The 115,343-nt window shown below is 50.9% G+C and carries 96 protein-coding genes and 1 tRNA gene (1 of these 97 running past the window's edge); 51 read left to right on the plus strand and 46 right to left on the minus strand.

What is annotated here, in order from left to right; all coding sequences use genetic code 11:
- Positions 1-68: 68 nt before the first annotated feature.
- Positions 69-584 carry a hypothetical protein gene (locus P771_RS0102395; RefSeq protein ID WP_028573872.1) on the plus strand — a complete coding sequence of 172 codons (516 nt, stop codon included), beginning with the start codon at positions 69-71 and terminating at the stop codon, positions 582-584.
- An 82-nt stretch (positions 585-666) separates the two neighbouring features.
- On the opposite strand, the gene P771_RS16190 is transcribed toward P771_RS0102395, so the two are convergent.
- The 8 genes from P771_RS16190 to P771_RS16200 form a co-directional block, all read right to left on the minus strand.
- Positions 667-2,952, minus strand: a complete 2,286-nt coding sequence (locus P771_RS16190) for a PEP/pyruvate-binding domain-containing protein (protein ID WP_161635934.1) — start codon at positions 2,950-2,952, stop codon at positions 667-669.
- Positions 2,953-3,439: 487 nt separating this feature from the next.
- Positions 3,440-4,669 (minus strand): PQQ-dependent sugar dehydrogenase, encoded by a 1,230-nt coding sequence (locus P771_RS0102405; RefSeq protein WP_028573873.1) that lies wholly within the window; start codon positions 4,667-4,669, stop codon positions 3,440-3,442.
- 77 nt (positions 4,670-4,746) lie between these two features.
- Complete coding sequence (locus P771_RS0102410; protein ID WP_028573874.1) at positions 4,747-5,262, minus strand: hypothetical protein; 516 nt, start codon at positions 5,260-5,262, stop codon at positions 4,747-4,749.
- 19 nt (positions 5,263-5,281) lie between these two features.
- Positions 5,282-7,060: a patatin-like phospholipase family protein gene (locus tag P771_RS0102415; protein ID WP_028573875.1), complete on the minus strand. Its 1,779-nt coding sequence runs from the start codon at positions 7,058-7,060 to the stop codon at positions 5,282-5,284.
- Positions 7,061-7,090: 30 nt separating this feature from the next.
- Complete coding sequence (locus P771_RS0102420) at positions 7,091-7,918, minus strand: N-acetylmuramoyl-L-alanine amidase (RefSeq protein WP_028573876.1); 828 nt, start codon at positions 7,916-7,918, stop codon at positions 7,091-7,093.
- A 219-nt stretch (positions 7,919-8,137) separates the two neighbouring features.
- Positions 8,138-10,738: a PAS domain-containing protein gene (locus P771_RS18110; RefSeq protein ID WP_150112114.1), complete on the minus strand. Its 2,601-nt coding sequence runs from the start codon at positions 10,736-10,738 to the stop codon at positions 8,138-8,140.
- A 140-nt stretch (positions 10,739-10,878) separates the two neighbouring features.
- Positions 10,879-11,907, minus strand: a complete 1,029-nt coding sequence (locus P771_RS0102430; protein WP_028573877.1) for an ABC transporter substrate-binding protein — start codon at positions 11,905-11,907, stop codon at positions 10,879-10,881.
- Between the two features lie 390 nt (positions 11,908-12,297).
- The gene (locus tag P771_RS16200; protein ID WP_051617057.1) at positions 12,298-14,145 is read right to left on the minus strand and encodes a thioredoxin domain-containing protein; all 1,848 of its coding nucleotides are present in this window, start codon (positions 14,143-14,145) and stop codon (positions 12,298-12,300) included.
- A gap of 197 nt (positions 14,146-14,342) precedes the next feature.
- Here P771_RS16200 and P771_RS0102445 point away from each other — a divergent pair, with 197 nt between their 5' ends.
- Positions 14,343-16,145 (plus strand): ABC-F family ATP-binding cassette domain-containing protein, encoded by a 1,803-nt coding sequence (locus P771_RS0102445; protein ID WP_028573878.1) that lies wholly within the window; start codon positions 14,343-14,345, stop codon positions 16,143-16,145.
- Positions 16,146-16,158: 13 nt separating this feature from the next.
- Here the strand turns inward: P771_RS0102445 and P771_RS0102450 are convergent, their stop codons facing one another.
- From P771_RS0102450 to sfsA, 8 genes are all read right to left on the minus strand, one after another.
- Positions 16,159-16,569, minus strand: coding sequence for a hypothetical protein (locus P771_RS0102450; protein WP_028573879.1), 411 nt, complete (start codon positions 16,567-16,569; stop codon positions 16,159-16,161).
- 154 nt (positions 16,570-16,723) lie between these two features.
- A complete protein-coding gene (locus P771_RS0102455) occupies positions 16,724-17,518 on the minus strand; it encodes a dimethyl sulfoxide reductase anchor subunit family protein (RefSeq protein WP_028573880.1) in 795 nt (264 codons plus the stop codon).
- The gene (locus P771_RS0102460; protein ID WP_028573881.1) at positions 17,515-18,084 is read right to left on the minus strand and encodes a 4Fe-4S dicluster domain-containing protein; all 570 of its coding nucleotides are present in this window, start codon (positions 18,082-18,084) and stop codon (positions 17,515-17,517) included. The genes P771_RS0102455 and P771_RS0102460 overlap by 4 nt, the downstream gene beginning before the upstream one ends.
- Before the next feature lie 10 nt (positions 18,085-18,094).
- The gene (locus P771_RS0102465) at positions 18,095-20,365 is read right to left on the minus strand and encodes a molybdopterin-dependent oxidoreductase (RefSeq protein WP_244147280.1); all 2,271 of its coding nucleotides are present in this window, start codon (positions 20,363-20,365) and stop codon (positions 18,095-18,097) included.
- A 65-nt stretch (positions 20,366-20,430) separates the two neighbouring features.
- Positions 20,431-21,060: a TorD/DmsD family molecular chaperone gene (locus tag P771_RS18115; RefSeq protein ID WP_051617058.1), complete on the minus strand. Its 630-nt coding sequence runs from the start codon at positions 21,058-21,060 to the stop codon at positions 20,431-20,433.
- Positions 21,061-21,165: 105 nt separating this feature from the next.
- Positions 21,166-22,521 (minus strand): LuxR C-terminal-related transcriptional regulator, encoded by a 1,356-nt coding sequence (locus P771_RS16210; protein ID WP_051617059.1) that lies wholly within the window; start codon positions 22,519-22,521, stop codon positions 21,166-21,168.
- 102 nt (positions 22,522-22,623) lie between these two features.
- Positions 22,624-23,481, minus strand: a complete 858-nt coding sequence (locus P771_RS0102480; protein WP_035243806.1) for a DMT family transporter — start codon at positions 23,479-23,481, stop codon at positions 22,624-22,626.
- On the minus strand, positions 23,481-24,188 hold the full coding sequence (gene sfsA / locus P771_RS0102485) for a DNA/RNA nuclease SfsA (protein ID WP_244147281.1): 708 nt from the start codon (positions 24,186-24,188) through the stop codon (positions 23,481-23,483). The genes P771_RS0102480 and sfsA overlap by 1 nt, the downstream gene beginning before the upstream one ends.
- Positions 24,189-24,314: 126 nt before the next feature.
- Here sfsA and P771_RS0102490 point away from each other — a divergent pair, with 126 nt between their 5' ends.
- The 3 genes from P771_RS0102490 to amrB all read left to right on the plus strand — a co-directional run bounded on the left by P771_RS0102490 (position 24,315) and on the right by amrB (position 28,935).
- Positions 24,315-25,316, plus strand: coding sequence for a sigma-54 interaction domain-containing protein (locus P771_RS0102490; RefSeq protein ID WP_028573885.1), 1,002 nt, complete (start codon positions 24,315-24,317; stop codon positions 25,314-25,316).
- An 82-nt stretch (positions 25,317-25,398) separates the two neighbouring features.
- The gene (locus tag P771_RS0102495) at positions 25,399-28,062 is read left to right on the plus strand and encodes a tetratricopeptide repeat protein (RefSeq protein WP_028573886.1); all 2,664 of its coding nucleotides are present in this window, start codon (positions 25,399-25,401) and stop codon (positions 28,060-28,062) included.
- Between the two features lie 72 nt (positions 28,063-28,134).
- Positions 28,135-28,935, plus strand: a complete 801-nt coding sequence (gene amrB, locus P771_RS0102500) for an AmmeMemoRadiSam system protein B (protein WP_028573887.1) — start codon at positions 28,135-28,137, stop codon at positions 28,933-28,935.
- A 30-nt stretch (positions 28,936-28,965) separates the two neighbouring features.
- Here the strand turns inward: amrB and folD are convergent, their stop codons facing one another.
- The 4 genes from folD to P771_RS0102520 all read right to left on the minus strand — a co-directional run bounded on the left by folD (position 28,966) and on the right by P771_RS0102520 (position 33,201).
- Positions 28,966-29,817, minus strand: a complete 852-nt coding sequence (gene folD / locus P771_RS0102505; protein WP_028573888.1) for a bifunctional methylenetetrahydrofolate dehydrogenase/methenyltetrahydrofolate cyclohydrolase FolD — start codon at positions 29,815-29,817, stop codon at positions 28,966-28,968.
- Positions 29,818-29,819: 2 nt separating this feature from the next.
- Positions 29,820-31,115, minus strand: coding sequence for a phosphopyruvate hydratase (gene eno, locus P771_RS0102510; RefSeq protein WP_028573889.1), 1,296 nt, complete (start codon positions 31,113-31,115; stop codon positions 29,820-29,822).
- A 15-nt stretch (positions 31,116-31,130) separates the two neighbouring features.
- Entirely contained in the window at positions 31,131-31,934 is an 804-nt protein-coding gene (locus tag P771_RS0102515; RefSeq protein WP_028573890.1) for a type III pantothenate kinase, read from the minus strand.
- Between the two features lie 130 nt (positions 31,935-32,064).
- Positions 32,065-33,201, minus strand: a complete 1,137-nt coding sequence (locus tag P771_RS0102520; protein ID WP_084301607.1) for a (Fe-S)-binding protein — start codon at positions 33,199-33,201, stop codon at positions 32,065-32,067.
- Positions 33,202-33,412: 211 nt separating this feature from the next.
- Here P771_RS0102520 and panC point away from each other — a divergent pair, with 211 nt between their 5' ends.
- The 5 genes from panC to P771_RS0102545 all read left to right on the plus strand — a co-directional run bounded on the left by panC (position 33,413) and on the right by P771_RS0102545 (position 37,400).
- Positions 33,413-34,255, plus strand: coding sequence for a pantoate--beta-alanine ligase (panC, locus tag P771_RS0102525; RefSeq protein ID WP_028573892.1), 843 nt, complete (start codon positions 33,413-33,415; stop codon positions 34,253-34,255).
- A 111-nt stretch (positions 34,256-34,366) separates the two neighbouring features.
- Positions 34,367-34,708: an aspartate 1-decarboxylase gene (panD, locus tag P771_RS0102530; protein ID WP_422614943.1), complete on the plus strand. Its 342-nt coding sequence runs from the start codon at positions 34,367-34,369 to the stop codon at positions 34,706-34,708.
- Complete coding sequence (locus P771_RS0102535; RefSeq protein ID WP_028573894.1) at positions 34,701-35,363, plus strand: DUF502 domain-containing protein; 663 nt, start codon at positions 34,701-34,703, stop codon at positions 35,361-35,363. Before panD ends, P771_RS0102535 begins: the two co-directional genes overlap by 8 nt.
- Positions 35,363-36,532 carry a methionine adenosyltransferase gene (gene metK / locus P771_RS0102540; RefSeq protein WP_028573895.1) on the plus strand — a complete coding sequence of 390 codons (1,170 nt, stop codon included), beginning with the start codon at positions 35,363-35,365 and terminating at the stop codon, positions 36,530-36,532. Before P771_RS0102535 ends, metK begins: the two co-directional genes overlap by 1 nt.
- A 61-nt stretch (positions 36,533-36,593) precedes the next feature.
- Positions 36,594-37,400, plus strand: a complete 807-nt coding sequence (locus P771_RS0102545; protein WP_028573896.1) for a MotA/TolQ/ExbB proton channel family protein — start codon at positions 36,594-36,596, stop codon at positions 37,398-37,400.
- On the opposite strand, the gene P771_RS16215 is transcribed toward P771_RS0102545, so the two are convergent.
- The 8 genes from P771_RS16215 to P771_RS0102585 all read right to left on the minus strand — a co-directional run bounded on the left by P771_RS16215 (position 37,393) and on the right by P771_RS0102585 (position 45,116).
- On the minus strand, positions 37,393-37,749 hold the full coding sequence (locus P771_RS16215) for a 4Fe-4S binding protein (protein ID WP_051617060.1): 357 nt from the start codon (positions 37,747-37,749) through the stop codon (positions 37,393-37,395). The genes P771_RS0102545 and P771_RS16215 overlap by 8 nt on opposite strands.
- A gap of 12 nt (positions 37,750-37,761) precedes the next feature.
- Complete coding sequence (locus P771_RS0102555; RefSeq protein ID WP_028573897.1) at positions 37,762-38,838, minus strand: hydrogenase large subunit; 1,077 nt, start codon at positions 38,836-38,838, stop codon at positions 37,762-37,764.
- Positions 38,839-39,225 carry an NADH-quinone oxidoreductase subunit C gene (locus tag P771_RS0102560; protein ID WP_028573898.1) on the minus strand — a complete coding sequence of 129 codons (387 nt, stop codon included), beginning with the start codon at positions 39,223-39,225 and terminating at the stop codon, positions 38,839-38,841.
- Complete coding sequence (locus P771_RS0102565; RefSeq protein WP_028573899.1) at positions 39,222-39,677, minus strand: NADH-quinone oxidoreductase subunit B family protein; 456 nt, start codon at positions 39,675-39,677, stop codon at positions 39,222-39,224. The genes P771_RS0102560 and P771_RS0102565 overlap by 4 nt, the downstream gene beginning before the upstream one ends.
- Positions 39,678-39,722: 45 nt before the next feature.
- Positions 39,723-40,571 carry a respiratory chain complex I subunit 1 family protein gene (locus P771_RS0102570; RefSeq protein WP_028573900.1) on the minus strand — a complete coding sequence of 283 codons (849 nt, stop codon included), beginning with the start codon at positions 40,569-40,571 and terminating at the stop codon, positions 39,723-39,725.
- A 5-nt stretch (positions 40,572-40,576) separates the two neighbouring features.
- A complete protein-coding gene (locus tag P771_RS0102575) occupies positions 40,577-42,478 on the minus strand; it encodes an NADH-quinone oxidoreductase subunit 5 family protein (RefSeq protein WP_035243810.1) in 1,902 nt (633 codons plus the stop codon).
- Between the two features lie 134 nt (positions 42,479-42,612).
- Positions 42,613-44,634, minus strand: coding sequence for a methyl-accepting chemotaxis protein (locus P771_RS0102580; RefSeq protein ID WP_028573902.1), 2,022 nt, complete (start codon positions 44,632-44,634; stop codon positions 42,613-42,615).
- Between the two features lie 17 nt (positions 44,635-44,651).
- Entirely contained in the window at positions 44,652-45,116 is a 465-nt protein-coding gene (locus P771_RS0102585) for a cytochrome c family protein (RefSeq protein WP_028573903.1), read from the minus strand.
- 389 nt (positions 45,117-45,505) lie between these two features.
- On the opposite strand from P771_RS0102585, the gene P771_RS0102590 reads away from it, so the two are divergent.
- The 3 genes from P771_RS0102590 to P771_RS0102600 all read left to right on the plus strand — a co-directional run bounded on the left by P771_RS0102590 (position 45,506) and on the right by P771_RS0102600 (position 46,874).
- On the plus strand, positions 45,506-45,919 hold the full coding sequence (locus tag P771_RS0102590) for an Hsp20/alpha crystallin family protein (RefSeq protein WP_028573904.1): 414 nt from the start codon (positions 45,506-45,508) through the stop codon (positions 45,917-45,919).
- Positions 45,920-45,933: 14 nt separating this feature from the next.
- Positions 45,934-46,299 (plus strand): Hsp20/alpha crystallin family protein, encoded by a 366-nt coding sequence (locus P771_RS0102595; protein ID WP_028573905.1) that lies wholly within the window; start codon positions 45,934-45,936, stop codon positions 46,297-46,299.
- Between the two features lie 158 nt (positions 46,300-46,457).
- Positions 46,458-46,874, plus strand: a complete 417-nt coding sequence (locus P771_RS0102600) for an Hsp20/alpha crystallin family protein (RefSeq protein ID WP_161635935.1) — start codon at positions 46,458-46,460, stop codon at positions 46,872-46,874.
- A 141-nt stretch (positions 46,875-47,015) separates the two neighbouring features.
- On the opposite strand, the gene P771_RS0102605 is transcribed toward P771_RS0102600, so the two are convergent.
- A complete protein-coding gene (locus P771_RS0102605) occupies positions 47,016-47,378 on the minus strand; it encodes a hypothetical protein (protein WP_028573907.1) in 363 nt (120 codons plus the stop codon).
- 149 nt (positions 47,379-47,527) lie between these two features.
- On the opposite strand from P771_RS0102605, the gene P771_RS0102610 reads away from it, so the two are divergent.
- A complete protein-coding gene (locus tag P771_RS0102610; protein WP_028573908.1) occupies positions 47,528-48,094 on the plus strand; it encodes a CvpA family protein in 567 nt (188 codons plus the stop codon).
- Positions 48,091-48,864 carry a nucleoside triphosphate pyrophosphohydrolase gene (gene mazG, locus P771_RS0102615; RefSeq protein ID WP_028573909.1) on the plus strand — a complete coding sequence of 258 codons (774 nt, stop codon included), beginning with the start codon at positions 48,091-48,093 and terminating at the stop codon, positions 48,862-48,864. The genes P771_RS0102610 and mazG overlap by 4 nt, the downstream gene beginning before the upstream one ends.
- Before the next feature lie 88 nt (positions 48,865-48,952).
- On the opposite strand, the gene cmk is transcribed toward mazG, so the two are convergent.
- The 9 genes from cmk to P771_RS0102660 form a co-directional block, all read right to left on the minus strand.
- Entirely contained in the window at positions 48,953-49,630 is a 678-nt protein-coding gene (gene cmk / locus P771_RS0102620) for a (d)CMP kinase (RefSeq protein WP_028573910.1), read from the minus strand.
- A complete protein-coding gene (hisC, locus tag P771_RS0102625; protein ID WP_028573911.1) occupies positions 49,620-50,732 on the minus strand; it encodes a histidinol-phosphate transaminase in 1,113 nt (370 codons plus the stop codon). The genes cmk and hisC overlap by 11 nt, the downstream gene beginning before the upstream one ends.
- A gap of 116 nt (positions 50,733-50,848) precedes the next feature.
- Positions 50,849-51,121, minus strand: coding sequence for a hypothetical protein (locus tag P771_RS0102630; RefSeq protein WP_028573912.1), 273 nt, complete (start codon positions 51,119-51,121; stop codon positions 50,849-50,851).
- A gap of 2 nt (positions 51,122-51,123) precedes the next feature.
- Positions 51,124-52,875 carry a type IV pilus secretin PilQ gene (locus P771_RS0102635; RefSeq protein WP_028573913.1) on the minus strand — a complete coding sequence of 584 codons (1,752 nt, stop codon included), beginning with the start codon at positions 52,873-52,875 and terminating at the stop codon, positions 51,124-51,126.
- The gene (locus P771_RS18120) at positions 52,876-53,376 is read right to left on the minus strand and encodes a pilus assembly protein PilP (protein ID WP_051617061.1); all 501 of its coding nucleotides are present in this window, start codon (positions 53,374-53,376) and stop codon (positions 52,876-52,878) included. It abuts the gene before it with no gap.
- Positions 53,376-53,987, minus strand: coding sequence for a type IV pilus inner membrane component PilO (locus P771_RS0102645; RefSeq protein WP_028573914.1), 612 nt, complete (start codon positions 53,985-53,987; stop codon positions 53,376-53,378). Before P771_RS0102645 ends, P771_RS18120 begins: the two co-directional genes overlap by 1 nt.
- Positions 53,977-54,558, minus strand: coding sequence for a PilN domain-containing protein (locus P771_RS0102650; RefSeq protein WP_028573915.1), 582 nt, complete (start codon positions 54,556-54,558; stop codon positions 53,977-53,979). Before P771_RS0102650 ends, P771_RS0102645 begins: the two co-directional genes overlap by 11 nt.
- 139 nt (positions 54,559-54,697) lie before the next feature.
- Complete coding sequence (gene pilM, locus P771_RS0102655) at positions 54,698-55,753, minus strand: type IV pilus assembly protein PilM (RefSeq protein WP_028573916.1); 1,056 nt, start codon at positions 55,751-55,753, stop codon at positions 54,698-54,700.
- Positions 55,754-55,775: 22 nt separating this feature from the next.
- A complete protein-coding gene (locus P771_RS0102660; RefSeq protein WP_028573917.1) occupies positions 55,776-56,216 on the minus strand; it encodes a universal stress protein in 441 nt (146 codons plus the stop codon).
- A 103-nt stretch (positions 56,217-56,319) separates the two neighbouring features.
- On the opposite strand from P771_RS0102660, the gene P771_RS16225 reads away from it, so the two are divergent.
- Positions 56,320-56,532 (plus strand): FmdB family zinc ribbon protein, encoded by a 213-nt coding sequence (locus P771_RS16225; RefSeq protein ID WP_035243813.1) that lies wholly within the window; start codon positions 56,320-56,322, stop codon positions 56,530-56,532.
- A 29-nt stretch (positions 56,533-56,561) separates the two neighbouring features.
- On the opposite strand, the gene fusA is transcribed toward P771_RS16225, so the two are convergent.
- Both fusA and P771_RS0102675 read right to left on the minus strand, forming a co-directional pair.
- Complete coding sequence (gene fusA, locus P771_RS0102670; protein WP_051617062.1) at positions 56,562-58,610, minus strand: elongation factor G; 2,049 nt, start codon at positions 58,608-58,610, stop codon at positions 56,562-56,564.
- Between the two features lies 1 nt (position 58,611).
- Positions 58,612-59,472, minus strand: coding sequence for a hypothetical protein (locus P771_RS0102675; protein ID WP_028573919.1), 861 nt, complete (start codon positions 59,470-59,472; stop codon positions 58,612-58,614).
- 187 nt (positions 59,473-59,659) lie between these two features.
- Here P771_RS0102675 and P771_RS16230 point away from each other — a divergent pair, with 187 nt between their 5' ends.
- From P771_RS16230 to P771_RS0102735, 9 genes are all read left to right on the plus strand, one after another.
- Entirely contained in the window at positions 59,660-62,041 is a 2,382-nt protein-coding gene (locus P771_RS16230; RefSeq protein ID WP_028573920.1) for a methyl-accepting chemotaxis protein, read from the plus strand.
- Between the two features lie 22 nt (positions 62,042-62,063).
- Positions 62,064-64,904: an intermembrane phospholipid transport protein YdbH family protein gene (locus tag P771_RS0102690; RefSeq protein ID WP_028573921.1), complete on the plus strand. Its 2,841-nt coding sequence runs from the start codon at positions 62,064-62,066 to the stop codon at positions 64,902-64,904.
- A 201-nt stretch (positions 64,905-65,105) separates the two neighbouring features.
- Positions 65,106-65,330, plus strand: coding sequence for a hypothetical protein (locus P771_RS0102695; protein WP_028573922.1), 225 nt, complete (start codon positions 65,106-65,108; stop codon positions 65,328-65,330).
- Between the two features lie 16 nt (positions 65,331-65,346).
- Entirely contained in the window at positions 65,347-65,748 is a 402-nt protein-coding gene (locus P771_RS0102700) for a YdbL family probable chaperone protein (protein ID WP_028573923.1), read from the plus strand.
- Between the two features lie 156 nt (positions 65,749-65,904).
- Positions 65,905-68,403, plus strand: a complete 2,499-nt coding sequence (locus P771_RS0102705; protein WP_028573924.1) for a response regulator — start codon at positions 65,905-65,907, stop codon at positions 68,401-68,403.
- 228 nt (positions 68,404-68,631) lie between these two features.
- On the plus strand, positions 68,632-70,302 hold the full coding sequence (locus P771_RS16235; protein ID WP_084301611.1) for an ATP-binding protein: 1,671 nt from the start codon (positions 68,632-68,634) through the stop codon (positions 70,300-70,302).
- Between the two features lie 11 nt (positions 70,303-70,313).
- Complete coding sequence (locus P771_RS0102720; protein WP_028573925.1) at positions 70,314-70,703, plus strand: response regulator; 390 nt, start codon at positions 70,314-70,316, stop codon at positions 70,701-70,703.
- A gap of 1 nt (position 70,704) precedes the next feature.
- Positions 70,705-73,140: a hybrid sensor histidine kinase/response regulator gene (locus P771_RS0102725; RefSeq protein ID WP_028573926.1), complete on the plus strand. Its 2,436-nt coding sequence runs from the start codon at positions 70,705-70,707 to the stop codon at positions 73,138-73,140.
- Between the two features lie 469 nt (positions 73,141-73,609).
- Positions 73,610-75,679 carry an ATP-binding protein gene (locus tag P771_RS0102735; protein ID WP_028573927.1) on the plus strand — a complete coding sequence of 690 codons (2,070 nt, stop codon included), beginning with the start codon at positions 73,610-73,612 and terminating at the stop codon, positions 75,677-75,679.
- Between the two features lie 60 nt (positions 75,680-75,739).
- On the opposite strand, the gene P771_RS0102740 is transcribed toward P771_RS0102735, so the two are convergent.
- From P771_RS0102740 to P771_RS0102760, 4 genes are all read right to left on the minus strand, one after another.
- Positions 75,740-75,816 (minus strand) — tRNA-Pro (locus tag P771_RS0102740).
- A 181-nt stretch (positions 75,817-75,997) separates the two neighbouring features.
- Positions 75,998-76,786: an inositol monophosphatase family protein gene (locus P771_RS0102745; RefSeq protein WP_028573928.1), complete on the minus strand. Its 789-nt coding sequence runs from the start codon at positions 76,784-76,786 to the stop codon at positions 75,998-76,000.
- A gap of 160 nt (positions 76,787-76,946) precedes the next feature.
- Positions 76,947-78,554, minus strand: a complete 1,608-nt coding sequence (locus P771_RS0102755) for a peptide chain release factor 3 (protein ID WP_028573929.1) — start codon at positions 78,552-78,554, stop codon at positions 76,947-76,949.
- Between the two features lie 113 nt (positions 78,555-78,667).
- Positions 78,668-79,852, minus strand: a complete 1,185-nt coding sequence (locus tag P771_RS0102760) for a class I SAM-dependent rRNA methyltransferase (RefSeq protein ID WP_028573930.1) — start codon at positions 79,850-79,852, stop codon at positions 78,668-78,670.
- Between the two features lie 255 nt (positions 79,853-80,107).
- Here P771_RS0102760 and P771_RS0102765 point away from each other — a divergent pair, with 255 nt between their 5' ends.
- From P771_RS0102765 to P771_RS0102785, 5 genes are all read left to right on the plus strand, one after another.
- Complete coding sequence (locus P771_RS0102765; protein ID WP_084301615.1) at positions 80,108-81,529, plus strand: sigma-54 interaction domain-containing protein; 1,422 nt, start codon at positions 80,108-80,110, stop codon at positions 81,527-81,529.
- Positions 81,530-81,531: 2 nt separating this feature from the next.
- Positions 81,532-81,888: a NifB/NifX family molybdenum-iron cluster-binding protein gene (locus P771_RS0102770; RefSeq protein ID WP_028573932.1), complete on the plus strand. Its 357-nt coding sequence runs from the start codon at positions 81,532-81,534 to the stop codon at positions 81,886-81,888.
- Between the two features lie 311 nt (positions 81,889-82,199).
- Positions 82,200-82,673, plus strand: coding sequence for a sigma-54-dependent transcriptional regulator (locus P771_RS0102775; protein ID WP_051617064.1), 474 nt, complete (start codon positions 82,200-82,202; stop codon positions 82,671-82,673).
- Between the two features lie 312 nt (positions 82,674-82,985).
- Positions 82,986-83,555, plus strand: a complete 570-nt coding sequence (locus P771_RS0102780) for a CBS domain-containing protein (RefSeq protein ID WP_028573934.1) — start codon at positions 82,986-82,988, stop codon at positions 83,553-83,555.
- Positions 83,556-83,615: 60 nt separating this feature from the next.
- Positions 83,616-85,040 carry an SLC13 family permease gene (locus P771_RS0102785; RefSeq protein ID WP_028573935.1) on the plus strand — a complete coding sequence of 475 codons (1,425 nt, stop codon included), beginning with the start codon at positions 83,616-83,618 and terminating at the stop codon, positions 85,038-85,040.
- A gap of 81 nt (positions 85,041-85,121) precedes the next feature.
- Here P771_RS0102785 and P771_RS16240 read toward each other — a convergent pair whose 3' ends face one another.
- Entirely contained in the window at positions 85,122-87,710 is a 2,589-nt protein-coding gene (locus P771_RS16240; protein ID WP_035243816.1) for a PEP/pyruvate-binding domain-containing protein, read from the minus strand.
- A 12-nt stretch (positions 87,711-87,722) separates the two neighbouring features.
- Positions 87,723-90,317 (minus strand): PEP/pyruvate-binding domain-containing protein, encoded by a 2,595-nt coding sequence (locus P771_RS0102795; protein ID WP_035243818.1) that lies wholly within the window; start codon positions 90,315-90,317, stop codon positions 87,723-87,725.
- A 309-nt stretch (positions 90,318-90,626) separates the two neighbouring features.
- Between P771_RS0102795 and P771_RS0102800 the strand changes: the two genes are divergently transcribed.
- The 21 genes from P771_RS0102800 to P771_RS0102915 all read left to right on the plus strand — a co-directional run.
- The gene (locus P771_RS0102800) at positions 90,627-91,022 is read left to right on the plus strand and encodes a response regulator (RefSeq protein ID WP_028573937.1); all 396 of its coding nucleotides are present in this window, start codon (positions 90,627-90,629) and stop codon (positions 91,020-91,022) included.
- 73 nt (positions 91,023-91,095) lie between these two features.
- Positions 91,096-91,653 carry a CBS domain-containing protein gene (locus tag P771_RS0102805; protein WP_028573938.1) on the plus strand — a complete coding sequence of 186 codons (558 nt, stop codon included), beginning with the start codon at positions 91,096-91,098 and terminating at the stop codon, positions 91,651-91,653.
- 61 nt (positions 91,654-91,714) lie between these two features.
- Positions 91,715-93,178: an SLC13 family permease gene (locus tag P771_RS0102810; RefSeq protein WP_028573939.1), complete on the plus strand. Its 1,464-nt coding sequence runs from the start codon at positions 91,715-91,717 to the stop codon at positions 93,176-93,178.
- A 199-nt stretch (positions 93,179-93,377) separates the two neighbouring features.
- Positions 93,378-93,830 carry a sigma-54-dependent transcriptional regulator gene (locus P771_RS0102815; protein WP_028573940.1) on the plus strand — a complete coding sequence of 151 codons (453 nt, stop codon included), beginning with the start codon at positions 93,378-93,380 and terminating at the stop codon, positions 93,828-93,830.
- A gap of 73 nt (positions 93,831-93,903) precedes the next feature.
- The gene (locus tag P771_RS0102820) at positions 93,904-94,179 is read left to right on the plus strand and encodes a hypothetical protein (RefSeq protein ID WP_028573941.1); all 276 of its coding nucleotides are present in this window, start codon (positions 93,904-93,906) and stop codon (positions 94,177-94,179) included.
- 178 nt (positions 94,180-94,357) lie between these two features.
- Positions 94,358-96,070: a sensor histidine kinase gene (locus P771_RS16245; protein WP_051617065.1), complete on the plus strand. Its 1,713-nt coding sequence runs from the start codon at positions 94,358-94,360 to the stop codon at positions 96,068-96,070.
- 21 nt (positions 96,071-96,091) lie between these two features.
- On the plus strand, positions 96,092-96,532 hold the full coding sequence (locus P771_RS0102830; RefSeq protein ID WP_035243821.1) for a response regulator: 441 nt from the start codon (positions 96,092-96,094) through the stop codon (positions 96,530-96,532).
- Between the two features lie 76 nt (positions 96,533-96,608).
- Positions 96,609-98,360: a sensor histidine kinase gene (locus tag P771_RS16250; protein ID WP_051617066.1), complete on the plus strand. Its 1,752-nt coding sequence runs from the start codon at positions 96,609-96,611 to the stop codon at positions 98,358-98,360.
- Between the two features lie 732 nt (positions 98,361-99,092).
- A complete protein-coding gene (locus tag P771_RS16255; protein WP_051617067.1) occupies positions 99,093-100,877 on the plus strand; it encodes a sensor histidine kinase in 1,785 nt (594 codons plus the stop codon).
- Positions 100,878-100,921: 44 nt separating this feature from the next.
- A complete protein-coding gene (locus P771_RS18885; RefSeq protein WP_153304075.1) occupies positions 100,922-101,080 on the plus strand; it encodes a hypothetical protein in 159 nt (52 codons plus the stop codon).
- Between the two features lie 30 nt (positions 101,081-101,110).
- Positions 101,111-103,153, plus strand: coding sequence for an SLC13 family permease (locus P771_RS0102860; protein WP_051617068.1), 2,043 nt, complete (start codon positions 101,111-101,113; stop codon positions 103,151-103,153).
- A 201-nt stretch (positions 103,154-103,354) separates the two neighbouring features.
- Complete coding sequence (locus tag P771_RS16260) at positions 103,355-103,735, plus strand: response regulator (RefSeq protein ID WP_208595935.1); 381 nt, start codon at positions 103,355-103,357, stop codon at positions 103,733-103,735.
- A 564-nt stretch (positions 103,736-104,299) separates the two neighbouring features.
- Positions 104,300-105,586 carry a sulfate adenylyltransferase gene (gene sat / locus P771_RS0102870; protein WP_028573944.1) on the plus strand — a complete coding sequence of 429 codons (1,287 nt, stop codon included), beginning with the start codon at positions 104,300-104,302 and terminating at the stop codon, positions 105,584-105,586.
- Positions 105,587-105,811: 225 nt separating this feature from the next.
- Positions 105,812-106,315 (plus strand): adenylyl-sulfate reductase subunit beta, encoded by a 504-nt coding sequence (aprB, locus tag P771_RS0102875; RefSeq protein WP_028573945.1) that lies wholly within the window; start codon positions 105,812-105,814, stop codon positions 106,313-106,315.
- A 46-nt stretch (positions 106,316-106,361) separates the two neighbouring features.
- Positions 106,362-108,350 (plus strand): adenylyl-sulfate reductase subunit alpha, encoded by a 1,989-nt coding sequence (gene aprA / locus P771_RS0102880; RefSeq protein ID WP_028573946.1) that lies wholly within the window; start codon positions 106,362-106,364, stop codon positions 108,348-108,350.
- 136 nt (positions 108,351-108,486) lie between these two features.
- On the plus strand, positions 108,487-109,734 hold the full coding sequence (locus P771_RS0102885; protein WP_028573947.1) for a CoB--CoM heterodisulfide reductase iron-sulfur subunit A family protein: 1,248 nt from the start codon (positions 108,487-108,489) through the stop codon (positions 109,732-109,734).
- Between the two features lie 6 nt (positions 109,735-109,740).
- Positions 109,741-111,924, plus strand: a complete 2,184-nt coding sequence (locus tag P771_RS0102890; protein ID WP_028573948.1) for an FAD-dependent oxidoreductase — start codon at positions 109,741-109,743, stop codon at positions 111,922-111,924.
- A gap of 11 nt (positions 111,925-111,935) precedes the next feature.
- Positions 111,936-113,078 (plus strand): quinone-interacting membrane-bound oxidoreductase complex subunit QmoC, encoded by a 1,143-nt coding sequence (qmoC, locus tag P771_RS0102895; RefSeq protein WP_028573949.1) that lies wholly within the window; start codon positions 111,936-111,938, stop codon positions 113,076-113,078.
- Between the two features lie 185 nt (positions 113,079-113,263).
- On the plus strand, positions 113,264-114,364 hold the full coding sequence (locus tag P771_RS0102905) for an FAD-dependent oxidoreductase (RefSeq protein WP_028573950.1): 1,101 nt from the start codon (positions 113,264-113,266) through the stop codon (positions 114,362-114,364).
- Positions 114,361-114,861, plus strand: a complete 501-nt coding sequence (locus P771_RS0102910; RefSeq protein WP_035243823.1) for a 4Fe-4S dicluster domain-containing protein — start codon at positions 114,361-114,363, stop codon at positions 114,859-114,861. Before P771_RS0102905 ends, P771_RS0102910 begins: the two co-directional genes overlap by 4 nt.
- A 92-nt stretch (positions 114,862-114,953) precedes the next feature.
- Positions 114,954-115,343, plus strand: the 5' portion of a protein-coding gene (locus tag P771_RS0102915; protein WP_028573952.1) for an OmpA/MotB family protein. It continues 270 nt past the right edge of the window; 390 of the gene's 660 nt are visible here — the first part of the coding sequence; the start codon lies at positions 114,954-114,956; its stop codon lies beyond the right edge, outside the window.

Here is a 115,343-nt window from a genome sequence, read left to right on the forward strand (position 1 = left end):
CAGGATCTGAAAGGGTATTGCAGACCCGAGCGGATGCGGTTAGGCTCTGACTATTCAGGAGGACTGCCATGATCAAAAAAAGTTTTTTCCATCGTTACAGACTGGCCCGAAAAGGGAAAACCTTTTACATGCTGCTGGCTGTATTTTTCTTCTTTGTCTGTTCATCCAGCGCCCGGGAGATATTTGAAGAGCTTCTGCCTGCAAGCATTGCCGGGATGGAACTAAAGGAGGTGGTCAGCGGGGAAGAAGCGGCCCGGATCATTAATCGCATGCACCAGGGGGAGGTGGCCACCCACTCTGATTTCATCGCTGAATACAGGGGTGAGCCAGGGACAGCCACCTATTACCTGTCCCTGTATGAGCAACCGGAACAGGCTGTGCTGGCCATGGAAGACATGGCCAGGGTTATGAAGAAAGAAGGACACGGCTTTTCTCATCTCATGTCCAGAGTTCATAATGACAAGGTATTTTACATGGCCCTGGGTCAGGGCCAGGCCCATTACTTTTTTGCCAGGGGAGTTGAACTGGTCTGGCTGGCAGTGGACACGGAGATAGCTGAACAGGCCATTCTGGATGTGCTGTAGAGGGCGGCTGGTCAGACTTTTTTTCTCCCCGGCAGTAGCGATCCGGTGAACCGCCTGGGTTCATTCAGGCAGGGCCCAAGGTTCAGAACCAGACCAGGTCTTCTGCATCGGTCAACCCATTTGCCAAGTGCAGACTGCGTTTAATTGATTCTCCGACATGGACCAGCCTGTCCCTGATGCGGTCCTGGTCGTATTTCCTGATTTGAGCTGAGATCGCATCTTGTATGTATTCAATCTTGAATCCCAGCTTCCTTAAGTCGGTGATGAGCGCCCTCAGCCACGGGCTGCCGGCTGCATCGGAATTATCGGGCTGCAGGAGAAAAGCAATGTAGTTGGAGTTTACCTGTTTTGAGCAGATGGAATCAACTTTGACCTTGAAACATCCGGCGTAAAGCCTGAAGTGCATGTAGTCATTTGAAATGCTGGCGAAACAGGGAAGAACAGGTTCACAATTATTGTCCAGGTTATTGAAAACAGATTGCCAGAAAGACGACTTTGTCTTTCCGGTCCCTTGCTCAGGCTTATCTGGCCGGTATGCTTCTACAGGTGCCATACCTTCAAGTAACGCCCTGAAAGGGGCTGATAAGATATCCTCCATTGCCAGGTGTTCATGGCTGGCTGGCTCACGAATGCCCTGGTCCAGATTCAGGACCTGCACTGAGAGCAGCGGAAGACCTGTACTTCCGGACATCCAATGAACAGGGTATGGATGAAGGTGTTCATTTTGGCTGGACATTTCGTGCATGGCCTTTTCATGGGCAAACCGGACAACATCATGCAGCGTCTCACATCCAGCAGGGGAAAAATCAGGGCTTTTGGGATTGTAGAGACGTAATGGAATGACTGTCTTAAGGACCTCCCTGACCAGCTTGTAGACAGGACTGTTTTTCATCAGATTGACCTGTTTTTTTTCCTTTATGATTGAGTCGATCTGTCCTTTGTAGACCACCCTCCTTGAAGCATCCAGGGTGATGACCTCCTTGTTTCTAATGAGTTTGGTGCCAGTGTCGGTGCCTACCAGAGCAGGGATTCTGAACTCTCTGGCGACTGAAGCCATATGACCTGTGACACTGCCTGCATCAGTAATGATCCCGCTGATCCTGGACATGGCTGGCACATACAGAGGAGAGGTCTGCGGAGCAATCAGGATGGCGCCTGAAGGGATATCTGCCAGGTCGTCATCAGGTCCCAGGACATATGCTTTGCCTGAGGCTGTCCCGGATGATCCGGTCATGCCCTGGCGCAAAATGACTTTTGATTCAGGAATTGAAGCGGGTTCGTGGTGTTCTTCAGGCAGGAGTTCATTATCAAGTCGCTGGAGTGGACGGGCTTGAAGGATATAGATTTTCCCCTGCTGGTCGACCGCCCACTCAACATCCAGTGGGAAACCAAAGTATTTTTCCAGCCGCAGTCCATAGTCAACAAGCTGTTTTATTTCATCTTTATCAAGGCAGGGTCTGTCCATTTTTTCAGGCAGTACAGGCGTGTTCTGCAGGCTGTACCCTGCAGAAGAAACCAGCATGGTCTTTTTGGTGGCGATCTGTTCAGTCAGAATTTTTCTGCTGTCCCTGGCAATCCGCCAATGGTCGGTCTGGACTGAACCGTCAACAACACTTACTCCCAGCCCCCAGTTGGCATTGATGCAGATACAGTCTTCAATGTCATAGTTGGGGTCAATGGTGTACATGCACCCACTGGACCGGGCATCCACCATGGTAATACAAAGAACACTCATAAGGTCGTCAATATCCCGGTATCCCATGGTCCTTCTGTAGAAGACCGCCCTGGGGTTGAACATGCCAGCCAGGACCTCTTTGTATGCCCTGACCATGTTTGCGGGGCGAACATTCAGTACGCTGTCATACAGGCCGGCAAATGATGATGAAAGGGAGTCCTCACCGGAAGCACTGCTGCGGACCGCCATGCAAAGGTTGCCGCCAAAAATTTCAGCCAGGTCTTCAGTCTTTGCTGCGATTGTCTTTTCCACCTCTGGAGGTAATGCCGAATCCATGATAAGCGCTTTTATGGTGCTGCAGGCCTGATCAAGGGCTCGGATATCATTGACGTCCAGATCTTTGAGGTGTTTTTTGATCTGCTTATAAACTCCTGCCTGGTTGAAAAACATCCTGCACGCTCTTGAGGTAATCACAAATCCTTTGGGCACTGGCAGGCAGACCTGGTTCGAAATTTCAGCCAAATTGGCTGCCTTGGCGCCAGTCAGCTCGAAGTATTCACTGGTGATATCAGCCAACCAGAGGCCAAAGATGTTTTTTCGGATATGCTTTTTTTTGCGCACCAGCTGATGAATTATTGAGAATCCAATTTTCTCGGTGGCAGATATCAAATCAATGTATTTTCCATCTGACATTGCATTCAGATCCTCAGCCAGATTGCAAATAACAGAAATCAGTTCTTCACATTTCTTTACTACTATAGAGTAATCAAAATGACTATGCCCGAGAGACATATCCTCTAGTTCATTGATCAGCAATAATGATTTTGTATTGTTTTTCAGAAGGCTTTTATAATGTTTATACTTTTTTATCTGATTAATTTTATGAGTATTCATTCCAGTGTGTCTAAATAATAATTGCACTACTTTATTCCTCCATCAGAAGAGCATCTGTTTAAAGAGCATAAAAAAGTGAATTCAATAAAATTTATTGAATTCACTTCTAAAAATATTTCTTCCTTTAAATAATTGGCCGCTGTGTTTTGGATAACTATAGCAGAATAAATATTATAAGCAACTCCAGTTTAGTATTAAAAAAGGCCAAATAATCCGATGAGATCACAGACTCTTTAAAAAAATGTTGGGACACTCTGGTGATCAGTTTGAATCCCGGCAGATGCTATCACCTTGATTGGGGCTCAATGCGCCAGATCTGTCCTCCATCAATAGCCACATACAGGGCTTTTTCCGGACCCAGGACCAGAGAGCGGATGCGTTCTCCAGGCAGGCCGGGCATGATGGTCGTGTTTGCTGCCATTTTTTCATCATCCAGTTCCAGAATCTCAATCCGTGCTCCGCGCAGGAATCCCACAGCCAGCCGGTTCTCCCAGTTCTTCCAGTGCTGACCCTGCAGAAATACGCACGGACTCATTCCTTCTGAATCCCCACGATTGTTCCATGACGGTCTAAGGGCATCAGGGTACCGTTCCAGGTCGGTCATGGAAGTTGGGCGGCCATCCGGCCTGTTGGATATGTAACCGCAATAATTGTCAGCACAGGAAACCCCGGGCAGAGGGGTGGGATCCCATCCGCCGTTCCCACCCGGCTCAAGAGGAGTGACCTCATCGTCATGGCCTGGACCATGTTCACAGGCAAAGGCCTGGCCGGTGCCGGGATGAAAATCAATTCCCTGTACATTGCGGTGTCCAAAAGTGAATATTCTGGGGTCTTTGCCTGCAGGGGTACTGTTCCCAGGGGCCGGGTCGCCGTTGCCGTCAATGCGGAGCACTTTGCCCCCCAGCCTGGAAAGGTCCTGGGGAAGCGGGCCGTTATGGTTGTCACCGGTGGTCACATAAAGGTAGCCGTCAAAGGGACTGAACCTGATTCGACCACCGCTGTGGGCGCCGGCTCTTCCCCACCGGCTGGAGGATTCTTTGAATGAGATGTCAGTGACAATGTCGGTGCGCTGGGAAACTTTGGCGTAACCCTTATCAATAACCAGGCGGACCACGCGGTTGGTTTTGATCCGGTTTTGCTCCGAAGCCATGTAAAGGTAAACCCGGCGGTTGTTTTCAAAATCAGGATCCAGGGCCACTCCCAGCATACCGCTCTGGCCCTGGCAGAAAAAATCCGCAGCCTCCAGGATTGCACCGTCTGTTCCAAACAGGAACCGGATAGACCCGTCAGGCAGACGAACTGACAGTCCGCGACATTTTTCAGTAAACAGCATTGCCCCGTCCGGGGCAAAGGCCAGGTCCCAGGGATTGTTCAGGCCGGATACGACCACGGTCCGGCTGATTCCGGGTTGACTGGCATCAGCCAGGGCCTTCTTGCCAGACTCTGACAGGACAAGGCTGACCATGATCAACAGCCCAAGGACCGTTAAAAATATTTTGGAAGGACCACGAACCATGACATTACCTCCAACCACTTATTTTACAAAGGAACAACGCATTTTGACTCACATGACCAATAAAGCAGGGCCGGGTTTCAAGGGATATTATTGATGGTTTTTAAATTTTGTTCATAAGATCTTTCTATGAAGTAAGAGCCGATCATCCCAAAAAGACCTGAAAACATGAATAAGTGAGCTTTCAGGATGTCTTCATTGAAATAAAAGAATATGGCAGACAAGATAATAAGGGTGGATATAAACATTGTGGAATACTTGAACACCATGGTTTCAAATGAAAAGGCCTGTTTTGAGATTGTTTTTGCATATCGTTCATACGATACCATCCATTTCCAATCCTCACTGCCGGATGATTCATAATCCCTAATAAATGATGAAATTGCCTGTATTCTCAAGTTCAGATGCTGGGCCGTAAGGTCAACGTAAACACAGACCAGGGGAATCAGACACAGAAGCAGGGAGATATTGTCATGAGGACTGCCTTTAAAGCCTAGCCCTGTTGCTCCCAGCACAGCTGTCAGCACTAATTTCCACTTGATCAGATCGGAACGAACTTTCTGGGTTTCAATGATTTCATCCCTCAATTTATCCATGGACAAGCTACCTGATGGGTTATGGGCGGTTATTCGGACCTGTCCGGTCCTGAGAAGTCGATATCCACCTGGTTGACGGCTCTACTCCGGTCAGTTTTTTGTACATCCTGCGGTCCAGGGCAGAGACGGTCCTGCGCAGGATAAGGTACAAAGGAAAGGCGATGAGGTAGATAATGAGGCCCAGCATAAACAATATGGCAGCCAGACCGGACAGCCCCTGGACCGTTGTTTCCACGTCCAGCAGTCCTCTTGCTTCCAGAAACCCGCTTGCAGGACGGACCCATATATCCGGGATCAGGCCCATGAAAAACCCGGCAATCACTTCACCAAACCGGTCTATGAGCTGGGGCTGGGCCAGAAAAACAAGGTAGAGGCAGGCCAGTGCCAGACCAAGACCTCCTGTGAGGATGGTTCCTGTCTGGAAGGGATGTTTTTTCAAACATCTGGCCAGATAGGAGTTCTGGGAACCAGCTTTGAGTTCGGCCCTGATCCTGTCCCTGTTGGAACATGAACCAGGCACTTCTCTTTTGAACAGAGGCGGAGTGGCCATGGCCGGAGCAGTTGTTCCATCCTTCAGCTCAGGCAGAAGGGTATTGCAGTATTTTTTCATCTGGGCATCAATCAGAGTGTAGCCGTGATACATGAGGGATTCGCGCTCAACAGGGCTGAACTGGTCCAGGTCGGTGCGGATTCTGGCAATGCCGGGAATGAATTCCGATGGAATCCGGTCAGTAACATGGCAGTCCTTGAGGTTCAGGTGCAGGTGGATAAAGGCGAATTCATGCGGTTCCTTGTCAGTGGTTCGCAGATCTGGCAAACGTTTCCAGCCCACCAGGATGTCCAGGAGTTTGTTCCGGATCTGGAACTGGAAGATGCTGTTCACCCGGAGCATGACTTTTAAAGCCCCCTCTTTTATGGTGTGGACGGGTTCCATCTGGCCCGAAGCATCGCTGACCAGGAGCAGGTTGCAGTCCTCTGGATCTTCTATGAGGGACTCAATGCCCTGGTTGTCAGCCACTCCGCCGTCCACCAGGACATCTCCGGAGATCATGGTGGGCGGGAAAAGGCCTGGTACTCCTGATGAAGCCCCCACTACCCTGGACAGAGGCAGAATATTGGTATTGACCCTGGACATTTCATTGAGGTTAGAGATGGGTTCCCTGGAAAAGGCCACCCGTTCTCCGGTCAGCAGAGAAGTGGTGTTGATGTGCAGCCGGGGTCCGGCTGAGTTTTTGCGAGTCTTGTCCGGGCTGTTTTGCTGCTCTGCGCTGGGCAGCTGGTCCAGAGAATTGTTTTTGTAAAACCACCTGTCGTATTCACGCTGGATCAGTTCCGACCTGGCCCCGGCCCGAAATGGCTTCAGGATCAGGGTTTTGATGAACAGCCAGGGGTAATAAAACGGGGTAAAGATAAGGGCTCTGGTGCGCAGGTTGTTGTCCAGGGCCTGGAAAAAATCATGGGCGATTTCTTCAAAGATGCGCACTCGGGTTGACCTGCTGCTTCGGTTTTCAGGCTTTTCAAAGCGCAGACGGCGCTCCATCTCGCACAGGTAATAAGCGGAAATAATGGAGCCCCCGGATACAGCTGAAACCACCCGGACCCTGGGCATAATGCCCAGCTCTTCCAGGCGCCGGATCACTCCCAGGTGAAAGATGGCAGCCCGGAAGCCCCCGCCGGACAGGGCCAGTCCGATGCGCGGACTCCTGGCGGTCAGGTCGTCCAGGGCAGCAAGGCCGGCCTTTTTCTCGATTATTGCTTTGGGTTTTTTATCCCTGGCCAGTTCCCTGGTGATGATCATGGTCAACTCCGGGCAGTGGATTGAATAAATTTATCCGGGCAGTTTTTCCACAAACCTGCCTGACACCCAGCCTGTGATCTGGACTTTGACCTGAAGCCAGCCGTCCTGTTGGTCCAGGATGTCCAGTTCAGTGTTTTTGGACAAAGGGTGGGCTATGGTCATGGTCTTGGCTGAGGGACCAGTCCGGATGTTCAGGGCGGAAGCCCGGACCATGCCCCTGGCCGGTTTTCTGATCCGCTGCTCATCCTGGTCCGACCTGTCTGCATGCAGGAGTCTGTCTCTGAGCTTGTCCAGGGGAAAGGCAGGGCCGGGATCGATCTTACGTCCCGGGGAAATTTCCTCGTGACCCAGGATGTGCTTTATATTGTAGGCTTTTTTCAAAAGCGAACACAGGTTGAATACCGCATCAATCTGTTCAGGGGTGAATCTTTCCCAGTAGGTGGGTTCTTTTTCATTGCGGTGCACGGCCTGGACCACTTGCTCCTGAGGATAGTTCCGGCCGAACCAGGAACTCCATGCCGAGCCGTTTTTTTCCAGCCTGCCGGCATTGACCAGTTCAATGCCGATGGAAAAGCGGTTTAATCCTGTCCGGTCTCTGAAGGCGCTTTGCCCGGCATGCCAGGCAATGTGGTCAAAGGGAACCAGCTGGGTCAGGCTGCCGTCTTTGTCCACCACAACATGGGCTGAAGCCCGGACATCCGGATCCTTGAAGGTGGACAGGGCTGATTCCAGAGTGCTGCCGGCAGTATAGTGGATAACAATGGTGTCGGGCAGTCCCTGGGTAAACCTGCCACTGGTCTTGGTGATGGTTTCATGGGCTGCATGGTCCCTGCCAAGCTTGTGTCTGGAGATCTTCATGGCTCTTCTCCTCAAGGATCACAGACTTCCCAAAGACAGAGGATGTTTTTCAGGGCGGAACAGGGCTTAGAATTAAGGGTTGTCTGGTTATTCTTTCACAGGGTTATATTTTTGACTGATAAGCACTATTTTGATTTGAATTCAAGAAAAATTACCAGGATTGACAAAAAATTCGGTTGTGGATTGCAGAGTGATGTTATCAGCAGTGATGGAGGGGTGTCAGGCATCCAGGATGCTGCGTACTTTGGCAGCCAGATCCTGGATGGAGAATGGTTTGTTGATGAAGTGCAGGCCGTCCTCCAGTATACCCTGGTGGGCAATGACATTGGCTGTGTATCCGGACATGAACAGAAATTCTGAATCCGGCAGCAGTTTGGCCATCATTCTCTTAAGCTCCAGGCCATTCATGTCCGGCATTACTACGTCGAGTATGACCAAATGAACAGCGGTGTCCAGCTGCTCAGCCAATTCAAGGGCGGACAGTGGGTTGGCAACCGAAAGGACATGGTAGCCAAGTTCCCTGAGCATTGATGTTGTGATTTCCAAAAGGGGAGCATCGTCTTCAACCACAAGGACTGTTTCCCAGCCGGTCTGGACATGCTGAGGTGTATTTGGCTGGTCTGCTACAGCGTCATCAGCGCTGTGTCTCGGAATAAATACCTTGAAGGTGGAGCCTTTGCCGGGCTCACTGTATGCATTGATAAATCCATTGTTTTGCTTGATTATTCCGTAAACCGTGGCCAGGCCAAGCCCTGTGCCTTGCCCCAGTTCCTTGGTGGAGAAAAAAGGTTCAAAAATATTGTTCAGGGTTTGCTTTTCCATGCCGCAGCCATTGTCGCTGACAATCAGAGTCACAAATTCACCAGGCCTGAATCCTCTGTGCATACTGCAGTATTTCTGGTCCAGAGTAGTGTTGCAGGTTTCAATGGTAACCTTGCCGACATCGGTGATGGCGTCTCGGGCATTGACCAGGAGGTTGGTCAGGATCTGATCGATCTGGGTCGGGTCCATCCTGACCGGCCAGAGTTCAGCAGATGGCTCCCAGCTCAGTTCTATTCCCTCACCAATGAGTCGACGCAGCAAGTCAAGCATGTCTTCAATAGTTCGATTGAAGTTGAGGACCTTGGGTTCGATGGTCTGTTTGCGGGCAAAACCCAGCAATTGGCGGGTCAGGGCAGCAGAGCGCCTGCCGACCTTCAGTATTTCATCAAAATTTTTGTAATGGGGATGGGACGGAGTCATCTTCATCATGGCCAACTCGGCCCGGCCCAGGATGATGGTCAGCATGTTGTTAAAATCGTGGGCTACTCCTCCAGCCAGCCGACCTATGGATTCCATTTTCTGAGCTTGCAGGAATCTGGCTTCATATTCGGCTTTTTCGGATTCAGCCTGTTTGCGCTTGGAAATATCTGTGAGGGAACCAGCCACCCGTGTGGGCTGACCATCAGAGGAGGCATCCACCACCTTCCCCCGCAAGAGCACCCATTTCCAACGGTCAGATCTGGTCTTGATTCGAAATTCCATTGCAAAGGGTTCCAAAGAGAGCATGACCTTGCTGTATGTATTTACAACCTGATCAAGATCTTCAGGGTGAATCATCGAGCCCCAGTCATCCATGGATGACTGGAAGTCATCAGGTTCATAGCCGATTATTTCCTGCCAGCGCGGACTGAAGTAAACATCACCAGTGACTGGATTCCAGTCCCAGATTCCGTCGGTGGTCCCCTCCAAAGCCATGCGAAGGCGGGTTTCGCTTTGCTCCAGGGCGTCTCTGGCTGTCTTGATCTGGTGATACTGGGATTCGGTTTTTTGAAGACTCCCAACCAATTGGGCGGCCATGGTGTTGAAAGCTCCAGCCAGGTGGGCGACTTCGGCCGGACCTGATATTCGGGCCTGTTTTGTCCGGTCCCCGTTGGCAATGTCAGCAGCGGTTTTCCTGAGATCGGCCAGGGGGATGACCAGTCTGCGGGCAAGCATAGTTCCGAATATGGCAGCAAGCAGGGCAATGATGCCGGTAATTACTGCTGAAGTGATCCCGGTCCGGATCAGTCCCTGGTAGGCCTCCCTTGTGGGCATTTCAACAACAATGATCCATGGGGCTGATGTCAGAGGAACAGACGTACCTATGACATGCTCCCCAGTTAAACCTTTATAGGCTCCCCTGTTGTCAGGAATTGGGGCATTCAAGGGGGTTGAGCGGTTCAGGAATGCAGCTACCGGAGGTAAATGGGATACATTTTCTCCCTTGAGCACCCGGGCGGTGTCGCCAAAGGCAATGAGGTCTCCGTTTTGAGCGACCAGGTAAACATAGCCTGTGTTTCCAGGCCTGAGCTGATCCACTAGGTCCCACATGAACTTCAGATTCAGTTCTGCAGTCAGGCTGCCCTTTATCTCCCTCAGAGGGTTGGTTACTGGGACACGGATATATACTACGGGTTCACTGGTCCGGGGATCAATGCAGACCTCGCTGATTGACGGGGCATGGCTGTTGGACTGAGGGTGACAGGCATGCTGCAGGCTCTGGGGGATCAGGTCGAGCCGGGAAGGGGAAAAGCGGGAAACCAGGGCCAAGGGTCTTTCCTGGACATCAACCAGGGTCAGAGTGCGCAGGGAAGCATCCATGCCCAACAGACGCTGGAGGGTCAGATTCCATTCTTCCTGGGATTTGGTATCCGGGTTGTTCAGGCCCACAGCTGCTTCCAGGGCCTGGACCCTTTGCTGAAGAAACGCGTCCACAGCCCGCACAGCATCTTTGGCCATGAGTTGCTGTTTGTTGTAAATAACCCTGGTCTCGCTCTGGAAATACAGAAAAAATTTCAACCCCCCGGCCGTTAGAAGAATGACCAGACTAAACAGCACAAATGCTGTGGTCAGTATTTGGGACAGGCTCTTGCCGGAATTCGGTCTTACAGATAAAAAAGTCAATGCCGCTCCCTTGCCTTTTAAGGTGAAGCAAAGTTCTACTGCAAAATACTTTTGGCTTGACGCAAAAGACCTTCAGGTATGTCCAGACCCAGCTCCTGGGCACGCTTATAGTTTATGTAGAGATCCGGCTCAGGGGAAACCACTGGAATGGTTCCGGCAGGTATGCCCTGCAGGATTTTGTCAACCAGGGGCGCAGCCTGCCTGCCGACCTCAACCATGTCATTGGCGTTTCCGAATAAGGCCCCTTGTTCAACTGCATGAAAAAAACTGCCGGCAATGGGCAGGTCATGTCTGGCTGCAAAGTCGCGGATCATTTTCCAGCCTGCATGGGAATGGTTGACGTTGTCCGGCATCAGCAAGATGGCGTCCATGCCGGGATCAGGGAGCTGGTCACGCATCAAAAGTTCTTTTTCCAGATCATCCAGCCCTTGGACCTCTGCTTCGACCAGGGACACTCCCAGGGATCTGGCCAGAGTTCTGAGCTCAGTGAGAACTGGATGGATGGTGGCGTAGTCCCGGACATAGACAATGAAGATTCTTTTGTTTTGAGGAGCAATCTGGTTCAGGATCTCAAGGCGTTTAATGATTTGTTCAGGTCCAGGGTAACGAACTCCTGTAATCCGACCGCCGGGTTCCCGGATGCTCTTGATCAGGCCGGTATCCTCAATGGCTGCATAGGCAAAGACCATGGGAGTTCCAGTCGAGGCGGAAGCTTCCCTGGCCACCAGACTGACTTCGGTGAACAGGGTGAAGATCAGGTCAGCTCCATGGGCAGCCTGTGTTTTGATCCTGACTTCCTGTGTTGGATCTGAGAACGTACTGAAATCGTTCAGGCTGTACAAGATGTTCTGCCCTTCCACATATCCCAGTTCAGCCATCCGTTCCTTGAAACCGGTCACTACCTCATGGGAGCCGGGATCACCTGCCAAAATCTCGATATGGTACTGTTCTGTCCTGCTGTCACAACCGAAAAGGATCAAGCCCAGGAAGATTGTGATGAGCAGCAGGGCTATGAAGATCAGGTAGCTGGTGGAGTTTACTTTCATCTGACCGGCGTTGTTCATGTTGGATGTCAACCAGAATAATATCTGGTCTGAAAGTTTTTATTAAAACCCGGCTCAAACATTTCCTTTCAGCAAGGGCATGCGGTCAGGCAGGTATTGTACAAGCCAGGGGCACAGCTTATTATAGTAGTGCCTAACCCATCAGGATAAAAGGGTCAATTATAATTTCAGGGCAAGGCAATGGGGATAAGCCATGTTTCAGGTCTTTTCAGGCGGACAGCAGTTCACACGGGGACAATGGTTTGAAATGAAACTGGACCAGGATGGTCAGTATTTAGGTTTCTTAGTCTGATCCGCTCTAGCTTGCTGCTGTAAGCCAGGGGCGTTCAGGGTCAGGTGCGGGTCCTGCCAGCATTCTTCTTGTTGACCGGAAGAAGAGAACCCGTGGATTTAGAGCGATTCTATATCTAGCATCATGATCCCGGCCAGAAACCAGGCATGACCTGCAGGTGCCTGGTTTAAACTTCCGGCAAAGGCCCTGGCCAGATTTTCTGCTTCTTCCAGAAGGTGCTCATTGCCTTGGGTCCGGCCAAGAAAGACCAGGTTGTGCAGGGCCATGGAGTTGCCTGAAGGCAAAGCACCATCATAAGCGTCCACGGGTCTGGCAATGATCAGTGGGTCATCTTTTTCGCACAGGAAAAGGGCTTTGCTTGCAGGGTCCTGGAATTTTTCCAGCATGATCTGGTTCAGCCGGACAGCTTGGTCCAGATAAAATGCCTGATCTGTTGCCTGATAAAGATCAATCAGTGCTCGGATCATGAAAGCATAATCATCCAGAAATCCCCTGACCGGGCTTTGGACGCCCCTTAAGCTGTGCAGGAGGTTCCCATCTTTGTCCTGCATTTTTTCCAGGAGATAGCGACCCGTATTTTCCGCCTGATCCAGATATTCTCTGGAGTCAAAAGCTCTGGCTGCACAGCACAGGGCAGAAATCATCAGGGCGTTCCAGTCGCAGAGGATTTTTTCATCCCTGGACGGCCTGACCCTGGTGCTCCTGGCCTGGAAGAGCTTTGATCTTATTGCAGCCATTTGCCTGGTCAGCTGTTCAGGGTCAGTTTCAAGATCCAGGGCAAGCCTGTCCAGGGGCCTGGACAGGTGCAGCACGTTGGCTCCGGTCAGAAGTCCGGTGGCCTCATCCTGGAAATTGCCTTCTGGCTTTGTGTTGAACACCTTTCTGACCAGACTGAACTCTTCAGGCTCAAGCAGGCTTTTGAGCTCTTCCTCGGTCCAGACATAGAATTTACCCTCTTCACCTTCACTGTCTGCATTTTCAGCACTGTAAAACCCTCCCTCAGGCGAAAGCAGGTCCCGGCAGCAGTACTCAATGGTTTCCCGGGCAGTGGTCCTGAAGAGTTCTTTCCTGGTCAGGGAATAACCCCGGGCATAGGCAGTAATGAGCATGGCCTGGTCATAGAGCATTTTTTCAAAGTGGGGAAGAAGCCATTTGGCATCGGTTGAATAGCGGTGAAAGCCAAAGCCGACCTGGTCGAACAGCCCGCCCAGACGCATGGCTTCCAGGGTCTTTGCAGCCATGGGCATGGCCTGGTCATTATTGGACTTTTGGTGAACATCCATCAGGAATAACAGATTATGGGGCGAAGGAAATTTGGGTCTGGAGCCGAAGCCGGCGTGTTGGTCATCGAAATTGCGGATAAAGTGATCCAGGGCCATTTGAGGCAGGTTTTTCCGGGGCAGTTGTCCAGGGTGCAGGGTGAACTGCATGGACAGGGCAGAGGTGATGTTTTGACCGGTTTCCAGGACTTTCTCCCTGTGGTCCTGCCAGGCAGTCCATATCTTTGGGACCAGATCCAGCATCCCGGTCCTGTGCAGGTCGGAGTCTCTGGGAATGACCGTAGTGATGAGAAAAGGCCTGCCCTGGGGAGTCATGAACACGGATAAGGGCCAGCCTCCTGGCCGTCCGGACAGATGGCAGGCGGTCATGTACAGCTGGTCCACGTCCGGTCTTTCCTCCCGGTCCACCTTGATGCAGATCAGATGCTGGTTCATTATCCGGGCCACTTCCGGATCTGCAAAACACTCCCTGGCCATGACATGGCACCAGTGGCAGGTGGAATAGCCGATGGACAGGAAGATGGGTTTGTCCTCGCTGCGGGCCAGGTCAAAGGCCTCTTTTCCCCAGGGAAGCCAGTTTACCGGGTTGGCTGCATGCTGGAGGAGATACGGGCTGGTTTCATCTTTGAGCTGGTTGTATTTTAGACCGGATGTGTTGTGGGACATTCTCTTTCTCCAAAAATTTGGTCTGGTTGGCTGTCTGAAAAGGATATACCTCTGATCTCAAGGCCTTGGAGTTATAAGTAAGGATTGGATGGAACCTGGCAAGCATTAATATGTCTGGCTTGATCAAGGGTGTTGATTGCCGGATGGATAGCAGGTAGAGGGAGTATCCCTGTTGGATAACTAATTGGCGGTAAAAAATGTCTTCAGCTCCCTATGTCACCTGTCAGGAAATCAGCAAGTCCTATTCAGCAAAACCGCTTTTTTCCGGACTTGAGATCAGTTTTCTGGAACAGGAGCGTACCGGACTCATCGGTCCCAACGGATCTGGAAAATCGACCCTGCTCAAGATCCTGGCCGGACATGAGTCCCCAGATTCAGGCAGCATCATCCTCAGGCGGGATATCCGTCTGGCCTATCTTCCTCAGACCGAAGATTTTTCCGGCTTTGCAAGTATTGAGCAGGCCCTGATGGACGCAGTTCCAATCAGGGATGCCCAGGCTTATGTCCAGGTCCAGAAGACAGCCGGCCGAATGGGTTTTTATAATCTGGATGAACAGGTGACCACCTTGTCCGGAGGCAGACTCAAGAGGCTGGCCATGGCCAGGGTCCTGGTTCAGAAGCCTGACCTTGTCCTGCTGGACGAACCCACCAATCACCTGGATCTGGAGGGTATTCTTGTTCTGGAAAAGATCCTGTCCGGTTCGGACTTTGCCTTTATCGTGGTCAGCCATGACCGGGCTTTTCTGGAGAACATCACCACCAGAATCGTGGAGCTGAACAGGATATACCCAAAAGGATATCTGGAGGTGGCAGGAAGCTATTCCCGTTTTCTGGAAAGGCGTCAGGAGTTCATCAGCTCCCAGGAACGTCTGGAGCAGGGACTGGCCAACAAGACCAGAAGAGAGGTGGAATGGCTGCGCCAGGGGGTAAAGGCCAGGACTACCAAGGCCAGGTACAGGAAAGAAAAGGCCTTTGCCCTGCAGGATGAACTGAGTGAGGTCAGGTCCAGGACAAATCGGACCAAAACTGCTGAGATGGAGTTTTCAGGAACCGGCCGTAAGACCAGAAAACTGATCAAAGCTGAAAACCTGGCTTTGACCCGCCTGGAGCGCATCCTGTTTGAAGATTTGAGTTTCATCCTGTCTCCCGGGAATTGTCTCGGCATCATGGGGCCCAATGGAGCAGGCAAGAGCAGCCTGCTGGGTCTTCTGGCCGGGGAAATGGAGCCGGACCAGGGAAGTGTTGTCCGGGCACCTGAGCTGCGGGTGGTTCTGTTTGACCAGCAAAAACAGGAGCTGGACCGCAGTCAGACCCTGAAGGAGGCCCTTTGTCCCAGCGGAGACCAGGTAATATTCCAGGACCGGGCCATTCATGTTGTTACCTGGGCCAAAAAGATGCTTTTCACCCCGGAGCAGCTTGCTTTGCCCGTATCCAGACTGTCCGGCGGGGAACAGTCCAGGCTGCTCATTGCCAGACTGATGCTTGAGCCTGCTGATGTGCTTCTGCTGGACGAACCCACCAATGATCTGGACATCCCCACCCTGGAAATCCTGGAACAGAGTCTGCTGGACTTTGCAGGAGCTGTGGTCCTGATTTCCCATGACCGGATGTTTGTGGACACCTTGTGTGACCGCCTGCTTCTGGTGGACGGGACTGGAAGGGCCGAGTTCTTTGCAGACTACCACCAGCTGGCCAGAGCCCGGGATGAACAGGATAAGGCAGGGCAGCCTGAAAAAAAAGAAGCCCGGTCCAGATCCAGAAAACCGACCAAGATGTCCTACAAGGACCAGCTGGAGTATGAGGCTATTGAAAAAAAAATTGAACAGGCTGAAGATAAGGTGAATGAGTTGCGCCGGGAGATGGAGATGCCGGAAGTAATGAGCCATGCATCAAGACTGGAGGAATTATACGCCAGGCTTGAACAGGCTGAAGAAAAAGCGGCAGCTCTTTATGCCAGATGGGAAGACCTGGAAAGAATTGCAGATGAATTCAGGGGGTAGATTATTTCTTTGATCATTGAATAAAAAGTCTCACGGTCTGGGCATGGAGACTGCAGGCTTTGACGCCACCGCAGCTGGATCTGGATATGAAGCTGGTGGTGATTTCCAGCTCGTATTCTCCAGGCAGGGGGCAGGTGACTTTTATGTCTGGAAATCCCGGGATTGTGTCCACAGAAGCCGGACCCTGGATGAGTCGGATATTGGTCACAACGAAATATCCTGCTGGCCTTGCTGCAGGATCAAGCAGGACAGTAATATTCACTGGTTTGTTGGCATACCCCTCCAGAACCGTTGACTCCAGGTGGGCCTGGTACAGTTGATCATTTATTCTGCATCCCGTGTCCTGGGAATAGGCCGGGGCGGACAGAGGAAGGACTGCCCAAGATAATGCTGTAAGGATTAGCGCTTTTTTTATGTTTAGCATAAGTTAAGGCCAGAATGGTCAGGTCCGGCAGTTGAGGATTCTGTCGGGCTAATCTGGCAAACAAGTCCTCATGTGTTCATTTTTATCAGCCCCGGGACAGTCAGGGCGAATCGGATGTCCCGGGGCTGTTCTATTGTCATGATCCAGGGTCAGCCTAAAGTCCTCCGATATTGCTGGAGGCATGCAGGGTCAGAGAGAAAAAGGCGATCCTGCCCATGAACTCGCCGATAATCACCAGAGCAGGGATCCAGGCCGGGATGGATCTGCTCATCCAGATACCGGCCAATGGAAGGGCCAGCCCTATTATTATTCTGGACCAGTAAAGTGGAGATGTCAGGTATTCAATGCCGGTCTGATGCATGACCGTGCCTCCGGACAGCCAGACAAAGGGCACGGTCAGGTAGACCACAAGGCTGATGGCCAGAGAACCTCCCAGAATCAGTCTGAGCAGTGGAATTTTTTCCTGAGAGGTGAAAAAGCTGGACACTGATGCGCCCACAACCGCTGCGGTCAGCAGGAAAAATACCAGAGGCAGGGCATTGTTTATTGCCGGATAACCAGGGGGAGCATAAGTCATGGCTGTAAAGAACAGGGCCACCAGCCCAATAATGGCGGTCAGAGCGGCCAGACCAGGGCTAAGCCTGTCCTTTATGCTGAAAAAACCCACAATTACTAATGCCAGGAAAAGGGATACACCGACTGCTTCCCTGCTCAGCCATGCATTGGACAGGTGTTTGACGGCATTGACAGCTCCCAGGGGATGTCCAAGGTGAAACAGAGATGCTGTTAAACCCACCAGGAGAAGTACCAGGGCTGCAAGCCATTCCCCCCGGACGTTGCCAGCCGGCCCTTCAGCAGCGAATTGCCGGATGGAGCTGATGATGACCAGCCCGATGGCGGCCTGGCTCAAAACCGTAAAGATGACCAGTGGCAGTTCCATGCTGTTCATAGTCTTTTCCTCCTTATTACTGTGGGAGACTGGGCCACCCGGAAACGAACCGATGGATTCAAAGAAGTGAATTTTGGGAATCCCGGGGGATACTGGACTGCATTAGGCTCTTCAAAGGTAGCCAGGTCAATCAGCTGCAAGGCATCCACCGGGCAGGACAAAATACATGCCGGTTCAAGTCCGGAGTCGATCCTTTCCCAGCAGAAGCTGCATTTTTCAGCCTTTCTTAAGACCGGATTGTGTCGAGGTGCCCCATAGGGACAGGATCGGATACAATTACCGCATCCGATACATTTTTCCTGTTCATGAACCACGACCCCGTCTGTCTCACGTTTATAGTAAGCCTTGACCGGACAGACATTTGAACAGGTCGGGTTCTCGCAGTGATTGCAGGCCAGGGAGTAAAACGCCCGTTCCCGGTGCGGATAGATTTCAGTCTTAAGGTCATATACCTGGCGCCAGATAACTCCGATATCCTGATGATATTGATTCTTGCAGGCCATGGCACAGGTAAAGCAGCCGATGCAACGATTGGCATCAATGTAAAATCCCAGTTGTTTTCTCATAAATTACCTCCTAGACCTTGACCACGTCGGCAAACTGGCCATGAATAGCTACGCCAGGTGCTCCTGTTTTGTAGGCTCCCATATCTGATGATGTATCATCCACAAGGTTCTGACAATTGTAAGGGTTGTTTCTGAACCAGGCAGTGTACATCATAACAACGTCGGGAGGGACAATATCCGTGAGTTTGACTTCCAGCTGGACTTCTCCAATTTTGTTGAAGACTTTTACCTGGTCACCGTCTTTGATTCCTCTTGATTCGGCAGCAATGGGGTTTAAATAGCAGAAGGGTTTGGGGTTGTACTCTTCCATCCAGTCCAGATTGACGAACTGGGAGTGGATTCCAAACTTGGTATGCGGTGTCAGAAGTCTCAACTTGTCATAAGGCTTCCTGCCTTCCTTGAATTTTGGCAGAGCCTGATGGCCGTGTTCTGCACACAGTTCAGACTTGAATTCGTATTTTCCCGAGGGGGTGCCGAACTTGAGGTCGTGCCACGAGGCTGGATGCATTTTCGCCTTGGCCGGACCATTTTTGAGGTCCTGCCATGAGTCAATTCCGAACAGGTCATAAATACCCTGGTTGAACTCCTTGATCATCCATTCCCTGGGATCAATTTCTGTGGGGTAGGTGCATGATCCTGGTTTGAGTTCATTCATTTTTCTGGAGAGCGCTGCAGCGATCTCAGTGTTGGACTTGGTCTCATACATGGGCTTGATGGCCTGTTCATTAATGGACAGCCAGTAATGCCAGTAGGAAGCATTTACGGTCCACTCTTCAAACAGGGTGGTGACTGGCAGAACAATATCTGAGAGTTCAACTGTTTCCGTAAAGAATTGCTCAACCGAGACGATCAGCTCGGGCTTTTTGAAGGCTTCCACCATTTTGTTGCGGTCAAAGTCCTGGCTCAGGGGATTTTTGCAGGATACCCAGAGCACCCTGACAGGCGGTTCGTCAGTGGTAAGAATTTCTTCTGCGGTTTTATTCATGTTCAGTGGCCTGTCCGAGTATTCATCCACCTTGTCCCCGGAAAAATCAAAATCTCCAAGGGGTCCGTCCGCGCCAAGAAAACCCACAGACCCCTCGGGACGTGGCTGGAGCAGGGCATGGTAGTTAAAGCCCCAGGTCCGGAGATGGCCGTATCTTGCCCCGCCCCCGCTTTTGCCCACATTGCCGGTCATGGCCACCAGGGCATCTACGGACCTGACGGTTGCCCCGCCGTTGACGTGACGTTGCAGACCGTATCCAATCCATATGGAGGCAGGCTTGGCAGTTGCAAATTCTTCAGCCACATTTTTAATCTGTTCTGCCGGGATGCCTGATTTCTGGGCTGCCCAGTCCACAGTGATTTCATTGCGCAGGTAATCTGCAAATTCATCAAATCCGATGGAGTTGTTCCTGACCCAGTCCCGGTCATACAGGCCTTGATCCAGGATGTGTCTGGCCATGCCCAGGGCCAGGGCGCCGTCCATGGAAGTCTCAACCTCCCAGTAAACATCGGCCTTGACCGCGGTCTGGGTCAGGACCGGGTCTATGCAGACCACTTTGGCTCCTCGTTCCTGGGCAGCATAGATATATTTCATGGAGTGGACCGAATTCCAGGCCGGGTTTGCCCCCCAGAGTATAAGGTATCTTGCGTTGGCCATATCCTCGGGATCGTTGCACCACATGTCGCCCAGGTCGTAATTCTGGGCATCGATTCCTGCAGGCCAGCACGGAGTCCCGATGAGCCTGGTGGTATAGCCAAGGGAAGTCATCATGCCTTCCACAGCGTAGTTGGTTATGCCGAAGTTGCCTGAATACTTAGCCAGAGCAAGCCCCAGCATGGAACCGTCTTTTTCGTTTATTTCAATGAGTTTTTTGGCGATGATCTCCATGGCCTGGTCCCAGGAAATACGCCGCCAATTGCCCGAACCACGCTGATCCTGGATCATGGGATACTTGATCCGGTCCGGGCTGTAGGGTCTTCGGGTATAGGCGTAGCCTTTCACGCACAGTCCGCCATCAGTGAATGTGGATTCTGGGGCCCCCTCAATATACTTGATCACCCCGTCTTTGACGAAGGTTTTGATGGAGCAGGTATCATAGCAATTCCTGGGACAGGCATTTCGAAAGATTTCCAAACCCTGTTCAAAACCGTTTCCAGCCTGTCCATCCATGGGCCTGAGCAGGCTTCCAGGGATGGAGGCCAACACTCCCATGGCTGCCATGCACCCGAGGAATTTCCTCCTGCTCATGGAGCAGCCCAGGTTTTTCTTAATCTGTTCGAGGTTGTTTCCGGTCATGGCATACCTCCCTATGGTTGAATGAACGCGGAGCTTTTATATTCTTCAAGGGCATTATGGCTGGGTCATGGCAGAGAGTCTTGACTGGCTGCCAAAGGCTTGTCTGATAACTGAGCAATACTTGGCTCCCGGACATCCAGGGTTGTCCAGTGGATATCTTCGGCATCAAGCCAGGCCAGAAGAACGTCTGCAATCTCTTTAATGAGTACGTGGGCAGTCCTGGAATCCTTTATCCGTTGACAAAACAAAGGGATCCAGGATCGCATGTGTTCCCTGACAAAGTAATCGTGCAACTGGGCCAGCTGTGACGGGCTGGTTTCCTGTTTATATTTATGCATGATGATCACAGCATCCAGCTCAAGGCCGATATGATCTTCCGGAATTGTATTTTTCCAGGGAGATGCCAGCCCCATGGCCGCATAAATTTCCCTGGCCAGCATGGTGGTCCGGCCCATGACCACTGGTTCGGCCTCCAGATACAGCGAGGCAAAGGGCGGAGCCTCCAAAGATTTGGGACCGACAAACAGCTGATTGAAGGAATACTCGACGTGGCGCCAGTTTTGGACCTGGGCCAGATCATGAGAAAGGCTTTCATTAATCATGACAGCAGCGTGCTTTATTGAGGCTGCGTCTTGGGCAATAAAAAAGTCTCTTAAGGCCGTTGCTGCCAAGTAGAAGTGCTTTTTATGGATCATCTCGAAACCTTTGGCCTTGGTTCAGGTTTTTTCAATGATATCAATTTCAGATAAAAAAGGAGGGAAATCAATGGAAGGAAAGCGGTAATTAATGGGTACTATATGCTACCCATTGAGGGCATCTTCAGGGCCGGGGGCGTGGCCGGAGAACTGGAGGTAGGTGAACAGGTTGGAGTTTTTGCCATGGAGACCGATTTTTTTTCTTATATTTTTCCTGTGGGTGTTGACGGTCCCAACTGAAATATTCAGGGCTTCAGCGATTTCCTTACTCGACTTTCCTGCCTGGATAAATTTGCAGATCCTCATTTCTGCAGGAGTAAGCTTGAGCAGGCGGGGGTCGCTCTTTCGTCCGGTCTGTTCAGCCAGTTTGAAAAGCTGGTCTTCAAAAAGATCGATATAGCTCTCCCGGACCGGGGCATTTTGTTCATTTCTGATCCTGGCCAGGGATGGCAGGAGGATTTTGTCAATATTGGCTGAGATTTTAGACAGATGTTCCTTTCGGGACTCCTCCATGGTATTCATGACATTCTTCAGGGTAATGACCATTTCCTCAACCTGGGCCTTTTCCCGGCGCAGTTCTTCAGTGCTTTTTTTGACGTTTTCTTCAAGTATGGAGCGTTGCTTAACATGGGGTGTGATGTTGTTCAGGACCAGGATATACCCACGGGACGCCAGGCTGACTTCTGAGAGGGGGATTATTTTAAGTTCAAAAAAAAGATCAATGTTGCCGATGGATATTTCATGGGCGTGATCCAGGGGATAGTAGCGAAGCACCTGGGCCATTGATTCCCCTTCCAGATCCAGGATGTCCCAGACAAAAGAGCCCACATTCAAGCTAGGATTGAGAAATTCTGAAGCAGCATTGTTGACTTCAACAACCCTGCCTTGCTGGTCAATGACAATTACCAGGTCTGAAATTGAAGCCAGGATATTTTCAAATTTATTTTTTTCCAGGGTCAGGATTCGATTGGTCTTTTCCAGGTTATCCCTGGATTCCTGCTCTGAAACGGAGGTCCAGTCACCCATAATGATGGTTTCAAGGGCATCAGCATAGATCCTGACTGCCTGGAGGGCCTTGATTCTGGTTTGTGCCCGGGCCGGAGATTCGAGAATCATTTCCTCTATTGAGTGAACCAGAGTTTTAAAACAGCCCAGAAACATTTCAGCAGTGACCCCCCTGACCCTGTGACGGCGGGATGTATCCACTATTTTTTTTGCCCAGTTCCGGTCCAGCAGCAGCTCTGAAAAGGATTTTTCCAGGAGGTTGTGGGCATTTTTATGTAACGGCTCCATAAACCAGCCAAAGGATAAGGCGCAATCATCCACTTTGGCGGTGGTATGCTCAAGATAGCCAGCCTGTTTCATGCTGCGGGTCCAGTTGACCAGGAAAGTATCCACACAGCCTGACAGTTCTTTTAGCAGCTTTGTCAGTTCGTGCTGCTCTGTTTTCTTGGGAGACATAAGTAATAGTTATGACAATAACTGAAATAGATCAAACTTTACTGCAGGCCAGACACTCTTTTTTGGCTGCAGATACTGTCTGCCAGCAGGCGTTATCGCTGCTCATCGTCGCTGTACAGCCTGGGTGATTACCCCGGAGATGACCAGGACCGCACCGGCATACCCCCACAACCCCAGATTCTCCTGCCAGAACAGATAGGCCAGGAGGGCCGCCACCACCGGCTCCATGGTGGCGATGACTGCGGCCTGGGAGGCTTTCAGCCTGACCAGTCCCCTGGCATAGACGAAGTAGGCCAGATAAGTGGACATAAAGCCCAGAAAGACCAGGGCCGGCCAGGCGGTTTTGGCGGGAATTGTGAGGTTTATAAACGGAATGAGACAGACAGCGCCCAGGATGAGTATCCAGGAGAACACAGTCACCGGATGGTACCTGGTAAAGAGCTTCTTGCCGAAAATATAGTACAGGGCATAGGTGAACCCGGCCAGGAGTCCAAAAATAATCCCGGCCCAGGAGAATTCATGTCCGGTAATGCTGCCCGTGGAAGCAGAGATGAGCCCGACTCCGGCCATACACAGAGCAACCCCGGCCAGGGCCTGTCTGGTGATTTTTTCGCCCAGATAAAGCCAGGCCATGACCGCTACCCAGGCTGGAGCCGTATACAAAAGGACCGAGGCTTTGGCAGCTCCGCCCAGATCTACTGCCAGCTGGTATGAGCCGTAAAATCCAGTGACACAGATCACTGCAAAGATGAAGATGGTCGGCAGATCGTTTTTTTTGATCCCCATCTTTCTGATGACCAGGGCATGGACCAGGAAAAAGGCCCATCCAATGATCGCCCGCCAGAATGCTACTTCCAGAGGGGACAGCCCTTGGGCAAAGGCTGCCTTGGCCACTGGTCCGATGCACCCCCACAGGGCTGCAGCCGCCAGAATGAAGAAAAACCCTTTGAAGCGTTCCATCAGGTCCAGGATATGGGCAGTCTCTGCCCCAGGCTGATGCCGGTTTCATCGATGTCTGTTTTATAAGCCAGGATCTCCAGACCGCTGTCTGCGGCTTTTTTGAACATGCGGGAGAACTGGGGGTCAATAAAGTCTGCTGGTCCGAAACAGCTGCAGTCCGGTCTCTGGATCAGGTAAAAACAGGCAATCCTGTGGCCAGCCCGGGCCAGGCTGATCAGCTCAGCCATGTGTTTGGAGGCCCTCTGACTGACAGCATCCGGAAAGCAGGCCCGCTGGTCTTCCACCAGAGTGACGTTTTTGGCTTCCACCCAGAGCCTTCCGGAATCCCCTTCCAGCAGGGCATCCAGTCGGCTCTGCCCGGCCACAGCTTCAGACCTGTAGTGCTTAAATCCGGTCAGTTCAGGGATGAGGCTGTGTTCCCAGGCCAGTTTGAGCATCCTGTTGGGGGTCAGGGTGTTCACTCCAACCCAGAACCCATCCTCTCTGACCAGTTCCAGGGTGTAGGGCAGCTTTCTTTTTGGGTTGTCTGATTTGGAAACAAGAATCTGCCTGCCTGGTCTTAGAAGACCCAGCATGGAGCCTGAATTGTTGGTGTGAACCAGGATGGGGTCCTGGCCAATACGGGCTTTGATAATGAACCTTTTTTCCCTTTTATCGAAACTGGCCAGGGCCCGGTTCTGGGGAAACATTATCTTTTTTGGGTTCAAAATGGTTTTCTCCTGCTGTATTTCAGGAAATATGTTGACTTTCCGTCATTGTTTTGACAGCACAAAACAAGAAGCTGGAGCAGCTGGTCAGCTGCGATCCGGTTTAATCAAATCAATCAAGGATACCTGTACATGGACACATCAGGAATTATCGGACAAAGTGCAGCCCTGGACGATGTTTTCAGGGTCCTGGCCAAAGTGGCCCCCACCGACACAACAGTTCTGGTGACCGGAGAGTCGGGCACAGGCAAGGAGCTTTTGGTCAGGGCATTGCATAAAAACAGTCCCAGGGCAAGCAAGCCCTTTGTGCCCATTAATTGCGGGGCTATCCCCAAGGAGCTTCTGGAATCCGAGCTGTTCGGCCATGAAAAGGGAGCCTTTACCCATGCGGTCAGATCCAGGCCCGGCCGGTTTGAGCTGGCAGATGGAGGCACGGTTTTTCTTGACGAAATAGGGGAAATGGATCTGAGCCTGCAGGTCAAGATTTTAAGGTTCATCCAGGAAAAGGAATTCGAAAGAATCGGAGGATCAAGGTCTCAGAAGGTCAATGTACGGGTCATTGCTGCTACCAACAGGGACCTGGAAAAAGAGGTGGAAGCCGGAAATTTCAGGGAAGACCTGTACTACCGCCTGAATGTTATTCCTATAGTCCTGCCCCCTTTGCGGACCAGGGGCGGGGACGTGCTGCTTCTGGCCGAGTATTTTCTGAAAAAGTTTGCCCAGAAAAATCCAGGCCATCTGCTGAAGATATCTGCCAGGGCCAGTGAACTGCTTATGGGATATTCATGGCCGGGAAATGTCCGTGAACTGGAAAACTTCATGGAACGGATGACCATCCTTTGTGAAGGACAGGAAATCATGCCTGAAGACCTGCCGGACAAGATCCTGACTGCCGGCGGCATGGAACCGGCAGACCGCTCTGTAATGCCCAGAAGCTTTGAATGGCCGGGTCTGAGGAATATGGAAGAAAAGAAAATGAGTCTCAAGGAATTTTTGGATAAGATTGAGGAAAACCTTCTGCTGGAGGCTCTAAAAAACGCCGAAGGAGTAAAAAACCAGGCTGCAGAAATTCTGGGTATCAAACGGACCACCCTGATTGAAAAATTGAAAAAGAAAAAGATCTCCTGATGATTTAGCCTGAAATTTGCATATGATTTCCAAATATTAATTTTTAAGGTGGCGGCAGACACTGGCTGTCGCTCCGGATAAGATGATCCACAAAACAATACTCTTTTTTTATATCCTGGCCCTTCCTGTCTTCAGCCTGGTTATGGATGCCGAGGCCCTGGAATATTACTGGGGCAGACATCCGGAGCATGAACGGATTGTATTCGAATTTTCCAGCCTTCCTGCCGAATTTCAGGTGGACCGGACCGGAATGGAGGAGATCTCCCTGGTACTGCCCGGGGATATCTGGGAAACCGAGGAGCGGCCTTCAGAAATAGATTTTCGTGGATCAGGCCTGTTTCGAAATGTCAGGATTTCCGGGTCCAGTCTGATCATCAGGACCACCACCGATGCCTTTGGCTACATTTCCTTTACCCTGCCTGCTGAAAACAAGATCGTTGTTGATGTCTACCGGGATCCCCTTGGCTCGAGATGGGTGCCTGCACCCAGACCAGCTGTTACCGCTCCCCTGTCCAGGCCTGAACAGGCAGGTCCCGATCCCCAGCCCGAGCCTGCTGAACCTGACCCGGTTACGGATCTTTCAGTTGAGGAGCCTGAACCAAGGCCAGCCCACCAGGTCAGGACTGCAATTCAGAGGATAAGTCCGGAAGAGGCCGGGGTTGCCCTGCCTGCTGAACCGCAAGTCCAGGCCGCAAGGGAGCCGGTGGTCAGACCTGATCCGTCAGAGATAGAAGAACCACCTTCTCAGGAAGTCCTTCATCCGGATCTGGAGTCTCCTGAGGACATTGATGAATGGTACGAAGAACTTCTGTTTGCAGCCATGGCCCACATGAGCGGTGGAGATTACCGGAGTGCTGTGGGAATTTTTGAATCTGTGATCAATGATCCGAACCTGCCGGAAAAATATATGGAAGAGGCCTTTTATTCATATGCAGAGGCCAACTTTCAGATGCTCAGGCATGATATCCGGGGAAATTTTCAAAGAATCCTTCTTCCTTTTGAACGGGCCATCAATTATGATCCTGATTCCCGGAGACTGCCCACAGCTCTTTTGAACATCGGTTATATCCATCTTCAGGTGGGTAACGAACCCGAGGCCAGGGGATACTTCAACCTGCTCAGGCAGAGATACCCCCACCATGCCTCCATACCAGCCACCTATTTTTACTGGGGAGACTATTATTATCGACATGGCAGGTTTCAGGAGGCAGCTGACAGCTTTCAGCACGTAGTTCAGGAATATCCTGAAGACCAGCTGGTCAAGCCTTCTGCAGTCAACCTGGCCCGGACCCTGAGTGAAATGGATTTTGACAGCCAGGCCCTGGACATTCTGGAGTACGTTGAAAGCCGCTGGCCCAGACACTATATTGATGATCCTGATTTTCTCATCCTGTCCGGATATATCCTTTATCGCAACAACAGGCTGGATCAGGCCAAGGACAGATTCCTTCTTTACGCAAATCTTATACCTGACGGCGACCAGGTGGACGTATCCATGGCCAGGATCGGGGATATTTATCTTTTACAGGAAAACCGGTCCGCTGCCAGAGAGATGTATGAGGAAACCGTCAGACAATATCCGGATGAAGAGGGCGGGCTTATCGCTTCCATGCGGCTGGCTGAAGAGGGAATATACGATGAGCCATCCATCAGTGATATGTTCAACGTATTTGACCGGCCATTTACCCTCAGACCCAAACAGATATATACCCGGATCAGTGAAGAATATCCGGATAGTCCACTGGCCCCGGTGGCCCTGATTAAACTGGCCATGTGGGAACTGTTCCAGGGGGAGCAGCAGGCAGCTCTGGAGGCTGTGGACCGGTTTCATCAGAGATATACCCACAAGGATCTCTGGCCCAGGGCACATGATCTGGGTTTTGAAATTTTAGCTGAACTTGTAGCAGAAAAGATCAAGGACCAGGATTATCAAGAGGTTGTCGAGGTCTGGGAGGAGTTTGCCTTTTTAAATGAATATCCGGAAAAGCTCGATCATCAGACAAGGCTGGCTCTGGCTACAGCCTACTGGAACAGGGAAGATCTGGAGCAGGCCCTGACCATGGCCAGGCCTTTTCTTGAAGATCCGGAAGCCGGCAGACACAGTCATGCGGCCCTGTCCCTGATCCTGGGCATCCACCTGGAAACAGCCGACTGGGGGGCCATACTAGACCTTGCCCACCAGGTAGAGGAGTGGGATCTTTCAGAAGACAAAAAACTTCAGATGGATTATGCCAATGCTCTGGCTCTTCAGAACCTGGACCGGGCAGATGAGGCCCTGCCTCTTTGGAGGAGGCTGGCCGTTGAGACTGATTTTCCCGGAAGACAAAGGGCTTTTGTGCTTTATTTTCTGGCCCAGGACGCTCAGCATAGACAGGATCTTCAGAATGTTTATATTTTTGCCCAGGAAGCCCTGGCCCTGTTTATGGATCAGGAAGAAAAGGACCTGACCCGGATCAGGACCTGTCTGGACATGCTCATGCAGGCCACCTCCAGGACCGGCAGGGCCAGGGAGGCTCTGGGGTGGGCCCTTGAATACGACAATTATATAGACCGGGACGATCCGGACTGGCCAGCCTTCAGATACCGGCTGGCCAGCATGTATAGATTGAATCAGGACTTTGAACAGTGGGAGAGGGTGCTGACCGAGCTGATTGAGAGCCATCCTCAGGATGTGTTCAGCCGTATGGCCAGGTCGGACCTCAATTCCCACCGGCTGCTCCGTCAGGCTGATCAGTACAGACCTTAGGTTGAATCAGGGTGCTAAGGGCAAGACATTTCAAGCCGGAGCAACCCGCATTTTTTTTCAGGGAGGGAAGTCATGGATAGAACACCCGTGGTTGCAGGACAATTTTATCCCTCAGAACCGGAAGCCCTGAACCAGGAGGTGGCTGGATATTTAAAGGGTCGGAAGTCTGACCGGAAGACCATCCTGGCCATGGTCCCTCATGCAGGCTATGTTTTTTCGGGCAAGACAGCAGGAAAGGCTCTGGCCATGGCCAGCCTTGCCACCAGGGTCATCCTTTTGGGCCCCAACCATACCGGAAGGGGAACCAGACTGGCGGTCTGGCCAGACGGGGACTGGGTCATGCCGGGATTCAGAGTTAAGGTTGACCGGGAACTGGCAGGTGAAATGACAGAAAACGCCGGTTTTTCACCTGACTATCAGGCTCACCTGCATGAACATTCCCTTGAGGTTATCCTGCCTTTTCTGCGGATGTGTCTGGATGATTTCTCCATTGTCCCGGCTGCAGTGGCAGAACCAAGGCTGGAGACTCTTATGGAGACGGGCCGCAGCCTGGCTGAACTCATTCAGAAAAGCGGCCTGGATGTCTGCCTGGTAGTCAGCTCGGATATGAGCCATTATATATCCCATGACCAGGCCCGGAAAATGGACATGAGCGCCATTGACCGGATTCTGGCTTTGGATCCGGAGGGACTCTTTCAGGTCGTCCGGAATAAGGGTATTTCCATGTGCGGGATACTGCCCATGGTGCTTGGGCTGACCTGTGCAATCGAGCTGGGAGCTCAACAGGCTGTCCTGGCCGATTACTCAACCTCGGGTGAAGTCAACCAGGATTTCTCCCAGGTGGTTGGTTATGCAGGGATACTGGTCAGCTGAACTGGGCTTGGCCTGACAGATCCCATGGAATTATGTCTGGCTGGTCCTTTTTTTCCAGGAATCAACCGTATTGCTCAGAAGCTGGGCAATGGTCATGGGCCCTACGCCTCCCGGCACCGGAGTCATGGCCAAGGCTTTTTCCCGGATTCCTTCAAAATCACAGTCACCCACCAGCCCGTCCTCGGTCCTGTTAATTCCCACATCAACCACAACCGCTCCAGGTTTGACCATGTCCGCGGTGACGAAGCCGGGTCTGCCTACAGCTGCAAAGACAAAGTCAGCCTGTAGAACGTGTCCCTTGAGATCCGAAGTCCTTGAGTGGCAGACAGTGACCGTGGCGTTGGAGCCAAGGAGCATTAGGGCCAGGGGTTTGCCCACGATGTTACTGCGGCCGATGATGACGCAGTCCTTTCCTGTCACGCTCAGGTCATAGGCCTGCAGGAGGGTCATTATCCCGGCCGGAGTACAGGACCGGAATCCGGGCAGGCCCAGGGTGAGCCTGCCTACGTTTTCCGGATGAAAACCGTCCACGTCCTTTTCCGGAAGGATAAGTTCAAGACATTTTTGGGAGTCCAGATGTCCCGGCAGGGGCAGTTGAAGGAGAATTCCGTCCACATCAGGGTCTAGATTGAGCTTTTGGATCAGGTCTTCCAGGTCAGACTGGGAAGTATCGGAATCCAGCCTGTAGCCGAAGGAACTGATGCCCACCTCATGACAGTTTTTTTCCTTGTTGCGCACATAAACTGCTGAAGCCGGATCCTGACCCACCAGGATTACAGCCAGTCCCGGTTTTCGGCCGACCTCTCCAAGCTGACCGGCGATCTCCTTTTTGAGCTTGTTCCGCAGATTGGCTGCTGCCGCTTTGCCGTCCAGAATCAGCATCATTACTCCTCTTCCTCTCCGAACCACTGCAGGGCCACAGCCGGTCCAAAGTAGATGGCCTGATCGTCGAGCTCTTCTTCGATGCGCAAAAGCTGGTTGTATTTGGCCAGACGGTCGCTTCGGCACAGGGAGCCGGTCTTGATCTGGCCGGCATTGACCCCGACAGCCAGGTCGGCAATGAATGAGTCTTCAGTCTCTCCTGAACGGTGGGAAATGACTGTGGAATAGGCGGCTGACTTGGCCATTTCAATGGTGTCCAGGGTTTCAGTCAGGGTGCCGATCTGATTGAGCTTGATGAGAATGGAATTGGCCACCCCGGTGGTGATGCCTTCTGCCAGGATCCCCGGGTTGGTTACAAAGATATCATCGCCCACAATCTGAAGGCTGTCTTCAGTCAGGGAAGTGAATTTGCGCCAGCCTTCCCAGTCGTTTTCTGCCAGACCGTCTTCAATGGAGAGGATAGGGAATCTTTCAGCCAGATCCTGATAATAAGCTATGAGCTCGTCAACGCTCAGGACCAGCTTTTCACCCTTGAAATGGTATTTTCCGTCCCGGTAGAATTCCGAGGCTGCAGAGTCAATGGCCAGGGCGATCTCCGGTCCGGGCTGGTATCCAGCTTCTTCTATGGCCTTGATGATGTATTCCAAAGCCTGACTGTGACTCTTGAGGTTAGGGGCAAAACCACCTTCATCGCCAACAGCTGTGGACAGCCCATCTTTGACCAGAATGGCCTTAAGGGTGTGAAAGGTTTCAGCTCCCATGCGCAGAGCATCAGCAAAGGTGGCTGCGCCCAAAGGCATGATCATGAATTCCTGGATGTCCAGGTTGTTGGGGGCATGGGCTCCACCGTTGATGATATTCATCTGGGGAACCGGAAGCACTTTGGCGTTGACCCCGCCGATGTACTGGTAAAGGGGCAGGCCGGTGTACTTGGAGGCAGCCCGGGCCACGGCCATGGAGACTCCCAGCATGGCATTGGCTCCCAGCTTGGATTTATTGTCGGTTCCGTCCAGGTCGATCATGAATTCGTCTATGTCAACCTGACGCAGAGCATCCATGCCGATGACCTCATGAGCGATGTCCTCCACTACATTTTTGATGGCCCTGCTCACTCCCTTGCCTCCATAGGCTTCCTCCCCGTCGCGAAGTTCCAGGGCTTCCCTGGAACCGGTGGATGCACCCGATGGAACTGACGCCCGTCCGGTCAAGCCGGACTCCAGAATAACTTCCACCTCAATGGTGGGATTCCCCCTTGAATCCAGTATCTGCCGGGCCATGATATCGGAAATTATGCTCATTGTTCACTCCTGCTGTTAAAGAGTTGTCTGTTCTTTGGTTATCAGATTGTTGTCAATGGACAAAAATTTCAGCCCTTCCAGGAGCAGGTCGGGCTGGACCCTGGTCATGGAAGGACATAGCCCGGCCAGGCCTGAAGCTGCTCCACCCGTGCCCACTACCTGGACCTGGGGAGGGAGTTTCTGTTTGAGTCTTTTAACCAGGCCTTCCACCAGGTCTGCAAAACCGAACAGGGTCCCCTGGCTTAGGCTCTGGACGGTGCTCTGTCCAATCTCCAGTTCATGATGAGCAAAGTCCAGGGAGAACTGGGGCAGCTTGGCTGTCTGGGTGCTCAGGGCCTTGATGGACGAATTCAGTCCGGGGCAGATCAATCCTCCCAAATAGTCATGATCTACAATGCAGTCAAAAGTGGTGGCCGTACCAAAGTCAATGACGATGATGCTTTTCTGCTGGCAGAGGCGTCTGGCGGCAAAGGCCGTGACCAGCCGGTCAGCCCCGACTTCCATGGGACGGAGGTATTTATTGTTTATTGGTAGATCAAGGTCACCTGGAACAAAGTAGCAGGGGCAGCCGCAAAACCTTTTGGCGGCATTGGAAATGGGCCTGTCCAGCAGGGGGACCACTGAGGAGGCAACCCAGGCCTTTATACTTCCGGGAAGAACGTTTTCCAGACGGAAATAATCATAGACCTTGAGGCCCAGAGAGTCGGATGTCTCCCGGATGTCTGTTGGCAGTTTGAGTACGGACGTCAATCCGCTTTCCCGGGCGAGACTCAGTTTGATATTTGTGTTGCCGATGTCCAGCAGAAGGATCCATGACATGGAGTTACCAAAATATCAGTCGGTTAGATTTTCTGACAGTGTTCATGCTGTGAGTAAGGATTTTAAGAATATAGCCTTGATGGGCATTAGTCAAATTATATTCCAGGAAGCGGGCTGTCTGGAGTATAACTCAGGGCGTAAAAACAATTGCCTCCAGCCAGTGGGCTGCCTGGAAACTGTCCGGGCTTGTGGCTTCAAGCTGGATGATGCAGCCGCTGCAGTCGGTCAGAACCAGGTTGTTCCGGCTGGATGGCATGTTTTGCCAGAATATATCTGCTATGCGTCTGCTCAGCTGGGGGTGCTGAACTGCAAAAGATCCGCCCATGCCGCAGCAGTTCCTGTCCATCATGGTAAGGTCAAGGTTCACAGAGGAAAGGGCATTGTCCAGGGCTGCTCTGCTTTGTCCTGATCCGTGACATGGCTCATGCCAGAAAATAGTTCTGCTTTCTTCTGGGTTGGACCGGGAGATATTCAGCCCGGAAAAGTCCGGAATCAGGGGAAAGAGCTTCTGCCTGAATCCGGTCTGGGCATTGAGACTGGAATTACTGAAAAAGGGGTTTTTTAATCCATCCAGGCAGGTGGCGCAGAGAACAAAAATATCAGGTTTGCCCAGCTTGACCCAGATCTGGAGATTTTTTTCCCTCTCCCTTTTTTCCTGCTCAAAAAGTCCTGCCGAACCCAGGGGGTATCCGCAGCATTTCCAGTCTGGAGTTTTGATGGTCTCAAAACCCAGGGCATCAAGAAGGTGAATTGCTTTTTCATGAAGCCCGGGCCGTAAATGCAGGGCCACGCACCCCGGAAACAACACGGCCCGGCGGGAAGTATGGCTGATGCGGCCTGAAATCTGCAGTACCGGTGGAATCAGATTCTTGTCCGCCAAGGCATTGTCAATAATAGGTGGTATTGAGGGGATAAATGCTCTGGTACCTTTGAGTACAGGCATGATTTTTGGTCCAGAGGTGATCATCCTGGACCATATCCAGGATTTCCAGTCCGGGTGAGCAGATTTTAGTCTGGCGATTTCCAGGGGCAGGTTTATTTTTTGAGGACAGACATCAAGACATTTTTTGCACCCTGCACAAAGTCCGGCCAGGTAGTCGACCCTTTTTCTTTCCAGAAAATATTTACCGCTGTTCTGAAGCAGAAATTTTTTGCCCCTTGGGCTCAGCTCCTCCCGTTGGGTTGCCCTGAATACCGGACAGACTTCCATACAGCGGCCGCACAGAGTGCATTCTATGGGAGGGTGGTATTGATTATATTCCAACATAAAATCGTGACCAAAAAAGGCTTTTGCAGACGATTTTCAAACAAGGGCCTTGTTATGGACAATCAATAAGTATTGTTTTAATAATTTAAGGTTCCCGGAATGTGCGGTAAAACCGGTCCGGGTGTTTTTGCTGCAAAATTTTCGGTTCCGGAAAAGAACCTGTCGTTATAAAGGACCGAACACTGTTTAAGTATAAAATGTTTTTAAGGCAATGGATATAATCACAGATCCGGCAGAAATGCAGGAAACAGGTCTTGAAGCCCGCCGCCAGGGGCATGAAATCGCCCTGGTTCCGACCATGGGCTTTTTTCACCAGGGTCATTTAAGCCTCATGAGCTGGGCCAGACAGAATGCCGGGAAGGTTATTGTCTCCCTTTTTGTCAATCCTGCTCAGTTCGGTCCAGGAGAAGATCTTGACAGATACCCCAGGAACCTGGAGGGAGATGCAGAGTTGGCTGCCTCCCAGGGGGTTGATTATCTTTTTGTGCCTAGAGCAGAGGACCTTTATCCTCGGGATTTTGACACTTGGATAACTGTTCCGGGGCTTTCATCCGAACTGTGCGGTAAATCCAGGCCAGGCCATTTCAAGGGCGTGACCACCATCGTGGGTAAGCTTTTTAACCTGACTGTTCCAGATGTAGCGGTTTTTGGGGAGAAAGACCGCCAGCAGCTGCTGGTCATCCAGAGAATGGTCAGGGATCTGAATATGCCGGTCCGGATTGTTGGAAGGCCGACCTTCAGGGAACCAGACGGCCTGGCCATGAGTTCCAGAAATGCCTACCTGGATCCGGATCAGAGAAAAAGCGCCTCCCATATTTATAAAGGGCTTGAAAAAGCCAGGCAGGATATCCGGACAGGCCTTGTCTCGGGCAAAATACTTGAAGAGCGGCTGAGAAAGTATTACCGGGAAAATATTCCGGGCTGCAACATAGAGTATATTTCCATTGTGGACCCATCCACTCTTAAACCCTCTGCCGGAGCGCAAAAAGGAATGTTTTTGGCTGTAGCCCTCAGGCTGGGTCGAGCCAGACTGATTGACAATATTGAACTTTAACTGGATAAGATCTGGGCTGAGCGGTACATTGTGTCATCGGGTAGTTATGACTTGAAAGTCGCACAACCTAAAAGAAATCCTAAAAGATCCGAAATGAAGATAAGGACATTTTTGCAGGCGAAGATTCATCGGGCCACCTTGACCGGGGCTGACCTGGAATACGAAGGAAGCATATCGGTCTGTCCGGACCTGCTTGAGGCTTCCGGCATAATGGTCAACGAGCAGGTGGACGTATATAATCTGGATAATGGCGAACGTCTGACAACCTATGCCATACTGGGCCGAAAAGGTGAGATCCGGCTGAACGGGGCTGCTGCCCATAAGGGCAGAGCAGGTCAAAAGGTGATTATTGCCGCTTATGTTGGGCTGGGACCCGAGCAGGTGAAATCGCACAAGCCTGTGGTGGTTCTGGTGGACGATCAGAACAGACCCGGGAAAATCAAGCATGGATGACAAGCATGAAAAATTGACCCTGCTTGGCCGGTTCAGGAAGTTTCTCAAGGTCAACCTTATTGCCGGCCTGTTGTTTCTGACTCCAATAGCAGCCACTTTTTTCCTGTTAAGGCTGACCATTGGCTGGCTTGATCAGATTCTGCTGATCATACCCTCCAAGTTCAGGCCTGAAAATTTTCTGCCTTTCCCAGTCCCTGGTCTGGGACTGATCATACTCTTCTTTGTTCTGCTGTTTTCCGGAGTGTTTGTCCGTAACTACCTGGGCCATAAACTGGTTTCCCTGTGGGAGCGGATTATTGACTACATACCCATTGTCAACAAGATATACACTGCTGTTAAACAGCTCATAGACACCATAGCCAAGGGTACAGCCAGGGATTTCAAACGGGTCGTACTCATCGAATATCCCAAGGAGAACATCTTTGCCATGGCCTATGTAACAGGGATAGCCATGGGTGAGCTCCAGGAAAAGACCAAAAGAAAAATGATCAATGTATATGTGCCTACCACGCCTAATCCTACCTCGGGTTTCTATCTTATGGTCCCTGAAGATGAAACCATACCTCTGGATATGACTGTGGAGGAATCCTTTAAACTGCTTATGTCCGGGGGGATAATCACTCCGGAGAATAAAAGAACCAAGGGAGGAAGTTAATGATCGCATCCAACAGCCGTTATCTTTTTACGTCCGAATCAGTGACAGAAGGGCATCCGGACAAGGTGGCGGATCAGATTTCAGATTCCGTACTGGACACCATAATATCCCAGGACCCCAATGCCAGGGTGGCGTGTGAGACCCTGGTCACCACTGGACTGGCTTTTATTGCCGGAGAAATCAGCACTGAAGCCTATGCTGATTTTCCAAGCATTGTCCGGGAGACAGTCAGGGAGATAGGATACAACAGCTCGGACATGGGTTTTGACTATGAGACCTGCGCAGTGATTTCTTCAGTGGACAAGCAATCCCCTGACATCGCCGTAGGAGTGGATCGCAAAAGCCCTGAAGAGCAGGGTGCCGGAGACCAGGGCATGATGTTCGGTTTTGCAGTCAATGAAACCAAGACCCTGATGCCGGCCCCCATATATTACGCCCACAAACTTTCCAGACGCCTGGCCTACGTGCGCAAGGACAACATCCTTGATTTCCTTCGACCCGACGGCAAGACCGAGGTCAGTGTTGAGTATATTAACGGCAGGCCGAACCGGATCCACGATGTGGTGGTGGCCTGCCAGCACAATGAGAACATTTCCTATGAGGATCTGGTGGAAGCGGTCAAGGAGGAGGTTATCTTCAAGGTACTGCCCCAGGACATGGTGGACAAGGCCATGCGCATCTTCATCAATACCACTGGGAGATTTGTTGAGGGCGGACCCAAGGCGGACTGCGGATTGACCGGACGAAAGATCATCCAGGACACTTACGGCGGCATGGGGAATCACGGCGGCGGTGCCTTTTCCGGCAAAGACCCGTCCAAGGTTGACCGTTCCGGAGCCTATATGGCCCGGTACATCGCCAAGAACATCGTGGCTGCAGAGCTGGCCGAACGGTGCGAGGTCCAGGTGGCCTACGCCATAGGCGTTGCAGAGCCGGTATCAGTCCTGGTCACCTCCTGGGGGACCGGAAAGGTTCCTGATGAGACCCTGACCCAGGCGGTTAAGGAAGTCTTTGACTTAAGGCCTTATCATATTATCAAGAAGCTCAATCTGCTCAGACCCATTTATAAAAAATCATCCTGCTACGGTCATTTCGGACGGGAAGATGTTGATTTTTCCTGGGAGAAGACTGATGCTGTGGATGATCTGCTGACAGCGTGCAAAGTATAGTTGACCTATTGCCGGCCATGCCCTGGATGCGGGGCATGGCCGGATTCCAGCGGGAATAACCATGGCCCAGAACCTTTCGGATAAAGTAAAGAGTTTTTTTCTGGCCAAATCATCCAGGAATGGCCGATCCCTTTCCGGAGATTTTGACTTGCTGGAAATGCCGGTGGAAGCGGTTCTTGCCTACTGGCTGTCAGTCAAAAGGGTTCTGGAGGCCAAAGGTCAGTCATTTATTGCAGCTGAAAGGGAGAAAACCAGCGAGCCTTTTGTAAGTCACCTGCTGGGTCTTTTGCAGTCTTCCTTAAGTCCTGAGGATATCCAGCGTTTCGGGGCCATAAAAAAGCAGGCCATTTTAAGAGACCTGCAGCGCAAGTTCATCCTCATGTCCATATCCATCCTGGGTATGGCCACCAACGAGAACCCCCAAAAGGTCCTCATCCGGATTATCTCCAAGTTTCCTATTTCCCCAATATATGAAAAACAGGTCTTTGAGGCTGCATCAGAGGTTCTGAAAAAAATGGAAGACGGGGATCTGAACCGGGAAAAGTTCCTGAACATTGATCACAGGATGAAAATCGAGTCCCTGATCCTCAACCTGGTCATCTATAATATGCTGGCCAGACGCATGGGAAGAAGGGAGATTGGAGATTTTATCGGGCATATCCGTTCATTTTATTTTGCCGAAGGCCTCTCCCTGATAGTTGACGGGTTTGAATATGATTTCATCAAGCACAGGCTCAATCTGCAGAAAAAGGAAATCCTTGAACTCACCGAATCCAAGATGGACATGTCCCTGCACATTTGTTCAGGCATCAAATCCGGCCTTAGCTATGACGACCTGCAGCTGGTCGGGGCATCCTACCTCATGTAGCTTTACTTTTTAACTTTTTTTCCACTTTGCTTTTCTGAGTGAACTTCCTGGGAACAGGATAGTGCTGCGTTTTTTCCTGAGTCAAACAACTGGTCGGGCAGAACTGGACACAGGTGCCGCAATATACGCAGGCCAAAGGGTCCAGCTCCCAGAAGCCCTCCTTCTTGCTGACAGTTATGCAGCCTACAGGGCATTTTCTGGCACATATGGAACACAGGATGCATTCCTGAGGATCAATGCTGATCTTCCCCCTGGCCTTGTCAAAAGGATTGCGCCTGGTCTTGGGATATGGTCTGGTGGCCTTTTTGCGGGTAAAGTTCTTGAGTATTACCGGAGTAAAATTAAACATGACACACCTGATCTATCTTTCAGTACAGCTTATACACGGATCAATGGACATAAGGATAACCGGGGCTGATGCCAGTTCCTGGCCGGGGAGCATTTTGAGCAGGGCCGGGGTGTTGGCAAAGGTTGGGGTTCTTATTCTGAGCCTGTCCAGGTTTTTGGTTCCATTGGCCAGAATATAATGGACCAGCTCCCCTCTGGGCTGTTCTGTCCTGCTGACTGCTTCGCCCTGGGGATTCCCTTTGATTTTTACAGCGATCTCAGTGTCAGGAAGTTTGGAAATGGCCTGCCGGACCAGATCCATGGCCTGCAGGACTTCCCTGAATCTGACCCTGGTTCTGGCCAGGCAGTCGCCCTCGGTTTCTACTACCGGCTCGAATTCGAGCTCACCATATGCTGCATATCCGGTCATTCTTGTGTCCTGGGCAATATTGCTGGCTCTGAGCATGGGGCCTACACAACCCAGTTCATAAGCCTCCTTCTGGGTCAGCACAGCAATGCCTTTGGTCCGCTTGAGCACAGTATAATCGTTGAAAAACACCTTTTGCAGCTCTAAGAAATCCTTTTCCACCCCTTTTAGAGTGGTAAGGATCTGTCTGCACTGATCCTGATCAAGGTCGTATCTGGTGCCGCCGATTATATTTACCGAGATAATGACCCGGTTCCCGGCAGTGGCTTCCTGGAGGTCCATTATTTTTTCCCGGATCCTCCAGCACTGCATGAACAGGCTTTCAAAACCAAAGGCATCGGCAAACAGACCCAGCCAGAGTAAATGGCTGTGCATCCGGTGCAGTTCAGACCAGATCACCCGCAGAAATTTGGCTCTGGGCGGAATTTCGGCCTGATAAAGATCTTCCAGGGCCTGGACATAGGTCAGGGCCTGGATACAGCTGCATATTCCACAGACCCTTTCCACCACCTGGACCATCTGTCTGAAATCTTTTTTGGTAACCAGGGTTTCCAGCCCGCGGTGCACATAGCCGAAACCAGGGAGAACCTCAGTTATGATTTCGTCCTCAATGGTCAGCTTCAGGTGAATGGGTTCAGGCAGGACCGGATGCTGCGGTCCAAAGGGGATAATTGTTCTGGCCATCTATTCTTCCTCCGGCAGGGCTGTTTTATCCTTGACTGTTATTTTGCCGTAAGGAAGGTTCCTGGTCTCCTCCTCCAGGAACATATGCCCCTGGTAGTTCACAGCCAGGTCATCAAAGGCGATGTTGTAAAAATCCTGGATTTCATTTTCTGCAAGAAATGCGGCCAGAAAAATGTCGGTGATGCTTTTGAATTTTTCCTCCCTGGGGCCTCTGATCCTCAGCCCTCGGAGTTCAAGCTCCCGGTCAAACAGGTAAATGAGCTCCAGTTCTTGTCCGAAGTCCAGGGCAGTGATGCCCACCAGCCTGAAGTCATTTTTTTTAAATTCCTGAACCTGTGCCCGGAGTTCTTCAGCTGGAATTGAAACAGTATACTCAAGTGTCATCATGGTCTGCCAATGGTTGAAAATTTCTTGACCGCCTCCAGGGCACCGTCGATTATGGATTCCGGTTTGGGCGGACAGCCTGGAACATATATATCCACTGGAATAACTTTGTCAGCACCACCCACGACATTGTAGCAGTCTTTGAATATTCCGCCGCTGCCTGCGCAGGAACCGATACTGACCACAACCTTGGGGTTGGGGATCTGGGCATAGATGTTTTTCAGGACATGCTTGTTGCGGTGGTTGACGGTACCAGTGACCAGCAGAATGTCCGCATGTTTGGGATTGCCTGCGTTGATGATTCCGAATCTCTCCAGGTCATAGACAGGAGTAAGACAGGCCCAGGTTTCAATGTCGCATCCATTGCAGCTGCCGCAGTCCAAATGGATCATCCATGGGGATTTCTCCCTGGATTTCTGGAGGATACGGGTTGTCAGATTCTGGAAAAAACTCATTAGTTCCACCCCACGGCGGATATGCTGAAAAAATCTCAGCTGGTGTTAAAAGGTCAGTATGATAATGTAATTGATCAGGATCAGACCCAGACCCATGGGCCAGACATAGGCAATCATCCATCTCCAGGTTGATCTGGCAGCCAGGTTGTCAATAATGATTTCAGCCAGATAGGTAATGGTCAGAAAAAGGGCAATGGCCAGGAACCCGGTAGACCAGAACAGGGCAAACACCCCCAGGATGAGAATGACTTCAAACCAGTGGGCGATTTCGACCATGGCCAGCTGCGGACCGGAGAAATCAGTCAAGGACCCTTTTACGATTTCCTGGTGCCCATGGTGGGACGCGGAAATGTCAAAGGGAGACTTGCGCAGCTTGATGGTCAGGGCGAAACCCAGGGCCACATAGACCAGGGGAAGGCTGAAGAGAAGCGGCTCTTCCCAGGCGAGGATGCCGGAGATATTAAAAGTCCCGGTGACCAGAAAAAAGCCGACAAAACTCAAAAGAAGCAGGGGCTCGTAGGTTAATACCTGGATAAGCTCGCGCTGGGCTCCGACCTGGGAGTAAGGCGAAGGAACAGACATGGCGGCCATGATAAAAGAGACAGCTCCAATGGTCAAAATAAAGAAGATCAGCAGCAGGTCAGTCTGGAGAAAAAACAGAAAAACAGCAGCCATGGAAGACAATAAGTACACGGTCACGCAGATCAGCTGTCTGGGGTTGACGGTCCGGTTTTCATTGCCCAGAAGTTTTATGATGTCGAAAAATGGCTGCCAGACAGGCGGCCCTGTCCGGCCTTGAAACCAGGCGGTCAGTTTGCGGTCGATGCCGCTGATAATGGCCCCGGCTGCAGGGGCCAGGATGGTTGCGGCAAGGGCGAAGAAAAAGCTGGACATACTGATCATAATGACCCAACCACCAGTAAAATGATGAATCCCAGGGCAGTCAAGGTTGCCACCAGGGATATCCGTTCTTCGGGCAGATGGTTCTTAAAGTAATAGTTTTTTGAGCTGAAGGGAATAAATTTGCCCAGAGGGTCCACAAACCCTGGTTCTTTATCCTCGCAGGAGAGTCCTGCGTAATAAGGTCCTGTAAAGACAGGTTTATGTCTCAGGGAGTATTTGTAAACCAGCCCCAGCACAACCAGGCCGATGACCAGAAATGCCGGATAAACCATAAAGGCCCCGGCGTGTCCGGTCAGGCTGTCAATGCCGGGTGCCCCAAACAGAGGCAGGATCAGCGGGGTAACTAGAAAGCTGTAAACCGGGATAATGGCAAAACTGAGGACTAGGGTCAGTATGGCCAGGCCGGATAGAGGACCAGAAATGAAAAGAGACAGGGCTGGTTTTGGGCTGCCTGCAGAGCATTCTTGAGAGTTGAGCAGCAGTCCTGCCCATCTGGTCCAGTAGACAACACTCAATGCGCTCCCCAGGGCCAGCATCAGCACAATGATTGGGAGTTCAGCTGCGGCGTGTACAGCCATCCACTTGCTGACCAGAGCTCCAAATGGAGGAAGGAACATGGAAACCATGCCCAGGACCATGAGTATGCCTAGCCCTGGATACTTGCCCATAAGTCCCCACATGTCCTCAATACTTTTACTTTTAATCATCTGTTCAATATGCCCCACGCCCATGAACAGCAGACCTTTGGCCAGGGCGTGAAACAGGATCAGAAGCATTGCTGCGCCATAGGCCTGGGGTGTCCCGATGCCGGCGCAGGCAATGATGAGTCCCAAGCTGCCGATGGTGGAATAGGCCAGTATTTTTTTGGCGTTATTCTGAGTCAGGGCCAGGACAGAAGTACTGATGAAGGTCAGAGCTCCGATTATTGACAGATAAAGTGCCAGGGACGTCCCTGCATAAGCTGGCGTCAGTTTTAAAATGAGAAATACTCCAGCATTGACCATGGTTGAAGAGTGCAGGAGGGCTGAAACAGGAGCCGGAGCCACCATGGCACCGGTCAGCCAGGAGTGAAAGGGAAGCTGGGCTGATTTGGTGAAGGCTGCCAGGCACAACAGGGCCACAGGAAGCATAAGAATATCCATGGAGCCCAGCCCGGTCAGCCCGGTTATCTCCAGAGGCAGGCCACGGATAAAGAGCAGGTAGATGGCCCAGATAAAAAATACCCCGCCCAGAAGATTCATCCACAACGCTTTGATGGCACTTGCAAGGGCCTGGGCAGAACCATCATGAGCTATGAGCACGAAAGAGCAAAGGGTGGTTAACTCCCAGAAGAAAAACATCCATAAAAGATTGTTGCTGAGGATCAAGCCGTTCATGGCCCCTAAAAACAGGATCAGGAAGAAAAAAAAGCCTGCCTGGCTCAAAGAGGAGGTTTTATAGGTTCTGGAGTGGACCTTCATGTATTCGGTGGCATAGATTGCAATGAGAGAGCCCACCACGCAGACGATGATGATCATCATCAGGCCGAGTTGGTCGGCAGCCAGGGAAGCTTGAATGGGCAGTCCATTCTGGGCAGTGGTTTTGATGAGGACCAGGGGCAGGATCTGCAGAAACACCAGGATCGCAACCAGCCTGTTTCTTTGCTTCAAACCGATGCAAAGGATGATTCCCAGGAGAATGAAGTCGGCCCAGGTCAGGATATGGTGCCAGTCTAAAGGGGCGGATGAAGGTTCAAAGGCAAAGGGTCCTGAGGCCAGCATCAGCAGGGACGCTGTTCCCAGGGCTGCTGCTGTGCCTGCAATGACAGCCCTGCGAAATGTATCGTTGCTGATCAGCACTGCCGGGGCGATGAAAAAAGGCAAAAGGATTACCAGAGCCGCCAAAGAATGAATATTCATTAATTCTAGAATGGTGATGGGATTAATAAAAAAGTTTGGACCCGGGTTACTGGTCCTCCGGGTCCAAACTTAACTCTACTGTCATCAAGGTTAAAAAGTCCAGCTTAAATTAGGGATCTGCCTGGACCTGGGGATTACGCCCTTCTCATTTCCTCAATAATATTCTTGAGTTCTCCTGCCAGGGCGGCCAGATCTGAAATGGCCTTGGCCGACTGGTTCATTGCCTCACTGGTTTCAGAAGAGATTCTGCTGATATCTTCCACGCTTTTGTTGATTTCTTCGCTGGCTGAAGACTGCTCTTCTGCTGCAGAGGCAATGGAGTTTATCTGGCTTGAAGAAGACTCCACAAGCCTGACGATTTCGCTCAGCTGCTTGCCTGATTCATTGGACTGTTTGGTGGCTCCCTTGACCGAGTCCACGGTCTGGTCCACGCTGGTGACGTTTCGTTGTACCTCTTCCTGAATGCCCTTGATATACCTGCCTACTTCATTGGTGGCGTTCATGGTCTTTTCAGCCAGTTTTCTGACTTCATCAGCCACAACTGCAAATCCACGCCCTGCTTCGCCGGCCCTGGCAGCCTCAATGGCTGCGTTGAGAGCCAGGAGATTAGTCTGGTCGGCAATGTCTTCAATCACGTTCATTATCTTGCCGATTCCTTCGGCCTGATCTCCCAGGGCAGTGATCTGTTTTTTCAGGCCCAGGGCGTTTCTCTGGACATCAGCAATGGCCTTTACAGCATCGCGGACGGTCTGGGCTCCGGACTGGGCCGTCATCCTGACCTGATCCGAGGCATCAGCAGCCTGGGATGCGTTTTTGGCCACTTCCAGGACTGTTGCGTTCATCTGTTCCATGGAGGATGCGGTTGAAGCAGCCATGTCTCTTTGCTCCTCAGCTCCGCGACTGGCCTGTTCCACCTGGGCCGCCAGTTCTTCTGATGCCGAAGAAACCTGCTCAGCAACCGAGTCCGCTCTCTGGGCCGATGCTTCGATCATCTTGTTTTTGGCTTCTATCTGGCTCTGCTGGTCTTTGATATCGGTCAGGTCGGTATACAGGACAAAGGCTCCGATGAGCTGTTCATCGAGATCATAAAGGGGCGCACAGTCCACCCGGATGAAGATTTTTTTGCCGGCTTTGTTGACCAGTTCGATTTCCTGATTGAGGACCGCCTTTTTTGTGGAGAGGACCTTGTCAGTAATTGTTTCCCGGTCATCTCCGTAAACCAGTCTGGACGGGGATTTACCAATGAATTGCTGTCCATCGTCATGGCCCAGAAGATCCAGAGTGGCATTGTTGATAAATGAAATTTTTCCCTTGGTATCGCAGACAAAGCAGGGGGTGGTCATACTCCCCAGGATGCCCTTGGAAAACCCAAGCTCCTTTTTGAGGTTGCCCACCATGATTCCCAGGTGTTCGGACAGGCTGCCCAGTTCGTCCTGCTTGGTGAGGTGGAAATCAGCAGAAAAGTCTCCATTGGCCACTTTTTGAGTAGCCTGGTCGATCTTAACCACTGGGGAGATTATTTCCCTGCGCATGAACAGGTACACGCTGACTACCAGGATAATTATTCCGGCCAGGATCATAAGACTGGTATAAAGGGAATTCTCGCGCATTCTGGTCAGGGTGTCTGTAACATCCTGGATTACGACCATCTTGCCCAGGATGGGCTGGCTTGACCCGTGACAATGGTAACAGGCCGGTTCATTGGGCACTGAGCTGATGCTGACAAAGGCGTCTCTGTTTCCCAGCCTGAAAAAGCCGCTTTCCCGGATATCGTTTTGCAGAGCCCTGGCTCCGATCTGGCGGATTTCCCCGTGTTCCACTGAAGTGTCAAAGTCCTTTCTGACTGTATTTAGTTCAGTGCTGTAGGTGATATTTCCCCGAAAATCAGTCAGATAAGCTCTGGTAGTATCGTATCTGTCTGAAAGAGCAGCGAATTCGTCCCTGGTGCCCTGGTCGTCGCCGATAACCATGGGCCGTTCAATGGTGGATTTTAAAAGTTCTGTGAATCTTTCCACTTCCTGGGCAACCTGATCCTGCATCAGATTCTTCTGCCACAGAACCATGACAAAGATTATGACAGAGAAGATGCCCAGAGAAATAAGGGCGATACTGATACCGATCTTGTATCCGATATTGGCAGTGATTTTGTTCAACATGGTTTCAGACCTCCTTCCTAATGGGCGCCGCTATAGATCAGTGGCCTGAAACCGAAAGCTTCATTGCGTTCTTCCGTGTGACAGGTAAGACAGTCCTCAATTATGGGGAGCCGTTCAATAACATCGGGCATTCCGCCGGTTTCCACGTGCTCCCTGCCTGGTCCGTGACATGTTTCACAGCCCACATCAGAAAGCTCCGGGGTTGATTCATAGGATACAAACCCCCCCTGGTTATATCCTGTAGTATGGCAGCCATAACATTCTCTGAGTTCCTCATCGGTCAGTTTAGGCCGCATAACAGAAATGCTTTCCCAGGACTTGGCCTTTTTGGAGTAGTTCATGAAGTTTTCATACTCATAAAAGTGACAGCGGCCGCAGGCCTCAGATCCTACATAATTGCCGGTAGCCCAGGCCTGGTAGGTCATCAAGGCAGCCAGGCACAGAATCGTTAAGACCGGGAAAGCAATAAACCTGTTCAACATCAGCTCACCTCTCCTGTTTTTCAATTCAAGGACCTGGAAAGCCCAACCCCCTTGGGTATCCATGATTAATCGGCCTGTTATCCCCAGAGGGACTGGAGGTCACACTACAATTATGTAGCAGAGTTTTATGTGAAGCCCTTCACATAGTCTATGGGTTTTGTCAATGGACTGCAGCTCTAAGACTGGCTGAAGTCCATAGGTTCAATAAGATATTTCGGCTGCTTGAGCAGAAAACTTAGGCTTGAGATCTGGGAAGTTTAAGTGGCTGGATCGAGCTGATCAGCACAAGACCGACTGCGGCAAAATCCGGGCAGGTAAAGGACCCTGTCTTGACAGTCGGCATTTTTAACTTATCTATTTTTCAAAAAATAGAGACGGAGGTGATAGCCATGGTAATTGATTTCAGCAGTTTTTATAACTTGCCGAGGCAGCTGGACAGGTTTTTTGACGAAGCCTGGAGGCCGTCCATGATCAGCCAGAGGAGAAATGCGTATCCCCCTGTGAATATTAGCGAGGACAAGGCGGCCATTTATGTCTATTCCGAGATACCCGGAGTGGATATCAAGGATGTGGAGATAACCTTAAGTGACGGCAGTCTGGTCATCAAGGGAAACAGGAAGCACGGAACAGGCAGTTACTACCGACAGGAGCGGCCCACCGGACTTTTTCAGAGAGTTGTCAACCTGAATGTACCTATTGCTGCGGACAAGGTTGAAGCCAGAATGAAGAACGGAGTCCTTGAAGTGGTAATCCCCAAGGCTGATGAAGCCATACCAAAGAAAATCAGCATTAAGGCTGAGTAAGAGGAGGTGGTGTTATGACCGGTGAAATCAAAAAAAACACCAGCACCCTGCCCAGGTTTTCGCCCGGGACCGATATTATTGAAAAGGAAGACGGATTTCATATCTACATTGATATGCCCGGGGTGGCCAGGGAGGATCTGGTCATTGATCTTAATGAAAACGACCTGGAAATCAGGGCTAAGGCCATTTATCCCAGAAAAGAAGGGGTGAGCAACATTCATTTGGAGTTCGGAGATTGTGAATATGCGCGGAGCTTCACCATTTCAGATGTGGTGGATCGGGAGAACATCAAGGCTGGCCTGAAAGACGGGGTACTGGAGATGTTTCTGCCCAAGGCGGAAAAGGCCAAACCTAGAAAAATCGAGATCCAGGCCGGATAAGTTTTGATTTGGTCCAAGATGCTTTACAAAGCATCTGTAAACAGGCCGATGAAGCTGGCTGGTGCCTGAGCTTGAAAAGGCCAGGCCGGGTTACAGAACATACAGGGAGGTGAACCGTTATGCTGGAAAAATGGTTGCCTAAAAATCGAGGGAAGAATTTGCCTCAAACCGAAACACCAGAAAACGTTGCTGATTTTTTTGATGATTTGTGGAGCAGACCTTTCCGGGGTTTTGAGGAATTCTCCAGAGGATTCACTCCATCCGTGGAAGTCAGCGAGAAAAATGATGAGGTCACAGTCAGGGCGGAACTGCCCGGACTTGATCCCAAAGATATCGAGGTCAGTGTTGAAAACAACAACCTGGTCCTGCGGGGGGAGAAAAAGCGGGAACAAAAGGAAGAAAAGGAAAACTACGTGCACATGGAGTGTTCCTATGGCAGCTTTCACCGGGTGATCCCGCTTCGAGCCGAGGTTGACAGGGAAAAGGTTTCTGCTGGTTACAAAAATGGCGTGCTGACCATCAGGCTGCCTAAAACCGTAACAGGCAGATCCAGGAAGATCGCCATAGAAAGTTGAGAACCGGCATGGGCTGCTTATGCCAGCTTAATGTGAGGAACAACCTCTTGTTCCTGTTTCAAAAAAGTAACGGGGTATCCCATTTGGGATACCCCGTTACTTTTTTGACTTCTGGAGCTAACTGTCCAGCTGATAGGTCTGCTATTTCTTGAAAAGAGAGCCCAGGTCGGTGATCTTTCCACCTTCCTTTCCGGCCAGGTTGCCCAGATTCTTGAGGTCGCTGGCGCTGGATATGGTCAGATTGCTAGAAGCCTCCAGGTACTTGTTTTTCAGGTCCTCTGGGAGGTTTTTGAACACATAAAGAATATGCCGTTCTTCCACTTCACCGGTCAATTCATTATCGATGGGATAGCCAAAGGGCAGAAGAAGCATCTGTACTCCCCCCTGCTGGGTGGGGACCATCTGCAGCATGGCCAGGTCAGTAAGCTTTTTGTCCTGCTCCTGCCACTTGCCAAGGACCATATCTCCGGTGACCAGTTTTACCAGCCTGATATCATAAGCCATAATTACACTCCTTGTGAGTTTTGCTCGAGTTTGCATGAAGATTAAACCGTTGAACTTAATTACTGATTAATATACTGTCAAGAAAGGCGAGGCAGGCGCATTTCCGTGATCTGTATCAGCTCCTTTGCAGTCCAGGGAAAGGGAATAATATGAATGGTCTGGATATATTTTTTGTGGTGGTTCTGGGCTTTTTTCTGTTCAGAGGAATCTTCAGGGGGCTTATCCTGGAGGTTTCATCCATTGTCGGGCTGATTGCCGGTTTTCTGGCGGCCAACCGGTTTTATGCTGACCTGCAGCCGGTGGCCGGGAGAATCCTGCCCAATCCTGATTGGGCCCAGATTGCAGCCTACCTTGGAATTTTTTTGACCACCATGTTCATAGTTGGGGTTTTTTCCCTTTTTCTTAAAAACCTGTTGCGAATGATAATGCTGGGCTGGCTGGACCGGATAGGTGGCGGGGTCCTGGGCTTTATCAAGGCCGGACTCATCTGCAGCCTGACCCTGCTCGTTATGACGGTTTTCCTGCCCAAGGATGATGAACTGATTTCCACCTCAAAGGTGGCTCCATATGTCCACACCCTGAGCCAGAGCCTGGCGGATTATCTGCCCGGGGATCTCAAGGGGAAATTTCTGGAAAAGGCTGATACTGCGCGGCTGTTCTGGGAAGAGAGCTGGGAAGAACTCACAACGCCCCAAAAAGACAAGGAAGATTCATGAAGCATAAGAATAGCCTTGATGAGGTGCTGCAGGTCATCAGGACCCTGCTGGGTCCGGGAGGATGCCCCTGGGACAAGGAACAGACTCCGGACTCTCTGTGTGACTACCTGATTGAGGAAGCCTTTGAGCTGGTCAGTGCTGTCCGCTCCAAGGATCCAGCGGAAATTATGGAAGAGATGGGAGATGTTTTTTTTCTGCTTTTTTTCATGGCCCTGCTCCATGAAAAAGATTTTTCCCTGGAAGATGTCTGGGCCAAGGCTGCCAGTAAGATGATCACCAGACATCCCCACGTATTCAGGGATGAGCAGTTTGCAACCAGGGAAGACCTCATGCGGAACTGGGAAAAGGTCAAAAAAGAGGAAAAGACCGATAAAAATTCTTCAACTTTTGCATCCATCCCCAAGAACCTTCCACCGCTGCTCATGGCCTACCGGATCAACTCCAAAGCTGCCAGATCAGGATTCACCTGGAATAATGATTCCGAGGTGGAAGAGAAACTGGCTGAAGAGTGGGATGAATTTAAACAGGCCAGACAAAGCAGGGATAGAGGACAGGCTGAAAAGGAGTTCGGGGATTATCTCTTCACCCTGGTGGAATACGGCCGTAGAAAAGGGATTAAGGCCAACACCGCTCTGTCCATGGCCAACAGCAAATTTCTCAGGAGGGTCCAGGACATGGAGGATTTGGCCAGAAAAAAAGGCTTGGATCCTTCCGGTCTTAATATGGAGCAGATGAACAGTCTGTGGGATGAAGCCAAGGCTGCCGAATAGGTCAACTTTAACAGACATGGATTTGGGTACTGGACCCTGGAAAAGGACCCAGGCCGGAAACTTTTGGACTACCTCCGGGGCAGGGCTTTTATGGCTGTCCGGACCTGGCCAGGACTTTTTTCATTTCAGAAAAGACTTCTTCCTGATCAAGATGGCCAGTGTCAATAATGATTGCCTCAGGAGCTGGCTTAAGGGGTGCTATGGCCCTGTTTCTGTCCTGTTCATCCCTTTTCAGGATCTGGTTCAGGATCTGGCTGAAGTCAGCCTTTTCACCCATTCTGTGCAGCTGCTCAACCCTTCTCTGGGCCCTGATCTTGGGGGCTGCATCTAAAAAAAATTTATGTCTGGCTTGGGGAAAGACCACGCTGCCCATGTCCCTTCCTTCAGCCACAAGGGAGCGGAGCTGTCCAATTCTCTGCTGGGACTCTTTGAGGTAATCCCGGACTGCCTGGACTTTTCCGACATCAGATGCCCACATCCCAACTTGTTCGGTCCGGATTTCAGATCCCAGAGGGATATTATTCAGGATAACCCGGCTGTCCTGACCGGCACCTTCCAGGTCGAACCGCATTTTTTCAAGCTGGTCCATGATTTGACCATGGTCTAATTCAGCCAGACAGCTGCCCAGATTCAAGCCAACAGCCCTGAACATCGCCCCGGTATCCAGGTAGGCGATGCCCAGGTCCTGGGCAATGGTCCTGGCCAGGGTGGTCTTGCCAACTCCGGCCGGCCCGTCAATGGTGATGAGCAGGGGTCTATCCTTCATTGACTATAGCCTTGAGCAGCTCCAGAAAAAGGGCATTTTCCTTTTCCGTTCCAATGGACACCCGCAGCAGATCGGGCAGACCGTAGCTTTTCAGGGGCCTGATAATGACCCCTTTTTGCAGGAGCTTTTCAAAGACCTCAGTTGCGCTGACCGGCGGTTTGAACATTATGAAGTTGGCCTGGGAAGGATACACCTGACAGCCCAGACTGGAAAGGCCCTCTGAAAGGCTTTGCCTGGCTTTAATGACCAGGTCTCTGGTGGCATCCCGGAAATGGGTGTCTTCAAGGGCTGCCTGCCCGGCCTTTTCAGCCAGGATATTGACGCTGAAAGGCAGTCTGACCCGGCGGTAATAATCAGCCAGGAAGGCCGGCATTACTGCATATCCCAGTCTCAGCCCGGCCAGGCCGAACATTTTGGAAAAGGTTCTGAGCAGGACAATTCGATGAGATCCAAGGGCTTGCCTGAGGATGGAAAACTTTTCAACCGGATCAGCAAAATCGATATATGCTTCATCAACCACCAGAAGGGCATCATCAGGCAGGCAACGGGCAAAGGCTTGAATTTCAGACCCGGACACGGCAAAGCCTGACGGATTGTCCGGGTTGGTCAAAAAAACCAGCCTGGTGTTGGAATCCACCATGCTCAGCAATCCTTCCCAGTTAAAAGAGAAATCAGGGTTGAGATCCGCCTGTCTGAATTCGACGTTGCATAGCCGGGACTGGAGTTCATAGATGCTGAAACAGGGCCGGAAGGCTGCTATATTGTCCCTGCCTGGAACAGCGGTCATGCGGATCAAAAGGTCGATGATCTCATCTGATCCGTTTCCGCAAACCACCAGCTCGGGATCTATTCCCAGATAGCTGCTGATGGCCCGGGTCAGGGCGGGGTTGCCTGCAGCAGGATATCTGAAGGCCAGGGCAGCATTGGCTGTGATCACATCCTGGACTATGGGCGAAACCCCAAGAGGGTTTTCATTACTGGCCATTTTGACCACATTGTCCAGTTCGAATTTTTCTTTGATCTCGTCTATTCCGAGTCCGGGAGAATAAGGCTTGAATTCCAGGATCTGTGGTTGGACAAGTCTGGGCGAGGGTTTGTTCATTAAGGAAGTCTCCAGGTTGAGTTCAGTATGGGAACCGGTGCATGCAAGCCCAAGTTTGGAGTAAAGTCAACCTGTCTGTCCGGATTGTGGATCAGCAGGCAAATGGTCAGAGGGATTCAGCAGATGAGACGGTGCAGATCAGGGTCCATCCGGATTATTGTCAAAAAAGTACCTCTGGGCAGATCCTGATTTCTGGGGCCGTGCCGGTTTGACCAGACAGGAAGGAGCAGGGCCTTGCCGCAAATATCCTTGCCGATGCTGAAGGTCAGGTCTGTTTTCATTCCCAGGGTAAACTCCCTGGTTCCTGGGATGAAAAAACCCTGCTGTCCCAGAAAGTTCTGTTTCCAGATTTTTTTAAAATCGTCAGTAGAGGCGACTTTGATTTCCATAGTTAGAGGATCTCAGGTCTGATAAAGATCAAAAGTTCGTTTTTGCTCTCTCCGATGTACTGATTCTTGAAGAGCCAGCCTAGAAAGGGAATCCCGCCAAGTCCGGGGATCCGGTTTTCCAGCTCCTCCTCGATGACTTTTTTGATTCCACCGATGACAATGGTCTCTCCGTCTTCAACAAAGAGTTTGGTCTTGGTCAGTTTGGTTTCAATGCCTTCTGCGGCTGGACTGTCATCACGGATTTCCAGGTCAAGGATCAACTTGTTGTCCGGGGTTATCTGGGGCTCAACAATGAGCCGCAGGACTGCGTCTTCATAATCGGTCCTGGTTCCCCGTTCGTCAGCCACCTGGATGGGAATGCGGATGCCCTGCTCGATCTCGGCCCGCTGGTTGTTCAGGGTGATCACTCTGGGGGCTGAGATGGTCCGGGAAATGTTCTGGGTTTCACCAAGGCGCAGCTGGGCATCAATGGTGAACAGGCTGCTGGTTATTCTGCGCAGACTCCCTGAAATGGTCATGAAGTCATCAGCCATCCTGGGAAAATTCATGCTCTGAAACCCGACAGAGCCCAGAACGTCTCCGCTGGGGGAAAAGGCATTCTGCTCCGGGTAGAGAAAGCTCCATTGGATTCCCAGGCCCCGTCGGAACTCTTCTGTGGCGTAGACCACCCTGGCCTCGATGTAGACCTGTTTTTCCGGACGGTCCAGATTTGCGATGAGGGCATTGATTTCCCGCAAATTGGAGGCGGTATCCTGGATAATCAGGGTGTTGGTCCTGACGTCATGGGTAACTTTACCCCTGTCGGATAGAAAATTCTGGATCTGGGGCAGGAGTTCCTGGGCAGTAGCGTAGTTGATCTGGATGAACTCCTGTTCAAGGGGCTCCAGCTGGCGCATGCTTTCCCTGGCCTGGGCAGCTGCCTCCCTGGCCCTTCTGGCCTGATCCCGTTCTGCTTCGAGCTTCTGGGCTGTTGTGACCCTGATTATATTTCCCCTGACAACCATACCCAGGTTTTTCTGGACAAGCACCAGATCCAGGGCCTGGTCCCAGGGCACTTCCACCAGGCGCATGGATATCCTGCCCCTGACGTCTTCGTCTAAGATCAGGTTGTAATCAGTGACCGCTGTGATGAGCCTTAGGACGTGCTCCACTTCGGCGTTCTGCAGATCAATTGAAATTGGGTCCCCGGTGTATTCCTGCTTCATACCAGGGAAAAGGGCGTTGAGTTCAAAAAATTCTGCCTCGGGCCTTCCCCATGGGCTGGCGTCGGTGACCCGGTCCTGGGCTGTGGATGCCCCGGTGCCTCCTGTTTCCAGCACTGGTCTGTCAAACCTGAAGTTTATTGAGTCGGATTTCTGATGGATATCAAAGGGAGTTTTGGGGTCCCAGGTCCAGATTAACCTGGCCCCTGGTTCGGTATTCTGGATAAAAAGGGACTTGACCGAAGTATCAAAGTTGTCCAGCCGGTATAACCGGACCATTTCAGGGGGTACCTTTGTTCCGGGCAGCAGGACTTCCAGCCTTGTTTCATCCTGTCTTTGAATCAGATGGCTTAATTCTCCCCGGCCCAGGAAGGAAGCATGAAGCAAGCTTCGGTGATCCTGCCAGAAGTCCAGCTCCGTAATCATCCTCTGGTGCCGGGATTGAGGATCATCTGTTTCAGCCTGAACAGTTTCCCTGCCGGTCTGAAACAGAAAATTGAACAAGACAGCAATAATAAGGGCAAGCTTGAATAAACCGGATGTATTCATCATTTAATCTACCTGTCCCGGGCGCAATCTCAGGACCGTGCGCCTGTCCTCTGTTGCTCCGAATATATTGGTAATCCTTTCCACCACCACCACCTGGTCAGAAGTGATGTCCCGTACTTCACCCCGGTTTCGGCCGACCACGGTTCCCAGCTTGAGGATGAACCCTTTGCCGTCGGGAAGTTCAACCATGGCTGTCGGTTCCCTGGATTCGCCTACCTGCCAGATGACCCCTACCAGCTTGAGCTGGCTGACCTCGATCTGTTCCAGAGGAGTCAGAGGTCTGCGGGGTGGATCATCCACGCCGGGCGGTTCCTGGATTCTGGGCTGAATAAAAGGTGTAAAGGGATCAGCCAGTCCTTCAGGATTATAATAATAGGCTGAAGGTGTGATCCAGTCCGGTTCAACCCATTGTCCGTTCTGTTCAGCATTGCTTAGAGCCGGGAACCCATTCTGGATTCCTAGCATGAAGACAAGCCCGGCAACAGCAGGAATAAACCTGGCCATCACTGTCTGGCCTCCAGTTCGGCTGGAGAGAGTGATCTGTAGACCAGGAGTACGGTTTCAGCTGAAAGGACATTTTCATCTGTTCTCTGCTGGGCAGCCACCGGGGTCAGCCTGAGACTCTGCAGGCTGACCAGCCGGTCCAGCCTTGTGAGTTCATCAAAGTAACTGATAAGATCATGAAATTGGCCCTGCAGGCGGAGCTGGACGTTTCTTGTAGCATAGAACTGGTGCAGCTCCTGGGTTCCAGGCTGAAAAAGAAGAAAGCGGACCCCTTTTTCATTGCCCAGCCGTTCAAAAGAAGCCAGCAACCTTTCAAGGGCGTGGGCATCTTCAGGAAGAAGGGTCTTGGCCAGGATCAGTTCTTTTTCTCTGCTCCCGAGTTCTTTTTCCAGCTCAGGAAGCCTGGCAGCCTGGGAGGAGAATCTGGCGATATCTATGTCCAGAGACTGGATATCCCGTTCCAGGCCGGCAATCTGGTCTCTGGCAGGATCCAGGTAAAAGAACCAGAATAATCCGCAGATGAGACCCAAGATCAGGATCTGGACAAGGATCCTGCGGGTTCGGCTCAGGGACTCAATCCTGGCCAGTATTTCCTGTTTCTTAATTTTCATGCTGTTGCGCCTCGGTGGCTGACACTACCGGCCCTGCTCTGACCTGGAACTGAAATTCCACCAGGTCCAGATCCAGGACCTGTCTCCTGGAAGTCCTCTGGGTGCTGACTGAACGGATAAAAGGAGACCCTCTAAGGTCATCCACGTATCCGGCAAAGGCCTGATTATCCAGGGCCACTCCCCGGATATCCATGAGGCCCTGTCTGTCCAGGCTCAGGGCTTCGAACCAGATCCTTTCTCCGGGCAGTTTTCTGATGGTTTCGTCGATATATCTTACAGGCAGCTGCTGTTTGAGACGGATCTCCCGGATGGCTTCAATATTGGCTTCAACTTCGTCAAATTTTCTCTGAAGCTCATTAATCCTGGCCACCCTGGCCAGCAGGGCCTGCCTCTGGGTTCTCTTTTCAGCGGCAATCCTTTCCAGATCGTTGATCTTAGCCCGGTGCCAGAGACCAGAAGTCAGCAATGAGGCGGAAATAAGCAGGAGCAGGACCAGAAAAACAATAATCTGTCTTTCAGTGTCGGATGTCCTGGCCCTCTTGGCCTGGGGGAGAAGATTGATTTTGATCATGACTCTATTTTGATATTCCGGAAAAAAACCTCGTTGTAACTCTTTATGGTTTAAAAAATTATCTGGCCATTATCCGGGCTCCATTTCAAATACCTGTCTTCCCTGGGTCCTGCGGCCGGATAAACCATGGGAAAACAGTTCAGATGATGCCCCTGAGGGCCAGCCCTGTGGCCACAACAAACTGGGGTTTGACCGAATCCAGGTATCTGGGGTCAAAGTCATTGGCAGAGACCCTGATGTTTTTCCATGGATCAAGATGATGGGTTTCCATACCCAGTTCTTCCTGAAAAAATTCTTTGATCCCCTTGAGCAGGCTTCCTCCGCCGGACAGAAAAATTCTGTCGGCCTGACCTGCTTCAGGGGCGGATGTCTGGTAAAAGCCAATAAGCCTTCTGATTTCCTGAGTCCAAGAGCTGAGGGTGGCTGCAATTTCCTTGGACAGGGCTGTAATCTCAGACTGGTCTGCTGATGCTGGACCCTCAAGTTTTATTTTTTCCGCCTCGGACCTGCTGATTTCCAGCTGATTCGAGATTACATCAGTCAATTGTCTGCCGCCAAATGACATCTCCCGGAAAAAAACAGGCTGGTTCTTCCAGAATATGGTAAAAATGCTCTGGAGTCCGCCGATGTCCAGGAGGTAGGCAGGTTCACTGACAAGCTCCGGATAGTTGAATTCAAAGCAGTTGCTGAGGGCAAAAGCATCTACATCCACAATCCCCAGAGAAAGTCCGCCATGGTCCATGATCTTGATCAGATCCTGAACCATTTTTTTCTTGCTGGCCACAAGCATGACTTCCAGGGTATCTTCCTTACCCCCTGGTCCCATGACCTGGTAGTCCAGGTATACGTCATTGAGATCAAAAGGAATATACTGCCTGGCCTCCTTGTAAATACTCTGTTCCAGTTCCTTACGGGGTCTGGATTTGAAGAAGACCCGCTTGACTATTACCGAATGCCCTGCCATGGACGATATCACGACTCTGTCCCTGAGCCCAAGATGCTCCCATAATAATCTGGTCTTGGTCCCCTGCTGGGCCGGTCCTTCCAGATCCCTGGGCAGCCAGGGCAGCCGGGCAAGGTTTTCCAGCACGGCAGTCTTGCCCTTGCCTGAAACCTTGACCGTCTTGCCCCAGGTACTGCCAAGGTCCAATCCGCAATTTGGGATTTTTGACCTGAAAAAATTAATTCTGTTCAAAGTATTTCTGATAAGCTGCTCGCTAACTGGGCCTTATGGTCATGACCGGCATGGTGGCTGATTTGACGATTTTTTCTGCAACAGAGCCGAACAGGACCCTGTCGATTCCCTTGCGTCCGTGGGTCCCCATGATGATCATGTCAATATTTTCTGTGTCGGCATAGTTCAGGATTTCCTCAGCTGCATAACCGCTCAGAACTTGCCCGGTCACGTTGATTTCGCTGAAGTTTTCCTGAATAAAGGTATCCATTGTTTTTTCAGCGCCAGTGACGATTTCTCCCACAAAATTTTCAATGGAAGTGGGGGGAACGTGAAAGCCTACATACTGGGAAAGACTGGGTGCCACGTAAACCACCTTGACAGAAGCATCCAGGGATTTAGCAATGAGCTGGGCGTAGGAAGCGACCTTGGCGCTCATCTCGGAAAAATCAACAGCGCACATGATGTTCTTGATTTGAGTCATAACTCCTCCCTTAATTGGTGAACTTTTGCTGATAATAGTCAATGTTGCCTGATTTTTAAAGGATAAACAAGTTGTTTAAGTGTTGTTCAAGGAGAAACCGGTAATGCCTATTTTTGAGTACTATTGCGTAAAATGTAAAGAATTATTTGAAGAACTCGTCTTCAATCCTGAGAATGAAGATATTGTCTGTCCGGTCTGCAGAGAAAGGGAGCATGTCAAGCGGTGCGTCTCAGCTACAACCCGGACCAGGGGTTCAGGGAGGGTGGACAGTAATTTTTCGCCAGGTCCGGGCTGTGGGCCTGGGGCTTTTTCCTGAAAATAATTCAGAGGCTTTGGTTCAAAGCCCTATTTACCTACAGCATCAAACCGGTCGAATTTCATGGTCAGACCGGCCCGGCCCTGAGTAGCTGAACGCAGTTCAGTGGAAAATCCGAACATATGGCTCAGGGGAGTCAGGGATTTAATGATCTTCTGGCCATGATGGTCGAACATGTTTTCAATCTGGGATCCCTTGCTTCCAAGAAGGCTGACGCATTCCCCGACAAAGTCAGACGGGGTGGATATTTCCACCAGCATTATGGGCTCCAGCAGGACAGGCCCGGCCTGAGCCAGGGCCTGTTTCAGGGCCTGGAAAGAGGCCAGTCTGAATCCAACAGAGTCAGCCCCGTCTCTGGCCGCCATTTTCTTGACCCTGACCACAATGTCGGTGACTGGATAACCTTTGAGTTCACCTGCCTGGAGACCGTCCTCAATGCCTTCTTGAACAGCTCCGGTCCAGGCCTGAGACCATTGATCAAAGTCAATTTCCATGATGATTCTGTTGCCCTGGCCCCTTGGAGCGGGCTCGACCTCAAGATCCACAAAGCCGTAATGAAATTCTTCTCCCAGTTCCCTGGCATATTCAGCTTCTGTCCTGGCCCGGGTGGTGATGCTTTCCTGATAGACCACCTGGGGATTGCCAGACCTGAACTCAACCCCGTATTCCCGTTTGATCCGCTGCAGGACCACATCAAGATGCAGTTCGCCCATTCCTGACAGGATTATCTGGTCAGTGTCCTTGTGCCTCTCAAAAAACAGGGTAGGATCTTCCTGGAGGAGCTTTTCTACAGCAAAAATCAGCTTTTCCTCTTCCTGGCTGTTTTTTGGTTCCAGGGCCAGGGAAATGACCGGGGTGTAATCACTGATCTTTTCCAGGAGGACCGGGTCTTTTTCCAGGCAGAGGGTATCGCCGGTGCGGGCGTTTTTCAGCCCGGCCACAGCCACTATTTGTCCGGCCACAGCCTGATCAACCTTTTCTTTGTGATTGGCGTGGAGGGTGAATATCCTGGCTAGGCGTTCGCTTAAGGTCTGGGTGGAATTGAAAACAGTCTGACCGGCTTCCAGCCGGCCTGAATAAAGGCGCAAAAAGCAGAGCTTGCGACCGGTTTCCAGGCTGACCTTGAACACCAGGGCGGACAAAGGGGCTTTAACAGCAGGTGCAAAGGAAACCCGGTCCTTTGTCTGGGGGTGGACACCTGATGCCTGGGGCACATCCTCCGGAGAAGGGAGGTAATGGCAGACTGCGTCCATGACCGGCTGAATGCCGATGTTTTTCAGCGCTGATCCGGAAAGAACCGGAACCCCTTTGAGATCCAAAGTGGCCCTGCGAAGAGCGGCCCTTATTTTTTCAGGAGGAATTTCCCTGTTCTCCAGGTAATCCTCCATGATCTGGTCATCTATCTCAGACAAAGACTCCAGCAGGCTGTTTCTCCATTCATCCAGCAAAGGGGCTTCTGCTTTATCCGGGCGGGAAACTACAATGTCCCGGCCGGAACTGTCCTGGTCAAAGACAAGCTTACTGCCCGAAACAACGTCAAGTATTCCCTGAAAGTCTTCACCCTGGCCCAGAGGGACATGGACAGGCAGGGGAAAGGCGCCGAGCCTGCTGCGCATGGCCTGCAGAACTTCTCTGAAGTCAGCGCCTGGCCGGTCCATCTTGTTAATAAAGGCGATTTTGGGAATGTGGTATTTGGCTGACTGGCGCCACACAGTTTCACTCTGGGGTTCAACCCCGCCTACAGCGCAGAAAACAGCCACAACACCATCCAGAACCCGCAGGGCCCGGTCCACCTCAATGGTGAAGTCAACGTGTCCAGGGGTGTCAATGATGTTTACGGTTTTGTCCTGCCACAGGCATGAGGTGCAGGCTGAAGCAATGGTGATGCCTCTTTCCTGCTCTTCGGGCATGAAGTCCATGGTGGCTGTTCCTTCATGGACTTCTCCCATGCGATGAATTTTCCGGGTATAGTAAAGGATGCGCTCGGTCAGGGTGGTCTTGCCTGCGTCGATATGGGCTATGATCCCGATGTTCCTGATCTTCCTGAGGTAATCAGCAGCCAGGCCCGAAGACTTCATATTATTTTTTCTCCTTCCAGCAGTATCTTTTTGTCTTGAAAAAATCCGGGTCCAGATCCGGCCAGATCCAGAAGGCTTCCATGCCTCTGGTAAAGCCGATGGGAATGCTGGTCTTGCTGAAAATGCGGCAGGGTCCGAAAAAAATATCAAAAAAACAGCTGGCTGAGTCCAGCTCTGTTCCGATCCTGGTCATTTCCAGAGGGGCGTTCTGAACTCCGGGACCAGCTGCAAAGAATTCCACATCAGAATGATACCGGCCAAGAGCCGGATAATCAGGCTGATGGTCAGGATCGATCCAGACCAGTCCCCTTGGCCTGGCATCATGACCCAGCCGGATTTTTTTCTGAATCCGAAAGGCCCTGCTCCACAAGTCGTATCTGATATTTTGACCGCTGAGATCAACCAGGACTGAACAGTCATGGCTGTTGTGCTGTTCCAGGGGCTGCTCAAATTCATCCAGGCCGGCCAGAACGATGTTTTCTATGCCGGCAAGTTCCAGGGCAGTCAGGAGCAAGGGGTTGGGTTCATTTTTCTGGTCCAGGATTAAAAAGACGAAGATATCCGGCACACCGGCTGAAAGTGCTGGAAGCACCGCAGCCAGAAGTCTGTTCCAGGCTGGATGATCTGCTTGCATGATAAAAAAGGCATTGCTGACCGGAGCCATTAATTCTTTCTGCATGAAACCGGCCCGCATGATGTTGAATCTGGTTGATTCAATGACTGGGCCGGGGCTGTAGCAGTTAAAAAGACAGGCAATGTGTTTTTTCATCCATGACCGGGTTAGCTCTCCGGTCTGATCATAGGAGCTGGCCAGGAGTTCATCATCGGCCAGGTATTTTTCCCAAAGTCTGGACAGGGACATGAAAGACCTCCATTGCGGCCTGCCTTTTGTGTAATGAAAACAGCTTTACAGTCGATAAATTTTAAAGGTCGTGAAAGTGTTGTCAAGAGAAACCTGAGAGATGGACTGTCTGGGCAGAAGTATATTTTCCTTGCTCTGCTGGCTGAACTTTATTAATTATCTCAGATAAAAATGGCAGGAGGTTTTTATGAGGGTTTCAATATTCTGGAAGCTGATGGGCATGGTGGCGGTGACTGTCCTGCTTTTGAGCACAGCAGTCTTTTTTACCACCAATCACTTTGTATCCAAAGGTTTTGATCAGGAATCAGTCAAGACCATAACCAATTTTCAGGGTGCTGTTGCCCATCAGCTGAAAGACCTTGAAGACTTTTATCTGAAGACGGCCTACCTCCTGGCCCAGGATATTGATGTAGCCTCAGCCGTGGATTCCGGTGCCACCGGATTTCTGCGCGAATATGCCAGGGAGATCATGGAGATGACCGGGGTGGAATTCGTGACCATATCCAATACTGAAGGGGTGGTGGTGGCCAGGGGGCATTCAGACCGCTCCGGTGACAGTGTACTTGGTCAGTATAATGTCCGCCAGGCCCTGGAAGATAATCCAGTGGTGGGCATTGAGTCCGGTACAGTGGTCCGGTTTTCCCTTAGGGCCGGATACCCGGTCAAGCTTTTTGACCGGATAGTCGGGGTAGTCACTCTGGGTATGGACCTTGGCTCCAATGCCTTTGTGGACTCGGTCCGGGAAAGGCTGGGGGTGGAGACAACCATTTTTGAAGGTGACACCAGGCTGGCCACCACCATCATGAGCAACGGACAGAGGGCCACTGGGACCAGAATGGATAATCCCCTGGTCATTGAAACCGTTCTCAGGGGCTCTCAGGTTTTTCTGGACCGGAATCTGATTCTGGGCAGGATGTACGATACAGCCTACTGGCCCATCAAGGACATCCAGGGACAGACTGCAGGCATGTATTTCATCGGCATTGACCGGGAGACCATTGAAGAAGCCCAGTGGGCCACCCTTTCTTCCATCCTGTGGATGAGCCTGCTCATCGGAGCGGTCATGCTGCTGGCCGGTTTTTTCTTTGCAAAGAGCATTGCCAGACCCCTGGTCCGGGCCACTGGTTTTGCCATGGATATTTCCCAGGGCAATCTTGGACACTCCCTGGACATCAGGAACAGGGATGAAATAGGTGATCTGGCCGGGGCCATGAACAAGGTCCGGGACAGCATCCAGGGAATCATCAGGGATGTTGGGAAGCTCTCGGACAATGTCCGGCATGGGAAAATTACATATGCCATTGCTGCTGACAGCTATTCCGGGGCTTATAAGGACCTGGTGGAGGACATAAACGGATCTTCAGAATCCATTGTCAATTATCTGGACAACCTGCCCACTCCGGCCATGATTGTGGATACGAACTGTACCATTCTCTGGATGAATAAAAAGGCCCTTGAATCCGCTGAATCTGACCCGGTCAACCAGAACTGCCGGACGGTTTACAGTATGGAGGGGTGCGGAACTGAAAGCTGTGCCACCAAAAGGTGCATGGCCACCAACAAATATGAATACGATGAATCAGAACTGACCGTGGGGGACAAAACCTGTTATCTTGCTTATCACAGTGTGCCTATCCAGGATGCCCAGGGAGAGACTGTTGGAGCCTTTGAAGCCCAGGTGGATCTGACTGACATCAAGAATGCCCAGAAAAAGATGGTCGAGGTGGCCCAGAGTGCCAACGAGGTTTCTGATCGCCTGTCCTCTGCTGCAGAAGAGCTTTCCGCTCAGGTGGAACAATCCAGCCGCGGAGCTGAAGAGCAGAAGGAAAGGGCCGGAGAAACTGCCACTGCCATGGAGGAGATGAACGCAACTGTTCTGGAGGTGGCCAAGAATGCTTCCAGTGCAGCCCAGGATTCAGACCAGGCCAGAGATAAGGCCCATAAGGGATCAGAAGTGGTGACCAGGGCTGTTTCAGCCATTAACCAGGTCCATGAGCAGGCCGGCAAGATGAAGGAGGATCTGGATTCCCTGGGCAGACAGGCTGAAGAAATAGGCAGGATTATGAATGTCATTGATGATATTGCCGACCAGACTAATCTCCTGGCCTTGAACGCGGCCATTGAAGCAGCCAGGGCTGGTGAGGCCGGGCGGGGCTTTGCCGTGGTGGCAGATGAGGTCAGAAAACTGGCTGAAAAGACCATGAATGCCACCAAGGAGGTGGGTCAGTCCATTACCAGTATTCAGGAAGGGACCAAATCCAATATCCAGGGCATGGACAGAGCTGCCCAGCTGGTGGAAGAGGCCACTGCCCTGGCCAATGAGTCCGGTGACGTTCTCAAGGAGATCGTGGGCCTGGTGGAAGCAGCAGCAGATCAGGTCCGGTCCATTGCCACAGCTACTGAAGAGCAGTCAGCAGCCAGTGAAGAGGTCAACAGGAGTATTGAGGACATCAACAGGATTTCAGCAGAAACCAGCGATGTCATGAATCAGTCAGCCCAGGCCATCAGCGAGCTGGCCAAGCTGGCCAATGAACTGCAGGGGTTGATTGAAAGGCTGAGACAGGTGTAATTACTGTCTGCGGGAAGTGCGGTTGAACAAAGACGATTCAGACAAAACAGGGATCAAAGCAAGGCCGGGCCGGCTGTTCAGGGCTGCCCGGCTGACCCTTCTTTTGGGGTTGGCCGGCCTTGTGCTCCTGCTCCTGGCAGGACCGGCTGCTCTTGAACAGGTCTTAACCCGGCAATTGCGTCAGGCCGGTCTGGAAGACCCCGGGCTGAAGGTGCTGGCAGTCAATCATAAAGGCCTTCATCTTGGCCGGGTATCCTTTACCCAGCCCAGACTGGACATTGATCACGTTTCTGTGTCCTATTCACTGGGGAGTCTGGTCAGGGGGCGAGTAGATGAAATTTTTATCAGCGGTTTTAATCTCCATCTAGGTCTGACAGGTAATGGCCTTGATCCTGGCTTCCCGGAACAAGGTCCTTCTTCAGGGTCCGGCCTGGTCCTTCCATTCAGCCGGGCTCAAATCAATTCTTCATTCCTGACTTTAACATTCCAGGGCAGAAAGCTTGCAATCCCTTTTTCAGCCCGGGCTGATGTCCAGGAGAAAGAGCTGAAGTTCCGGGCAGACCCTAAACTTCCTGGAGTGCCGGTCATTATTTTCGGGCAAAGCAACCTGGAAAACCTGGCTACGGAAGTAGGAGTCAGGGCCTTTTCCAGCACCACAGCTCCTTTGTCTGGAAATATTTCTGATGAGACTTCAATCCCGGTCAGCAGTCTGCTGGAGGCCGGACTAAGTCTGGACTGGGAATTGGACTCCCAGGGCAAAGGCAGAGGCAGAGTGGAGATCAAGGCCAGGTCTTCGGGGTTCAAAGCTGGTCTGGCAGACACCCGCCTGGAGCTGGACCAGGGATATTTTTCAGTTGGAGCGTATCTGGATGAAGCTCTTTTTTTTGAAGAGCTGCAGGCAGAGTTGAATCTGTCCAGACTGAGTTTTAATGAATTTTTTCTGGAAGATGTATCTTTAAGCCTGAATGATGTGGGCGCAGCCCTGGTTCTGTCCATGGAGGCAGCCAGACCTGTCCAGGGGGTTTTCAGGCTTCAGGTCGCCCAGCCCACTGTAAATGATTTTTTTTTCAAAGGTCATGACTACCAGGCTGAATTTGGGTGGAGTGCCTGGGCTGAATCCCCTTGGGAAGCTTTAAGGGGATTCATGCCAATGGAGCTGCTGGCGGAAAAGCCCTTGACATTGCAGGGTAAAGGTTCTGGTCGGGCCCATGTCACTGGTCAGGACTGGTTTGTGGAGGTGGGTGTCCATGAATCAGAGCTGGGGCCAATTGATGTTGCTGCACCGGATTTTTTTCTGGGGCTGGACCAGTTTTTTCTTGCCTGGTCAGGAAACCTGCTGGCCGGACCTGATGAGGTTAAAATTCGTACTGACCCCAAAACCAGGCTTAAAATTCAGAATATTCTTTATGAATCACCACAAACCAGGCTCAGCCTCCAGGGCCTTGAATTCCGTCCGGATTTTGAGTTGAATCTGGCTGGTAATGGTGACCTGAAAATATCCGGATCAGGCAAAAGTACCGGCAGATTTGAAGCCAGACTCAATGAAGCCAGGATCACGGGTGAGGCTTTTAAGGCTGAAGCAGACCTTCAATTTGCTTCTCAGCAGAATATGAAGGGCCTGGTCAGGCTCATGACCGATCTGAGCCTGGTGGATATCCCGGAGTCCAGCCTCAGAATCAGGGACATCAGCCTGGATATTCCGGCAGGGTTTGGCCTTGATACTCCGGGGCCAGGCAGTTTTTCCACCGGCTCGCTGATCTGGCAGGATCTGACCTGGTCTGGTCTGAAGGGACAGGCTGCTGTGCAGGACAACCTGGTCCGGATTAACGGATCATGGCCGTTTCTAAAGAATGCTGAACTGGACTTCACTTCAGAGCTGGATATTGATTCTGGCCAGGCAGTTTCCGGACGTTTGGCAGCCCGCACCGGATGGTTTGAGCTGCCGGAAAAGGATTTTCTGGTCCGGATCTCCCCGGCTTTTGAGTCTTTTGATGTTCAAGGGTCCATGATGGCCGGCCTTGATCTGACCTTAAAAGGGGCTGCTCTGGATCCGGATTTGAAAGTTGAATTCAGAGACCTGAACTTGATCTATCCGGACATGGATCTGGAACTAACCGGAATCAAAGGCAGAATAGGGCTTGACAGTTTTTCCCCCTTGACCAGCCCAGGGAATCAGCGCATAGATGTTGCTAAGCTTAAGATAGGCAAGATCGAACTGGTTAACGGATTTGCAACCTTCAGACTGGACTCTGCGGATCGACTTTTCCTGGAAAGAACCAGGTGGAACTTTCCAGAAGGGGGCTTTGTTGCGGCCCACGCTTCCAGGTTCGACCTGGGGGATATGAGTGCGGATTTTGAGTTTTTCTTTGAAGACATTGATTTATTGCAGCTGGTGTCCAGGCTGAGCCAGGAAAAAATTGTCGGCAGCGGCCTGGTTTATGGCCGGGTCCCTGTCATATTTGAAGGGGGCCGGGTGATCTTGGAAGATGGATATCTATATTCAGTTCCAGGAACAGGTCGGCTTGGGATCAGGGATGAGGAATGGCTGGAAGTGCTGCTTCTGTATGTACGGGAGGCTATGAGGGGTCATCCCTATCTGAGCACAGTTTCTCAGCGCCTGGAGCAGGCCCTCAGGGATTTTGAATATAACTTCCTGGCCGTGAACCTGACCCGGGGAATGCTGGATACTTCAGCCAGGATAGAGCTCCGGGGCAGGGGGGTTGAGGGCGATCCCCCCCAGGAAGTGGGCGGTCTGGTCATAAATGTCAATGACCTGGGGGAGATCATCAATCGGGTCCTGCATTTCCAGATTTCCAAAGAAGAGTCCATTGAACGGGCCCTGGAAGGGCTGTTTGACTTTTGATCTTTTCCCAAATTAAGCGTTTTTTCATGTGACTGCCACCATCACTGTCATTACGAGTATCTGGAGGGTGCCTGGCAATCACATGGATAACCAGCTGGGATTGCTTCGCTTTGCTCGTAATAACAAAGAAACATCCCTTAGTTTAGGTTTTAGATTTTCAGGATCAGTACAGGAAATAGACAAGCAATACAGGAGAATTACATGCAAAAACTTATCACTCCGGTGATTCTGGGGCTGCTGCTGGCCCTGGCCGGCTGCACCAGGCACCATGTCACTGCAGACACCACACATCGGGTGGAGATCGCTCCGATTCACGTGACAGTGGATATTAACCTGAAAGTCCAGCGGGCTCTGGACGATGCCCTGAGCTTTCAAGGGGACATGAGTGAGATTTTTACTGAAGAAGAGCTCAGACAACTTAGATAATTCAGCGAGGGAAGACATGACAAAGCATATTTCATTTATTTTGACCTGTTGGGTGTTCATGGTGGTGTTTATTATCAGCAGTCCGGCCTATGCCCAGAGCAAAGATGAGGTGACGGCCAGTATGAGGGACCGCTATCCTGCTCTGCAGGAAGCCAAGAACAACGGCCTGGTGGGTGAAGCCTGGACCGGTCTGGCTGCATTGGTGGATCAGGATGCACCAGCCAGTGTCCAGAACCTGGTCAATGCTGAAAATAATGACCGCAGAAGGCTTTTTCAGATAATTGCTCAGGAAACCGGCACCTCAGTGGAAGAGGTGGCCAGGCAGAATCGGATCCGCATGTATCGCCTGGCTGAGGACAACCATTTTCTCCAGGATCAGAACAGGCAGTGGGTCAGAAAAAGGGACCTTAATCTGTAGTATGTCTGTTTACCGAGCCGGGTGCGGTGGGCTCCGCCCCGGTTCATGGTTTTGTGTTCAGACAGCTGAACTGGCCCATCCGGCTTTTAAGCAGGCCTGGCCGTTGACAGTCCGGCATTGAGCAGGCATATTATTATTTAAGCTTGGAGGGTTTTAATGCCGAGTCTGTCCTGGTTCTGTTTTGTAGCCCTGGTCCTGATTCAGTCGGCTTATTTGCTGTCCTGCCCCTCCATTAGTATTGCTTCACCTGACCTTACCCTGGAAGAACAGTCCTGGCTGGCTGATAATCCGGACAAGCTGGTCATCTGGTATGACAGAAAATTCCCACCCATTGAATTCCAGTCTGAACAAGGTGATTTTGAGGGCGTGGCCGCAGACATTATGCGGCTGATAGAACAGCGCCTAGATATCTCCTTCAAGACAGTTCCGGCCCCGGAGTGGACTGTTTTGCTTCAGTCCCTGGAAAGCGGTGCTGCACCCATTGCCCCGGTCATAGCCAAGACCCCGGAGCGGGAAGAGTATGCCTTTTTCAGTGCTCCCTACGTGAGTATCCCGGTAGTAGTCATCACCACCAGGGACCGGCCTGGAGCAAGGTCCCTGGAAGATTTCACCGGACTTAAGGTCGCTGCCATCAAGGGCTACGTCACTGAAGCATTCCTGCGGGATAATTACGGTGATTTACTGGATGTCGTGACTGTGGACAACATTCAGGAGGGACTGCGGGATGTGTCTTTTGGGGTGGTGGACGCCATGATCGAGAACCTGGCTGTGGCCGCATACTACATTGAAGAGCAGAAGCTGCCCAATCTGAGGGTGGCCGGGGATACCGGGTTCACCTATCATCTCCGTTTTGCCGTAAGTCGGGAATACCCTTTGTTATTTTCGGCCATGGAAAAGGCCATGGCCGACATTCCTGATGAAGAGATCAGGTCTATTCAGAATCGCTGGCTTCCAGTTACCCAGGACTGGGGGCTAGGACCTGAACAGGTCCAGCGGCTTAAAATGGCTGCTCTTTTTGTAACCGCTCTGATCCTGTCTCTGGGTTTGCTCAGCCTGCTGCTGCGCCGCAAGCTCAAGCAGAGAATGGCTGACCTGGAAAGGACCAGACAGGAAGTGATTGAAAGTGAGGAACGTTACAGAGCCATATTCAACAACGCCCCCATGGGGATATTCCGGACAACCTATAATGGACGTTTCATAGAGGCCAACCCGACTCTGGCCAGGATGCTCGGCTATTCCAGCCGTGAGGAGCTGCTGGAGAGGGTTCAAGACCTGGGAACGGATCTTTATCCAGCTCTGGAAGATCGCTGGGCTTTTCTTGAGGCCTTAAGATCCAGTCCGGAAGGGATCAGCATGGAGACTCAGTTCAAACGAAAAGACGGAGAGATCTTTTATGCCATAGTCAATGCATCCCTTCAAACGGATCAGGATGGGAGTCCGAGTTTTCTGGATGGAACCATAGAAGACATCACCCAGCGGAAAAAAGTTGAAAAAGAACGGGAAAGACTCCAGGCCAAGCTCTGGCAGGCCCAGAAGATGGAATCAGTAGGTGTTCTGGCTGGTGGAGTGGCTCATGATTTCAACAATATCCTGCAGATGATGAGGGGAAGTGTTCATCTGCTTGGCGTTAGCAAGCCGGATGATCATCCTGACAGACCGCGGCTGAAAGTGATTGAAAAGTCCATTGAACGGGCCGCTCAGCTGGTGAGTCAGCTTCTTCTTTTCAGCCGCAAAGCCGAGATCAGAAGACGTCCTCTGGATTTGAACGCAGAGATAGCTGAAGCAGTGAAGATGCTGGAAAGGACCATTCCCAAAATGATCAGAATTGAACTTGCTCTGGACAGCAGTATCTGGCCGGTCAACGCTGATCCGGTCCAGGTGGAGCAGGTTATCCTGAATCTGGCTTCCAATGCTGCTGATGCCATGGCTGACGGAGGTGTCCTGGGCTTTGAAACGGAAAACATTGATCTGGTTGAGGGCATGAGCCCGGACCTTGAGCCGGGAAAATACGTCCTGCTGAGGGTTTCAGACACCGGGCCGGGTATGGAAAAACGGATTCAGGAAGATATCTATGATCCTTTTTTTTCCACCAAGGAAGTCGGTAAAGGCACTGGTCTTGGGCTGGCTTCGGTTTACGGGGTGGTCAAGGCCCATCATGGGCATATTGTCTGCTTCAGCCAGCCGGATCTGGGGACGACATTTAAGATCTACTGGCCTGCATTGCCAGAAGCCCAGGTTGATGAGAGCGAAACCATACGGGACACTTCTCCTGAAGGAGGCAACGAGACCATACTCATCGTGGATGATGAGGCAGACGTGCGGGATTTGACCCGGGATATCCTGGCTGCCCATGGTTATACGGTCCTGTCTGCTTCCACCGGGGAAGAGGCTCTGGAAATATTTGCTCAAAAACCCGGCCAGATCAATCTGGTTATTCTGGATCTGAATATGCCGGGAATGGGCGGACATAAGTGTCTGGCTGAACTGCTTGGTCAGGACCCCCTGGTCAGGATACTGGTGGTCAGCGGGTATTCTGCCATGGGCCTGGGTGAAAAAACCATCAAAGCCGGAGCAGCAGGGTTCATGGGAAAACCCTTTCAACTTCCCGAGCTTTTAATTGAGGTCCGGAAAATTCTGGACAAAGGGTCTGGTTAGTACTTTTGTTGCTTTTGGTTCCAGGGCAGGCTGGATACTCAGTTCTGTTCGACATTTACTCAGCCTGGTTGATTAGAGTGGCTGGATAATTTGGGTAATGACTGACTGTCAGAAATATGCTATATTGTTTTAAATCCCTCCTGTCTTTGGCGGGGAATTAATGGTTTTGCCGGCATTTTATGAAGACAGATAATCCGCCTGGAACTTGATAAAAAAAGAGAGGGGAGAATGGTGGGAATAAAGTTCAGCCCACGCCCTGCATTGGTCTGGAAAACCATGGTATTCATTGCCCTGTCCATGCTTGCTGGATGGGGATCAGTACATGCCCGGGAGTCAGCAGTGCTGGTGGGAGTTTATGACAATCCCCCCAAGGTGTTTATCTCGGAATCTGGTGAGCCGGCCGGGATTTTCATCGATATTCTGGAGCAGATAGCCCGAAATGAAAGGTGGAACCTTGAGTACGTCAGTGGTTCCTGGAGCCAGGGTCTGGAGCGGCTGGCCAGCGGGGAAATTGATCTCATGCCGGATGTGGCCCATAGTGCTGAACGGGAAAAAATATTTTCTTATCATAAGGTGCCGGTCTTATCAGACTGGTTCCAGGTATATGCGGCCCAGGACAGCAATATTAATTCCATCACTGATCTGGATGGCAAAAGGGTAACTGTACTGGAACGTTCGGTCCAGGAGGAGGCTTTTGAAAGGCTTATCCAGGGGTTCGGGTTTTCATCCACTTTAATTCCTTTGCCCAACTATAACGATGCCTTTGAGATGGTTGTGCGGGGCGAAGCTGATGCAGCCATCACCAACCGTTTTTTCGGCATGTTTTACGCCAGAAAGCTGGGACTGGAAGACACAGCTGTCATCTTCAATCCTACCAGGTTGTATTTTGCCGGTCCTGCTGATTCTTCAAAGGACATTCTGGACGCCATTGACAGGAATCTTTTGCATTTTAAACAGGACCAGGGCTCGGTCTATTATCAGGCTTTGAGCAGATGGACGGCTGAAGACGTCCATTTCAGTCTTCCTGGATGGGTTATCCATCTGGGTTTAATCGTTGGCCTTGCCCTTGTTATGAGTCTGGGAGGAAGTGCATTTCTCAAGTACAAGGTTGATGTCCGGACCAGGGAGTTGAGGCAGATAAATCAGGAAATTGAAGAGCGGATCAGGCAGAGGACAGGGGAACTGGCCGAAGCCATGGAAAAAGCTCAGGTGGCCGACAGGATCAAATCAGCCTTTCTGGCCACCATGTCTCATGAACTGCGCACTCCACTGAATTCCATTATTGGTTTTACTGGCATCCTGCTTCAGGGGCTGGCCGGGCCCTTGAACCAGGAACAGCACAAGCAGATGACCATGGTCCAGCACAGCGCCCGTCATCTGCTGTCTTTGATTAACGATGTCCTGGACATCTCCAAGATCGAGGCCGGACAAATGGAGCTTTCACCGGAGTCCTTTGATCTGAGCCTTTCAATTGATAAACTGGTAAAACTCATTTCTCCCCAGGCCGGGAAAAAGGGGATTCAGGTCCAGGCTGATATTTCTCCGGAAATTGGGACCATTACAGCTGATCAGCGCCGCCTGGAACAAATCATCCTCAACCTTCTCAATAATGCGGTGAAATTCACCGAACACGGTCAGATCAGAATTTCATGCCGGATTACCCGGGATGAATACGTGCTCTCGGTTTCCGACACAGGCATGGGCATTCCGTTTGAAGAACAGGACAAGCTTTTTAAACCCTTCCACCAGGTTGATACCGGAACCTCGCGCAAGCATGAAGGAACGGGCCTTGGATTGTCCATCTGCAAAAAGCTGCTGGACCTGATGAACGGGACCATAAGCGTAAAAAGCAGCCCTGGGCAGGGAAGCACCTTTACGGTAACTTTTCCAGTGAAATAAGGAGAATCAAAGTGAAAAAGACCCTGCTGGTCATAGAAGACAATGAACAGAATCTGTATCTGATGAAATTTCTGCTGGAAAGTAACGGCTATCAAGTGGTTGAGGCCCTGGACGGCAGGACAGGTATTGAAAAGGCCCTGAGCATACTGCCGGATGCCATACTGCTGGACATTCAGCTGCCTGAAATGGATGGATATGCTGTTGCCGCAGAACTGAAAAGCAATTCAATAACCCAGAAAATACCGATTATTGCGGTCACTTCCTATGCCATGGTCGGGGACCGGGAAAAGATCATGGCTGCAGGAGCCAATGGATATATTGAAAAACCAATTAATCCGGAAACATTCATTATAGAAATGGAAAGCTGCATGTCAGGGGAAACATGCCGACCGGAGAAATAAAATGAACATACTTATTGTGGATGATGTAGCCGAGAATCTCTATCTGCTGGAGATCATGCTCAAGGGCAAGGGGCATAGCGTGATGACAGCCACCAATGGGCAAGAGGCCCTGAATATCCTTGATTCCGAAGGTATTGATCTGATCATCAGCGACATCCTTATGCCGGTCATGGATGGATTTGAGCTGTGCAGGAGAGCCAAGAGTGACCCAAGGCACGGGCATATTCCATTCATCATTTATACAGCCACATATACCGGTCCCAAGGACAAGCAGTTCGCCCTGAAAATCGGAGCAGACAGATTCATAGTCAAACCCTGTGAGCCGGATGAATTTATGGCCCAGGTGGAAGATGTCATGAAATCCGCCCTGGAGGATGAATCGCCCTCTAAGACTTTGCCGGCTGAAGATGGGGAGATCCTCAAGCTATATAATGAGCGGCTGGTCAGGAAGCTTGAACAGAAGGCAGCCCAGCTTGAAGAAGAGATGAAAAAAAGGGTCCAAAGTGATAAGGAGCTCCGCAGCCAGGAAGCTTTGCTGCGGATAGCCGGTGAACAGGCCAGGCTGGGCGGATGGAGTGTGGACCTGTCGGAAAACCGGGTGGTCTGGTCGGACCAGGTGGCAGCCATTCATGAAATGCCCCCTGGATATTCACCGTCTGTGGAAGAGGGCATTTCATTTTATGCTCCGGAATACAGAGAACGGATCAGAGAGGTTTTTCAGGCCTGTGTCACTCATGGCCGGCCATATGATGAAGAGATGCAGATAATTACGGGTCAGGGACGCAAAGTATGGATCCGGACCATTGGGATTGCTGAGAGGGATGATTCGGGCAGAATAGTCAGAATTCAGGGCGGATTCCAGGATATCACGTTTTTTAAAAAGGCTGAGGAGGCCCTGAGGAAGAGTGAGCAAAAGTTCCGGGTCCTGGCTGAGAATGCTCCCATGGGTATTGCGGTCCATGAACTGCTGATGGATGATCAGGGTCAGCCCCTGGACTATGTCTACCTGGATGTTAACCCGGCTTTTGAGGTCCACACCGGGCTGTCCAGGTCAGAAGTGCTTGGTCAGAAGGCCTCTCTGGTCATACCGGGATTCAGCCGGGCTCCCTTTCTTGATGTGTACGCCAAGGTAGTGCTGACTGGAGAGTCGATTGAATTTGAGGAAACTGTTGAGTCGCTGGACAGACATTACCTGATTAGTGCCTATAAAATAGCAGACAGCCAGTTTGTCACGGTTTTTCTGGACGTAACTCCGCAAAAAAAGGCTGAGGAAGAGCGGCAAAGGCTCCAGGACCAGCTGATCCAGGCCCAGAAGATGGAGTCTGTGGGCATGCTGGCTGGAGGCATAGCCCACGATTTCAACAACCTCCTGCATGCCATGAGTACCAGCGTTGAGCTGCTAGGCCTGGACAAGGATGATGATCATCCGGACCGGATTCGGCTAAGAACAGTGGAAAAGGCCATTGACCGGGCTGGTCAGCTTATCCAGAAGCTTCTTCTTTTCAGCCGCAAGGCCCAGATTCAGAAAAAGATCCTGGATTTGAACCGGGAAATAATGGATTGCCTGATGGTCCTCAAGCGGACCATCCCTAGAATGATCAATATTGAGCTGGATCTGGACAATGAGGCCTGGCCTGTTGAGGCAGATCCAGTCCAGATTGAGCAGGTCCTGCTCAACCTGGGTTCCAACGCAGCCGATGCCATGCCTGAGGGAGGAACACTGTGCATTGAAACCAGGAACCTGGTTCTGGAAGATGACAAGTACCTGGACCTGGAGCCGGGATATTATCTGCTGCTGACTGTATCTGATACAGGGCTGGGAATAGACAGACAGGCTCTCGGGCATATCTTTGAACCTTTTTATACTACCAAAGAAACAGGAAAGGGAACCGGTCTGGGTCTGGCTTCAGTCTATGGTATTGTCAAGGCCCACGGGGGAAGGATTACCTGTTACAGTGAGTCCGGAGATGGCTCGACCTTCAGAATATACTGGCCGGCTGTCCCTGGTGCAGAAGTGGAAAACAGTGAGATTGAATCCAGGTCTGGCCTTGAGGGAGGAAAGGAAACAATACTTGTTGTGGACGATGACCAGGACATCAGGGATCTGACTGCCGATGTTCTGGAAACATACGGATACACAACGTATAAAGCGGCCAGCGGTGAAGAATCCTTGGGTATTTATAGCCAGGAAAAGAGTTCTGTTGACCTGGTTCTTCTGGACTTGAACATGCCCGGGATGGGAGGTCTGAAATGTCTTGAAAAACTTATTGAGATCAATCCCAGGGTCAAGGTGCTCATAGCCAGTGGGTACTCAGCTGGGATTCAGGCCCGCAAATCCACGACTCTGGGAGCGGTGGGATTTATTGGAAAACCTTTTCAGATCAAAGATCTGCTTTTCAAGGTCAGGCAAGCCCTGAGCAGCGAAATTGATACCTGAGTATGCTCTGGACTGATCTGTCCAGGTTCTGAACTGAAATGGGCCATCAGTAGAAATATAATGGCAAAAACTTAAACCCGGACGTATCAGGGCAAAGGCCTTTGTCCGGACAAATAACCTCCTGAACAGCCGGTTGCAAATCATGGGAAAATATTCATCAACCGACCTTTCATAAGGAATAATTACCCTTCCTCCCTCCTGGACATCCTTGAACACCTGCCCGCTCTCACCTGGTTCACCAGTAAAATGAACAGAATTTTTAGCTGAAATTAACTTCTCATAATAAGTTGAATTTGTTGTTCTAAAAATTCAGGGACAATTTTTCTTGCCCTGGAAATTGTTTTGGAATTACTAATGGTTGAGATGTATAGCAGTCTGGTCATTTTTGGTGTTCATATGTTTTACCCTTAAGTCAGGAATCACTGAGGTTGTGGCAACCTTTTCCTGGATAGTGGCAGGTACTGGAGTGATGTCGGAGACATGGAATTCAAAAATCAGCATTATTGCGGGCAGTCTTTTCTGGATCCTGATCCTGCTTGCCCCCTGTATTGGAAAGGCCTCATTCCTTGACACCCTGTCTTCAGAGGAGAGGGAATGGCTTGATGAAATGGACGGCAAGATTCGAGTGGCTCCGGATCCGTATTTTCCGCCTCTGGAGTATTTTGACGATGAAGGCAGGTTTCTGGGCATTGCTGCTGATTATGTCCGGATTATGGAGCAGAAGCTGGAGATCAGCTTTGAAATCGTCCGGCTGAGCAACTTTGAAGAGGTTCTGGATCAGGCAGCCAGAAGAGGGGTCGATATGGTCAACACGGTCATAGAGACTCCTGAGCGCAGTCGATATCTTTCCTTTACCCGGCCGTATATTGAGATCCCCAATGTCATAGTTGTCAGCGACAATATCAGCACCAACCTGACTGTTGATGACCTGAAAGAGATGAGAGATGTGGTATACCAGGGTGGATACGCTGTGGGACCGTATCTCATGGAAAAGCATGGTCTTTATCATCTCCGGCCCATAACTGATCCAGCCCAGGCCCTGGTGGATCTTTCCACCGGTCAGATTCAGGCCATGGTGGGAAACCTGGGAGTGATATCCTATTATGTCCGCAGTCTGAACATTCCCAATCTCAGGGTGGCTGGAGACTGCAGATATAATGATGTCCTGGCCTTTGCAGCCCGGAGTGACTGGCCTGTTTTAAGGGGTATCCTGGACAAGGTCCTGGCTGACATTAGTGATGCCGAGCGAAAGGCCATTGAAAAAGAGTGGATCGGCCTTGAACTGCCCATGTTTTATCACGACCTGCGCTTCTGGCTGGGTGTGTCGGGTGTAGTCCTTATTCTTTTGTTGATCATTGCCCTTCTTTATGCCTGGAACAGGACCCTTAAACATCAGGTGGCCCTGAGGGTGGCTGCCCATCAGCAGGCTCAGGAAGAGCTCGCCCACGAAGTTTTGCGAAGACGCATCCTGGTGGAACAGTCCAGGGACGGGATTGTAGTGCTGGATGAAAAAGGCGGAGTGCATGAGGCCAACAAGCAGTTTGCAGAGATGCTCGGTTACTCTGAAGAAGAGCTTAAGGGCCTTCATGTCTGGGACTGGGATGGGCTGTGGTCCAGGGAAGAACTGCTGCAGATGATCAGCAAGGCCGACTCTTCAGGGGAAACTTTTGAAACCAATTTCCGGTGCCAGAACGGTACGCGGCTTGACGTTGAAATCAGTACCAACGGAGCTGTGATCAAGGGCAGGAAGTACGTATTCTGCGTATGCCGGGACATTACGCTGCGGAAGCGCAATCAAAAGGAGTTAAGCCTGAAAAATGAGCAGCTCAGAGAGGTCATGGCTCAGAAAGACAAGTTTTTTTCCATAATCGCCCATGACCTTAAATCGCCCATTTCCGGGATGCTTTCTCTGGCCACTTATCTGGACCAGGAAGTGAGAAGACTGTCCAGGGACGAGCTGAAAGAAATATCAGCACACATGCGCACTTCGACTGAAAACATCAATAATCTGTTGAATAACCTTCTGGAATGGGGGCGAGCTCAAAAAGGGGTGCTTCATTATGATCCCCGGGTCTTTTCCCTGAAACCCCTGATTCAGGAAGAAGTTGAACTGGCCAGGGCTGGAGCGGATCAGAAACAAATATCCATTGAAGTGGATGTCCCAGGAGACATTCAGGTCCTTGCTGACAGGGAAATGACAGGAACAGTGTTTAGAAATCTGTTGTCCAATGCGGTCAAGTTCACCTCCAGGAAAGGGGTGATCATTATTTCAGCCAGGCAGGATCAGGATACTGGTGAAGCCCTGGTTCAGGTCAGAGACAATGGGGCCGGGTTGGATGCTGAGCGTCTGTCCGGGATTTTTTCAGGGGGGTGCTCAAGGTCTCAGCCCGGGACAGAAGGGGAAAAAGGCACTGGGTTTGGACTAAGCCTGTGCAAGGAGTTTGTGGAAAAAATGGGGGGAGATATCCGGGTTGAAAGCAAGCCTGGTCAGGGTACTATGGTTTCTTTTACCCTGCCCCTGGTCAGAATCAGGAACTGATGCCCGGAGTTTTGTTGACAAAGAAAAGGGTTGCTGATTTCAGCAACCCCTTGAATTTTATGGTCGGGAAGACAGGATTCGAACCTGCGACCCCCTGCTCCCAAGGCAGGTGCGCTACCAGGCTGCGCTACTTCCCGTAAAAGGTTAAGTTTCGTATATCCAAGTGCTGCTGGTTGTCAACCTGTTATTATGCAGCTGCCTTGGCTGTGTCGAACAAAATGAAGACTGCAACAGCTTAATAAGGGTGGCTCTCTTTTTTTGGCCAAGGTTTTGTCCCGGTAAAAAAAGATAAGCACAGCCTGGTTAATAAATTTTGAGTTACTGGTCAGCGGTCAGCAGGGCAGACATCTGTTCATGGACATGGCCGTTGGAGCCCAGGATCTCCCGCATCCCGGGCTGGTAAGGGCTGCCGTCAAAGGTAGTCACCCGCCCACCTGCCTCCTGGATGAGACAAAGGCCTGCCGCAGTATCCCAGGGATTGAGACCGATCTCATAAAAGGCGTCAAAGCGTCCTGCTGCTGTGTAGGCCAGGTCCGTGGCTGCAGACCCGCAGCGCCGGACCCCCCTGGTGCTGACCAGGGCCTTTTGCATGTACATAATAATCAGGTCGATTTCCTTGAGCACGGAATAGGGAAATCCTGTGGCAATGAGGGCCGGTTTCAGGGTCTTTGTCTCTGAGACCCGGATGGGCTGGTCATTGCAGAAGGCACCTGTATTTCTGGCTGCCCAGAACATTTCATTTAATATGGGCAGATAGATAATGCCCAGGTCAACTTCAGATCCGGTCCAGAGACCAACTGAAACCGCCACAAAGGGGATCTTGTGGGCAAAGTTGGTGGTGCCGTCCAAAGGGTCGATGATCCAGGCGGGACGCTTGGACAGGACTGTTTCACTTGCCGATTCTTCAGCCAGAAAGTCAGCTTCAGGCAGGATTTTTTTCAGAGATGTTTTGAGGTGTTCTTCCACGGCCAGGTCCGTGTCTGTGACCAGGTCGATGGGTCCCTTGTATTTGATGTTTCTTGGCAAGTCCCAGGCCGAAACAATCAGTTCTCCGGCCCGACGGACTGCCTGAACGGACTCGTTGATCAGGCTGCTTGCAATATCCATTTGAATCATCCTTGAGGGTTATTTGAAGAGTGTTCCATGTCTGGTTGCCAAAGTCAAAACGCCTGACTGCTGCAGCCGGTCTTCTGATGAATATCATGTGCAGGTTAAGGCTGTTATTCTGATCAGCGGCCATTATCCAGGTTCAACCGGTATTGACTGACTAGTGCTCCCTGACCTCCATGAATCTGATGGCGGGCCATTCTTCTCTGGCCCTTTCCAGACGCCACTTGCTGGCAAAGAGCATGGCCGGATTCTGCTCAATATCTTCCACCAGAGCTGAAAAATAACGCTGTCTGAAGTCCTTGAGGACTTTTTTGTCGTCTGACTCGATCCAGCGGACCGTGGAAAAGTCCAGAGGCTCATAGGAAGCGTCAACCCCGTACTCTGCTCCCAGCCGGGCGGCTGTGACGTCGAACTGCAGGGCACCCACTGCGCCCAGGATATAGTCATTGCCGGACAGGGGGCGGAAAAGCTGAATAGCCCCTTCTTCAGTCAACTGACGAAGACCTTTTTCCAGTTGCTTGGATTTAAGAGGGTTTTTCAGGATGACCCGGCGGAAAAATTCCGGAGCAAAGTTGGGGATGCCCGTGAACTTGAGTTCCTCTCTCAAACTGAGGGTATCCCCGATCTTGATGGTTCCGTGGTTGTGAACGCCGATAATGTCTCCTGGCCAGGCCTCTTCCACTCCGGCCCGGTCCTGGGCCATAAAGATGATGGCATTGGAGATCTGAATATCCTTTTTGATCCGGTGATGGCGGACTTTCATCCCTTTCTGGAATCTGCCCGAACATATCCGCATGAAGGCTATCCGATCCCGATGGGCCGGGTCCATATTGGCCTGGATCTTAAAAACCACCCCGGAAAATTCGTCTTCAAAGGGAGAAACCTGTCTGGTTTCAGCCTGACGGGGCAGAGGGTGGGGGGCCAGGATGACAAAGGTGTCCAGAAGTTCCTGGACTCCAAAGTTGTTTACTGCGCTGCCAAAGAAAACCGGAGTCTGCTTGCCTTCCAGATAGGCTTTTTTTTCAAAGGGAAAGCCGGCACCCTGGATCAGCTCAATGTCCTGGCGCAGTTCTCTAGCAGCAGTGGTCCCGATGAGTTCGTCCAGCAGGGGATCGGAAAGGTCCTGGATGACTGCATTCTCCCTGGGTCTTCGGCCTTTATCGTCTACAGGGTTGAAAAAGCGGATGGCCCCCTGTCTGATGTCATAAACACCTTGAAACATTTTGCCCATGCCGATGGGCCAGGTCAGAGGAGAGGCCTGGATTCCCAGGGTCTGTTCAATTTCGTCCAAAAGATCAAAGGGGTCCCGGCCATCCCGATCCAGCTTGTTAATAAAGGTCATGATGGGGGTTGAACGCATTCGACAGACCTGCATCAGTTTTTTGGTCTGGGCTTCAACACCTTTGACGCTGTCAATGACCATCAGGGCGGAATCTACTGCTGTCAGGACCCGGTAGGTGTCTTCGGAAAAATCCTGGTGGCCTGGAGTGTCCAGTAGGTTGATTTCGTAGTTGTTATAAATGAATTTCATGACTGAGGAGGTCACGGAGATGCCCCGTTCCTGCTCTACAGCCATCCAGTCGGACCTGGCGTGGCGGGCCGCCTTTTTGGCCTTGATGGACCCTGCCATCTGGATGGCTCCGCCAAACAGGAGAAGTTTTTCCGAAAGGGTGGTTTTGCCTGCATCAGGGTGACTGATAATGCCGAAGGTCCGCCGTTTACGGACCTCCTGATCAATTCTGGGTGGTGATGGGTGCTGGGTCATCTGTTTAATATCCGGTTTAAAGGGATCTTCTGCTGATCCTGGTTTGGAGATAGTGTGCTGATTGTCGGGCTCATGGCGGCCTTGGCCGGCTCCCAGGGTGAAGGGTTTAAAGGTCAGTCAACTCGGAAGATCACGCCTTTGAGGTAGTTGGTTTCATCCATTGCCGGATGAATGGGATGATCCGGACCCTGATGACAGAACCTTAGTATCCTCAGATGTCTTTTCTTTTTCAAGGCAGCCTTGCGGATGATGTCCACCAGTTGGGAAAGCTTAAGGTGCTGGGAGCATGAGCAGCTCATGAAAATTCCTCCTGGATGCAGGAGTTCCATGGCCATGGAGTTCAGTTTCTGATAAGCAGCCAGGCCTGACTGAAAATCTTTTTTGCGTTTGATAAAGGCTGGAGGGTCCAGGCTTATGGCATGGAAACGCTCGCTGTCTCTGGCCATGCTGTCCAGGACCTCAAAAGCATCAGAGCAGATGCCTTGCCAGCTGCCCTGGGGAATCCGGTTTATGGCCATGTTCTGATGGACAAGGTCCATGGCTTGCCTGGAGCTGTCAACTACAACAACGTGCGAGGCTCCTTGTCTGGCAGCTCCTGCAGCCAGGGCTCCGACATAAGAAAAGACATCCAGGACCTTCTTGCCAGCGCACATGCCGGCAAAAAGGGTCCGGTTGGGGGACTGGTCATAATACCAGCCGGTTTTTTGTCCGCCGGCCAGGGAAAAGGTCAGTTCCAGATCCCCTTCCCGGACGGTTCCGGTTTCCGGGACAGAGCCGGTTGTTGATATCTCAGGTTTTAAACCTTCCAGGACCCTGGATCTGGTGTCATTCTTGAACACCACTCCATCAACCGGGAGCAGGTTTGATACAGCCCGGACAATGGTGTCCCTTTGCCTGTCCATGCCGGCTGTGTTGAGCTGAATGGAAAGGACCTGGTCAAACCGGTCAATGATCAGTCCGGGCAGAAGGTCACTTTCCGAGAACATCAGACGGTAAAAGGGCTTTGAATAGATATCACGGCGCAGGGCCAGGGCACTGGCCAGTCTCTTCTCCAGCAGGTCTTCCAGGGTTTCGTTGGCTTGATAGCCAAGAATTCTTACTGAGATAAGGCTTGCGGGATTGACATAGCCATGGCCGAGAAAGGTTCCCCCATGGGCGTGGACATGGACCGGCTGACCGGGCTGGAAATCCTTCAAGTCAGACTTTTCAGGATTAATTTCATTGCTGAATATCCAGAGGTGTCCGGCCAGGATTCTTTTATGCTGATTCTTGTTCAGAAAGATTTTTGAGTTTGGCATGGAAGTACCGGGCATATAAGGTGTTAGAGAGAGTCAGTCAAGCTGGACCAGCAGGAGATGCCCAGGATATCCCCCAGAAATTTCCTGTCAGGATTAAAAACAGCTTGATTTGTCGTGCTAAAAGGTTCAAAGTCGTTTCACGGATCTGTTTCAACATTATGTTGTGAATTATGTATCAATCTGGCGAAGGCTTTAAAAATCAGCATGTTGCTTCTAAATTAGAAGCGCGGCCCATCCCTTGTAATAAGTATCATTATGGAACAAAAAAACACTTTGGATTCAGCAGGTGAAACAGTCATGGTCAGGGGGCTTTTCCCCGCAGGAGTGCCTTTTGGCGGGATTCTGGATGAAATTCCGCTGGGTGCTGCTGTAATGGACCTGAAACGCAGGGTAGTGCTGATGAACAGGGCCCTGACAGCCCTGACCGGCTATGATCAGGCAGAAGCCAGGGGGATTCACTGCTCCAATATCCTGCGTTCCAGCATGTGCCTTCAGCAGTGTCCCCTTAATGGGGGTGACTGTAATGAGTATGCCTTTGTTCAGAGCAATATTATAAACAGATCCAGGGAGAGGATTCCGGTCAGAATATCTGCGTCCCCCATCCATGATCTTGAAGGACGCAGGGCTGGATATTTGAGCCTGGTGGAGGACCTCAGATCCCAGGAAAAGATGGACTGGAAATCTTCTCATAGCACCAATTTCGGAAGCCTCATCGGAAGGAGTCCGCAAATTGAAAAAATATTCAGCATCCTGCCCATGGTAGCTCAGACCGATTCCTCCATTCTGATAACAGGGGAGAGCGGCACTGGCAAGGATGTTGTTGCTGAAGCCATCCACCTGGCCTCTGACCGAGCCAAAGGGCCGTTTATTAAAGTTAATTGTGCAGCCCTTCCGGAAACCCTTCTTGAGTCTGAGCTGTTTGGGCATCAGAAAGGAGCTTTTACCGGGGCCGCTGAAAACAAGCCCGGCCGGTTCAAGCTTGCTCACAATGGTACGGTTTTTCTGACCGAGGTCGGTGATCTGCCCATGGGCCTGCAAAGCAAGCTGCTGACCTTTCTGGACGACAAGGTCATCTTCCCTCTGGGCAGCACCAAAGGGGTCAAGGTCAACGTCCGAATCATTGCCGCCACCTTGAGGCCGTTGGAGCAGATGGTCCGGGAGGGACTTTTCAGGAGTGATCTTCTGTTCCGGCTTAACGTGGTCCGGCTGCACCTTCCGCCTTTGAGGGAAAGGGAGGGGGATATCAGGCTGCTGATGGATCAGATGCTCAGTACCATCTCCAGACAATTCAGAAAGAACATCCGGGGGGTATCAGAGGACGCCCTTTCCATGCTCCTTAATCATGATTATCCCGGCAACATCCGCGAGCTGAAGAACATTGTCGAATATGCGGTCAATGTCTGCCAGTCGGACATGGTCCAGGTTTCTCACCTGCCGGAGTACGTGTTTGAAGACGGCCTCAGGCAGAAGCAGGCAGCCAAACTGTCCATACCGGTGCCATCCTCCCTTGGCCAGGCCAGGTCCGATTCCAGGGGATGTACCTGGGTGGACATGGAAAAAAAGATGATTCTTGAAGCCCTGGTGGCAGCCAAGGGCAAGAAGAGTAAGGCAGCAGACATCCTGGGCTGGGGCAGAAGTACCTTGTGGCGTAAAATGAAAAAATTCGGACTGGAATAAAAATGGCACCATTTTCTTCTCATGGCAATCAGCGGGTTTTAATTACTGTTCACGACCATGATATTTCTCCGAGGTTTGATTACACCCTTGAAGTGCTTATCGTGGAAAAAGACGGGGAAGGGCAGATTGTGGATAAAAAGAATCTTCTTTTGTCCGAGCCATCAGCCGAGGAGATCTGCAACCTGGTTCAGACTGAAAATGTCCAGGCTGTTATCTGCGGGGGCATTGAAGCAGACTATTACCAGTATCTGACCTGGAAGAAGGTGCTGGTATTTGACAATATCATGGGGCCTGTATCCAGGGTTCTGGAGGCTTGGACCGAGGGTGTTCTTAAAGAGGACACCATATTTCGAGACTGAGCCTGGCCAGCCGGACCTGTTATTCTAATGCGCTGTTTTTTCAGCAGGCATTGGGCATGGGCGATGCTTTTTTCTAAGTCCTGAATTGAGCGACTTTTTTGTCATTGCGAATGAAGAATAATAATCTCAGTTAGTTCTCCATGAGATTGCCACCACCCCCTGGGTGCGCACAATGACGTTAAAAATAGTTTGATTTAGGAAAGTGATTGACTCAATTATTGAGTAGAAATTAAAGATGTTGTATTATGTTGGCTCAATAACCTCTTGCGTCGGTTAATTTCTATCCGGCCAAGCATTTCAAGGAGGAGACGATGAACCATCCCGGGGATCTAGAGCGCCTGGAAAAAGTCAGGCTTATGCTGGTAGATGATGAAGAGCGCTTTCGGACTACTCTGGCCAAGAGGCTGGGGGAGAAGGGGGTCAAACCAAGGACCGCTTCAGGCGGGGTGGAGGCCCTGCAATCCATGAAGGACGGCCCAGTGGACGTGGTGGTTCTGGATATTAAGATGCCTGGAATGGACGGCATTGAAACCCTTGGCCAGATCAAGAAGATTGATCCGGATACAGAGGTGATCTTATTGACCGGCCACGCCAATGTGGAGTCAGCTGTGGAGGGAATGAGACTGGGAGCTTATGATTACCTGATGAAGCCCTGTGACCTTGAGCAGCTTTTAGAAAAAATCCTCCAGGCCTATGACCACAAGGTGTCCAGAGAAGAAAGCCGGGTTAAGGACAAGATGAAGGAACAGGTGGAGCACTGGCAAAAGCACTGGTCCAGATCATAATGAAATTGGCCCTGGATTGAGAAAAAAAGGACATGGCCAGCCTAGCTCAGGACGGTTTATGAATCAAAATGTTTTAATTTGTCTTTTGGAAAAATATCCAGGGCCATCCTGTTGACACTTTTTTGTATTTGATGTTTAAGGGCTGCTAGCAACTAGCTCAGGCTAGTTATTTTTTGCACAATTGATGTTTCAGATGATTTCAAAAGGTCTTTTGGGCAGGGTTTCAAACGGTTGGGAGGCAGTATCTTTAGGCCCTCCACCTGTTTGCTGATTAAACAGCTATTGAATGAGGTTAATTTAAAGGAGGATTCCATGGTTGAAAAAAAACCTGAGCATCCGCGAATAGGAGATTTGATGGTGGGTTTAAAGGAGTTCCCCACCATTTCCAGGGAAGCCTTTTTCCATGAGGCCCACACAGCCCTAGAAAAGGCTCAGGAAAATTTTTTAGCTGGCAGAAGCAGGTACAGGACGCTTCTGGTTGAGGACGACAAGGGGCAAGTAGTGGGCAAGCTGTCGCCCATGGATCTTATCCAGGGCCTTGAGCCTAAATATACAAATGTTATTGATCCCAACCGGCTGAAATTCAAGGACACAATGTATGTGATCAAATCAATGAAGCAGAAAGTACTATGGGACAAGCCCCTGGATAATCTCTGTCAGGTAGCACAGCACAGCAAGATAAAGGATTTTCTCAAGCTGCCCACTGAAGGACATATGGTGGGCAAGGATGATTTTCTGGATGACGCCCTGCACCGGTTTGTAGTTGAGCGTCATGATTCCCTTTTTGTGGTGGATGGAACTAAGCTAGTGGGCCTGCTCCTTTTTGCAGATGTTTACAGCTATATTTCCAATAAAATTAAAGAAAGTTGCACGGCTGGCTGACCTATCCTGGTCGGGTTTTTTTGCTTTAAAAAAATAAAAAAAACCAATGAGGTGTGAATTATGGCTGAAGTTGAATCCATCAAAAAAGAATCCGGCCCCGGCATAATCCTGGTCAAGCTTGCCATTGCCGTGGGTCTGGGCCTTTTTGTTGCATTACTGCCCACTCCGGAAAACTTATCCCCTGAAGGGCACAGGCTGCTGGCCCTGCTGGTCACTGTGGTCATCCTGTTTGTTACTGAGGCTATTCCCATCGGAGTTACCGCTCTCCTGGTCGGTTCAGGGCTTATTCTTTTCAATATCCAGACCCCCCACGATGCCTGGGCACCGTATGCCAGTCCGGCAGTCATGTTTGTGCTCATGATCATCATGTTCGGGGTAGTCCTGAATGAAGTTGGTCTGGCCAAGCGCATCATGTATTATCTCCTGAAATTTGCCGGGACCAAGGTCAAGCGCCTGAGCCTGATTCTTTCCATTGGCTGTACCATGACTGCCAGTGTATTTCATGATGCTACAGTCACGGTTATCATGGTCTTTGCCTTTGTGCCGGTGTTCATGGCCATGGGCATGAAGCCCGGCCAGGGCCACCGGCTGCCCATGTTCTTCATGATGCTCATCCCCATGGCTGCTTCAGCCGGAGGTTTTGCCACCTTGCTGGGCGGAGGACGTAATCCTCTGGCTGTGGAAATCCTGCAGGTCTTTACCGAAGAGTCACCCAAATTTGCCGAGGCAATTACCATCGGGTTCATGGAGTACATAATTATCCAGTTTCCCATAGCTATTCTTACAGCCCTGGGAACCTGGGGTGTTCTTTGGCTTGCTTTCAGGCCCAAGGAAAAGGAGCTTTCCGGGATAAAGCTGGAAGATCCCGGTCCCATGCAGTTCAAGGAAATCGGGGTCCTGATTGTGTTCATCGGAACATTTGTATTGTGGTTCATGGGCGATCTGACCGGATGGCATGTGAGTATCCCGGCGGCCCTGGCCATTGCAGGTTTTTGCGGACCAAAATGGATCTCTTTTCAGACCATCTGCGACAAATTTCCCTGGGAGTCGTGGATTGTGTTCGGGGCAGGAGTGTCTCTGGGCATGGCCATGCTCAACAGCGGAGCAGGCATGTTCCTTGCCGAGTCTTTGTTGCCTTTGCTGCAAGGCAAGCATGAATTTGTGGTCTATTTCGGATTTGGATTCTTTGGCTCCTTTATCTCCAGTCTCATGAGCAATTCAGCTGCTGTGGCCCTGATGCTGCCCATCACTCTGCCCATGGCCGAAATGATGGACATGTCACCCCAGGCTGTGGCCCTGCTGGCTCCCATGACCACTTCGTTCATCATGCTGGTCATTGGCTGCCCCCCGACCATTATTGCTTACAGCACCGGGTATTTTTCCCAGGGTCAGTTTGTGAAATACGCTGTTCCATGGTGCATTTTCCTCCTTCTGGTCTGCTCATTTTCAGTTATGATTTATTGGCCCATCATCGGCTTCTCCTAAGCCCCAAAGGGGATGGTGAGCTGAAAAAAAAAGGCCGGGGATTTCCCCGGCCTTTTTTATCCAAAAGAAATCGTGTCCGGATCAGGACTGGCCTGGATCAAGCCTGGCAAAGGTGTAGTTGCCTTTCATGAACTGATCTGCATACCAGCTGATATGACCATCCTCGGTCAGGACCATGTCCAGAAGCCTTACTGAGCCCAGAAGGCGTCCTATATGATCGATTTTGTCCTCCAGTCTGACCTGGTCATATTTTTTCATTTCAGCCCTGACCAGGTCTCCTTTCTGCTCCACCCTGAAACCTAGCTTTTTGAGGATGGCTGCAATCAGGGCTGCCCTCCTGGTCCTTCGGCCCACGTCGGCTGCTCCACCCTTGAATGAAAAGGTGATGTAGTTGTCATTGACAAATTCTGAACAGTAGGCATCCACTGTTGCAAAGTGGTAGCCCAGCCTGGCGCTGAAATTGAGATATTCACCGGAAATTATGGCATAGTTTGGTCCGTCCAGGCCGGGTTTCTGCCTGGGTTGTTCCAGCACGTTTTCCATCACTATGGAGGCGAAGTCCATCATGTTCAGCTCATCAGGGCTGGTCCAATGAACGTTTTTATGGAACATGCCCCTGAGCAGGGCTCTGAAAGGGATGGACAGGACATGATCCATGGAAACTTCTGCTGCCTGATCTTCCACAGTAAGTCCCCCTCCCAGATCCAGGATGTTGATGTTCAGGTCAGGGTCGGTTTTGAGCGGGGTTGCTCTGTAGTGGCCGCGCCGAACGTCCCGGCTCAGGTTGAACATTTCCCGCATGGCCATTTCATGGGAAAAGCGGACCACGTCATGCAGAGTGAAGCACCCGGCTGGACAGAAGTTGCTTTTCTTGGGGTCAATCAGGTTCAGGGGGATTATCTTCTTCAGGGTTTTCTGGACCAGCTTCCAGACCGGGCTGTCTTTCATCAGGTTGACGGGCCTGGTTTCTTTAAGAATGGACTGGACCATGCCCTGGTAAACTCTTTTTCCAGTGGCATCCAGGGTAATGACCTGATAGTTGGGAATGCGTTCTGTGGCATTGGAAGTAGCTACCAAAGTCGGGATCCGGAATTCCCTGGCTACTGAGGACATGTGTCCTGTGACACTGCCGACATCAGTAATGATTCCGGCGATCCTGGACATGACCGATACAAACCTGGGAGAGGTCTGAGGGGCTATCAGGATTGCCCCCTGGGGGATGCCTGCAAGGTTGTGCTCGGATTCAACGTGATAGGCAGGCCCGCTGGCTGTGCCTGAACAGGCAGTCATTCCTCCCTCCAGGATGACTGCATGCCCGGCTGTGTCTTGAGGCCCGAGTTCCTCGGAATCATTGGCATCCGGCAGGACTCTCTGCAATGGTCTGGCCTGAAGAACAAATACAGTTCCTTTTTTATCCACGGCCCATTCCATGTCCAGGGGCCAGCCAAAATGTTTTTCAAGTTTTAGTCCGTAATCAATAAGGGTGGCCAGCTGGTCCGGGTTGAGGCAGGGTCTGTCCTGAAGGTCCTCCTGAACAGAAGCCTGGATTACGCCCTGGATTTTGTCCATGATCAGCATCTGTTTCTTGGGCTGGACTTCCCTGGTGACAATCCTGCCTTCTGCTCTGCTGTAACGCCAGAAATCCGTTGGCATGGACCCATCCACCACGCTGACCCCCAGGCCCCAATTGGCACTGATGTACAGGTCGTCATCATTTTTATTGGTCGGGCTGACGCTGTAGAGCACTCCACTGCTGACCGGGTCTACCATTATCAGACACAAGACGCTCATGAGTACGTCCACGTCCCGGTAACCCTTGCTTCGTCTGTAAAATACGGCCCTGGGGTTGAAGGTGCTGGCTACAACCTCTTTATATGCGCTGATCATGTTCTTGGGAGTCACATTAAGCAGGGTGCTGTGCTGACCGGCAAAGGATGACTCCGAGTCCTCACCTGTGGCGCTGCTGCGGACAGCCAGACGGATATCAGGGCCGAACTCTTTTTCCAGCTCAGCAACTTCCTGTATGATGGAGTTATCCAGCAGTTCAGGGAGATCAGTGTTCATGACCGTGGCCTTAATTTCGCTGCAGACCTGGCTTAAGGCCTGGGTGTCGGAAATATCAAGGCCCTTGAGTTTTGCCTTGATGGCCTCATCTAGCTTGGTCTGCTTGAGAAACTGATGGCAGGCAAAGGCAGTGATACCAAAGCCCCTGGGAGTGGGAAGATGGACCCGGTTGAATATTTCTCCGAGATTGGCGGCCTTGCTTCCGACCTGGTCAAAGCTTTCACGGCTCAGCCCGGCCAGGGAAATGGTCCAGTGGGTTTTGTCCAGTTTGCGCTGGCGGACGAATTCGCGCAGGATTGATATGCCGATTTTTTCAGTGGCCTTGAAGAGACCGGGATACTTGCCCCCGGAAATGGCATTGATGTCTTCGGATATGTCGTAAACTGTGCTGATGAGCTGCTCACTCTGGGAAACCACTTCGTTGTAATCAAATGGTTTGTGTTCAAGGATCAGGTCTTCAAGGTCGTTGATCAGGGCCAGGGCCTTGTTGTTGTTAAAAAGAAGGCTTTTAAAGTATTCATACTTACGCTTGAATACAGCATCTTCAATATTGTCAAAAGGTTTGTCCTTTTTTTTGCCGAAAAAGAAGTCCAATAACCCGGACATTTCCAACTCCCTCTAATTATTTTTGAAAGTGTAGTTGCCGCGCAAAAATTCGTCCACATACCAGGGAAGATCACCATCATCAGCAAGGCCCATATCAAGGAGCCGGATGGATCCCAGCATCCTGCCCATCAGGTCCAGTTTATGCTCTATTCTCGGGCAGTCATATTTTTTCATTTCAGCCAGGAGCATGTCTCCTTTAAGCATGATCTTGAAGCCAAGCTTTCTTAAAATCATGGATATGAACTTGGCCCTTCTGGTTCTGGGTCCGATGTCTGCTGCTCCTCCCTTAAAGGACAGTTTGATGTAGTTGTCATTGACCCGGCTCGAACAGAAAGAGTCAATGGTTACAAAATTATAGCCCAGCCTGGCATTAAAGTTAACATACTTATCAGATATAATGACATAGTTTATGCCAGCTGGTTCAGCTTTTGGGGTTTTCTGTCTCGGAGCCGGCTTGCGCCTGTGGATGGCATACTCGACAACATCCAGGAGTCTGGATTGGGGGTGGTCTCCGCTCCATCGGACATCCTCATGACTCATTCCTTTGAGCAGGGCCTTGAGAGGAATTGAAGATATCTGATCCGGGCCGATCCCTGATCCATCCGGGTTGAACTCAACACCACCACCCAGGTCCAACACATGGATATTCAGGGGCAGATCAGTTTCAAGCCTGACAGCCATGTATTTGTCCAGCCCCTGGAGCTCTTCTCCCAGCCTGAACATCTCCTGCATGGCCATTTCATGGCAGAAACGGACTATGTCGTGCAGGGTCTGGCAGCCCTGGGGAGAAAAATCCTTTGCACCTGGATCAACCAGATGCAGAGGTACAATTTTTTTGAGACTTTCCCGGACCAGTTTGAAAACCGGGCTGTCCTTCATGATGTTCACCGGGGGTTTGAATTTGAGAATACTCTCAGCGCGGCCCCTGTAAACCATTTGTCTGGTAGCGTCCAGAGTAATCACCTGGAGGTGGGCGATGATTTTTGTGCCGGTGGATGTTCCCACCAGGGTGGGAATGCCGAATTCCCTGGCCACAGAGGCCATATGCCCGGTCACACTGCCGACATCGGTGATTATTCCGGTTATTCTGGACATGGCCGGAACATAATCAGGAGAGGTCTGGGGCGCTACCAGGATGGACCCCTGAGCCACAGCTGAGAGATCCTGGTCCGGACCCAGGACATGGGCCGGACCGCATGCAGTGCCCGGTGAAGCAGTCATTCCTCCGGACAGAATAATATCCTGTTCATGATCTGGTATGGATGGAAGCTGGCATGACCCCGGAGTGTCCTGGTCAAACCTCTGCAATGGTCTGGCCTGGAGAATAAAGATGTTGCTGTTTTGGTCCAGAGCCCATTCCATATCCAGGGGATGGCCAAAATATTTTTCCAGTTTGAGCCCGTAGGTTACCAGACGGCTGATCTCATCAGCAGCCAGGCAGGCCTGACTGGTCTGACTGGCCGGTACTTTGACCTTTTTTAGGTCGTACTCGCCTCCCATGACCAGCATTGCTTTTTTTTCTGATATTTCCTGGCTGATTACTTGTCTGTCCTCTCTGGATATCCTCCAGTAGTCAGTGGACATGGAGCCGTCCACCACGCTCACTCCCAGTCCCCAATTGGCATTTATGAGTAGATCGTTTCTGGTGCTGTCATTGGGATCTGCGGTGTATAGACAGCCGCTGGCCCGGGCGTCCACCATCATCAGGCAGAGGACGCTCATGAGTACATCCAGGTCCCGGTAACCCTTACTTCTCCTGTAAAATACAGCCCTGGGGTTAAAGGTGCCGGCCACCACTTCTTTGTACGCCTTGAAGAAGCTTTCAGGTGCGACATTGAGGACTGAGCTGTGCTGACCTGCAAAACTGGCATCCTGAGAATCTTCTCCCACTGCGCTGCTCCGGACAGCAAGTCTGATATCCGGCCCAAACTCTGAAATGAGGGAATCCAGCTCCATGGTTATGGCTTTGTGGATTCCAGCAGGAAGGGTGGCATCCATGACTTTTTTCTGGATTCCAAAGCAGGCTGATTCCAGCTTTTTGGTATCCCTGACGTCCAGGCCTTTCATTTCCTCCTTGATCAGTCCATACAGACCGGATTGTTTGAGGAAATGGTGGCAGGCATAAGCTGTGACAGAGAATCCTCTTGGAGTAGGCAGGTGGGCTCGGTTGGATATCTCGGCCAGGTTGGCAGCCTTGTTGCCTACCAGCTGCTGGTTTTCCCGGCTTAAGGAGGCAAGGGGAATGGTCCATTTGGATTTGTCCGGCTTGTTCTTGCGGATCAGCTCCTTAAGAATTGCTATCCCCAGTTTTTCTGTTGCTGAAAACAGGCCTGGATATTTTCCTCCGGAGATGGCGTTCATATCTTCGGCTATTTCATAGACAACCCCTATAAGCTGTTCACACTGGTTGACCACATCATCATAATCAAAAGGTTTATGGTCCAGAAGAAGATTCTCCAGATCGTTGATCAGAGCCAGGGCCTGGTTGTTGTTGGAAAGAAGACTTTTGAAGAATTCATATTTTTTCTTGAGTGGAGCATCATCAATGTCTTCAATCCTCATCCTGATCTTAAATTTGTCAAAAAGAAGATCCAGAAATTTTAGCATAAATGCAGTACTCCGCTGGGTAAACAAGCAATTTTTAGTGGAACTGGCCAATTGATATAAGACATTGAAAATCAATTAGCAATACAGGGCAGTTGAGTCAGGCGGCAATTTAAGTTTTATTATGTGTCATAATGAAGCAGCAGCCAGCTATACATTATGAAACATATAGAATCGAAGGCATGGAAAGGGATTAGTCGCAAATCTAAGTATTTGAAATTATTCAGGCCAATATCTGGCACGAGCATTGCTAATGTAGCCTCTGAAGTCATTGTTCAGGGTGGCTGGATCTAACCAAAGGAAGTCAGGCGCATGGATCAGGCAAACAGCATAACATCAGACAGCAAGCCCTGTATTCTTGTGATTGAAGAAAGCAGGATATTTTGTTCAATCCTGTCCCGGGTGCTGGAAAGTCAGGGTTTCAGAGTGGCCAAAGTCTTTTCCCTGGATAGAGCCCTGGAAGAGATTGCCAGGGATTGTCCTGATGTTGTGGTCCTCAGTCTGACCCGTTTCAGGGGAGAAGGTGTATCCATGCTTTCCGTACTCAAGGAGGCTTACTCGGAGCTGCCGTTGATTGTCCTGGGCTTTCAGGAGGACAGCAGGCTTTCCCTGGAGTGCATGCGGCTGGGAGCCGCCGACTTCCTGCTGCTGCCCCTGGACCTGGAAGATCTGATAAAGAGTATATCCAGGCTTATAAGTGATAAGTGAAGCAGATACTAATTTTTTGGAAAGGGCTCAATAAAATAAAGGCTTAATAAGAACACTAACCATGGAGGTTGATATGGAAAAGTCACTGGTAAAAGAATTGACTTGTCCGGTCAAAGATTTCCCCAGAATCCGGGAGAATTCAACATTTGTCCAGGCTGCCAGGGCCCTGCATCAGGCCCAGGAGGAATTTACCTCGGGTAAGGGCAAGCAGAGGATTCTTTTGGTGGAAGATCAGGACGGAAAAATCAAGGGCAAGCTTTCACCTTTTGATCTGATGCGCGGTCTTGAGCCGGAATATGAAAAGCTGGTGGATACCAGTAAAGGTGCTTTTGTGGCCAACTACGAATACGTGATCCAGACCATGCGGGAGCAGTACTCATTTTTGGAAAAACCTTTGAGTGATCTCTGCTCCAAGGCAGCCCAGACAAAGGTCAGGGACTTTCTCAGGCCTGTGACTGAAATCCAGACCATAAGGTCCGGGGCCAGCCTGAATCAGGCTCTGCACAGGTTTATTGTAACTCGGTTTGACTCCTTGTTTGTGGTGGATGATGGCAAGCTGGTGGGAGTTTTAAGGTTTTCCGATGTGTACAGGGAAATCTATAAGACCATAACCCAGGAATGTAATTTATAAGAAAATTTTTTGCCTCTTTTTGTGAAAAAAATAGCAAAATTATATTTCGGAGGTATCTAACATGTCTGATAGAGCATTGGATCAAAACCAGGGTGAGATAGTAATTGAAGAGCATCCTGAAGCACCCAGGCAGTCGGGCAAGAGCATTATCATCAAGTGCTCCATTGCCGTGTTGCTGGGTCTGCTTGTTTATGCCCTTCCCACACCGGATAACCTGTCCATTGAAGGACACAGGCTGCTGGCTCTGCTGGTAACCTGCCTGATTCTCTGGACCACCGAGGCCATCCCCATCGGTATTACAGCCCTTTGCGTTGGAGGAGGGATGATCATGTTCGACATTGTGGGCAGAAACGACGCCTGGACGCCCTATGCCAACCCGGCAGTCATGTTCGTGCTCATGATCATCATGTTCGGGGTGGTGCTCAACGAGGTGGGGCTGGCCAGACGTTTGATGTATCATCTTCTGCGGCTGGCCGGGACCAATGTCAAGAAGCTGAGCTTCATCCTGGCCGTGGGCTGCACCATGCTGGCCACCATACTGCATGATGCAACCGTGACCGTTGTCATGGTCTTTGCATTTGTGCCGGTTTTCATGGCCATGGGTATGAAGCCCGGGCAGGGGCATGATCTGCCCAAGTTTTTCCTGATTCTGATCCCTTTGGCAGCTTCAGCAGGTGGATTCGGGACCATGATCGGCGGAGGGCGAAATCCCCTGGCGGTTGAGATCCTTTACCGCTATACTCAGCAGGAAACAGGAGAAGGCAGGGTCATTGGTTTTCTGGAATACCTGATTATCCAGTTTCCCATCTGCTTTTTTACAGCAGTGGCAACCTGGGCTGTGGTCTACTTTTTGTTCCGGCCCAAGGAAAAGGAGCTGGTCGGTGTCAAGCTGGAGTACCCGGGACCGTTGCGCGGGGCAGAACTGGGTGTGGCCCTGGTTTTTGTGGGTGCCTTTGTGCTCTGGTTCATGGGGGACCTGACCGGATGGCATGTGAGTGTGCCTGCTGTATTGGCCATGATCGGATTCTGCGCTCCGGGCTGGGTGTCCTTCAGGACCATTTGTGACAAGTTTCCCTGGGAGTCCTGGATTGTGTTCGGGGCAGGTGTATCTCTGGGTCTTGCCCTGCTTAAGACCGGAGCTGGACAGTTTCTTGCCGAGGCCTGCCTGCCGCTTCTGGAAGGAAGAAATGATTTTATCGTATTCTACGGTCTTGGATTTTTCGGATCATTTCTGTCCAGCCTCATGAGCAACTCAGCTGCAGTGGCTCTGACTCTGCCCATAACCCTGCCCATGGCAGAAATGCTTGGGATGTCGCCGGTGGCGGTAGCTCTGCTGGCTCCCATGACCACCTCCTTCATCATGCTGGTCATTGGCTGCCCTCCGACCATTATAGCCTACAGCTCCGGATACTTCACTCAGGTGGATTTTATCAAGGTGGCTGTGCCCTGGTGTCTGATCCTGCTGGTGGTGGCGGTTGTGGGGGTACTTTTTTACTGGCCCCTGATCGGGATTGCAGCCCATTAACAGTAAAGGCTGAATTACCGTCCGAGATGATCGGGCGGTAATTCAAGAATAACTAAAAAGCCCTTGACTTTTTTTGTACAAACAGTTGAAAGTTCATATGTAACCAAAGAGCATGTCCTGGCAGCCAGCTGGTGAAAAGGGCGAAGCTGCAGCTGATGAACCAAATCATGGAATTTGATCTAAAGGAGGTTGAAAGGCCATGTTTGACAATACAAGTCTAAAACTGCTTCTGGTGGATGACGAGGAAAGATTCAGGACCACACTGGCTAAAAGATTGCAGGGCAAAGGTTTTGAGACTGCTGATGTAGGCAGTGGCACACAGGCCCTTGAGTACATCAAGGATAACCCGGTGGATGTGATCATACTGGACATCAAGATGCCGGGTATGGATGGAATTGAGACTTTGGCCCAGGTCAAGCAGATCACTCCGGGCATTGAAGTTATTCTTCTGACCGGGCACGGTACAGTGGATACGGCCATTGAAGGCATGCGGGCCGGAGCGTATGATTATCTCATGAAGCCCTGTGAAATCGAAGACCTTATAGACAAGATCAGCAGGGCCTTTGAAGTTAAAAAGGAACGGGATACCAGGCTTAAGCAGGCTGAGGAAAGAAGCCGCCTGGACAAGCTGGAAAAGGCTGTAAGATTTTAAATGACTTGCCCGCCGGTTTCAGCAGGTAATTGAAACCGGCGGGCATCTTTGTAATAATTAGCTGGGACTGTCAGTGGATATGGAGAAGAAGGAAGCAAAAACAGCTGAAAGTCAGTCCGGCCATGCTGACGACCAGACACCCGACCTGGAGCATGGATCTGAGAACAGTGATCAAAAAAATATTGATCCAATGTATCAGATGCTCAAACCCCTGCACAATCTGCCCCGGGGCAAGAATACCTGGAACCCGGAGTTCATCAAAAAACCCTGGTTCTGGCCTTTAAGTGCTGTGGTTTTGATTATTCTTTTTTATGTCTATCCCTACATCTGGGATTATTTTTTTGAGTAGTCCCTCTGCCTTTCCATCACAAGTTTTCGGGCTGGATTATGAAAGTTCTGAGCCTGGACCGGCCATTATTGAGTGCAAAGGATTTGGGACAAAAAACTCGATGACCTCCTTGAATTTTTTCAGGATAATGATTGAATATTGACCCTGATGCCTGGATTATCCAACTGCATAGCCATCCATGAAAAGAAACATTAAAGGGGCAAGCGTTTACAGTGCAAAGCTGCGCTGGCACATCATCATTTCTTACTGCTTAGCTGCTGTCATTTCACTGGGACTCATTGCCGGGACCATATATTTTCAGTATCGAAGCGCAATCACAGAAAGGGCAACTGCCAGGCTGGTATCCATAGTCATGGAGCATAAGGGGGCCATTGAGAATTTTCTCTTTGAGCTGGCCAATACCATGCGCATGGTCACCTTGCTCGAACAGTACGACCAGCTGAAACAGCAGGAAGTTCTGGAACAGGTTTATGCGGTCCTGGAAAAGGAGTATGATTTTGCCTTTGAAGACCTTGGAGTCCTGGACTTGGAAGGCAATCACCTGGCTTATGTCGGGCCTTACGACCTGATGGACAAGAATTACAGGGAATCTCCATGGTTTCAGGAGGTCCTGGAAAAAGACCTGGTTATCAGCAATGTGTTTCTGGGCTTCAGGCAGGTACCGCATTTCATCATAGCCATCAAACAGACCAATGGCCAGGAAACCTGGGTGCTCAGGGCTACGGTCAATGCAGTCAAGTTTGCATCCCTGGTGGAATACGTCCGTTTCGGCCGGACAGGCTTTGCCTACATCGTCAGCAGCGACGGTCATTACCAGACCAGGTCCAGAGAGGGATTCAGGGTCATGGATCAGGTCAGTCCCGGTCTTCTTGACCTGAGCATGTTTGAAGGAGTCAATTTCTGGAAACTGAACCAGGAAGACAGGAGTTTTTTCAGGGCCAAGACCTGGATCAAGGACAATGACTGGCTGCTGGTTGTGGAGCAGGATGTGGATGATATTTACGGAGAGCTTTATCCATTGAGGCAGAATTCCCTCATCATCTTTGCCCTGGGTGGTGCGCTACTGGTCCTTCTTACTTTGCTGACCATGAAGATACTCCTGCGCCGGGTCAAGCTGATTGACTCTGAAAAGCAGCTTCTGGACGAGCAGCTTATCCAGTCTCAGAAACTGGCATCCATTGGACAGCTTTCTGCAGGCATTGCCCATGAGATCAACAACCCCCTGGCCATAATCGGGGAAGAAGCAGGATGGATTCAGGATATTCTCAAACGTGACAACATGCAGGATATCCCTGAACGTGACGAACTGACGGACTCTCTGCGGGAGATAAGCCAGCAGGCAAAAAGATGCAGGAGAATCACCCATAAGCTTCTGAGTTTTTCCAGGAAAATGGATTCCACCATCCGCGATGTGGATATGAACCTGCTCATTGATGAGGTTGCAGCCCTTAGAGAGCGTGAAGCCAAGCTGTATTCCATCAAGTTTGTCAGGGATTATGAAAAGGATCTGCCCATAATCAAGACTGACTCATCCCAACTCAGGCAGGTTTTTTTCAATCTTATCAATAATGCCATGGATGCCATTCAGAAGGATGGGGAGATCTGCATAACAACCAGTAAGAACAAGGACGATTCAGTAGCGGTGTCCATCAGCGATACAGGTCCAGGCATTCCCAGTGAAAACCTGCTCCGGATATTTGATCCTTTTTTCACCACCAAGGAGCCGGGCAAAGGTACAGGCCTGGGTTTGTCCATCTGTCATGGAATAATTGAAAAGCTTGGAGGAACAATTTTTGTGGCCAGCAAGGTCGGGCATGGGACCACCTTTACAGTAAGACTTCCTAAAAACCCCGACCTGGCACTGGTCAAGATAAAGAATGATAAAATTTGAATATGAAAGGTTGACAAAATTATGACCCTTAAAAAAGATTTGACCAAAAACGCACCCAGGATACTTCTTGTTGATGACGAGGACCGGTTTAGAACAACTTTGAAAAAGAGGCTGTCCACCAGACACCATCAGGTTCTGGACGCCTCCAATGGGTTGAGGGCTCTGGAGATTGTCAGGGAGACTCCAGTTGATGTCGTGGTTCTGGATGTACGTATGCCAGGCCTCAGCGGACTGGAAACCCTGACCGAGATGAAGAAGATTGCCCCGGATATCGAGGTGATCCTGCTGACCGGCCACGCTTCCATTGATCCGGCCATTGAGGGTATGCGCCTGGGAGCCTTTGATTATCTCATGAAACCCTGCGATATAGAAGATCTGATGATAAAAATTGAAAGTGCTTATGAAACAAAGCAGGCCAGAGTGGATAAATCAGGCTCAAAACAAGGTGCCTGGAGCGATTGAGACTAAAAAGAATCTGGCTCCACGGCCTCTTTTGGGTTTGGGCTAGACTTCACCAAAACTACCTGAGGATATTTTTATGGCGGATCATTATCAACCTACCTATTCATGGATTCGCCGGCATATTACCCTGGTTATCTTCCTGGTCCTGTTCATCCCTTTTCTTCTGGTGGTTACCCTGGTCTATTTCACAGGCTACCAGTACATCAAAAAGTGTATTTCCGAGCAGGCAGGTTTCACTCTACATGACACTGCGGTTGAATTAAGGTCTGAAGTTGATTCTCAGATTACCGGACTCATCAAGACCCTGACCTTTATTGCTGAAGCTGAAACCCTGGACGGACTCAGGGATGAGGAGAACCTGAAAAATGTCTTTGCCAGGCTTGAAAGGGAATCAGGCCAGGTGTTTCAGGATCTGGCAGTACTTTCTTCCCAGGGAGAAGTGATTTCCAGTGTCTTGCCTTATGGCATGGAGCAGTTTGATTACAGCCGGGAAAAGTGGTTTGACAGGGCTTGCATGGACAAATTTATTGTCAGTGACGTCTACCCGGATTCCAGGATGAATCCTTTCTTTGTGGTTACTGCCAGACATGACCGCTGTGATGACTCAGCCATCCTCAGGGCTTCGGTAAATGGTTTGTGGCTAAGCTCTTTTGTTGAAGATGTAAGGATAGGCAAGACAGGAGAGGCTTTCATCATTAACCGGCAAGGCGCGGCTCAGACCAGATCCAGGATGGGCAAAGACTTTGGACATATCCTTGATGATTTTCCGGATAACCTTCCCGGAGCCAACGGAACCCAGAGGATGGTCTACCATGATCAGGACATGGAAGTCCTGGCCGCTATAACCGTCATGAAAAGCAATGATGATTGGTTCCTGGTGGTCAGCCAGGAAAAAGAAGAGGCCATAGAAAGCATCTTCATGATCAGGCTGGTCTTTACTCTGGTGGTGATTGCCGGACTGATATCCATTATATTCATAGGCTATCTGACCTCGAATATTCTGCTCAGGAAGATACGTCAGGCTGATGAAAAAAAATGTGTCATTGATGAACAGCTTATCCAGTCCCAGAAGCTGGCTGCCATAGGCCAGCTCTCCTCAGGAGTGGCTCATGAAATCAACAACCCTCTGGCGGTCATCGGTGAAGAAGCAGGCTGGCTTCAGGACCTCATGGAAAAGGACGGGGCTGATGATTTCAAACATGCCGAGGAATTCCGGGATTCCCTGGGAGCCATAACTGAGCAGGTGCGCAGGTGTAAGGAAATTACTCACAAGCTGCTCAGCTTTGCTCGAAAGATGGACTCATATATCAATGAAGTAAAACTCCAGGAAATCATTGATGAAGTGGTGGATATGAGGGAGCAGGATGCATTTCTGGACAATATAATCATTGAAAAAAAATATAGCCAGAATATACCCAAAATCAACAGTGAACCATACCTGCTGCGCCAGCTTTTTCTGAACCTCCTGAACAATGCATTAGACGCAGTTGGCAAGGATGGTAAGGTCAAGTTTACCATTGGCATGGCTGGAAAGGACAGGGTCATGGTCAGACTGGAAGACAGCGGGGTTGGCATTCCCAAGGAGAATCTGGGCAAGATTTTTGATCCGTTTTTTACCACCAAACCTCCAGGCAAAGGAACCGGTCTGGGCCTTTCCATCTGTCACGGTATCATCACCAAGCTGGGTGGGGATATTAGGGTTGAGAGCACGGTTGGCAAAGGAACCACGGTCACGGTCATCCTCCCTCCTGACCCGCCTGACAATGTCAAGGCCAGGGCAGGAGAAATGGATGATGCAGGTATTGTGTCCGGAAGCCAGACTTACTAGGCGTTATCTTATAATTAAGATGCTTTGGGCAGTCATACAAACTGAAGCCTGAACCAAGCAGCTTTTCCTTTTTCATCAGCGAGCAGAATGAGGCAGCCTCAGTTAGTTAGCCGGAAGCCTGCTTTGCACCCTTGGGGCACATGCAATGGCAGTGATGCTGGACAGCTGCATATGGAATCCCTGAACTAAGCTTCAAAAAGACCCTGTTTCATGTCATGTTTCATGTTGCGTTTCACCTTCCTTTACTCTCCCGGCTTTCAGCTAAAATCAGCTTGGCATTATTTTTTTCTACCTTCCTGAGCATGCCTTTTTTAAAATTCTGATTTGTTTCAAGTAGTTGCGTTGGCATTTTGGGCCGATGATCTGTTTGTATCCGTTTTAGCCTCCTATGCTGGTACAGCTTTAAGTCAGTTTTTTTTGCTCAGTTGCTTCTACCTCCAACATCAGGGGATAGCTGCGTTTCATTTTTTCATCACTTCGTTTCATTTTGATTTGAAAAAACGTGTCAGGTCCGGCCAGAAAATTTCTGAAAATATCCTGTTGCTTATGTCCAGGGTTTGAGTTTATAAGGTTCAAACCTATGTCAGTCGGCAAGTTATTTTTTGCACAATATTATTGCAGATAATTTTTTAGAAGTTGGCGGAAATTGAATTGAGTTTTCTGGTTCAGATGATTTTTTATAACTCTGGTTAGAGCCCTGCAGGGCTCTAACCAGGATACTTGGGAAAAGGCATGTCGCAGTCCGAAGTCAGGCGTCCGGCAACAGGGCGCAAACCTTACGGGAAGGCTCCTGAAAAGATGCCCGTGAAAAACGTTCATCAGGAGTCCTTGGCAACCCACCATCGCCGGTTCAAGCGCGGTATTCTGCTCTGCCTTTTTCTGACCTACCTCTTTCCTATTATCATCCTGTCGGTTTATTTTCACTACAAGTCCAGCGCAGGTATGCTTCAAAGCAGCAAGCTGCAGCTTGTTGCTGAAGTAGAGGCCAGAAAGAACACAATTGATCTGTTCATGCAGAAGCGGGTTGTGAATATGTTCAACCTGTTTCACATGGAAGGTTTTTCCCTTAGTCCGACTCAGGAAAGAATGGAGTCCTACCTGGACAATCTGATTCGGTCCGATGACGCCTTTGTTGATGTCGGGCTGATCAATCCCCTTGGAATTCAGACCGAATATGCAGGACCATACTCCAATCTCAAGGGTAAGAACTATGGTCGTGAAGAGTGGTATATAAGACTCATCAACCAGGAAAAGAGCTATATCATAACTGACCTGTACATGGGTCTGCGGCAGGAGCCCCATTTTACCGTAGGGGTCAGGCAGCTGGTGGACGGAGAATATCATGTGATCAGGGCCAGCGTGTACCCTGACAAACTGCTGGGACTGATCCATGCTCAAGACAGCGGCAGCCAGTTCCGGGGGTTCCTGGTCAATCAAAAGGGAGTGTTTCAGGTTGGAGATCATGGCCTTGGGAACCTTCTGGAGCCTGCTTATTATGTGCCGGACTTTAATGATCCGGCCGGGGTAGTTGAGATGGACTGGGATGGTTCGCCTGTTCTCGTGGCACACACCTGGCTTCAGGAGGTTCCATGGTGTCTGGTCGTGATTCAGCCAAAGGACGTGGCCTTTGAAGAAATGGCTTCAATCCGCAATACCATGATCCTCGGGACCATTGTTCTGGTTCTGGTGATCATGGTCTTTATCTGGCTTGTGGTAACCAGACTTCTTAACAGGACCAGGGACCTGGATCAGGAGCGCCATGAACTAAAAGGACAGCTCTATCATGCCCATAAGATGGTGTCTGTGGGCCAGCTGGTGGGGGAAGTGGCCCATGAAATCAACAATCCGCTGGCTATCATTGATTCCGAGTCGGGTATTATAAGGGATATGCTTGATCCAGAAATGGGCCTGGATGCCTCTCCAGAGGCTATCCGCAAGGAGCTGGACCAGATAGACAAGGCAGTCATGAGGGCCAGGGCCATTACCCAGGAAATACTCAGTTTTGTCCGCAAATCTGAGCCAAAAATCGAAGAGTGCGATCTGAATCAGCTGATTGATGATGTGGTTTCCGGAATGAAGGAGCAGGAGTTTAAGGTCTCTGACATCTTACTGATTAAGGAAAAGGAGGAGAGTCTGCCTAAAATTCAGGTTGATCCTGACCTCATGAGGCAGGTCCTGCTTAACCTGTTGAATAATGCCGGCGATGCCGTGGAAAAGGGGGACACCATCACCCTGAAGACTTCTCAGGACCAGGGATATGTCAAAGTGACAGTATCTGATACCGGATCCGGCATGACTCCTGACCAGCTTGAAAAGATATTCACTCCCTTTTTTACCACCAAGAAAGCTGGTCAGGGCACTGGTCTGGGGCTGCCCATCTGCTTGAATATTGTCCAGGGATTTGGTGGCCGGATAGAGGTTCAAAGCAGCCCGGGACAGGGAACGTCTTTTTCAGTCTTTCTGCCGGTTCCTGGAAAAAACAGCCTGGACAAGGATAATTCGGGTAATCCATCCTGAAAGGATGCATTGCATATAATAATAAAAATTAATGGAGGTAAAAGATGACAGAAGATGGACAATCAGTACCAGCCAAAAAGGTAAAGGTCCTGCTCATCGACTACGAAGAACGGTTCAGGGGGGCGTCGTTCAGGATTCTCCAAACCTGGAGGGAAGGCCTGATCAACACCATGATGACCACGGACCGGGAGCACAAACCATAAACGAAAAATCAGTTTTTAGGGAGGTTTACAGTGACTGAAAACGGAAAAATAGCACCAGGTGAAAAGCCCAGAGTCCTTCTGGTGGATGATGAGGATCAATTTCGGACCACCCTTGCCAAAAGGCTTGAGGCCAGGGGTTATCACGTCATAGACGTGGACAACGGCGAAGATGCCATGAAGGCTATCCGCCACGAAAATCCGGAAGTAGTTGTCCTGGACCAGAAGATGCCAGGCATGGAGGGTGTTGAAACCCTGCAGGAGCTGAAGAAAATTAAACCTGAAGTTCAGATCATCATGCTCACCGGGCATGGGGATATTGAGCTGGCCAGGCTTACCGGAAGACATGATGTGCTTTCCTTCATGCAAAAGCCGGCTTCCATCGAAGACCTTATCGAACAGATCGAGATCGGCCGCCAGGAGTTCCGTTATGCCATGCAGCGGGAGGAAGTCCCCTTTGTCGAAGAAAAGGGACTGAAAAACTGGCTGATTGGCACAGAGGGCTCCAGGCCTGGGATCATCATCCTGGGAGCCATACTCTTTTTCACTCTGTTTTTTATGCCGACTCCGGAAAAATTGACTATGATGCTTTCCATAGAAAAGGGGACTCCCCAGGATGAAATGATCCGGGGCTATGCCCAGTTCCGCAACCTGGCCCAGGGCCAGACCATTGCTGAGTTTTATGGAAAAATGGCCCCCTACAGTTTTGAAGGGGAACGGGAGATCCAGGCTGCAGCCCAGCGGGCCAAGGTCATGGTGGGTGTCCTGGTCGTTGCAGCTCTTTTCTGGGCCACAGCAGCCATCCCCATTGGCGTGACCGCCATGCTCATAGCTGTGATCATGTACTTTTTCGGGGTGCTTCCGCCAACAGGGGTGGCCAAGGCCTTTGCCTCTGATGCGGTCTTCTTTATCTTCGGGGTGCTGGCCATGGCCATGGCCATCAGCAAGACCGGGCTGGACAAGCGTATTGGTCTGCTGGTGCTATCGCCCACTACGTCCATCATGAAAATGGGTCTTATTTTTGCCCCCATGGTGGCTGTGTGCGCCTCTTTTCTGTCCGAACATGCGATCATAGCTTTTATAGCGCCGATCTTTATGCTGGTATATCTTTCAGCCATCAGAACAGGCGGGATATCCCAGGATAAGACCCTGGTGGTCATGATGCTTCTGACCCTGAACTATGCCTGTAATGTTGGCGGGCCAGGATCACCGGCAGCCGGCGGTCGAAACGTGGTCATGATTCAGATTTTGAGTGACTATGGGATAAACATTACCTTTGCCCAGTGGGTCATGTACGGTCTGCCCTTTGTTCCGGTGATGGCCCTTGTTGTCGGTCTTTACTTCTATTTCTGGGGCAGGAACAAGGTTAAGATCAAGGCGCTGGATATTGCAGCCAATGTCAGGCGTGAAGCTGAGAAGATCGGTAAGATGACCCAGGCAGAATACAGGACAGCCATAGTCCTGGTCCTGCTGATCATCGGCTGGTCAGCATTTTCCGGTACCTACGGCATGGGCGGTCCAGTCATGCTGGCCCTGGTGGCCCTGAATGTCCTAGGCATTCTGCGCTTCAAAGATATTGCCCACATTCACTGGGGTCCGGTATTTCTGTATGCCGGTGCTACAGCCATGGGTTTTGGTCTGGCTTCAACAGGCGCTGCCCTGTGGGTAGCTGACATATTTGTCAATGCCCTTCCCACATTCCTGGCCAATTCCGGGGCTGGTCTGGCCATTGCCTCGTCCATCCTGGTGGGTATCCTGACCAACTTCATGAGTGACGGCGCCACAGTGGCGGCCATCGGGCCTATTGTGGTACCTATGGCGATTATTGCTGAGGCCTCTCCGGTAGCGGTGGGTCTGGCTGCAGCCTTTGCCTCGTCATTTGCTCATATGCTGGTGGTTGGTACTCCCAACAACGCCATTATTTATGCAGTGGCCAAAGATCCCAAGACTGGCGAGCAGCTGGTAACCATGGGTGATTTCTTCAAGCATGGTTTCTTTGTCCTGCTCCTGTCCTGGGTCATTTTGTGGTTCTGGACCATTCTGGGGTACTGGAAGTTCTTGCCATGGCCGGCCTAAGCAGCTAGACTATTGGTAATAACGAAACTGGTTCCGGGCGCAGCAATCTTGTCTGCGCCCGGCCTTTGACTTGAAAGGTCTGAAGTCGCCTAGATGCCGACAGAATCAGACAGGCATGATCACTTAATGACTGATGGGCCTTTCCGGATTAACCAGTCCGGTAAGGCCCATCTTTTTTTGCTCTATATAAGGATGAGAGATTTGAGTGAAGACAAGATAAATCTGCTTTTGGTTGATGATGAAGAGGCCCTTCTTGATTCCATGCGCCGCCGTCTGGAGTTGAGAGGTTTCAGGGTTATTGCGGTTAACAGTGGTGAAAAAGCCCTTGAAGTGGCCAGGACAACTCCGGTGGATGTGGCTGTTGTGGATGTGAAGATGCCCGGGATGGGTGGAAAGGAAGTCCTGCTGGCTCTCAAGCAGGAGCACCCTGATATGGAGGTCATTATCATGACCGGCCATGGGTCTTTCGACCCCCATGAAAAAGATTTGGCCGGCAAGATGCACGCCTGCCTGGCCAAGCCTTGTGACTTTGCATCTTTTCAGCAGACCCTGATGGATGCTTATCGTAAGTCTCGAAAATAATACAAGATGCCCTCCTTTCTTTTTTATTTTTAATCAGGCCTTATGGCTCCTGCAGGTGGAAAAAGTCTGGTCAAGGCTCCCCAAATAATCCGGGTCTGCCGGCAAAATACTAAGACCACTCCGAAGGTTTAAATCTGCTCTAGATTATCTCCCGGAATCCTGTTGCCCATTTTCTTGAACCTGGACAGTCAGAATTAGCCCGCCCGGTAATTGATTCAGGCCCTCTTGATCTTAATCATTAACTATGTGCCTGATTGAACAAATCTAATTCCAAACAGTCCTTTTTTTAAAAACAGGTTGCCTTTTTTTGAGAATAAGGATAATCGGGACTCTATTTCTGTAAAGGGAAAGCAGAGTTTGCTGGTTGTGGCGCGTTCATTTTGGAACAAACTCCAGGACCATGCATAGCGCAGGGCCCGACATCGGAAGGGTGTTTCGCCAGTCCGCGGGTATTTTTGTTTTTTTCTGCAAATAATGGTTGCAAGTCTTAAAAGTTGTAAGTACTATGTTCATAAATTCACAAGGCAATTAACTCAAAGAGAAACAAATTAAGGAGGTTTGACAATGTCCAAACTGCTACCCCCTCATGGAGGGAAAGGCTTGACTGTTTGTCTTCTGGAAGGAGCTGAAAGGGAAGCTGAGCTTAAAAAGGCCCAGGGTCTGAAAAAGGTTGAGATCAGCCGTGGCGAACGTGGTGATCTGATCATGATCGGTACCGGTGGTTTCAGCCCTCTGGATGGCTTCATGACAAAGGAAGACTGGAAGGGTGTTTGTGAAAACTTTCTGCTGGCTGATGGAACATTCTGGCCTGTGCCGGTTAACCTGTCCGTTTCCAAGGAAGATGCCGACGCTGTCAAGGAAGGCGACGAGATCACTTTGTATTTCCCGGAAAAAGACGAAATCATGGCCACTATGAAGGTCACTCAGAAGTGGCAGAAGTCCGAAGCCGATAAAAAATGGGAATGCGAAATGGTCTACAAGGGTCAGGGCGAAGAAAGCGCTGATGACCAGTTCTGGAAGATCGCCATGGAAGACCATCCTGGTGTGCAGCGGGTAATGGCCGATAAGGACTACTTTCTGGCCGGACCGGTCAAGGTTCTTAGTGAAGGAGATTTCCCCACCAAGTTCAAGGGCACCTATATGCGTCCTGCTGATGCCAGGGCTGAGTTTGACAAGCGTGGTTGGGCCACTGTTGCTGCCCTGCAGCTCAGGAATCCCATGCACCGCTCTCATGAGCACCTGGTCAAGATCGCCATTGAGGTGTGCGACGGTGGTTTTATCCACTCTCTGATCGGTAATCTCAAGCCCGGTGATATTCCTGCTGAAGTCCGCATTAAATGCATCAACACTCTGATCGACGGCTACTTTGTGAAAGACAACGTGGTCCAGGGCGGTTATCCTCTGGATATGCGCTATGCCGGACCCAGGGAAGCCCTGCTTCATGCAACTTTCAGGCAGAACTACGGTGTGTCTCACATGATCATCGGTCGTGACCACGCTGGTGTTGGTGACTTCTACACCCTGTTTGAAGCCCAGGAGATCTTTGACCGTATTCCCCAGCCTACAGAGCCTGGCAAGGCCCTGCTGTGCAAGCCTCTCAAGATTGACTGGACCTTCTACTGCTTCAAGTGCGACGGCATGGCCTCCATGAGGACCTGCCCTCATACCAAAGAAGACCGGGTGATTCTCTCCGGAACCAAGCTGCGCAAGGCCCTGTCCGAGAGCCAGCCTGTGCCTGACCACTTTGGCCGGGATGAGGTTCTGGAAATTCTGCGCGACTACTACGAGAACCTGACCGAGAAGGTTGAGATCAAGATGCAGAAGGCTGCTTCTGGTTCGGAAATGAAGTAGTCCTGACTAACAGGAAACAGGCCGGGCGCAGGCCCGTGGCTTATGCCCGGCTTTTTGTTTTCCCTTGACAAAGAAATTTGATCGCAGTTATATGGATCGTCAAATCCAAGACAGGCTTTCATCTTTGTTGGGGATGGCGGCCGGAAATGTATCCGTCCGTCTGGATAGGCCCAGTTTAATGGGCATGGTAGAGGTATACAAAAACCTACAATTAGGAGGAACATTATGCCAACCTTTGTAAATCCGGAAAAGTGCGACGGCTGTAAGGGCGGAGAAAAGACAGCTTGCATGTACATCTGCCCGAACGACCTCATGATCCTCGATCCTGAGGCCATGCTAGCATACAACCAGGAGCCTGAAGCTTGCTGGGAATGCTATTCCTGCGTAAAGATCTGCCCTCAGGGCGCCATTGAAGCCCGCCCCTACGGAGACTTTGCTCCCATGGGCGGTACCTCCATTCCAATGCGCAGCGGCTCCGACATTATGTGGACCGTTCAGTTCCGCAATGGAAACATCAAGCGCTTCAAGTTCCCCATCAGGACCACTGAAGAAGGCTCGATCAAGCCTTACGAAGGAAAGCCTGAACCAGGTAATCTTGAAGATGAATTGCTTTTCACTGAAAAAGAGCTGGCAAAGCCCAAAGAGGTTCTTGGCAAGAAGTTTGAAATTGATCAGCCCGAGTTTACTCAGTGCTGGTTTGAGCCTACTTGCGAAGCACCCAAAGATTAGTTCCCAACCAAAAGAAATTCATTAAACTTTTTTAGGAGGAAATGTTATGCCAGTTATTCCATCAAAAAGTCAAAACATAGGCATACCTCTTGCCGAGCCGGAAATAGTAGAACTTGAGAAAGACATTCTCATGGTCGGCGGTGGTATGGGTAACTGCGGAGCAGCCATTGAAATCAAGAAATGGGCTGATCCCCAGGGCCTGAGCTATCTTATGGTTGACAAGGCCGCTCTGGAACGCGGTGGTGCTGTTGCTCAGGGTCTGTCCGCCATCAATACCTATATTGGCGAAAATGATCCTGATGATTATGTCCGCATGGTCCGCACCGACCTGATGGGCATTGTCCGCGAAGATTTGATCTTCGACCTGGGCCGTCACGTTGATGATTCTGTTCATCTGTTCGAAGAATGGGGCCTTCCCATCTGGGTAAAGGATGAAAACGACAAGAACCTGGACGGTGGACAGGCCAAGAAAAAAGGGCTGGCCATCCGTGAAGGTGCCAAGCCTGTTCGTTCCGGTCGCTGGCAGATCATGATCAATGGTGAGTCCTACAAGGTCATCGTGGCTGAAGCAGCCAAGAATGCCATTGGTCAGGACAACTACATTGAGCGTCTGTTCATTGTTAAGCTGCTCCTGGATGCCAATAAGCCCAACACCATTGCTGGTGCAGTCGGCTTTTCCGTCCGCGAGAACAAAGTATACGTCATCAAGGCCAAGGGCATGCTCGTAGCCTGCGGTGGCGCTGTAAACGTATATCGTCCAAGGTCAACTGGTGAAGGTATGGGTCGTGCCTGGTATCCTGTATGGAATGCCGGTTCCACCTACACCATGTGCGCCCAGGTTGGTGCAGAAATGACCATGATGGAAAACAGGTTCGTCCCTGCCCGTTTTAAGGACGGTTACGGTCCTGTTGGCGCATGGTTCCTGCTTTTCAAAGCCAAGGCAACCAACGCCAAGGGTGAAGACTATTGCGTAACCAACCGTGATATGCTCAAGAAGTACGAAGAGCAGGGTTATGCCAAGGGTCATATTATTCCCACCTGTCTGCGTAACCACATGATGATGAAGGAAATGAAAGAAGGTCGCGGCCCCATCTATATGGACACCGCCACTGCCCTGCAGACTACTTTCAAGGAACTGTCCAAGAAAGAGCAGAAGCACCTTGAGTCAGAAGCCTGGGAAGACTTCCTGGATATGTGCGTTGGCCAGGCCAACCTGTGGGCCTGCATGAACATCGAGCCTGAAAAAGTCGGCTCAGAGATCATGCCCACCGAGCCTTATCTGCTGGGTTCCCACTCCGGTTGCTGCGGTATCTGGGTTTCCGGTCCAGACGAAGACTGGGTGCCTGAAGACTACAAGGTAAGAGCTGAGAATGGTAAGGTCTACAACCGTATGACTACAGTTAACGGACTGTTTACCTGCGCTGACGGCGTTGGCGCCTCCGGTCATAAGTTCTCCTCCGGCTCACACGCTGAGGGACGCATTGCTGGTAAGGCTCTTGTTCGCTATGTTGTGGATCACAAGGATTTCACTCCGACTCTGAAGCAGAGTGCTGCAGATCTGGCCAAGGAAATCTATCAGCCCTGGTACACCTATCAGGAAGCTCAGAACGTTTCCACAGCTCCAGACATCAACCCCAAGTACATCACTCCCAAGAACTTCATGATGCGTCTCATCAAGTACACTGATGAGTACGGTGGTGGCTGCGCAACCTACTATACAACTTCCGAGACCCTGCTTGAAGTCTGCGAAAAGCATCTTGACATGCTGGAAGAAGACTCCAAGAAGCTGTGCGCCCGTGACATGCATGAACTGCTCCGCGCTTGGGAAAACTACCATCGTCTGTGGACAGTCCGTCTGCACGTTCTGCACATTAAGTTCCGCAAAGAATCCAGATACCCCGGCTTCTACTATCGCGCCGATTTTCTGGATCTCAATGATAAGGAATGGAAGTGCTTCACCAACTCCAAGTATGATCCGGAAGCCAAAAAGACTGACTTCTTCAAGAAGCCTTACTACCAGATCATTCCGGACTAAACAGCACCTTAAGGCTGCGGGCGGCTTAGCCCGCAGCCTTTTTTATGGTCTAAGTCCGAGCTGAACGTACTACGTGTTTTAGTTTGGCCTTAGGCCATTTTCGTAAGATAAGGCAAATCATTAGGGAGGATTTAGAATGTCCAATAGCAGTATTCTGGTTATCGGCGGCGGATTCAGCGGTATCACAGCCGCTCTGGAAGCCGCGGAAGTGGGCCACGAGGTGTTCATTGTGGAGGAAATGCCATATCTTGGAGGACGTGTGGCGCAGCTTAAGCATTATTTTCCTAAACTCTGTCCTCCCTCCTGCGGCCTGGAGATAAATTTTCAGCGAATCAAAAATAACCCCAAAGTAAAGTATTTCACCCTGGCCGAGGTTGTCTCCGTAAGCGGGGGACCCGGCAACTATGAAGTCAAGATTAAGATCAAGCCCAGATACGTCAACAACAACTGTACAGCCTGCGACAAATGCGTTGAGGTCTGTCCGGTTGAGCGCAGCAGCGACTACGACTTTGACATGGGCAAGACCAAGGCCATTTACAGACCTCACCTGATGTCCTTTCCCATGCGCTACGTCATCGATGATCAGGTCTGCGAAGGAACAGCATGCGCCAAATGTGTCGAGGCATGTGAATACCAGGCCATTGATCTGGACGAAAAGGAGCGAGAGATCACCCTTAATGTGGGCTCAGTAGTTGTGGCTACAGGCTGGAAACCTTATGATGTTGCCAAGCTGACCAACCTGGGCGGAGGTCAGATCCCCAACGTCATCACCAACATGCAGTTTGAAAGGCTGGCTGCACCAGCCGGACCCACCAGCGGAAAAATTCAGAGACCTTCAGACGGTGAGGAGCCCAAGCGGATCGCCTTTGTCCAGTGTGCCGGATCCAGAGATCAGAATCACCTGGACTACTGCTCTTATATCTGCTGCATGGCTTCATTGAAGCACTGTACATACATCAGGGAGCAATACCCTGATGCTGAAGTTGTGATTTACTACATTGATCTCAGGGCACCGGGCAGATATGAGAAGTTCCTGAACAAGATCCAGCAGGATGAAAAGGTACTCATGGTCAAAGGTAAGGTGGCCAAGATTGAAGAAGACGCCTCATCAGGAAATGTTACGGTAACGGCCGAAGATATTATGGGCGGGATGAAAAAAGAGGAACAATTTGACTTAGTGGTGCTGGCCACGGGCATGCAGCCCTCCATTGCCGATGGCAAACTGGCCATTGAGGTTCCCAAGGATGAGGAAGGTTTCATTACCGGCGGTGAGGAAAAAGGAATTTTCGCCGTTGGATGCGCAAAGATGCCGCTGGATGTCATGACATCGGCCGAAACAGCCACCGGCGCGGCCCTGAAAGCTATTCAAACGGTTAGGAGGTAAGTCACAATGGCTGACAAGAAAGTTGGAGTATATATCTGCACCGGTTGTGAAATCGGAGAAAACGTCAACATGGAAAAGGTAACGGAGTACATTGACGAAGAATGTTCTCCTGCTGTTTTGAAGCAGGTACCCTTTCTGTGTGGAAAGGAAGGTCTGGCCCAGATCCAGGGCGATGTAGAAAATGAAGGCGTAAACCGGGTCTGTGTTGCAGCCTGTTCTCCCAGAGTAATGTGGGACGTGTTCAACTTCGGCCCTGATGTCGTGGTGGACAGGGCCAACATCCGGGAGCTTGCGGTCTGGTCCTTTCATGATCCAGAGCTTCCTGAACCTGAAGAGGATGAGATGTCTGATCCTCTGACTATGATGGTCAGGGACTATATCAAGATGAGCGTGGCCAAGCTGGAGCGGGTGGCCAAGCCTGAAGCTGAGCCCATGGAGCTGAACAAGACCATCATGGTCCTGGGTGGCGGATTTACCGGTCTTACAGCGGCCTTAAGCGCTGCAGAAACCGGATACGATGTTGTCCTGGTGGAAAAGGAAGACGCACTGGGTGGTTTTGCCGCAAAGATGTACAAGCAGACTCCCACCAAGACTCCCTATGACCAGGCAGAAGCTCCCAGCATCAATGATCTGATCTCCAAGGTTGAGGGCAGCGATAAAATCAAGGTGCTTACCAAGACCAGTCTGGAATTGATTAAAGGAGCACCTGGAAAGTTCAAGGTAACTGTCAAACAGGGCGATGATGAGCAGGAGCTGAGTATCGGCTCAGTGGTACTGGCCACCGGATGGAAGCCTTATGATGCATCCAAGCTGGACAATCTGGGTTACGGCAAGATCAAGAACGTGGTAACCAATGCTGAACTGGAAGCCATGGCCAAGGATGGGAAGCTCAAACGTCCATCTGATGGACAGCCGGTTTTAAGCACTGCATTTATCCAGTGCGCTGGTCAGAGGGACCCTGAACACCTGCCTTACTGTTCATCTGTGTGCTGTATGGCCTCCCTGAAACAGGCCGGCTATGTCCGGGAGCAGGACCCAGAAGCCAAGGCCTTCATATTTTATAAAGATATGCGCACACCAGGCGTTTACGAAAACTATTACCGGGCAGCCCAGGATGATCCGGGAATATTTCTGACCAAATCTGAAATACAGGAAGTCAGTGAAGGTGAAAACGGAAAGGTCGTAGTCAAGGTGACCGATACCCTGCTGGGCGAAGATTTTGAAGTGGAGGTGGATCTCCTTGTCCTGGCCACAGGTATGGTTCCGACCATTTCAGATGAGCCGATTCTCAAGCTCGGCTACCGCCAGGGCGAACAGATCCCGGATCTGGACCTGTTCGACGGATTCGCAGATTCAAACTACATCTGCTTCCCATACGAGACCCGCCGGACAGGCATTTATGCTGCAGGATGCGTCCGTCAGCCCATGTCCATGAGCACTGCCAAGGACGATGCTGCTGGTGCAGCACTCAAGTCCATCCAGTGCCTGGAATCCATCAACAGAGGCGTGGCAGTCCACCCCAGGTCAGGGGACCCGACCTATCCCAAATTCAATATGGTCCGCTGCACTCAGTGTAAGCGCTGCACAGAGGAATGTCCCTTTGGAGCCCTGGATGATGATGAAAAGGGCACTCCAGAGCCAAACACTACCAGGTGCCGCCGCTGCGGAACCTGCATGGGTGCATGCCCAGAACGGGTTATCTCCTTTGATACCTACAGCGTGTCCATGCTCAACGAGATGATCGCCTCCATCCAGGTCCCGGAAGATGAGGAAGAAGGCGGCTACAGAATGCTGGTCCTGGTTTGCGAGAATGATGCCTACCCGGCCCTGGATATGGCTGCCATGCGCAAGAAAAAGTGGTCGTCATATGTACGCTTCATCCCCATCAGATGCCTGGGTTCTGTCAACACCCAGTGGGTTGCTGAAGCCATGAGTAAGGGAATGGACGGAGTACTCCTCCTTGGCTGCAAATACGGTGACGACTATCAGTGTCACTTCATCAAAGGCAGCGAGCTCTGCAACAAGAGAATGGACAATATCGGCGAGACTCTGGAAAGGCTCCAGGTTGAAGCTGAAAGGGTTCAGCAGAAGCAGATCTCCATTGATGAGTACGACAAGATACCGCAAATTATTGATGACTTCATTGAAGAGATTGAAGGCTACGGTCCAAATCCATACAAGGGCTTCTAGGAGGTTTATAGATGGCAACTAGAATCGAACCAAATGTTCAATTTATCCGGGAAATGCAGGCAGCCGGAGGTGAATCACTTAAAAAGTGTTACCAGTGTGCGACCTGCAGCGTGATCTGTCCGCTCTCTCCGGAGGAGGCGCCCTTTCCAAGAAAGGAGATGGTCTGGGCCCAATGGGGTCTGAAGGACAAACTGGTCAATGATATTGATATATGGCTGTGCCATAACTGTGGAGAGTGTTCGGACAATTGTCCCCGCGGGGCCAAACCCGGGGATCTGCTGGCTGCCCTGAGAAATATGGCTTACAAGTCTCTGGCCAAGCCCGCTGTTATCGGCGAGTGGATGAGTTCAGCCAAGTACCTGCCAATCCTTTTTGGTATCCCGGCAGCTCTGTTCCTGATAGTCTGGGCCATAACTACCGGCCTGACCATCCCAGACGGTGAGATCATATTCGCCAAGGTCTATCCGACCTTGCAGACCATTGATCCTATTTTTATCCTGACTGTCCTGTTTGTTGTGTTTACCTTTGCCACGTCCATCGGGAGGATGTTTTCATCCTTCAAAGCGGCCGGGCTTACGCCCAAGGAAGACGCACCTGGTTTCCTGGCCTCTCTGATTGCGGTGATCAAGGATGAGATCATCAACCATCGCAAATTCAAGGACTGTGAATCCAATAAAGATCGCTACCCCGGCCATCTGCTCGTATTCTACGGATTTGTGGCTCTGGCAGCGGTTACCGGAATAATCGCATTCTTCTACTGGACCAACAAGCTGATGGGGTTTGGCATGACCACTCCTCTGGCCATGTGGAATCCGGTCAAGATACTGGCCAATGTCGGTGGTATAGCCCTGATCATCGGTCTGGTACTTATCACCAGGAACAGGCTCAATGCTGATCCTAAGAAGACAACCAATTCCTATTATGACTGGTACCTCATCGGTGTGATCTGGTTTGTCGTGGTCACCGGCTTTCTGTCCCAGATCTTCAGACTGGCCGATGCTGCTGCACCAGCATATATGGTCTACTACCTGCATCTGGTAAGTGTCTTCATGCTTTTTGCCTACCTTCCCTGGTCCAAACTGGCTCATCTGGTTTATCGGACCGTGGCCCTGGCCTATGCCAGGCAGATCGGGCGAAAAGGTTTGAATGAATAGAGACTGTAAGATCAGTTCAGCTTTAAAAGGCCCCGTTAGTGCGGGGCCTTTTTTTGTGAATTTTTTCCCTCTGGTCAGCTTCCAATAATCTTTCTGCAAAAGCCGCTTGCTGATATTTGATTGCGCTTCTGGTAAGGATAAAATAATTTCTAGGCAATAAACTAATCCTGCACTAAGCCAGACTTATGAACTTTACTTTTCTATGCAATACTCCCCCAGCCAAGAATAATCGGAAGGTGGCTGTCATCGGGGCAGGCCCTTCCGGCCTGGCTGCCACAGGTTACCTGGCCTGCATGGGTTATCAGGTTGAAGTCTACGACAAGCTTCCCAGGGCAGGCGGGCTAATGGTCTTTGGTATTCCAGCCCACCGGATTTCAAGGGAAAAAATCGAGCAGGCTGTGGATGATCTGAAAAAAAGGTCCAAAGTCAAGTTTCACCTGCGAACCAAGATCTGCGGGTCAGAACCCATGCATAATGAAGCTGGGGATGATTTTGTTCTGAATTACAAAAGCCTTGGCGGCCGGATGGAAGATAATGATGCTGTTTTGATCTGTACTGGAACCTGGAAGTCCAGGAGGCTGAATATTCCGGGAAGCAACTTGCAGGGAGTGTATTCCGGACTGGAGTTTCTCTTTCCTGTTAGGGCGGCCAGGTATGATATGGCCAGAATGAAGGTCCCGACCATAAAGGGCAGAAAGGTGGCTGTCATTGGGGCTGGCTTTACTGCTGTGGATGTGGTGCATGCTGCTCTGGCAGAAGGCGCTGATGAGGTCAGTCTGATCTATCGCAGGACCAGAAACGAGGCTCCCTGTGGACTGCATGAAATGAATATCCTGGAAAAGACCGGGGCCAGATGTCTGGAACTGGTGTCCCCCCTCAGGATTCTGGGAAAAGACCGGGTGGAGGAAATCCAGCTGGCCCGGTGCAGACTGGCTGAACCTGATGAATCAGGCAGATGCCGGTCACTGGTCTGCGACGGTGAAACTCTGAAATTGAAGGTCGACCTGGTGGTGGCGGCCATAGGGGAAACAGCCATGCCGCCCTTTGCTCATGATCTGGGCCTGGAAAATGTCCGTAAAGGTCAGGTTCGCTGGCTGCAGATGACAGCCATGGAATCGGTTTTTGTTGCCGGGGATGTATTGACCGGACCAAGCAGAATAGGAAGTGCAGTATACAGCGGGCTTAAAGCTGCAAAGTCCCTTGATCAATGGATCAGTCTCAAGGAGCAGGGCCGTCTTCAGGAGTACAGGGAAGAATTCATCAGGCAGGAAGATCTCAGGCTATGAAAATTCTTTATCTTGATTACAGCAAGTGCATAGGCTGCGGTACATGCGAGGCAGTATGCAGGTTTGTCCACCATTCGCCCAGGATCATCATGACCAGGACAGGATATGGACAGCACGTTCCCTTGTACTGCCAGCACTGTGAAAACCCGAAATGCATGCGGGTCTGCAGGGAAAAAGCCATATACAAGGATAAATCAGGCATGGTTGGATTGATGGAAGAACGGTGCAGGTCCTGTAAAACCAAGAACTGCCTGATGGCCTGTCCTTATGTGGCCATGATGTGCACAGGCAGGGCCAACCCGGTTACCAAGTGCGACCTGTGCTCTGCACGGGGTGATTTGGGGCCGGCCTGCGTTGCCATGTGTCCATGCGATGCCCTGATCTTCATTAACAGAGACAAGTTGAAAACCATAGAAAGTCCTGCGGCCAGAGAAGCCTTTCAGCGAGTCCGGCAGTACATAATCTGTCCGGACTGCGTCCACCCCTCAGTTTCCTGAGATCAACCTGACAATCAAGTCAGGTCTGGTCCATAATTTGCTTTCTTGAATCAAGGGAATTTTTTTCACTTTGATCTCAAGAGGCAGTAAAAATGAATAATATTCAGGATCAGGCTCCCTTTGCCATTTCCAGCAGCCCGGTAAAAAATGATGTGCCGACCCATGGTTCATGGTCAGTGCCCTGGTCGGACCTGATGATGGTCATGTTTATCCTTTTTCTGGTTTTGTTCATATTTCACGCCAGGGAATCCCGGACCATGGTGCCAAAGGTTTTTCTGGCTCCCTGGGAAGGCACCATGCGTCAGGGCCAAATGGACCTGAACCTGGACCCTGTCTACTCCCTGGCCCATGAAAGGCTGGGCTCGGACAAGGGCAGTATCGGCCTCGAGCATTCCAGGGATGGAGATTTGATCATATCTTTATTCGGGGAAACATTTTTCAATCCTGGAAGAACAGAGATCAATCCTCAAGCCAGGATTTAC

The sequence above is a fragment of the Desulfonatronovibrio hydrogenovorans DSM 9292 genome (genome assembly GCF_000686525.1).
GTDB lineage: Bacteria > Desulfobacterota > Desulfovibrionia > Desulfovibrionales > Desulfonatronovibrionaceae > Desulfonatronovibrio > Desulfonatronovibrio hydrogenovorans.

Excerpts from the sequence above, each read along its gene's own strand:
- P771_RS0102395 (WP_028573872.1), top strand. The coding sequence starts at position 69 with ATGATCAAAAAAAGTTTTTTCCATCGTTACAGACTGGCCCGAAAAGGG.
- P771_RS16190 (WP_161635934.1), bottom strand. The coding sequence starts at position 2,952 with ATGTCAGATGGAAAATACATTGATTTGATATCTGCCACCGAGAAAATT.
- P771_RS0102405 (WP_028573873.1), bottom strand. The coding sequence starts at position 4,669 with ATGGTTCGTGGTCCTTCCAAAATATTTTTAACGGTCCTTGGGCTGTTG.
- P771_RS0102410 (WP_028573874.1), bottom strand. The coding sequence starts at position 5,262 with ATGGATAAATTGAGGGATGAAATCATTGAAACCCAGAAAGTTCGTTCC.
- P771_RS0102415 (WP_028573875.1), bottom strand. The coding sequence starts at position 7,060 with ATGATCATCACCAGGGAACTGGCCAGGGATAAAAAACCCAAAGCAATA.
- P771_RS0102420 (WP_028573876.1), bottom strand. The coding sequence starts at position 7,918 with ATGAAGATCTCCAGACACAAGCTTGGCAGGGACCATGCAGCCCATGAA.
- P771_RS0102430 (WP_028573877.1), bottom strand. The coding sequence starts at position 11,907 with ATGAACAACGCCGGTCAGATGAAAGTAAACTCCACCAGCTACCTGATC.
- P771_RS16200 (WP_051617057.1), bottom strand. The coding sequence starts at position 14,145 with ATGTCCCACAACACATCCGGTCTAAAATACAACCAGCTCAAAGATGAA.
- P771_RS0102445 (WP_028573878.1), top strand. The coding sequence starts at position 14,343 with ATGTCTTCAGCTCCCTATGTCACCTGTCAGGAAATCAGCAAGTCCTAT.
- P771_RS0102450 (WP_028573879.1), bottom strand. The coding sequence starts at position 16,569 with ATGCTAAACATAAAAAAAGCGCTAATCCTTACAGCATTATCTTGGGCA.
- P771_RS0102455 (WP_028573880.1), bottom strand. The coding sequence starts at position 17,518 with ATGAACAGCATGGAACTGCCACTGGTCATCTTTACGGTTTTGAGCCAG.
- P771_RS0102460 (WP_028573881.1), bottom strand. The coding sequence starts at position 18,084 with ATGAGAAAACAACTGGGATTTTACATTGATGCCAATCGTTGCATCGGC.
- P771_RS0102465 (WP_244147280.1), bottom strand. The coding sequence starts at position 20,365 with ATGACCGGAAACAACCTCGAACAGATTAAGAAAAACCTGGGCTGCTCC.
- P771_RS18115 (WP_051617058.1), bottom strand. The coding sequence starts at position 21,060 with ATGATCCATAAAAAGCACTTCTACTTGGCAGCAACGGCCTTAAGAGAC.
- P771_RS16210 (WP_051617059.1), bottom strand. The coding sequence starts at position 22,521 with ATGTCTCCCAAGAAAACAGAGCAGCACGAACTGACAAAGCTGCTAAAA.
- P771_RS0102480 (WP_035243806.1), bottom strand. The coding sequence starts at position 23,481 with ATGGAACGCTTCAAAGGGTTTTTCTTCATTCTGGCGGCTGCAGCCCTG.
- P771_RS0102495 (WP_028573886.1), top strand. The coding sequence starts at position 25,399 with ATGATCCACAAAACAATACTCTTTTTTTATATCCTGGCCCTTCCTGTC.
- amrB (WP_028573887.1), top strand. The coding sequence starts at position 28,135 with ATGGATAGAACACCCGTGGTTGCAGGACAATTTTATCCCTCAGAACCG.
- folD (WP_028573888.1), bottom strand. The coding sequence starts at position 29,817 with ATGCTGATTCTGGACGGCAAAGCGGCAGCAGCCAATCTGCGGAACAAG.
- eno (WP_028573889.1), bottom strand. The coding sequence starts at position 31,115 with ATGAGCATAATTTCCGATATCATGGCCCGGCAGATACTGGATTCAAGG.
- P771_RS0102515 (WP_028573890.1), bottom strand. The coding sequence starts at position 31,934 with ATGTCATGGATCCTTCTGCTGGACATCGGCAACACAAATATCAAACTG.
- P771_RS0102520 (WP_084301607.1), bottom strand. The coding sequence starts at position 33,201 with ATGTTGGAATATAATCAATACCACCCTCCCATAGAATGCACTCTGTGC.
- panC (WP_028573892.1), top strand. The coding sequence starts at position 33,413 with ATGGATATAATCACAGATCCGGCAGAAATGCAGGAAACAGGTCTTGAA.
- P771_RS0102535 (WP_028573894.1), top strand. The coding sequence starts at position 34,701 with ATGGATGACAAGCATGAAAAATTGACCCTGCTTGGCCGGTTCAGGAAG.
- metK (WP_028573895.1), top strand. The coding sequence starts at position 35,363 with ATGATCGCATCCAACAGCCGTTATCTTTTTACGTCCGAATCAGTGACA.
- P771_RS0102545 (WP_028573896.1), top strand. The coding sequence starts at position 36,594 with ATGGCCCAGAACCTTTCGGATAAAGTAAAGAGTTTTTTTCTGGCCAAA.
- P771_RS16215 (WP_051617060.1), bottom strand. The coding sequence starts at position 37,749 with ATGTTTAATTTTACTCCGGTAATACTCAAGAACTTTACCCGCAAAAAG.
- P771_RS0102555 (WP_028573897.1), bottom strand. The coding sequence starts at position 38,838 with ATGGCCAGAACAATTATCCCCTTTGGACCGCAGCATCCGGTCCTGCCT.
- P771_RS0102560 (WP_028573898.1), bottom strand. The coding sequence starts at position 39,225 with ATGATGACACTTGAGTATACTGTTTCAATTCCAGCTGAAGAACTCCGG.
- P771_RS0102565 (WP_028573899.1), bottom strand. The coding sequence starts at position 39,677 with ATGAGTTTTTTCCAGAATCTGACAACCCGTATCCTCCAGAAATCCAGG.
- P771_RS0102570 (WP_028573900.1), bottom strand. The coding sequence starts at position 40,571 with ATGTCCAGCTTTTTCTTCGCCCTTGCCGCAACCATCCTGGCCCCTGCA.
- P771_RS0102575 (WP_035243810.1), bottom strand. The coding sequence starts at position 42,478 with ATGAATATTCATTCTTTGGCGGCTCTGGTAATCCTTTTGCCTTTTTTC.
- P771_RS0102580 (WP_028573902.1), bottom strand. The coding sequence starts at position 44,634 with ATGTTGAACAAAATCACTGCCAATATCGGATACAAGATCGGTATCAGT.
- P771_RS0102585 (WP_028573903.1), bottom strand. The coding sequence starts at position 45,116 with ATGTTGAACAGGTTTATTGCTTTCCCGGTCTTAACGATTCTGTGCCTG.
- P771_RS0102590 (WP_028573904.1), top strand. The coding sequence starts at position 45,506 with ATGGTAATTGATTTCAGCAGTTTTTATAACTTGCCGAGGCAGCTGGAC.
- P771_RS0102595 (WP_028573905.1), top strand. The coding sequence starts at position 45,934 with ATGACCGGTGAAATCAAAAAAAACACCAGCACCCTGCCCAGGTTTTCG.
- P771_RS0102605 (WP_028573907.1), bottom strand. The coding sequence starts at position 47,378 with ATGGCTTATGATATCAGGCTGGTAAAACTGGTCACCGGAGATATGGTC.
- P771_RS0102610 (WP_028573908.1), top strand. The coding sequence starts at position 47,528 with ATGAATGGTCTGGATATATTTTTTGTGGTGGTTCTGGGCTTTTTTCTG.
- mazG (WP_028573909.1), top strand. The coding sequence starts at position 48,091 with ATGAAGCATAAGAATAGCCTTGATGAGGTGCTGCAGGTCATCAGGACC.
- cmk (WP_028573910.1), bottom strand. The coding sequence starts at position 49,630 with ATGAAGGATAGACCCCTGCTCATCACCATTGACGGGCCGGCCGGAGTT.
- hisC (WP_028573911.1), bottom strand. The coding sequence starts at position 50,732 with ATGAACAAACCCTCGCCCAGACTTGTCCAACCACAGATCCTGGAATTC.
- P771_RS0102630 (WP_028573912.1), bottom strand. The coding sequence starts at position 51,121 with ATGGAAATCAAAGTCGCCTCTACTGACGATTTTAAAAAAATCTGGAAA.
- P771_RS0102635 (WP_028573913.1), bottom strand. The coding sequence starts at position 52,875 with ATGATGAATACATCCGGTTTATTCAAGCTTGCCCTTATTATTGCTGTC.
- P771_RS18120 (WP_051617061.1), bottom strand. The coding sequence starts at position 53,376 with ATGGCCAGGTTTATTCCTGCTGTTGCCGGGCTTGTCTTCATGCTAGGA.
- P771_RS0102645 (WP_028573914.1), bottom strand. The coding sequence starts at position 53,987 with ATGAAAATTAAGAAACAGGAAATACTGGCCAGGATTGAGTCCCTGAGC.
- P771_RS0102650 (WP_028573915.1), bottom strand. The coding sequence starts at position 54,558 with ATGATCAAAATCAATCTTCTCCCCCAGGCCAAGAGGGCCAGGACATCC.
- P771_RS0102660 (WP_028573917.1), bottom strand. The coding sequence starts at position 56,216 with ATGACTCAAATCAAGAACATCATGTGCGCTGTTGATTTTTCCGAGATG.
- P771_RS16225 (WP_035243813.1), top strand. The coding sequence starts at position 56,320 with ATGCCTATTTTTGAGTACTATTGCGTAAAATGTAAAGAATTATTTGAA.
- fusA (WP_051617062.1), bottom strand. The coding sequence starts at position 58,610 with ATGAAGTCTTCGGGCCTGGCTGCTGATTACCTCAGGAAGATCAGGAAC.
- P771_RS0102675 (WP_028573919.1), bottom strand. The coding sequence starts at position 59,472 with ATGTCCCTGTCCAGACTTTGGGAAAAATACCTGGCCGATGATGAACTC.
- P771_RS16230 (WP_028573920.1), top strand. The coding sequence starts at position 59,660 with ATGAGGGTTTCAATATTCTGGAAGCTGATGGGCATGGTGGCGGTGACT.
- P771_RS0102695 (WP_028573922.1), top strand. The coding sequence starts at position 65,106 with ATGCAAAAACTTATCACTCCGGTGATTCTGGGGCTGCTGCTGGCCCTG.
- P771_RS0102700 (WP_028573923.1), top strand. The coding sequence starts at position 65,347 with ATGACAAAGCATATTTCATTTATTTTGACCTGTTGGGTGTTCATGGTG.
- P771_RS0102705 (WP_028573924.1), top strand. The coding sequence starts at position 65,905 with ATGCCGAGTCTGTCCTGGTTCTGTTTTGTAGCCCTGGTCCTGATTCAG.
- P771_RS16235 (WP_084301611.1), top strand. The coding sequence starts at position 68,632 with ATGGTGGGAATAAAGTTCAGCCCACGCCCTGCATTGGTCTGGAAAACC.
- P771_RS0102725 (WP_028573926.1), top strand. The coding sequence starts at position 70,705 with ATGAACATACTTATTGTGGATGATGTAGCCGAGAATCTCTATCTGCTG.
- P771_RS0102735 (WP_028573927.1), top strand. The coding sequence starts at position 73,610 with ATGTCGGAGACATGGAATTCAAAAATCAGCATTATTGCGGGCAGTCTT.
- P771_RS0102745 (WP_028573928.1), bottom strand. The coding sequence starts at position 76,786 with ATGGATATTGCAAGCAGCCTGATCAACGAGTCCGTTCAGGCAGTCCGT.
- P771_RS0102755 (WP_028573929.1), bottom strand. The coding sequence starts at position 78,554 with ATGACCCAGCACCCATCACCACCCAGAATTGATCAGGAGGTCCGTAAA.
- P771_RS0102760 (WP_028573930.1), bottom strand. The coding sequence starts at position 79,852 with ATGCCAAACTCAAAAATCTTTCTGAACAAGAATCAGCATAAAAGAATC.
- P771_RS0102765 (WP_084301615.1), top strand. The coding sequence starts at position 80,108 with ATGGAACAAAAAAACACTTTGGATTCAGCAGGTGAAACAGTCATGGTC.
- P771_RS0102770 (WP_028573932.1), top strand. The coding sequence starts at position 81,532 with ATGGCACCATTTTCTTCTCATGGCAATCAGCGGGTTTTAATTACTGTT.
- P771_RS0102775 (WP_051617064.1), top strand. The coding sequence starts at position 82,200 with ATGAACCATCCCGGGGATCTAGAGCGCCTGGAAAAAGTCAGGCTTATG.
- P771_RS0102780 (WP_028573934.1), top strand. The coding sequence starts at position 82,986 with ATGGTTGAAAAAAAACCTGAGCATCCGCGAATAGGAGATTTGATGGTG.
- P771_RS0102785 (WP_028573935.1), top strand. The coding sequence starts at position 83,616 with ATGGCTGAAGTTGAATCCATCAAAAAAGAATCCGGCCCCGGCATAATC.
- P771_RS16240 (WP_035243816.1), bottom strand. The coding sequence starts at position 87,710 with ATGTCCGGGTTATTGGACTTCTTTTTCGGCAAAAAAAAGGACAAACCT.
- P771_RS0102795 (WP_035243818.1), bottom strand. The coding sequence starts at position 90,317 with ATGCTAAAATTTCTGGATCTTCTTTTTGACAAATTTAAGATCAGGATG.
- P771_RS0102800 (WP_028573937.1), top strand. The coding sequence starts at position 90,627 with ATGGATCAGGCAAACAGCATAACATCAGACAGCAAGCCCTGTATTCTT.
- P771_RS0102805 (WP_028573938.1), top strand. The coding sequence starts at position 91,096 with ATGGAAAAGTCACTGGTAAAAGAATTGACTTGTCCGGTCAAAGATTTC.
- P771_RS0102810 (WP_028573939.1), top strand. The coding sequence starts at position 91,715 with ATGTCTGATAGAGCATTGGATCAAAACCAGGGTGAGATAGTAATTGAA.
- P771_RS0102815 (WP_028573940.1), top strand. The coding sequence starts at position 93,378 with ATGTTTGACAATACAAGTCTAAAACTGCTTCTGGTGGATGACGAGGAA.
- P771_RS16245 (WP_051617065.1), top strand. The coding sequence starts at position 94,358 with ATGAAAAGAAACATTAAAGGGGCAAGCGTTTACAGTGCAAAGCTGCGC.
- P771_RS0102830 (WP_035243821.1), top strand. The coding sequence starts at position 96,092 with ATGACCCTTAAAAAAGATTTGACCAAAAACGCACCCAGGATACTTCTT.
- P771_RS16250 (WP_051617066.1), top strand. The coding sequence starts at position 96,609 with ATGGCGGATCATTATCAACCTACCTATTCATGGATTCGCCGGCATATT.
- P771_RS16255 (WP_051617067.1), top strand. The coding sequence starts at position 99,093 with ATGTCGCAGTCCGAAGTCAGGCGTCCGGCAACAGGGCGCAAACCTTAC.
- P771_RS18885 (WP_153304075.1), top strand. The coding sequence starts at position 100,922 with ATGACAGAAGATGGACAATCAGTACCAGCCAAAAAGGTAAAGGTCCTG.
- sat (WP_028573944.1), top strand. The coding sequence starts at position 104,300 with ATGTCCAAACTGCTACCCCCTCATGGAGGGAAAGGCTTGACTGTTTGT.
- aprB (WP_028573945.1), top strand. The coding sequence starts at position 105,812 with ATGCCAACCTTTGTAAATCCGGAAAAGTGCGACGGCTGTAAGGGCGGA.
- aprA (WP_028573946.1), top strand. The coding sequence starts at position 106,362 with ATGCCAGTTATTCCATCAAAAAGTCAAAACATAGGCATACCTCTTGCC.
- P771_RS0102885 (WP_028573947.1), top strand. The coding sequence starts at position 108,487 with ATGTCCAATAGCAGTATTCTGGTTATCGGCGGCGGATTCAGCGGTATC.
- P771_RS0102890 (WP_028573948.1), top strand. The coding sequence starts at position 109,741 with ATGGCTGACAAGAAAGTTGGAGTATATATCTGCACCGGTTGTGAAATC.
- qmoC (WP_028573949.1), top strand. The coding sequence starts at position 111,936 with ATGGCAACTAGAATCGAACCAAATGTTCAATTTATCCGGGAAATGCAG.
- P771_RS0102905 (WP_028573950.1), top strand. The coding sequence starts at position 113,264 with ATGAACTTTACTTTTCTATGCAATACTCCCCCAGCCAAGAATAATCGG.
- P771_RS0102910 (WP_035243823.1), top strand. The coding sequence starts at position 114,361 with ATGAAAATTCTTTATCTTGATTACAGCAAGTGCATAGGCTGCGGTACA.